The organism is Proteus columbae (assembly GCF_009914335.1).
Lineage (GTDB): Bacteria > Pseudomonadota > Gammaproteobacteria > Enterobacterales > Enterobacteriaceae > Proteus.
Map to the genome: position 1 here is coordinate 3,394,895 of NZ_CP043925.1, position 115,343 is coordinate 3,510,237.

Genomic DNA, 115,343 nt, shown 5'->3' on the forward strand with positions numbered 1-115,343 from the left:
ATGCAAACAAACCGTTAAAAGAAGTATTGGCTCTTATACGACAGTACTCTTTTTGGATGCCTCAATATATTTGGCTTCAAGGCCACCTTATTGATACTTACCATTTGCCTGCTGAAGACGAGAACGGCAATACCGTAGGCGTGAGATTTTAGCTCTACAAGATGAGGCCTGACAGGCCTCATATCTTCTTCTGCAAGTGGCTTAACGCCAACCCCGCCATCAATGCCAAACCGATGATCAGCGACGGTAACACCACCGGTGGAATAGCCAGCGGGGCGAACAATCCCATAAACAGCAAAATGACACCTGAGCCCAGGATAATCATGCTGTAGCGGTGAATGATTGGGCTCGAAAAATCAAAGGTTGTCTTCTTAATCTTCCAGGTCATCAAACCGTCCCACAACGCCGGTAACATGAGAATAAGCGCAAAGGGCAACCAGACTATCAGCAAAGCAAATCGAGTGAACACCTGGTACAACACATCAAAAAATGCCTGAATACGATCTTCCACCCAAACAAACCAAAAGCCTCCCATGTTCTCCATCCCTTTAGAGCGCAGTCGCTGCTCTTCAGTGGGGATTAGAAAATCTCGCACAGATTGCTCCATCTGCGTATCCACAATCCATGACTGATACCAGCGATGGCTAGTTTGACCAATCCAATAGCTTGTTTGTGCGCCCAATTGATTTTGGATCATCTGCTTCTCTTTACTGATGACCCGGCCAGTCCAATCACCGGGCACTAACACGCCAATGGCAATAATCTCCAGCATCAGTGCCAGACACAGCAGCCAAACCGACTTATGCTTGCTCATGCCAAACATCCTCTTCGACTCGCGCCAGCATGGCAGCAACGGTTGGCGTCATAATCCGGGCTTTAATCACTTGTTGAAGCCGCTTTGTCGTCGTATGACCACTGACATAACGCACCTCGATGCGTCCTTCAGCCAAATACGTCATCCGATTTGGACGATTACGAATCCAGGAGTAGAAATACACACCATCCACGGCGGCCCACTCGAAATGATCAGGATCACGCAGGCGAATCCCCGTTAAAGCACTGGCGGCAGTCCAGGTCAGCGCCTCAATGAAATGCCAAAGGCGTACACTGTCATCATCACAACTGACTTCTTCATAACTACCCAAGCCATTGCACAGACACAAATCAAAGATGGAATGGCCATCTAACGTGAACGCATCCGTTAAGTAGTCCGCCAAGCAATACACCGAGGCCAAAGCATGAGGCCAGTCGGTTTCAAGCAGTCTTAAGGTTTCCTTGAACTGGGGGTTATGTTGCTGCCACTGAGCGAGCATTTCTTTACTGATAAGTGTTGTCATTTTCAGACAGACTGAATGATGCATGCAGACTCCTTATGCTGCCTGTGTAGAGCTGGTTAAAATAGGAATGCGGCCTTTGATCACGCGGCCACCTGAAAGCTTGGCGATGTACTCCAGGTTGGGAAGCTGGCCTAATAACTGCGGTGGAAACATATCGCCTTCTTCCTCCATCAAGCGTTCGCCATGATTGCCGGTAAACAACGCGGGGCTGTCCGAGTTGGACGACATACCCTGAGTTTGCATGATGTACTGCAACCGAGTCTTTGGCAGATTGTCAGTAATGTACTGCTGCGTTTCGGCATCCATCACCCGAAGAGCTATCAAGTTATTGATGTTACCTAACACCTGGCGAGCCTTAGCTTCACTGCCTGTTCGAGCTGCAAAGTCAGCAAAGGTCTGAGTAGCAATCACACAACGCATTTTTGCGCCACGGCCTTTGTTGAGCAGTTGAATGAAGGGATCGTTGACGACTTCAGCCGCCTCATCGATGAAGATATTTACGGGACGATTTTCAACACCATAGTTATAGCGGTCACCGGCCACGGCGGTGAGATCGGATAAAAGCAACGAACCAATAGCGCTGCCAACCATGGCGTCGGTCAATGAATCCAACCCGATATAGGCCACTTGGGCATTGTTGATAATACGGCCAGAATCCGTAATTAACCGGCTGTCATCCACGTCGTTTGCAATCGGTGATAGCAATGGGCCTAGTTCACTTGAGGTGAGCATATTGAGCACCGGCATCAGTGAAGCCACCATCTTGGAATAGTGGGTTCTGTCATGTTCAAACATGCTCAAAAGGCCTTCCAAATCGGTATTGGCGGCAACGGGCTGAATGCGTTCGTAGTAAAAAAGCAGCATCGCCATAGCTTGTTTAGCTAATGTGTTGGCTTTTTCGGTAAAGCGCTTGATCTCCACACTAAAGCTTGGATACACCTGCTCACCCCAAGCCGTGACGGCTTTTACTACCAAACCTTCTGGACCGCCTTCCAAGAATCGTCTCAGTGTTTTCAGATCAGGACGTTGTGACGTAAGCAACAAACCTTGCACGATGTTATTCAGTGCCATTTGGCCAAAGGCTTTAAATGGATCAGCACCGGTTTCAGATGGGATTAATGCCGCAATTCGGCTGGCGATTTCAGTACCCCGGTTAAAGTTCCTCAGGGGATTAAGACGTACTGAATGCTCTGGAAAACCCGGATGAAAATACACAAAGCGCTCAGGACTACCGGCGGCAATACAGGCTCGCTGCGCATTATCCTTAAGTTCTTTGTCTCCCTTAGGATCAATAATAATCACGGCTTCATTGCGCAAAATGGCCTGAGTGATCATCGCATCAAAGCATCGGGTTTTTCCGGCACCGGTCGTACCGACAATTAAGGTATGGCCTTCTGTGTGACCAACTGGCTGGTACACATCTTCTTCTTTGGGCTCAACACCATGAATCCAGGTTGAACCCATTTGTTTGCCGTGACCTTGATTAAGCAAGGTTTGCTTATCCCGCTTTAGGATTTCATAAGCGCGTTGGGCATGACGTTGGTCCCACTCAAAGCCATACCCTAACCACAATTCATCAGGATGTTTTGCCATCACTTTTTGCAAATGCGACAGCTCCATAAAAGCCAAAGGTTTGCCTTTTAGTCCCTTCTGTAACTTATGAAGACGGTAAGCCTCAGGCAGGCGGTACAACGCCATGCCCGAGGAAATCCCTGTCATCCACCAAAATGGCTCAGGTGGTAGCTCAGTCAGCATTTCTGCGGCAATCGCCCCAGTGGCCCCAACCAGCCAACCTGCTGCTGCCATGGCTTCATAATTCGTGCGCCAAGGCATCTCATATGCATTTTCTTTCATTCATGCTCCGCAAATAACCGTTTGCAATCCGATTCATTTCAAATGGATTAACGTTTAGCGTGAGCGGTAAACAGAACCGTTTCCCCCTCATCAAACTGGCATTCGTCACTGGCCGAGATCCCCCGAAGCAGTTGTCCGGCTGGAATGCCATGCGCATTGGCGACTTGGCGTAAGGTTTGAATCGTGACGCGAATACCATCGGCACTATGATCCACGTCTGGGTAATCACCATCGGTCAGTAAGATGGGCAAATCTTTCACAAAATTAACCATCTGTTGCCGCTGCGCGTGTTTGGGGTCTGTACTTGAGTTCGCATTGGGCGCAATCGGCTTTTGCTTACGCTCCGCTCTTGTGGCGAGCTCTTTTGCTTGGGCATTGGCTGTCTCAGTTCGACTCGGACGCTGTGAAGCCTCTTCGTTCTGAATTGCTGTCACTGATTCTGCGTCTTGTTTGGAAAAGTCTATCAGTGCAGTTAGCCCTTTAGAAATCGATACTTTCAGCAGTAACCCTTGCTCATGAACTCCATCATTTGTAGTCACAGTTCTGGCTTTACGCGTCGGGTTTGCCGGATCTAGTTCAAGCCAATCTAATCGACTGAGTTCAGCAAGCAGTTTTCGGGGGGCACACCAAGGTCTTACGGCATCGGGATAGCGGATCAGTATCTGTTCACCAACCATAACCAACGCACTGCTGGCCTCTGGGAGCCACACCAAAGATTCAGTGAGATTCAATGCCTCTGCATCGTGCTGGTTTACGTTATTTGAGATAGCGCCATCATATGAATTGTTAGGCTTTTCACATCCATCACCTGGAGCATTTTCAGTTGCCTGAAGGTGATTAACATCACTGGCATGACTAAGTTCATCATCTTGTTCGGACGAGTTTGTCGATGGCGACTCAGACGAATTGCCGTGTTCGATTGATGATGACGCTTCAGGCAAGTCTGAATGCTCACTGGAGCGACTCTGTGACTCTGCTTGTGTTTGCTGTGTAGCTTCCCACTCAGATTTGCTAAACAGTCTCACGCTACTTGGTACATTCGAGCTGAACAATAAATCGGCCTCAGATATATGCAGCATGGGTAGCCAGATTGGCTTGTCGTCTTTGATCAGCACTTCAGGGGCAAGGCTTTCGTATCGCTCATTTGAGGCGGATTTAGTGGCCAATCCTCGCTCAATAAGGATGTCCGCAAGGGTATCAGGATCTCTTGGAATGCCAGGTATCTTGTCTTTGGCCAACAGCTCAATGATGTCCTTAGCCGCGCTTTTCCAAACCAGGTAAAGATGGGTTGATTGATTCGATTTTCGTATCCAAACTCTGGCATCCCGCTGATTAACTAACCACTGGGAACTGGCAAGTAAACGCCTCATGGCATCAAGTAGATAGCGTTCAACTGGGACACCAAGGGCATTGTCGTCAACGGAAATTCGTTGAGCTTTAAGGTCTCGCTGGACACTGGTTTGGTCAGCTTCAATGACCAGTTTAGACAGGACATGCTCGGGATCGGTATTGCCAATTGCTTCCAGCATGGCTTGCAAAATTTCAGGGCCCGGCTGGGTTAACCAGGCGAGCAACTCAGGTGTCATCACCCGGTTTAACACCAGAATTGAGAATTGCTCGTGCCGCTTGCACCGTCCGTCGCGCCAGCGAATAAAATAGCGTTCAATGCTGTTATTAGTGGTCCACTGAGATAAGGTTTCTAAAAAAGGGTTCCACTGATAGCGTCCATCTTCATCAGTGATGGACAAGTCTGAAACGGGCTTACCAATATCATGGAACAAACCGCCTAATGCCGCCGCAACACGCCACCTTGGCTCTAGCTCTTTTTTCTCAACCGGTGTGCCACTGGCAACAAAGATGATCCCTTCCGCTGCTTGTGCCGCCCAGAAAGCAACTTCCAACGAGTGACGTAATAAACCACCAGCGCCACTGTGATGATGATGCTCAGAAGCTGGCAGCAAGTGGACATAAGCAGCCAGATGATCAATGCAGGGCTGAATCAACCGTTGAAAATCACGCTGGTTGAAGCCAAGTACCTGGCGAAGTTTGGCAATTAGCTCGTCTTGTGTGGACTGCAAATCCTTGGGTGACGCAGCAGGCAACCCCTTCAGAAATGGAGGATAGCGTGGAATGTCCGCATCCAGTTGAGATGACAGCTCTGGTATTGCTTTGGCTTGAAAAAATAGGTTTTTGAACATGATGAACCTCCGACACGATAGTGTGAAGGTTCAATCTGCTGTTGCCGGTTGATTAGACTCAAAAATCCGATATGTATTAACACATATGCCATAAAATGCCCGAGAGAGCTTATCAAGCTAAGGCGTATTTCTACTTGGCCTTTTAGTTTTTTTTCCAACTATCCTTTTGGGTTTTTCAATCGGTGTAAAAGCTTCTTGTAGGTGATCGCGAAACCATCGGCGTCGCTCAACTTGGCGAAACTCGTTCAAGACAAACCGATAGTCACACGAGCCAAGACGATCACCACAACCACATGGACACGGTAATTTATTTGCCTCGCGCTTGCGCAAACCTAACGCTTTCAGTGCCCGTAGCACTGATGCTTTACCATTAACATTGAACAACTGAGAATAATCATCAATCAGCCCTTTCTCACCATGGTCCAGTTCGCCATAGGGAAAGTTGCCAAATTCAACCCTATGGGACACCGAATAAAGAAACCTGACAACAATCTTTTCGAAAAAGGTTGTCAATGACGAGTCGGTTTTCAAAATTGACTTAATTTTCAGGTCTGAGCCAAGACAAAATGATCCATCAGAGTAAGTATGGAAGTCCTGATTACGAGGAAAGTAACCAGCGGTATCAAACACCACTGGTAAAGCCCTAGGATAATCACTTGGGCATACAATCCTTAGAGAAAATGTTCGCTCTATAAACCGACTTCCAGCTAGCTGTGCTTTTAACAGATACTCTCCCTGCAACTCAACCTTATCTGCATGGACATCTACTAATCTAATGTTCGGATAGGTCGAGAGAAAAGCCTCTAGGCCTACAGCCTTCCAGTGCTTCATCTATTGCTTAAACCATGGCTTTGGATCAGATGATTGAATTGCAAACGTTGGTTTTGCTGTCACCGCCGGAATCCCCAAGAGACGTGCTACCGAACTTGAATCAAGCTTCAGATCCAAACCATTTTGCGCCGCATTTACTATTCGTTGCGTATCATCACTTGAGCAAAGAGCACTAAAATCAGCTCTAGCTTGATACAGCCATTTATAAAAGTTTTCTTGTAATCGGTATTGAGCAGATTTTTCGTCATACCACTTGTCTGCAAAATCTTCGGCTGGGTTAACTGGGTTCGGAATCATTGGCGCTTGTGCAGAAATATGGTCATCCATCTCGGAGAGCACCGTATTCAACGCTGAAGCCAAATCACTTTCACCTTTATATGATTTAGCTGCCAATGTAGTGATGATTACCGATATTGGCTTACTATCCTCATTGTTTTTGAACATAGTGTCACGATGACGCTTCAATAATTGGATCACCTGTTGTAAGGGTGTCTTCCATTGATAATATGGCAGACTATCTATACTGGCTTTAAATCGCATTTCACGTTCGTTTATTACTAACCGTGCCGTCTTCATGCGCGTTTCAAACCATCGAGCATATCCTTCAGGATTGCTGATACGCCAATTTTCATCCACAACTGCATAAGTGGAATCTGTGTTGTCGGTAATCGAAACTGCAAGCTGAGACACGTTTTGAGCCAAGTTTTCATCAAACTTAGAGTTTTCGACCATCCGCTTTTTCAACAGTCCTCTTCCTGTATCACTCTCTGGCACACACGGAACTATGTCCATGTGGAAGCTAAGCCCATCGGCATACTCTAAGCGCCAACAACGTTTCTTCTCGGCAAGCTCTTCCTTAATGCCTCTGGCGTTTCGATAAAGCTCTAATTCATGACCGATTAGGTGCTTTAGTTGCTTTTGAGTGATAGACGTTTTATCCAGGCCACGCCGAAGATTGCACCCCATGTCTAGGTCATACTGTTCTTCTGAATCGGGCCTAATCGCCGTACCTAGACGAAAGGAACCTTGAGAAAACACGTGGGGATCAAAATTCACACATGTTGACTCTGGGCGATGTAACCAATCACCTAGATCCTTATAGCGTTTTTCAGCCTTTTCATAAGCACTGTCAGGTAGCTCAATTTTTTCGAGAATTGTGTTTAGAACATCGTTACTTTTGCTATTACTCATATAGATCTCCCCGAAGCTCGATTGCCATTACAAATTGTTGTGTTTTTATGTCGTGGTCATAAATAAGCCATGGCATATCAGCCTTAGGCATTCTGGCCCGTCCTAATTCGACGGCACACGATACTGGCATCACAGGAAAAATTTGCAGTGGTGTCGCATCCCCGTGTGTATTTTTGATTTCAACAATCAGCTTTCTTATGCACTTTCTGAACAAGGAGAGCTGCTGCTTTGACTGCATGAAATCATTATGAGGCTGCTTGATAGTCACTTCCCAAATCGATGTATCTGGCCCTATAACCCCAGTAATTCGCTCATGCGACACATGGTCACTCAAAGAAAGTAGCAGGGCTGGCTTTCCCTCCATATTTTGAGGTCTGTTGATGATGTACTCAAAATCATCTGAACAATCTTGCCAAAACCAGCCTTTAGGCTCTCGATGCAGCTGATAAGTCTCGACGTCAATTTTGTCGGTGAGCAAAGCGCCAAGTTTTATTAACAATGGTTGAGGAGCTAACGCGAACAATGAAAAATGCTTACAAGAGTCCTCTTCGATGATTGATGAAATTTTACTTTGAAAACGTTTCGTTAGGTGTTGCGACTCTGCTTGCCAATATTGTTCAGAGTGATCTTTCAGCTCTGATACCATGGATAGTGTCACTGGCTTTTCAGTTGCCGGATACCAATTCGGAAACATTGCCTCAACACAACTGTGATAATTTATCGGTGATCTTTCAGTTCCAATATTGGCACCATATAAAACAACATTTGATTTGCGATCAGGAGCAATGCCCGTGAGGATTTCTATACGTTGCTCATGCTGCATTTTCCAACTAATCAAGAGGTCGGCTGGATACCTATCTCCGCTGCCTTTTTGGTCAATTTTTTTGTGACAGTCGTAGCACAGCAACATAAGGTTGCTGACGTCATTCAAACTGGTTGGCTTGGTTTTAAAGAGTCCCCAACCACGAGGCCCATTCTCAGAAAATGCGTAAATATGTGCATTTTGAGAGACATTGACCGATTCCTGGGTCACCGCTGATTTGTATAACAATTTATTGCACCCGCTAAACTGACAACGAGCAGCTGCGCGAGCCCAAAGCTCCCGCTCAACAGGACGCTTAATGTGCCTCGTGACTTCAACGACCATTCAAATCTCCTATAGTTTGCCAATTAAAGGAAGTGAGCGCGGTGTTGTCGCATCACAAAGCAAATGGCTGACATAAGCACATCCGGCAATTAGTCCCAGCCCGCGAAGACACTTATCAATTGCCTCTTCCGGTTGCCACTCATACAAATGTTTAAGACCAACACCTAGTGCAGTTAACACCAATAGACTGTGGCAAAACTGGCGATGGTGAGGGTTACCCAAAGAGGGTTCCAAAATATCTGGAAGCTTGCCAAATAGAGAACCAACCGTAATGGCAGTTACAGGATGGTGACTGACTGCTTGTTTTTTGTTGTCCGCCAGAGCAACGGTTAAACCAACCGCAGCCCCGACGACCAAATGGGTTTTACCATTAGCCAAACTATTTCTCCTTCCTGACACCTTTAAAAGGTGTTTTGTCGGATGTCTTTACATCCATGAATCGACCAGTATCAGCATCTCGCTTTACCCAATGTCCGCTTGGCGTCTGAGTCTGAGATCTACCTTTAACGGCACCGTTTCTGTGTCCGTCACCTGATGGGGGATTTGTAGCCATAAAGCCTCCTATTCTGCTTAACTTAACCACATTTATCAGATATTAATAAAAAAGATCCGAAGGATCTGATCAAATAATAAACATCAATTCTGATTAACGCAAGCAGATTAACCAGAAAATCAAAAAAAACTACAAAATTGATCGGTAGACAAATTCCAGTCCACCTGACTCTGCCACTTCTTTTTGACCTAACACAAGACCTGTAGCATGAAGCTTCTTCAATCGACCACTGGCATTCTGTGCTGAAATGTCAAAGTGCTTAGATACATGTGACGAAGTCACTGTCTTTTTTGCAATAACAAAATCTAGAAGCTCTTTGACAGTCGCACTAAGTTTCACACCGAGCACTTCGTAACCGCTATCGCTCTTGACTAGAAGAGGTTGATCCTTGGCTGTAGCGCCATAAGACCAATTGTCCAGAAGGTCACGACTCGGTACATTAGAAAGGTAAAAACCTTTTTCCCCTTTCAATGCTTTAGCCAACGAGATTACACTTTCACGAGGAAATGAAGCATCAGTGAATCGAATCCCTTCCAAGCTAATAGCAAAAATATCGCATGATGGGTGACCATCAACGATCTTTTTAATCTTCACATAGGCTTCACTACCTTCATCGTTACCAAAGGCATGGTCAGAACCTACGACTTCTGAAAGAAGTATTTTATGAGTTAACTGTTTCATCTGCTTAAGTTGACACTATTTATCAGAAATTGTCAACATAGAAGTCAAAACAGATATGTGTTCCTGTGATAGGGACCAACCCTCGATCTTCAGAAACATTGATTAGTTGACCCTTCGCATATTCCAAAGCCAATGAGAAAGTTAGCTGCCTAATAACAATGATAACTTTCTCTTTGCTAGCGTGCTCTCGACTACTCTTAAAGCCTAGCCCCCGGCCTTTACCAAAGCGACTAACCTCACCAGATGTAAATGCTTTTTGAACGAGCGCAATGTCATTCTCAACAGTTTCCGCTGAAAACTGTGCGTACAACTTCGGATGTTCACTTTGTAACGTTGTTCTCAAGGTAGCGGCAATACCTAAACCAGAGTCGGATATGACTGTTTGAATATGCTTTGGTTTATTATACGGTCGATACACTTGCAGACCTGCTAGCCCAGGTATTTTGGATTCACTGTGATCAGTAACGTTGCCTACAAGCTCTGAAAAAACAGTCTTAGCCGCTAAGAAATAGCTGGCTGAAGAATGCTCTACAAACCTGTCGCCCAAACGAATTACAAGCTCCTTGTTTTGGGTTGGCTGTGCAATTTCTCCTAGTTCGACCAAGGTATCGCTATTATCCCGATAAGTTTTAGCAGCTGACAAAACGGGCCTTTCAGGAAGACAAGTGACACTTTGATTAAGATAATCAAAGAAGCCATTTCTGCTGAAAAAACCGCGTGTATTAGGACATGCTGTAGTATCCATCACCACATCCTTACCATTCGCGGCAAGCTGATTCGCGAGAGCAAGAAAACGGGCCAATGCTATCAGCAAAAACTTACAATCGATGCCGAATCTAAATGTTATCTTGTTTGCATCTTTTTGATACGCAAGCTTACCGATAGCACTCTCAAAGGCTTTATCATCAATCCAACCTGTAGCGAAATCAATTTCCACATGCTGAGCCCGTATCAAGCACCATTCATGATTTGAGTTTTTCACAAACGTATCTTGGTTTTTGTGAAGAAACGAGTTCACTTGAGACTTATCCAGCCCCAGCTCCTTGGCAATTTGACGTCCTTTCAGTCCTGGTGACTCATCTAATAACTCTGAGATTGCCTTCAGCAAACCATCACTCCTCTCTACCTAAATACCAACCATTCGCTGCATACTTGCTTTAAGTAGAGGTCATCAATTTATCAAATGTAACCACTTATTATCTCCTTTGTCGTTTATATGCTAGAAAAAGAGCACTATCTTTTTTATAGACGCCCAATTACCAAATTTGATCATGGCAAGCTCAACTAAATGAAGTAATAAATTAGTCTTGCTCTTTGAGCATCAGCTCAAAATCATCACAAAGTTTATCAACCAAATCTTCAGTCTCTTTAAAGAAATAGTCACCGACTTTGGAACGATAGAGCGCACGATACTTACGGTAAATTTTTGAAAAATCATCATAGATTTCATTTTCTGAAACATGCGACTTAATCTTAACGATCAATCGCTCACCTTCAGTAGAGCTGTTTACATAGTTGAAGAAGTCAGAAATTTTTGATTCGAATTCCAGAATGAGTGAGCCGATTTTCTCTTCCTGATCGTTGCGTGCAGCAATAATCGCTAAAATGTCATATTGCCCACCAGGCCCTGGAGGTGCTCCGGTTGCGACTTCTGTTGGTTTCTTTTTCTTCTTTTTAGGTTCTTCTGCAATTACTTCAACCATGCCTATTTGGTTGTCAAAATACACTTCAATAGGGTCTTTGACGTCATCGCTTCGATGAAGCATGTTATATAGGGTGTTGAATTTACGCCAAAAAAATAGAAAGCTTGGTTCGCTATACTTGGCATCCAAGGCTATTACAAATTCAATGCGATTTAATATCGTAAAATATTGTGCTGCTTTAGCCTTGGTATCTGCTGTGCGCTGAGGGTTCGCTTCAATGTATTTTTTAAGACTGCTTTCAAAATCAAGATAGGATTCAGGCTGATCTCGTTTGACAGGGTCCCTATAAATTCCCATAAACACATTGAAAAACTTATCGTACGTATCAGACTTGTTGAGCTCAGCAAGGAGAATATCGAGAACCTTTTTATCTCCGAAAGGATCAAAGTCGCTGACAACAACATCAGAGAAATGCTCAAACGCATCTTTGATGTTCTGAACGTTTACATTGTTATAAGAGAAATCAACAATTTTACAGTCGTTTTTATACTTGGCCGTTCTGTTAACACGTGAAATCGTTTGTATGGCGCTAATACCACGAATTTCTTTATCCAAAAACAGCGTATGCAGTTTTTTCTCGTCAAACCCTGTCTGAAGCTTCGCGACAACAATGATTAAGCCATTTTTCTTTAGGGCAAAGTTCTCCAATACTTTTTCTTCAGATAGGCCTTCGTTTAATCCCGTAGCACTTTGCTCGTCCTGATTGCTCGAATAAACAATATGAATTGGAGCCTCTGCATACTTCTCATATTTAGGAAGCTTAACCAACTCGTTAAAGTATTTAGTTACGGCTTCCTTGTAAGCGATGGCCGATTTAATGGAATACACGGCAAGCATGGCTTTACCTGTACCACGTATTTGACGGTAAACATCTTTTACCAGAAGGTCGGCAACATACTTGGATATTGCGTCAATACGTTCTCGGTTCTCATACACCTGCTTTTTCTGAGCATCTTTAAATTCCTTCTCTGTGAAACCTTCGAGTGGATTTGAAGGCAAATCAAATAGCATTTTAGATGCCACAGGGACAATGTTTTTAAGTGGGTTGAGGATGAAGCCATCTTCTATCGCTTCTTTCATGGTGAAACTATCAAACGGCCGCCACAGCTTTTCGCTTTCTGCATAGCCGCTAAATTCACCAAAACGTGCCAGCGTGTGATCATCCGGTGTAGCGGTGAAACCGACAATTAAGTTCTTCTTCGTTGCCTTCCCTGCATAAGCTTCGCCATCAAAAGGACTTTGCAATTCGTCGAAGATACTGACCATTTCTTCATGTTGATCGCCACTATTAGAGCGATGTATCTCATCGATGAGAAAAACAATACGCATTTTTGCAAGCTTAGCTAAAACATTCGCATCCATCATCTCTTTAACTGCACCGAACTTCTGTAAGTTAACGATCACAATTCGGCTATCAGATGCTAAAGCATTTTGAAAGGTTTTCTTGTTCGTAGCTTCAACCACCAAACGCTTATCAATATTCATGTTAAGCATTAGTGAGTCTATCTGGCTACGCAGCTGCAATCGGTCAACGACTATCATGACCTTGTCGTACACGTACTGCATATTGCCATTTTCGTCTGGGCGTCGAAGGTCTTTTAGTTGTAGTGCCGACCAACCGATAATATTTGACTTACCAAAGCCTGCTGCATATTGCATTAATAGCGAATAAACGTTTTTGTTATTCGAATAGGCTTTACGCTTTTGAAGGAGCTCGGCTTTTTTCGCCTCACTAACACCAATTAGCTGCTTCTCAAGGAGATTGTCAAAATAATTAGGGTCTTGCTCATGGTCTAAAAACTCATCAATCTTAGCCATGATTTTATCTGTACCAAACTTCTGTTTTGGCCTCGGCGAAATTAAGAATCCCGGCTCATTCTTAACCTCTTTAATACCTTTTTTGACGTGTACGTCGCGTTCAATAAAGTTGTAGTATAGGATTTCTTTCTCAACCATGAACTTACTATAAAGAGCATTGAATAACTCTTTTAGCTTGGACTTTTTATCAGCATCAGGTTTAAGTAGAGGATATAGCTTAAATACGCTATGCGCCTTTTTTTCTATCTCTTCTCTGTCAAACTTGCCTTCACGACAAGTTGTGAGTATTTCATCGAAATAGTCTGCAATGGTGCGAATAACATAGGTTTCACCAATATCTGTTGTGGTAATATGTATAGCTTTTTCGAAAACCTTTAAGAAATCTTTGCGCAGCGCAAGCTTTTCATTCTCGCTCAACATATCATTACTATCGATATGTTGGTGATAGGCTTTTACTGCTTCAAAGTAGTCTTTTATCACCTTGCCGCGCCCGTTTTTACTAGCGTTTTGGCTGGAATAGTTACTTTTCAGTTCGCTATAACCAAGGTAGATACCATTTACAAAAAGCACGATATCAGGGCGGAATGAGAATATCTGTTCGCCCTGAAACTTAAACTTATAAGGCAGCTCCTGTACAACCGAAAATATATTCTGCTCGAATAACTTGTTGCCGTGAATGACACTATCACTTGGGTAGAACAAGTGAAGCTTGACGCCTTGTAGGGTAATCGACTTATTTGCATTGATAAACAAAGCCATATTACGGCTACTACCGATGCGCTCTTGAATTAACTCAATGAGTTCTTTAAGCAATAGGGCTTTATCACCCTTGTACTTTTTAAGCAGTGTATCGTAAGCCTTCTTGTTGAGATCAGTTTCACTGATGAAAGCTTCTAAGTCCTCCTCGATAACCAAAGAGTTGGTCACCGTGTTAGCCTTGACTTCATTGTAGCTAAGGTCATTGCAGAAGAAAGGAATAAGGAACTTATCTTGTAAGTGAAGTTCATTCATGCGATGTCAGGCTCCATGATTACTTTTACTTTCCCTGTTGTTGCATCAGTAATAAATGCATTCCTAAGATTTGAGTACAAGTCAATTTCTTCTGTAACTTTAGCTATTAGATCATTAATGCTCTTTATCTTTATCTTAAGAAAATTTGCAATTCTATGCTGTTCATCTAGTGAAGGTAATGGCATTTCGAACCTGCTAATTTCTGGCCCAGCTACTCCCCAATATCCATCCCTTAAACCTTTTAGAGAAGCATTAAATAAGTCCTTAAATCGAGTAGTACTTAAATAATAATGTAGATATAGAGGGTCTACTTTATTATTGTTATAAAAACACATCAATTTATTAACATAACAAACCTCTTCGTCAATAAATGAAATTTTCTTCCCAGCACTTGCACCTTCTATACATAGTAGAGAAGAGTTCTTAGGAGCTCGCCTATATTTAGTTTCTGAGTGTGGAATGTAAATGCCATTTTTGGTATCTACTATACCTGTAGACTGGTCAATATCTTTAGTTGACACATAAGGAGTTGAATTGGGCTCCTTTATCGAAAACTTTTCTTTTAACTCTGGACTTAAACTGTCGCCAGTGCTTAGATAAGCTATATCTTTTATTCTCTTCACTTCCCAATCTATTGAAGAAGAAAAGTGGTTATTTTCATTTAGACCATTCAGGATACTTTCATTAATAAACGATAGTTTAAGCTGACTGTATATTTTTATTTTTTCCTTAAGCAGTACTATCTTTCGATCAATTTGGCCAGTTTTTAGATCAATATAATTAGCTATAGAAATTTGCTCTTGTAAAGATGGCAACGGTACAGTGATCGCACCAAGCTTGTCAAAGTAAAGGCGCAAGCGCATGTCCATAATGCCACGAGAATTTTTACGGAATATCTTTTTAGCTATTTCGGTTCTAAAAAGATAAGCGAAATACCTTGGGTCAATGTCTTTGCTTACCTGTCTCAATACGTCATAGGCCGGACTGGTAACACCATCATATTCCGACAAACCCACTGCCCCCATCCAAGCCAAAAGCTTGTTCACGACAATATCGTTCTTTCTGACAATCCAATATCCATCGGTCGAGCTGGCTTTGTTACCTCTGGCTTCCAAATCTTTGCGTGGCTTTACCCCAATGCCTGCATATAAAGAAAGTAACTCGTAATCATTGTCTGCTGGTGCTGCGTCGGTTACTAACCTAAATAGATCTTTTACGCGCTTTTCTTGCCACACACTAGGTATAGTTTCTGACCATTCGCCTTCGGCGTTTTTATACGAATCATAGGTTTCTGAATGCAACTTCATAGTGCGATAGCCTCATCCAGTTGTTTTAACTCTTCCTCTAGTGCTGCGATTTCCTTTAAAACATCTTCAACACTGTGTTGCGCCTCTGGCTTGTAGAAAATTTTGTTAAAGTTAATTTCTACACCCACAACATTTTCAAGATATTCAAACGGTTTACTGATGTATTTCGCCATAAAGGCTTCAATAGCTTGCTGATTAAGCACAGAATCTTTGTTAAATGGAATAACTTCGTAGTCTTTTTGATAATCCGGAGTCAACTCAACAGTAATTTCAATTCGTTCCGGTAGTTTTTTTGTGGCTTTCTTGAGTGCAGCCTTAATGATAATTTTCCCGCATCCTAATGCTTGAGCAGCCCCTGTTTTACGATCTTCTTTGATTAAGGTTTCTTGCTCGTCATCGTAATAGTAGGTGCTTGAATTGGTCGTGACCTTAAGCGGCTGTTCTTTATAGTTAAGACCTGAAACAAATGGTTTGATATCTTGTTCAAAATACTCAAATAAAGAACTGTAAGATTCACTACTAAATTCTGTAATAGAAAACTCATTAAGCATTCTCTCGCCGTCAGTCAAAGACGTAACCGTTAATGGTTTAGAGGCAGCTCTCTTCATTTCGCCAGTTTTTTTATCTTCTTTCATTGGCAGCTGCGATTCAAAACTTAACCCGTTTTGATCTACATTGGTTAGCATGATCGCTTGTTTATTGAAGTAAAAGTGTTCCTTTTCAAAGACCTTGGTAAATTCATTGTCCTGACATTCAACCAGTGCTTTCACTATTTCGGTTCTTTGCTCTTCGGCAACTTCACGCTTTTTGGAGCCTTTGTTTTTTATCAGTAAGGACCACTTTTCGCTCGCATTAATAACTGTTACTTTATCTTTTATATTCATGGGCTTGTTTTTATTTATTACCCATAGATAAGTGTATATAGGCGTGTTGAAGAACTCATCTGTAGGTAATTGAATTATTGCTTCAACTAAATCCTTATCAAGCATCCATTTTCGGATGTTGCTCTCCGCCGAACCAGCATCACCACTAAATAATGTAGAGCCATTATGAACAACAACACCTATACCATTGGCATCCAATTTTGAGATTAAGTGCTGCATAAAGAGCAACTGACCATCAGAGATCGATGGTAAAAATTTGAAGCGTTCGGTTTTGTCGTTTTGAATGTCTTTGGCATAGCCAGACCAACTTACACCATAAGGTGGATTGGCAATAACCACATCAAACTCTTCGTTGTCGAATTTATCATCAACTAAAGTGTTGCCATGTTCGATTTTTGAATCAGGGCGAAAACGACTTTCGATCTTTGCTAGTGCATAAAGCGCGTCGTTCCAATCTTGCCCATATGTTTGAGTTAGACGCTTAAACTTTTTGTTTATGCGGTCTTCAACACCAAATAGCATGTTGCCGCCACCGCAGGTACAGTCATAAATTTTAAGAAGCTTGTCGGATTCTTCTATTTTCGAAGCGACAATGTCACTAATAAGCGCAATTACATCATCAGGGGTGTACTGCTCCCCGGCGGTTTCTGCTGAGATGTCAGCCCATTTACGTTTGATATGCTCTTCTAGTGTGGTGATCTCAGAGTTATTAAAAGGCTTGAGGTCAATTTCAGCCCAAAGTTTGGTATAGCCAAGCAATACCTTTTTTGCTTTGAGTTTGGCTATTACACCTCGTATATCAAGAAACTTTTCGCCTTCAACGGCATCTACGCCAAGCAGGTCTTTCGTTTCACCATCAAAGCCATTAAGGTAGGCATCGAAGTCGATATCAAAAGATTTGTCGTTTTTACAAATATCGGATAACGATTGGTTTTTCTCAAAAATGAAGATGTTGTAGCCTTGGCCTTTATCTTTGATGAGATCATAGAGATCTTCTTGTTGAATCTCTTTAAATGCTTCTTCGCCTATTTCTGCCTTTAGTTCATCAAACATCCGTATAAGCCGGCTTTCAATCATCACAAGAGCAAAGAAAGGCATCATGAACGAAGGCCATTCTGATTCTTTAATACCACTACCACGTAGAAGGTCAGCAGTTGCCCAAATTTTTGATTCGTATTGTAAAATATTCATGTTCTTCCCTATGCTGTGACGCTATCGAAACCAGGAGCAATCGCAAGGTTACCGACACCGTATAAAGTTTGATAATTTTTTAGCCATAAATGGAATTCGGGTGTTTTTAGCTGAGCCTCTTTGGAACAATCGACATTCCAAAGCCGAAGCAAATACCCAGCGGTTGCCGCTCTAATCTCAACCTTTAGAACGCCACCCGTCATGCCATAGTCCAGCTCTATCGCTTCGCTGTGCTCAATACGTGGATGCGGCACTAACTCAAGCTCTACAAATCGGTTCCATTGCCGATCTTGGGTTTCGAGCTCACTTTCTTTGATAACAGAAGGCGACAAAGTGGAATCTTCAAGCACAACCGCTGCTTTAATTCGGGTCAGTACAAAATCACGGAACTCACCATGGTTGCGGTCAAAACCACGAACATGCCAACGCAAGCCATTGTCTACAAGCGTATGCGGCACAATTTCACGCGTGGTTTCACCGCTCGATAACGATACATAGGTGATACGTAAGGCTTTGCCTTTGTGTATGGCCTCGGTGACTTTCGCCACTATCGATAAACTCGGCTTGTTAAGGTGATAAGGCGCTTCACAAGCAAGGGGTGGTTTTACCTTTCCAGTGAAGCCATCACCGTACCCTTGGCTAATGGTTGCCAGTGTTCTCACAACGTCGTAGTCGAACAAGGATTCAAATGCTTCACCACGCTTATGCAACTTGAGCTTTTGGTCATACTCAATGTTGCCTGGTGCAAGCTCTCGGTACATTGTGAAGTCTTTCGTTGCTTGTGCGGCCGCTATGCTGAAGCGATCGACTAAATCTGCCCGTACCGCCTCTCCCTTAAACAATAAGGTGAAATCGATATGGGCAATGCGATCCCTGGTTGCTTGTGGCAACTGCGCTATCTGCGAAAGCCTATCTGACTTCGCCACTACCGTTTGTTTCAGACCATCATTTGTCATGCGTCTTGTTTATCCAATTCAACCTGTTTCTTAAAACTCTGTTTATAAAATACGGACCGACATCGCGTAATCACATTGAAAAGCGTCACTCAATGCTGCTCTTCATTCGCAATGACTTAGCAATCTCTACTGGTTGAAGCTGGACAGATGGCCATAAAACACTGAATAGGCTTCAACCTAATAAATTTTATTAGGTATCATCCTATCACAAATTATTTTGTAGGGAAGACTAAGCGGCAACTTTTTGATCTGGATTGCAATTGCCGCTCAGGTATGGGCGTGAAGACATTGTTTCATACCATTGATGATAGCCGCTATCAATGCGCTACCCGAACCAGTGGCACCACGATGTTACCGCGATGAGATACCCCTTTGTCCGACTCTGTAGACATCAGGGCTCGTTGCTCACTCTCCTGAATGCGCCTGGCGACTTCTGCCTGAGCTGGTAGCAATGGCAGCATCCCTTCAGCAATCGCGTCTGGGGCAGACTCTTGGCCACAGGACATCAAATGCTTCCATGGATCTTTAAGAAAGCGCTCGAATGTGATGCCAAATTCAATGATGCGGGCAGAGACGAAGATTTCGCCCCAGTATTCAATGTAGGTGTCTTGGTACATGGAAAGATTCCTCTTGTTGGTTATATACCCTTCCTACATGCAGCCGCAGCGGTGTTACCTGCATTCGCTCACCCCAATCACATAGAAGATCTATGCTCATGGGGACTCGCTCACTTGCCGCCTAGCTGCAACACCAAGTAGTTTGGGTATAACGTAAGTTCACTTTCCATTTTCCAGAGGTTTTCAAATATGCAAGGGGCTATGACAAAGCTTTAAATCGATTGCGGGCATCTTTGTAGTCATAGTGGGCATGTTCTGAGCCACGATGATACAAATCATCCAGGTAAGTTTGTTCCTGCGGCAACTCGTCTTCGCTGATTTCGCGCCACCAATGTTTGTTGGCACCTTTAACACCGTCATGCCAGCGGTAACCACGCTCTTTTAAATAGTCCTTTACGTCAAACGGTGCACCAAACGCACGAACTAACACAGTTCGTCTGTCTGCTTCAGACAACAAGTTTGCAACGGACTCGGGCAATAAATAGAACAACCAGGCCATCGCCAAACAATCGGTTGCGGCTCTGTGTCCTTCATAGAACCAACCTAAGCGAAGCAGCAGGTACTCAAGCTTTCGACTTTCAAAACCCAATGCTTTCCAATCTATGCCACTGGCTGAACAGGCCCAAGATAGATGGCCTAATGCGGCAAACCGCTTTTCAAAGAAAGGACGATCAAACTGTGCATTGTGTGCAACCACCAGCGGATCATCGGATAACCAACTCGCTACCAGTGAATCATCAATGTGCTGGCCTTGCACCATCTCATCAGTGATGCCGGTTAACTCGGTAATAAGCTCGGGGATTGGCTTGCCGGGATCTTCATACAGGCTGATCACATCAACAATCGACACAATCCGCTTAGCTGATGGGCTGTAAAGCACCTTAACCATACCAAGCTCAATAATGGACTCGTCATCGGCAGACAGTCCGGTTGTCTCTGTATCGAGCAGCACCATTGGCTGTTCATCGCCGACCATAGGAGAAAGTTCAAGTGGCCAAGTCTGCGGCTCACGCGTTAATGGAATCCGTTCCAGCAATCTAAAATCTTCTGGTCTTTCTGGGATATCCGCGAGGCGCTCTAGCGGAAATGGCGCAGGGACTCTTGTCATTGATGGTTCCTCTTCAATTCTATTGTTCGCTTTGGGTTATTTCACTGTGCCACAGGTAGTACAAAATGCACCTTGGATACCTCAGCGTTTTTTTAATCTTTCTACTGTGTGAACCCATGTATGAAGGCTTTGGCTAAGCCTTTCAGAAAGCCTTAGCCAAACCGTTTAGGTAACCCTTACCGATACCCTTTACGTATGGCTTAGCCAACCCCTTTTCAAACGGTTGAAAAAGGCTTGAACTGAGTTCGACTGAGCATTTTAAAGATGCTCCTGACTTCGCTTTAAGCCAGTAAATTCAATACGAAGCAGAATTTTACTAACTGTTTTTAAACCCTTTGCAAAGGGTTCAACAAGCCTTGTCTGACGGTTACTTGACCCATGCGTTAACCAGTAGCAGTAACAGGATCAGTAACAGAAACAAGAGCAGTAGGCAGAAGCAGTATTGTCCAAGCCTTGCAGGCTTTGACGAGGGCGAGTGATCCCCCACATCAAGCTTTTCAACACAAAAAAGAAATCACCCACGACACAACGTCTTACTCGAACAACTACAGTTTTACCTACAATTTTACTTGTAGAAATCAGCATAGCATTAGATACTGTATAAACAAACAGTATCTATTGTAATTTTTCGAGGTTCGTCATGAGTGTCTCGCTGATAGGCCGTAGCGGCGCACTTGCCTTCATCAAAGCCAAGCGCCTTCGTATTCCATTGTTCATGGAACGTGTTTCTGCTGGTTTTCCCTCACCAGCACAGGTTTTATGTTGAGCAAACGCTCGACCTTAACGAGCTTTGCATCAAACGACCGGCTGCAACGTTCTTTGTGCGTGTTGAAGGTGATTCTATGATTGATGCTGGGATTCACCCAGATGATATTCTGGTGGTTGATCGCTCTGTCCAAGCAGAACACGGTGACATTGTCATCGCTGGTATCCATGGTGAACTCACGGTAAAGGAGCTTCAGCTAAGGCCGTGCGTCATGCTGCTCCCAAGAAACCAGGTGTATGAGCCCATTCATATTCCTGAAGGGACAGAGTTAGAGATATTTGGTGTGGTCACCAATGTGGTGCGAAACATGCGCCGCAAGTCGTGAGTATCCCATGCCTGTATTTGCCTTGGTGGACTGCAACAATTTTTACGCCAGTTGTGAGAAGCTGTTTCGTCCTGATTTAAAAGATACGCCGGTTGTGGTGCTGTCTAACAATGACGGCTGCGTGGTTGCACGCTCACGTGAAGCTAAGTTACTCGGTATAAAAATGGGCGTACCCGTCTTTCAGATCAAAGCTGAAATGCAGCGCCATGGCATTTTGGCATTCTCGTCCAATTACGCGCTGTACGCAGATTTGAGCAGTCGAGTGATGCGCACTTTAGAAGAGATGGCACCACGAGTAGAGGTTTACTCCATTGACGAAGCGTTTTTGGATTTAACCGGTATTGAGTCGGCCATATCCCTTGTCGAGTTCGGACAAAAAGTGCGAGAGCGCATAGGCCACTGGATTGGGATCACCGTTTGTGTAGGCATTGCACCGACTAAAACACTCGCCAAACTGGCTAACCATGCCGCCAAAAAATATCCAGCTACTCAGGGGGTTGTAGACCTGACCAATCCAGATCGGCAACGTCGATTGCTCGCATTAGTCCCGGTTGATGATGTTTGGGGCGTTGGTAGACGGCTTTCTAAGCGTTTAAATGCGTTGGGTATCACCACAGCCTTAGATCTCGCCAATGCCTCTCCTAGAGCCATCAGAGACCAGTTTTCCTGAGGTATCCCCAGAAATTCTGTAGTTAAAATAAAATGTTAGTTGATTGGGGAACATTCATGGCGGTTCCTGATCTGATCATTCGCCAAAACTCCCACACCGCGGATGCTCACCATGAATGTAAAAGCTATGCTCGCTGATTTCCTCACCTTTGTCACGCCAAAATCAATGCATAAAGCCCGATTTTCGGTTTTGCTAGATGCGGTAACCGCCCTGGCAAAGGATGCGTGTTGCACCGTTACTGCGATTGGCCGGGCGATGCCTGGCTCTTCAGATAAGGTCAGTATCAAACGGGCAGATCGTCTACTCAATAATCCTAACCTGCAACGAGAGCTGCCATTGATTTATGCTGCGCTGACGGCTTCTATTGTTGGCCATAAAACTAAGCCGATGATTTTGGTTGACTGGAGCAATGCCGATACTGCCAAGCGACACTTTATCCTGCGTGCCAGCATTGCCGCTGACGGTAGAGCGTTGACTCTGCTACAGAAGATTGCCGCCGCAGAAGATTATACCTGCCCACACCTACACGGGGCGTTTTTAAAGCAGCTTAAAGCCATGCTACCCAAGGACTGTAAGCCCGTAATTGTCACTGACGCGGGGTTTAAAGTTCCATGGCTGAAACAAGTGCGTAAGCTGGGATGGCATTATGTAGCTAGAGTTCGAGGCAATGTGAAGCTTAAATTGGCAGAGCAGGACAAGTTTATCAGTGTTAATCAGCTTTATCGGCAAGCGAAGAAGGATCCAAAAAGTGTAGGAAAAATCATGCTTGCCCAAACACAACACTATGAAACGCAGGCCGTCCTGGTTGGCAAAGGTTATAAGCTATTGAAACGCGATAAAAATAAGACGTATAAGGAACCATGGTTGTTGGTGTCATCCTTAGCTGACTGCCATGGGTATGCGGATAAAATTGCTAAGTGCTACAGTAGCCGAATGCAAATTGAAGAAAGCTTCCGTGATCAGAAAAGTCACCGCTATGGCCTGGGTAGCGATTTGCATGGTACCAAGAAGAAATCTCGCTTAGAGATACTGCTACTACTGGCCGCATTGGTTAATTGGTTTCATTACCTGCTAGGTAGCGCAGCGGAGAAAGCGGGTTTGCACCTGCGTTATCAAGCTAACACCGTTAAAAATAGGCGGGTATTGGCCCTGAATTTCCTTGGGATATTACTTTGCAAAGAACCCAAACAGCGAATACGCAGGCAATATTATCAGCAGGGACTTAAACAAATACTACAGTGGGTGGTTCAGTGGGACTGGGCAGTAATCAAACAGGCTGATAGCTGATTGTATGAATGGAAATTTTGTGGGGATCCCTCAGCCAGCTAAGTCGATTTCTTTGCGGTCTTTATTAAAGGCATATTCCCCATTTAGATTAATGTGTTGCCAAGCAACAGGTGAAAGCCGAGAAATAACATCAACCACATCTTGCCTACCGTTCCTCTCTTGGATTTGTAAAAATGCCGATAGTAACGCGGAATTATAATAAATAATGCAATTTGAAATGAGTCGAGCACAATCGTTCCATTGTGGGGTTCTAGGGATTTTCCCCTCTAAAAAGACATAATCCTCTGTAGACCACACCAATAAATGGCTGCGGAGGTGGTTTACTTTCAGCTTGGAGCCTAATCATCCACTATCGGCCTTGTTATTTCGCCAATATTGGGCAATTTCCCAGTATTAGTGAAGTTATACGTTCCGCTTAAGTTGATATTTTGCCACGCAACGGGCGAAACAGCACGAGTGATACCCGCTTTCTCTTCATCTCCTCTCGCTTCAAAGTGTCCCAGAAGATGACTCAGTATCGCGGAGTTGAAGTAGATGATCGCGTTGGCAAGCAATCTTGCGCATTCATTCCAGATAGCGATTTCAGACTCGTTTTTGCCACGGAACTGATCACCATTCACCGACGCAATGGCTCGTCTAAGGAAGTGCCATGCTTCTCCCCGGTTCAGGGCACGTTGCACATACTGCCGCAAACTGGCATCGTCGATGTAGTCAAGTAAATATTGCGCTTTAACCAGTCGATTATACTCCGTCAGAGCCTGTAATATTGGGTGTCCAGAAGGGTAACCAGACAACTTTCTTACCAGCATTGCTTGTGTCGTCCGCTTTGTCTGAAGTGACAGAACAATACGCCTGATATCTTGCCATCCCGTTGTAATAACATTCGTTCTGATAGGCTTCTTTAGCGCCAGTATGGTGCTGCCTTGTTCACTTTCAGTCACATCAAACAGATCATTGATGACACTACTGAACTGCGCGTATCGCGGTGCAAAACTGTAACCGCATAGATCCAGTAAGGCGAAGTTAACATGATTGACACCGTGTGTATCTGTCGAGAGTACGTCAGGTTTGATTTCACTGCTGTTGGATTGTAACAGGTCATAAATATAGTGTGATTCGTGCTCGTTGGAACCGATGATCCGAGCATTGAGGGCGCTGTGGTTGGCCACCAGTGTCATGGCCGTGATCCCTTTGTTGGTGCCGAAATACTTAGAGGAGTACCGGGTTTTAAAGGTTTCCAGATGGGTTTCGAATTTCTGACCATCCGCACTGGCATGCAGCTGGTCCTCCTGAATATGGTAGTGGCGGAAGATGGGTAGCGCTGCAACCGCATTATTGATCACGTCGCTGGCGTCATGCAGCGTTTCAGGCCGGATATAGTTGGCCTGCACCGTACTCAGGTGTTCATAGCTTCGATCGGAGATCTGCGCCATGCCATACACACCACGGTGAGTGGCGTTGGCAATCAGAATGGCCAGTAAATCATCCTGATGAGTGAACCCTTGTTTTTGTATCGGAAGTACATGAGTCAGACATTTCATGAACCCGGTTTCGCGCTCTACATACCGCAGTACATCCGCGATACCGACCGGTTGCATTCGCTTAAAAAAGGGATTGTTGACCAGAGATGTAGCGCTTTTGGTCGGCAGACGCCAGCGGGTACCGGTACGATTTTTCATGATCACATTTCGATTGTCTCCCTCATCAATATGGAGAGCAACGTCTTTGAGTGCACTTTCCAGCCGGTGTTGTTTCTCCTGTAACAATAACTCTGCGGGCTGTTTTAGTCTGTCCAGTGTTGATGAGGCCAGCAAGGTATCCTGCGATGTCTGGGGGATCAGGTCGTCTTCCAGTGCGCGGTATTTGGTAACATTTGGCAAATAAATGCGTCCATTCAGTCGTGAGGTTAACTGCCGGTAGAGCAGCCATTCGTAACGTTGCGGGTTAACGTTATCCTGTTTAACCAACCATGGGAGGTGCTTTTTCGGGATGAGCGACGTATCCATCGTCTTCAGTGGTCCACCGAATGCGATTTCCGTCTGCATCTGTTGAAGTTGGGCGACGACGGCTTCTGAGCCTTTACCGGCCTCACATTCAAGGCACAAGAACACCTGCCTTAACAGTTGCTCCAGGAGATTGCATTGTTCATCGTAATGTTGCCACTGGTACTCTTCCACGGTCCGTTTCTGTTTTTTCAGGTAAAGGCAGAGGGTCTGGATATCCCTGTCATTCATGACCTTCAATGCCTGTTGTCTGACTACTGAGAAGGGTTGATTATCATCAATGTTCTCATCCACAAACAGATGCAGTAACTCTGCCGCTTTCGTGACATTGTCCGCGGCTGACTGCCAGGACAGGAACACTGCTTGTTGTGCAAAGGTGTTGGCAGCTTCTTGTTGCTTGCGGATATGGTAAATGAACCCATCAGTTAACCGTTCCAGTGCCAGTTGTATCCGCTCTGTCAGGTGACATAGCAACCATAGATGCTGCTGTGCGCGTTTGAATCGTTTGAGTTTACTACCGTAATAGTTGATGAGCTCACCGAAGTGTTGTCGATTTTTAAGAGACAGATTAAGCCCATCGATAACGCCATTGATTTGCGTGCGCCATGGCGCTAACTGATGATAAAGGGCAAGCTCTTTTTTAAGTTCAGGTACGGTCAGACTTTTTGCACCGCCTCTGAGCTGGTTCAGGCTTAGTCCGTCATCAATGGCTGTTATGCTGTCCAGAAAGACGTGAAGTTCAGGACTGGTGAGTTGATTAAGTTGGTGCGCCAGGTCTTTTCTGACCTGCTGCATCGCTCTGCTTATCAGTCTCTGGAGTACGGTGTACCTAGGGATAGCAATGCTGTGACTGGTTAGGAATTCAATAGCAGTATCAAAGAGGTAACGCGGCTCCAGCCAGGCATTGCCCACCTGAACAAGGTGGTCGAAAAGAGAATTGAAGTGCTGACTTTCGTCCCATTTGTGATAACCAGCAAGGTCTAATACTTTTGCGTAGAGTCGATCTTTTTGTTTTTGTGAGGGAGTGAATGGTCTGAGCCCCTTGCCGCCAAGCAGCTCTTTACTGATGAACATTAAATCCTTAGAAACCTGCGAGTAAGCGATATCTAGGATGACGGGCTTTGATTTGAAGTATCCCAAAATCGCGACAAAGTAACATCTATGAGCTCTGAGACGAATTGACCGAAAAACTGCCAATTCCGCATCGTTCAGAGAAAAGTACAGACGTTGTTCTTCGATTGAAAAAATGGGTGGGGAATAAAGATCTGCCTGTTCTGCTCTCGTGAGAATAGTAATTTCGTTTTTGATGGCCATATCAGGGCTGTTCCGTATTAAATGTACGATATTTACCTAATTTGCCACACTTATAAGTAGTAACCCACCTCCGCAGCCATTTATTGGTGTGGTCTACAGAGGATTAAGTCTTTTTAGAGGGGAAAATCCCTAGAACCCCATCTCCAAACATATCAAGCGTGTCTGTATCCCACTCTATTGTAAACAAGACATTTTTATCTTTTATATTCAATGGCTTATTTTCCTGCTAATTGGTAATACCATGAAAAATACCATGCTCAGAAAAGGCTTAACAATATTTTGAAAAATTGCCTACTGAGCGCTGCCGCACAGCTCCATAGGCCGCTTTCCTGGCTTTGCTTCCAGATGTATGCTATTCTGCTCCTGCAGCTAATGGATCACCGCAAACAGGTTACTCGCCTGGGGATTCCCTTTCGACCCGAGCATCCGTATGAGACTCATGCTCGATTATTATTATTATAGAAGCCCCCATGAATAAATCGCTCATCATTTTCGGCATCGTCAACATAACCTCGGACAGTTTCTCCGATGGAGGCCGGTATCTGGCGCCAGACGCAGCCATTGCGCAGGCGCGTAAGCTGATGGCCGAGGGGGCAGATGTGATCGACCTCGGTCCGGCATCCAGCAATCCCGACGCCGCGCCTGTTTCGTCCGACACAGAAATCGCGCGTATCGCGCCGGTGCTGGACGCGCTCAAGGCAGATGGCATTCCCGTCTCGCTCGACAGTTATCAACCCGCGACGCAAGCCTATGCCTTGTCGCGTGGTGTGGCCTATCTCAATGATATTCGCGGTTTTCCAGACGCTGCGTTCTATCCGCAATTGGCGAAATCATCTGCCAAACTCGTCGTTATGCATTCGGTGCAAGACGGGCAGGCAGATCGGCGCGAGGCACCCGCTGGCGACATCATGGATCACATTGCGGCGTTCTTTGACGCGCGCATCGCGGCGCTGACGGGTGCCGGTATCAAACGCAACCGCCTTGTCCTTGATCCCGGCATGGGGTTTTTTCTGGGGGCTGCTCCCGAAACCTCGCTCTCGGTGCTGGCGCGGTTCGATGAATTGCGGCTGCGCTTCGATTTGCCGGTGCTTCTGTCTGTTTCGCGCAAATCCTTTCTGCGCGCGCTCACAGGCCGTGGTCCGGGGGATGTCGGGGCCGCGACACTCGCTGCAGAGCTTGCCGCCGCCGCAGGTGGAGCTGACTTCATCCGCACACACGAGCCGCGCCCCTTGCGCGACGGGCTGGCGGTATTGGCGGCGCTGAAAGAAACCGCAAGAATTCGTTAACTGCACATTCGGGATATTTCTCTATATTCGCGGTTCAGCAGGCATGTCCCCTTTGAGGGCGACCCGACGACAGGATAATCGACCTTATGGTGCGCAAATATTTCGGCACAGACGGTATTCGTGGCAAAGCCAACGAAGGCGCGATGACGGCGGAAACCGCCTTGCGCGTCGGCATGGCGGCTGGCCGTGTCTTTCGTCGCGGTGACCACCGCCATCGTGTCGTGATCGGCAAGGATACGCGCCTGTCGGGCTATATGCTTGAACCCGCGCTCACAGCCGGTTTCACCTCGATGGGCATGGACGTATTCCTTTTTGGCCCGCTGCCGACAACGTATAGGAAGAATAAACGCCCTTTTCACCCAAGTCCAACAGCTTTGGACCGCAGTTGACTCTTTCGACACCCCTGCGATGCAACCCAATCCGGCTGACGGGGAGCCAGCAACGCTGAAAATTTACCCTCCTCTTTCCCACTAGCGGCTCCTTTTCCGACAACCAGCACGGCGGATCCCTGCCGCGGCGCTGTGAACGCAGCATTTTGATTGGTATCGTTGGCCTTCAGGCTCGTCAGTCAAACAGACCCAGGAGCAGCTCAGCCGGTGGCGCCCGGCTTTCGGGTAACGCCCTGGTCCCGCTGGTTTCGGCTTTGTGCTTCAGGTGATCAAGGATCTGCTTGATCACTATAGGGTCTTCAATGCAGGCGATGACTTTCATGGCGCCGCCGCAGCCGCTGCAGGTCTCGATGTCGATATTGAAAACACGCTTGAGCCGTTGCGCCCATGTCATCGACGCTCGCCGTTGTGCTGGTGTTGCCGGTTCATCAGCCACCCTGACCTTGTTGCCCCTGCCCCGTTTTGCCGGCGTGACCAACGCCCGGTGCCGACTGTTGGGTGCGAACACCCCGTGGAAGCGGGTTAGGTTGACTCTGGGCTTCGGTACCAGGGCGGCCAGCCTTGCAATGAAATCCAATGGTTCGAAAATGACGTGCGTGGTGCCGTCCCGGTACGGCGTCTTGAGCTGGTAGCGCACGTTGCCGCCTCGTGTTAACGACAGCCGCTTCTCGGATACCGCCGGGCGGCTGATGTACCGGCACAGCCGTTCGAGCTTCTTGCGTTCATCGGCCCTGGCCGCCACGCCGGCGTGCAGGCTGGACCCGGCTACCTTGCCAATCCCGTCACCGAACGGATCACCACTGGTCGGCAGAGTTTGCAAAGTGAACACCTTTCGCCCCGCCTGTGAACCGACAGCGATACGGTAAGTGATCGAGTGCCCCAGCAGGGGTGTCATCGGGTCGTCATCCACCGCATCCGAGGCCAGATAGCTGTTTTCGACATCCCGTTCCAGCAGGCCTTGCCGTTCCAGATAGCGACCCACCCGGTGGGCGATGGTGTGCGTCAGCTGGGTGAGCTCTGGGCTGGTCGGCGCCTTGACCCAGCGGAAACGCGCTGAGCCGTGGGATTGCTCGACATACACACCGTCGAGAAACAGCATGTGGAAGTGAACATTCAGATTGAGCGCCGATCCAAAACGCTGGATCAGGGTGACCGCGCCCGTCTTGGCCACTTGGTGGGTATGGCCCGCTTTCTTGACCAGGTGCGTGGCAATGACGCGGTAAACGATGCCCAGCACCCACCCCATGATCTCGGGCCGGCTGGCAAACAGGAAACGCAGCTGAAACGGGAAGCTCAACACCCACTGACGCATGGGTTGTTCAGGCAGTACTTCATCAACCAGCAAGGCGGCACTTTCGGCCATCCGCCGCGCCCCACAGCTCGGGCAGAAACCGCGACGCTTACAGCTGAAAGCGACCAGGTGCTCGGCGTGGCAAGACTCGCAGCGAACCCGTAGAAAGCCATGCTCCAGCCGCCCGCATTGGAGAAATTCTTCAAATTCCCGTTGCACATAGCCCGGCAATTCCTTTCCCTGCTCTGCCATAAGCGCAGCGAATGCCGGGTAATACTCGTCAACGATCTGATAGAGAAGGGTTTGCTCGGGTCGGTGGCTCTGGTAACGACCAGTATCCCGATCCCGGCTGGCCGTCCTGGCCGCCACATGAGGCATGTTCCGCGTCCTTGCAATACTGTGTTTACATACAGTCTATCGCTTAGCGGAAAGTTCTTTTACCCTCAGCCGAAATGCCTGCCGTTGCTAGACATTGCCAGCCAGTGCCCGTCACTCCCACTCAATAGTTGCCGGCGGCTTTGAGGAAACATCGTAGGTTACCCGCGAAATACCGGGAATCTCATTAATGATGCGGCTAGAAACCGTTTCTAAAAACTCATACGGCAAGTGTACCCAGCGCGCTGTCATAAAATCGATAGTTTCTACTGCGCGCAATGCCACCACATACTCATAGCGGCGGGCATCGCCCACTACGCCAACCGACTTCACTGGCAAGAATACAGCGAAGGCTTGGCTGGTTTTGTGATACAGGTCAGCGGCATACAGCTCTTCGATAAAGATGGCATCAGCCAAGCGCAACCTGTCGGCATATTCTTTTTTTACTTCGCCAAGAATACGCACACCCAAGCCAGGGCCAGGGAAGGGATGACGGTAAACCATGTCGTAGGGCAGACCTAACTCCATACCGATCTTGCGCACCTCATCTTTAAACAGCTCGCGCAGCGGCTCCACCAGCTTGAGCGTCATAACACATTGATATTAGCTTCAATCTCTAAACCGTTGATTTGGAAATACATAATACCCTATTTGTTCATTCTTTTGTTATTTGTTGTATGTTGCGTTATTCCATCAATAATTTTATTCCAATCTTCGAAATGTAGTTCGTGTCCGGTTCCATCAAGCGTTATTAGTTTTGAGCCGTTTATCTTTTCAAGTAAAACTGCTGAATTCTTAAAATGCCATATTTTATCGTCCGTTCCGTGTACAATTAAGGTTGGTTGATTGATTTCGCTCAATCTGTTCCAGTATTCTTCACCACCTTGCAGTGCCGCATGATTGAACATACTTATATAGTTATTAGCTCTTTTAAATTCGGCTCTAATCAGTTTTTCACTTCTTTGTTTGTCAAATTGTTTCCTGCCGCTCATCAATTCAGCACCTTGAATTAAATAATTTGCCACACTGTCTTCATTTGTCCAATCTACGGTTTCAGCTTTTCCGTGAAAATCTAAAATACGCGTATCCATTTCAGGAATTGTGGGGTCTGAGTCGCCCCAAGGACCTGATGAGATTAGTGTTATTGAACTTACCCTGTCGGCATATTTTATTGATGCTATTTGAGAAATCAGTCCGCCCAGTGAAATTCCCACAAAATTGGCTTTGACTATTTTATAGCCGTCCAAAATTGAAATAGCATCATGGGTTAAGTCAACAATATCATAGGGGGTTGAACCCGGTTCGTAATTAGTAGATTTTCCTACGTCCCTATTGTCGTAGCGAATAACAAAAAATCCCTTTTCAGATAGTTTCTGGCAAAATTCAGCATCCCAATACAACATGGATACCGTTGCTCCCGCAATCAAGAGTATTGCCGGATCTTTTTCACATCCAAAACTTTCGGTAAAAAGTCTTATTCCGTTTTTTTTAACTATTTTCTCTTTCATTTCCTCGCCTTTCTGTTTTATAGATTCATTAGTTTTTGGAAAGAAAAGTCGAGGCTGAACATTTCCGTTTCGTTTATTATTGATTCTGCCTGTGCTTCTCTTCCATAAGCAAACATTTGCTGTTCATAATTTTCAATAGCCTCTTCAATGCTGTTAAATTTCCCATTGGTCAGATTATCCGACAATATCAAGGCATCCATCAACCCACTGTTTACGCCTTGTCCTGCAAAAGGAGGCATCAAATGAGCAGCATCTCCAATCATCGTTATGGGTAATGGACGCTTACTTTTCCAAGACTTATCTAAGGGAAATATTCGTGTCGCTAACCCTACAAAAGATGATGTCAAACGAATCAGTTCTTTGTAGCGTTCGTCCCAATCGGAAAATTTTTTCAGGAGAAAATCAACGACACTATTTCTGTCTTGAAAATCTACCCGCGTTTTGCTTTTCCATTCATCAGGTGTTTTAAAACTTATTCCAAAATGCAATGCACCATTATTATTAGGATTCGCAAATAATAAATTACCTTGATGAGCAGCCATTAGCCGGTTTCCATTGCAAAGCTGAAAAAATCCAGGACAGTTCACCTCCGGTTGATGAATATCGGCTTGTATATTGAAAGTACCTGTTTCTTCAACTTCCGTGTCGGTAACAAATTTTCTTACTTTAGACATTCCACCATTGGCAATAATAACCAGATCTGCTGTTTCACTCGATTTATCCTCAAAAGTTAGTATCCACTTCTCCTTATCAGGTTCAAGGGTAACAAGTTTTCTATCCCAAATGACGGTATCATTTTGTAAACTATTTAATAGGATAGTCCTTAAGTCATTTCTGTTTATTTCAGGATTGTCAAAACGATTTTCGGGTCTTACATTTTTTGTGGTTAAAATATTGCCCTTTTCATCAACAATATTTACACCCATTGGTAAAGCTAAGTCATAATAAGTTTGTAACAATCCCGCTCTTTTCATTGCTTCCTGTCCCGAATCCCTGTGCAGATCAAGTGTCCCACCAAAAATCCTTGCATCTTGGTCTTTGTCTCTCTCGTAAACTGTAATGTCCACGCCGTTTTGCTGTAACAATCTCGCCATTGTTAATCCAACAGGCCCGGCACCAATTATTGTAATTTTTTTATGTTTTAGTAAAGTCATATTCTTGTTCGCTGGTTTTAATGTCAACTAATGTCTGTCAATTTAATCACTTTGTTTTTTTTAAATTCAAACACGGATTTTCCTGATAACTTTAGCTTTTGCCCTTTTTTTAAGCCGTTCGGAAAGTCAATTGCTAAAATTGCTGTATAATCAATTTCTATTTCAGTGCTGTTGTCAAAATGCCTAAACGATTTAACTGTCTGTGTTCTCTTTGCAAAGTATGTTTTTGCTGTTTCTGCCTGTTGTTTAAACGCTGTTAACCCTTTCAGCGATAAACTTATATCATTATTTTGAATGTTTTCAAAAACAATATTATCGTCAAGGTCTGCAACCATTTTTTTGATATCAAATTGGTTGTATCCATCGATGTAGTTATTGATGATGTTTACTCTGTCGGTCATATTTTGTAATTATTTATCGGTTACATATTGGTGTTGTCTGTAGGTTGTTCTACGATAATTGCCAACTTTTAACTTCTATACGAAGGAACATGTTGGGATACTTGAACTTTCGATTTAGCGCCAACACGAGCAAACCGAAGTTAGCACCTACTCTCTATTCAGCATATTTTTTAAAAATACTTGTGGCAATGTGTCCGCCAAAACCAAAAGTATTACTCATTGCGTAATTCACTTGCCGTTGTTGTGATTGGTGTAACGTCAAGTTAAATATATCCCTATATTCAGGTTCAATATCTACCGAATTGATTGTTGGCGGAACAATGTTATTCTGAACAACGTATAGGAAGAATGGGGTCGTTTGCGGGAGGGGGCGGAATCCTACGCTAAGGCTTTGGCCAGCGATATTCTCCGGTGAGATTGATGTGTTCCCATCCGAGCGGCGAAACATGGGCCAAGAGATCGGGCGATAGCAGCTTTCCATCGCGTTTCTGGTTTGCAACGACCTCGCCGAGCTTCATGGTGTTCCAGAAGATGATGATGGCGGCGAGCAGATTCATGCCGGCGATGCGGTAATGCTGGCCTTCGGCGGAACGGTCGCGGATTTCACCGCGGCGGTGGAAGCTGATTGCCCGCTTCAGCGCATGATGAGCTTCGCCTTTGTTGAGCCCGATCTGGGCACGCCGTTGGAGTTCGGCATCCAGAATCCAGTCGATCATGAACAGGGTGCGCTCGACGCGACCGACTTCCCGCAGGGCTGTCGCGAGCTCGTTCTGCCGCGGATAGGAGGCGAGTTTCCGCAGAATCTGGCTTGGCGCGACGGTCCCGGCAGCAATGGTGGCGGCGATGCGCAGGATGTCGGGCCAATTGCGCTCGATCATGGCTTGGTTGACCTTTCCGCCGATCAACGCTCGCAGGTGCGCCGGGGCGGCCGACGGATTGAACGCGTAGAGCCGTTTGGATGGCAGGTCGCGGATGCGCGGAGCGAACCGGTAGCCGAGAATGGCACATGCGGCAAAGACGTGATCGGTGAAGCCGCCCGTGTCGGTGAACTGCTCGCGGATATGGCGTCCAGCATCGTTCATCAGCAGGCCATCGAGGATGTAAGGCGCTTCGCTTGCCGTTGCAGGAATCACCTGGGTTGCGAACGGCGCATATTGGTCGGAGACGTGGCTATAGGCTTTCAGGCCCGGGGTATTGCCATATTTCGCGTTGACCAGGTTCATGGCCTCACCTTGCTCTGTAGCGACGAAGAACTGTCCGTCGCTCGAAGCCGACGTGCCCATGCCCCAGAACCGGGCCATGGGTAACGCTGCCTGTGCCTCGACCACCATGGCCAGCGCCCGGTCATAGGCTTCGCCCTCGACATGCCACCGTCCAATGCGGATCAATTCCCAGAAGGTGTGGGTGTTTGTCGCATCCGCCATTTTGCGCAAGCCGAGGTTGATCCCTTCCGCCAAGATAACGTTCATTAGCCCGATCCGGTCAGCGCAGGGTGCTCCTGTGCGCAGATGGGTGAACGCTTCGGTGAAGCCGGTCGCCGCATCCACCTCCAGCAGGAGATCGGTGATGCGCGTGGGCGGGATCTGCTTGTAGAGATCGAGCACCAGATCTTCGGCGCCTGTCGGCGCGGCGGCTTCGAGTTTCTCGATATGCAGAACGCCGTTTTCAATCGACCCGCCCGGGATCGTGCCTGCGCGAGCGGCACGGCCAAGCTCGCGCAACCGCATGTCGAGGCGAGCTTGCCGGTCTGCCAGCCATTCCTCCGGCCGCAATGGCACAGCGAGACGACCGCCTTCCGCGATGGATTGTGCCGGAACGAGTGCGTGTTTCAGATCGCCATAGCGCCGGGACCTAGTAAGCCAGACATCTCCGGAGCGGAACGCATGGCCTTGTCGCAAATTCTTCAGGTTAACTCGATGTTGACCATGGGGAGAGAAGTTGCCGCTCCTGATATTGCGGAGCGAGCCGATGATTTTGAATACCATTGCCGAAAAGCTGAAGCGCCAGTCGAAGGATGATTTCAAGGGCAGGCATTTCGAGGCCTGGCTGATTGTACAGGCGGTTGCCTGGTACTTGCGCTACCCGCTCAGCTATCGTGACTTGGAAGAGATGTTTCGCGAGCGGGGCTTCGAGGTCGATCATAGCACGATCAACCGCTGGGTATTGGCTTATGCACCTGTCATCGAGAAACGGCTGCGGCAGTTTCGTCGACCCCATTGCGGCTCGGTCCGGATTGATGAGACCTATGTCAAGATCCGCGGCAAATGGCGCTATCTGTACCGAGCCATCGATAAGCATGGCAATCCGGTGGATTTCCTGCTGACCGCTAAGCGCGATCTCGACGCTGCCAAGCGGTTCTTCCGAAAGATGCTTAAAGATGAACCCTTGTTGTCGCCGAACAGGATTGGGACGGACGGGGCCAACACCTTCCCGTCAACGATCAAAACGTCGGTTGATGATGGGCTTCTCCATCCCGATCCCGTGCATTATGTGACCAAACATCTCCAGCAGGGGATTGAGAGCGACCATTTCCGGGTGAAGAAGAACATGCCGAAGATCGGCGGTTTCCAATCCTTTAACACGGCGCGGCGAACCATCGCGGGTTTCGAGGCGATGCTGTGGCTGCGGAAGGGCTTTGGCTTTTCAGGCGGCTGGACCGTCAATGACCAGAATGATTTGCTTGCGCGCCTCTTCGGACTGCAAAAGGTTAACAAAGCATGAAAATACCGGCCTTGGCTGGGTGATAGCTGCCTCCAAAAGTGTTTGCGACACGCCCGGAACAATTCAGCCACTGCACCCATGTTCCGAGTTGGTGTGGTTTGCGGATCGTATGCCGGCATCTCGTTGCGCAAGATCTGCACCCAATCGGCAGGCACGGGCGGCGATCTCCAATCTGCGGGATCAGTCAGATCACCCGAGTGCGTGGGCATGACAATCGTGCCCTGGGGACCAACACAATCCAGAAGGGCCTGAATCACTGCGACCGGCCCTCCCGCGACCCAGCCGAGCGAGCTTAGCGAACTGTGGACGAGAACTGTGCCACCAAGCGTAAGGCCGTTCTCTCGCATTTGCCTTGCTAGGCTCGCGCGAGTTGCTGGCTGAGGCGTTCTCGAAATCAGCTCTTGTTCGGTCGGCATCTACTCTATTCCTTTGCCCTCGGACGAGTGCTGGGGCGTCGGTTTCCACTATCGGCGAGTACTTCTACACAGCCATCGGTCCAGACGGCCGCGCTTCTGCGGGCGATTTGTGTACGCCCGACAGTCCCGGCTCCGGATCGGACGATTGCGTCGCATCGACCCTGCGCCCAAGCTGCATCATCGAAATTGCCGTCAACCAAGCTCTGATAGAGTTGGTCAAGACCAATGCGGAGCATATACGCCCGGAGCCGCGGCGATCCTGCAAGCTCCGGATGCCTCCGCTCGAAGTAGCGCGTCTGCTGCTCCATACAAGCCAACCACGGCCTCCAGAAGAAGATGTTGGCGACCTCGTATTGGGAATCCCCGAACATCGCCTCGCTCCAGTCAATGACCGCTGTTATGCGGCCATTGTCCGTCAGGACATTGTTGGAGCCGAAATCCGCGTGCACGAGGTGCCGGACTTCGGGGCAGTCCTCGGCCCAAAGCATCAGCTCATCGAGAGCCTGCGCGACGGACGCACTGACGGTGTCGTCCATCACAGTTTGCCAGTGATACACATGGGGATCAGCAATCGCGCATATGAAATCACGCCATGTAGTGTATTGACCGATTCCTTGCGGTCCGAATGGGCCGAACCCGCTCGTCTGGCTAAGATCGGCCGCAGCGATCGCATCCATGGCCTCCGCGACCGGCTGCAGAACAGCGGGCAGTTCGGTTTCAGGCAGGTCTTGCAACGTGACACCCTGTGCACGGCGGGAGATGCAATAGGTCAGGCTCTCGCTGAATTCCCCAATGTCAAGCACTTCCGGAATCGGGAGCGCGGCCGATGCAAAGTGCCGATAAACATAACGATCTTTGTAGAAACCATCGGCGCAGCTATTTACCCGCAGGACATATCCACGCCCTCCTACATCGAAGCTGAAAGCACGAGATTCTTCGCCCTCCGAGAGCTGCATCAGGTCGGAGACGCTGTCGAACTTTTCGATCAGAAACTTCTCGACAGACGTCGCGGTGAGTTCAGGCTTTTTCATATCTCATTGCCCCCGGACGAGCGTCTGCTCCGCCATTCGCCGTCCGCCGTGCCAATCGGATCAGCCGTCCAAATGCGGGATTTTCGTTAGTCGGAGGCCAAACGGCATTGAGCGTCAGCATATCATCAGCGAGCTGAAGAAAGACAATCCCCGATCCGCTCCACGTGTTGCCCCAGCAATCAGCGCGACCTTGCCCCTCCAACGTCATCTCGTTCTCCGCTCATGAGCTCAGCCAATCGACTGGCGAGCGGCATCGCATTCTTCGCATCCCGCCTCTGGCGGATGCAGGAAGATCAACGGATCTCGGCCCAGTTGACCCAGGGCTGTCGCCACAATGTCGCGGGAGCGGATCAACCGAGCAAAGGCATGACCGACTGGACCTTCCTTCTGAAGGCTCTTCTCCTTGAGCCACCTGTCCGCCAAGGCAAAGCGCTCACAGCAGTGGTCATTCTCGAGATAATCGACGCGTACCAACTTGCCATCCTGAAGAATGGTGCAGTGTCTCGGCACCCCATAGGGAACCTTTGCCATCAACTCGGCAAGATGCAGCGTCGTGTTGGCATCGTGTCCCACGCCGAGGAGAAGTACCTGCCCATCGAGTTCATGGACACGGGCGACCGGGCTTGCAGGCGAGTGAGGTGGCAGGGGCAATGGATCAGAGATGATCTGCTCTGCCTGTGGCCCCGCTGCCGCAAAGGCAAATGGATGGGCGCTGCGCTTTACATTTGGCAGGCGCCAGAATGTGTCAGAGACAACTCCAAGGTCCGGTGTAACGGGCGACGTGGCAGGATCGAACGGCTCGTCGTCCAGACCTGACCACGAGGGCATGACGAGCGTCCCTCCCGGACCCAGCGCAGCACGCAGGGCCTCGATCAGTCCAAGTGGCCCATCTTCGAGGGGCCGGACGCTACGGAAGGAGCTGTGGACCAGCAGCACACCGCCGGGGGTAACCCCAAGGTTGAGAAGCTGACCGATGAGCTCGGCTTTTCGCCATTCGTATTGCACGACATTGCACTCCACCGCTGATGACATCAGTCGATCATAGCACGATCAACGGCACTGTTGCAAATAGTCGGTGGTGATAAACTTATCATCCCCTTTTGCTGATGGAGCTGCACATGAACCCATTCAAAGGCCGGCATTTTCAGCGTGACATCATTCTGTGGGCCGTACGCTGGTACTGCAAATACGGCATCAGTTACCGTGAGCTGCAGGAGATGCTGGCTGAACGCGGAGTGAATGTCGATCACTCCACGATTTACCGCTGGGTTCAGCGTTATGCGCCTGAAATGGAAAAACGGCTGCGCTGGTACTGGCGTAACCCTTCCGATCTTTGCCCGTGGCACATGGATGAAACCTACGTGAAGGTCAATGGCCGCTGGGCGTATCTGTACCGGGCCGTCGACAGCCGGGGCCGCACTGTCGATTTTTATCTCTCCTCCCGTCGTAACAGCAAAGCTGCATACCGGTTTCTGGGTAAAATCCTCAACAACGTGAAGAAGTGGCAGATCCCGCGATTCATCAACACGGATAAAGCGCCCGCCTATGGTCGCGCGCTTGCTCTGCTCAAACGCGAAGGCCGGTGCCCGTCTGACGTTGAACACCGACAGATTAAGTACCGGAACAACGTGATTGAATGCGATCATGGCAAACTGAAACGGATAATCGGCGCCACGCTGGGATTTAAATCCATGAAGACGGCTTACGCCACCATCAAAGGTATTGAGGTGATGCGTGCACTACGCAAAGGCCAGGCCTCAGCATTTTATTATGGTGATCCCCTGGGCGAAATGCGCCTGGTAAGCAGAGTTTTTGAAATGTAAGGCCTTTGAATAAGACAAAAGGCTGCCTCATCGCTAACTTTGCAACAGTGCCATTTTAAGCGTTATGCTAAGCCCAGGAAGCCGCAGGATCTTTTGAACCACAACTGCATTAACGTCCGCTATTCTGATACGAGTGGATTGTACGCCTGGGAATTCGAGAAAGATGCTCAGAAATTCAGTCTGAAAGTCAAAGGGCAATATATTGCGAACAGCACGATTCATCAGCTCGATGCAGCATTAGACGGGCTGGGGATTGCCTATATTCCCGAGTATGTTGCAGATGGATATATCAAAAGCGGCAAGCTGATTGCTGTTCTGACCGAGTGGTGTCCATATTTTGACGGCTACCATATTTATTATCCTCACCGCCGACAGGATTCTCCTGCGTTTATGGCTTTTCTGCAAGTTTTGCGTGACAGGTACAATAATGGAATAAGATAAATTTATGAGTAAAGGATTATGTCCACGATAAGCACCTGGGTCGATTCCTGGGAGGCGGCCATGAGGGTAGGGAAGCGCCGTCCCGTCAAGTCAGCGTAATGCTCTGCCAGTGTTACAACCAATTAACCAATTCTGATTAGAAAAACTCATCGAGCATCAAATGAAACTGCAATTTATTCATATCAGGATTATCAATACCATATTTTTGAAAAAGCCGTTTCTGTAATGAAGGAGAAAACTCACCGAGGCAGTTCCATAGGATGGCAAGATCCTGGTATCGGTCTGCGATTCCGACTCGTCCAACATCAATACAACCTATTAATTTCCCCTCGTCAAAAATAAGGTTATCAAGTGAGAAATCACCATGAGTGACGACTGAATCCGGTGAGAATGGCAAAAGCTTATGCATTTCTTTCCAGACTTGTTCAACAGGCCAGCCATTACGCTCGTCATCAAAATCACTCGCATCAACCAAACCGTTATTCATTCGTGATTGCGCCTGAGCGAGACGAAATGCGCGATCGCTGTTAAAAGGACAATTACAAACAGGAATCGAATGCAACCGGCGCAGGAACGCTGCCAGCGCATCAACAATATTTTCACCTGAATCAGGATATTCTTCTAATACCTGGAATGCTGTTTTCCCGGGGATCGCAGTGGTGAGTAACCATGCATCATCAGGAGTACGGATAAAATGCTTGATGGTCGGAAGAGGCATAAATGCCGTCAGCCAGTTTAGTCTGACCATCTCATCTGTAACATCATTGGCAACGCTACCTTTGCCATGTTTCAGAAACAACTCTGGCGCATTGGGCTTCCCATACAATCGATAGATTGTCGCACCTGATTGCCCGACATTATCGCGAGCCCATCTATACCCATATAAATCAGCATCCAGGTTGGAATTTAATCGCGGCCTCGAGCAAGACGTTTCCCGTTGAATATGGCTCATAACACCCCTTGTATTACTGTTTATGTAAGCAGACAGTTTTATTGTTCATGATGATATATTTTTATCGGCACTGTTGCAAATAGTCGGTGGTGATAAACTTATCATCCCCTTTTGCTGATGGAGCTGCACATGAACCCATTCAAAGGCCGGCATTTTCAGCGTGACATCATTCTGTGGGCCGTACGCTGGTACTGCAAATACGGCATCAGTTACCGTGAGCTGCAGGAGATGCTGGCTGAACGCGGAGTGAATGTCGATCACTCCACGATTTACCGCTGGGTTCAGCGTTATGCGCCTGAAATGGAAAAACGGCTGCGCTGGTACTGGCGTAACCCTTCCGATCTTTGCCCGTGGCACATGGATGAAACCTACGTGAAGGTCAATGGCCGCTGGGCGTATCTGTACCGGGCCGTCGACAGCCGGGGCCGCACTGTCGATTTTTATCTCTCCTCCCGTCGTAACAGCAAAGCTGCATACCGGTTTCTGGGTAAAATCCTCAACAACGTGAAGAAGTGGCAGATCCCGCGATTCATCAACACGGATAAAGCGCCCGCCTATGGTCGCGCGCTTGCTCTGCTCAAACGCGAAGGCCGGTGCCCGTCTGACGTTGAACACCGACAGATTAAGTACCGGAACAACGTGATTGAATGCGATCATGGCAAACTGAAACGGATAATCGGCGCCACGCTGGGATTTAAATCCATGAAGACGGCTTACGCCACCATCAAAGGTATTGAGGTGATGCGTGCACTACGCAAAGGCCAGGCCTCAGCATTTTATTATGGTGATCCCCTGGGCGAAATGCGCCTGGTAAGCAGAGTTTTTGAAACGTAAGGCCTTTGAATAAGACAAAAGGCTGCCTCATCGCTAACTTTGCAACAGTGCCCTCGCGATGACATCGCCCAGCGGCTGGCCATCATCCTGTGCATCGACCAGGGCGCCCCCGATCTCGGCGAAGGATTTCAGGGTGTCACGCACCACCCCCGCTTCGTCTGCGACCTTTGCATGGCAAATACGCTCCGAAGCACGGTAGAGACGGCCGACGATCCGGTCGTGGGTTTCGACCACTGCGTCGGCCAACATCGCCTGCCATTCCGAGACGCAAACAGCCAAGATCGCAAGCCGCCTGTCCTCCGGGAGATCGCGCATGCCGTCGGCATAATACCGTTCACCCTGCCTGCGCAGACGAGTCACCCGATGGGCAGGAACGCCGGCAAGCAGATCCTCGGGGAGATCGACGCGTTGCAGATATTCGAGCCGGTCGAGCAGCCGGTTGGCCGACGAAGAGTTCGAGCCAGGCTCGAACTGGCGCAGCCACACAAAACGGGTCACCCGATCATCAGCCGTCTCCTCGAGCAATGCCAGCAACTGTTCTCGGATCGACATAGGCAGCCGACTGGCGATCCTCGTCTCGATGCGTCGCTCGGCATCGACGAGAGCCGCGGCACAAAGCCGCTCGATCGTGGATGTCGCGGGAAGGACAGTGCGGGTGCGTCGGCACTCGGCTACGAAGCGACGGGCGATATCCTCGTTCGACACCGCCATCTCGGCTTCTCGGAACAACCATTCCTTCAGCTCGCTCGCACCACGTCCGGAGAAGGTGCGGAAGCCGTAGAGCCCCCGTAACTCGGCAAGATGCTCGTGCCGTGTTTCCTCGCGGGCAGCATAGTCTACGAGATCGTCGGCACCCAGGCCAAGCTGCGCTCCGATAAATTCGATGACCTCTGCAGGGATCAGTTCGCCTGGAGCCAGCACCCGGCCGGGATAGCGCAGGACACACAATTGCAGGGCGAAGCCGAACCTGTTGTGAGCGCGCCGACGCAGCCTGATATGCCCAAAGTCTTCATCACTCAGCGTATAGTGCTTGAGCAAATCCGTCTGTGAAGTCGGCAAGCGCAACAGCGCGTCTTTCTGCCGATCGGTTAGAGTGACGCGACGCGGCATACATGTTCCTTTTTCAAAATCTGATAGCGTTCAAGACGCTTTGTTTATGAAGCTGGTTGAGATACATTTCCAGAGGTCAATGCAATCGTGGCCGAAGCGCCGCCTCAAACCAACGTTTGTGATACATGCTGATCGGATATGCCCGCGTCTCCAAAGCCGATGGCTCGCAGTCTCTCGACCTGCAGCACGACGCCTTGCGCGCCGCAGGTGTCGAACGGGACAATATCTATGATGATCTTGCTTCCGGCGGTCGTGATGATCGCCCTGGCTTGACTGCCTGCCTCAAGTCATTGCGTGACGGCGATGTGCTGGTGGTCTGGAAGCTCGATCGCCTCGGACGATCGCTTGCCCATCTGGTCAACACGGTGAAGGAGCTGTCAGACCGCAAGATCGGCCTGCGGGTTCTGACTGGAAAGGGCGCTCAGATCGACACCACGACTGCGTCCGGTCGCATGGTGTTCGGAATCTTCGCCACCTTGGCCGAGTTCGAGCGGGATCTGATCCGAGAGCGCACCATGGCGGGTCTCGCCTCCGCGAGAGCGCGCGGTCGCAAGGGCGGACGAAAATTCGCGCTCACCAAAGCTCAGGTGCGTCTCGCGCAAGCCGCCATGGCCCAGCGCGATACTTCAGTTTCCGATCTCTGCAAGGAACTCGGCATCGAGCGCGTCACTCTCTACCGATATGTCGGTCCCAAAGGCGAGCTCAGAGACCATGGAAAGCATGTTCTCGGACTTACGTAGCAACTCGTTTCTTTTCGCAGGTTGAGCCACAGAGGTGGATCAGGAAATTTGAACAACACTTATAAGTGATATTTTGCTCCCCAAATGATGTTATAAACATCAATATATGGAGTATTTTATGACACGTAGACCAAGAAGAAATCATTCAAATGACTTTAAAGCTAAGGTAGCACTTGCTGCGATTAAAGCAGAAAAAACACTTGCTGAATTGAGTGCTGAATTTGATGTTCATCAAAACCAAATTATTGACTGGAAAAATCAACTGATTTCAGCTTCCTCGCAAGCTTTCGATCAATCAAAAGCTCCAACAGAACCACCCATCGATCTAAAAAAACTACATGCAAAAATCGGTGAGCAGGCATTAGAAATTGATTTTTTAGAAGGTGTGTTGAAGAAACTGGGTCGCTTCAACCACAAAAGTTAATCGATGACTCACTTCAGATTTCAGTATCTAAGCAAGCTAAGCTGCTGAAAGTCTCCCGTGGTTGTTATTACTATCGCCCAAAACCTGTGAGTGAATCAGATCTGAAGCTGATGCGCTGTATGGATGAGTTACATATGCAATACCCTTTTGCAGGTAGCCGTATGATGCGTGATTTATTGAATCGTCAAGGACATCATATAGGACGACGTCATACACGTACTTTAATGAAGAAAATGGGCATTAATGCGTTATATCGTAAACCAAATCTAAGTCAGGCCAATCAAGCTCACCGTAAATATCCATATCTGCTCAAAGGATTGGCTATTCAGCGCAGTAATCAAGTGTGGTCTACGGATATAACGTATATCCCTATGGCAAAAGGCTTTGTTTATTTATGTGCTGTGATTGATTGGCATAGCCGCAAGGTACTTGCGCATAGAGTATCGATTAGTATGGAGGTTACATTTTGCATAGAAACATTAAATGAAGCTATTGAAAAATATGGCCGACCTGAAGTCTTTAATACAGACCAAGGCAGTCAGTTTACCAGTGATGCATTTATTGATGTATTGAAATCAAATGGCATTCAAATCAGTATGGATGGTAAAGGTCGATGGGTTGATAATGTGATGGTTGAACGATTATGGCGGAGCGTTAAATATGAAGAGGTGTATCTCAAAGCCTACAGCAATGTTTTGGATGCGAAGAAGCAATTAAACGCATATTTTGAATTTTATAATTTGAAACGACCTCATTCGAGTCTGGACAAAATGACTCCAGATGAGTTTTACTATGACCAGCTACCACAACAAAATAAGGTAGCTTAACTAGAGCAGAGTATCACTTATAAATAAGCTTTTAGTTGTTCAAACAAGTGGGACCACCTCTCACCTCCGCGCTTCATCAGAAAACTGAAGGAACCTCCATTGAATCGAACTAATATTTTTTTTGGTGAATCGCATTCTGACTGGTTGCCTGTCAGAGGCGGAGAATCTGGTGATTTTGTTTTTCGACGTGGTGACGGGCATGCCTTCGCGAAAATCGCACCTGCTTCCCGCCGCGGTGAGCTCGCTGGAGAGCGTGACCGCCTCATTTGGCTCAAAGGTCGAGGTGTGGCTTGCCCCGAGGTGATCAACTGGCAGGAGGAACAGGAGGGTGCATGCTTGGTGATAACGGCAATTCCGGGAGTACCGGCGGCTGATCTGTCTGGAGCGGATTTGCTCAAAGCGTGGCCGTCAATGGGGCAGCAACTTGGCGCTGTTCACAGCCTATCGGTTGATCAATGTCCGTTTGAGCGCAGGCTGTCGCGAATGTTCGGACGCGCCGTTGATGTGGTGTCCCGCAATGCCGTCAATCCCGACTTCTTACCGGACGAGGACAAGAGTACGCCGCAGCTCGATCTTTTGGCTCGTGTCGAACGAGAGCTACCGGTGCGGCTCGACCAAGAGCGCACCGATATGGTTGTTTGCCATGGTGATCCCTGCATGCCGAACTTCATGGTGGACCCTAAAACTCTTCAATGCACGGGTCTGATCGACCTTGGGCGGCTCGGAACAGCAGATCGCTATGCCGATTTGGCACTCATGATTGCTAACGCCGAAGAGAACTGGGCAGCGCCAGATGAAGCAGAGCGCGCCTTCGCTGTCCTATTCAATGTATTGGGGATCGAAGCCCCCGACCGCGAACGCCTTGCCTTCTATCTGCGATTGGACCCTCTGACTTGGGGTTGATGTTCATGCCGCCTGTTTTTCCTGCTCATTGGCACGTTTCGCAACCTGTTCTCATTGCGGACACCTTTTCCAGCCTCGTTTGGAAAGTTTCATTGCCAGACGGGACTCCTGCAATCGTCAAGGGATTGAAACCTATAGAAGACATTGCTGATGAACTGCGCGGGGCCGACTATCTGGTATGGCGCAATGGGAGGGGAGCAGTCCGGTTGCTCGGTCGTGAGAACAATCTGATGTTGCTCGAATATGCCGGGGAGCGAATGCTCTCTCACATCGTTGCCGAGCACGGCGACTACCAGGCGACCGAAATTGCAGCGGAACTAATGGCGAAGCTGTATGCCGCATCTGAGGAACCCCTGCCTTCTGCCCTTCTCCCGATCCGGGATCGCTTTGCAGCTTTGTTTCAGCGGGCGCGCGATGATCAAAACGCAGGTTGTCAAACTGACTACGTCCACGCGGCGATTATAGCCGATCAAATGATGAGCAATGCCTCGGAACTGCGTGGGCTACATGGCGATCTGCATCATGAAAACATCATGTTCTCCAGTCGCGGCTGGCTGGTGATAGATCCCGTCGGTCTGGTCGGTGAAGTGGGCTTTGGCGCCGCCAATATGTTCTACGATCCGGCTGACAGAGACGACCTTTGTCTCGATCCTAGACGCATTGCACAGATGGCGGACGCATTCTCTCGTGCGCTGGACGTCGATCCGCGTCGCCTGCTCGACCAGGCGTACGCTTATGGGTGCCTTTCCGCAGCTTGGAACGCGGATGGAGAAGAGGAGCAACGCGATCTAGCTATCGCGGCCGCGATCAAGCAGGTGCGACAGACGTCATACTAGATATCAAGCGACTTCTCCTATCCCCTGGGAACACATCAATCTTACCGGAGAATATCGTTGGCCAAAGCCTTAGCGTAGGATTTCGCCCTCTCCCGCAAACGACCCCAGAATAAACGCCCTTTTCACCCAAGTCCAACAGCTTTGGACCGCAGTTGACTCTTTCGACACCCCTGCGATGCAACCCAATCCGGCTGACGGGGAGCCAGCAACGCTGAAAATTTACCCTCCTCTTTCCCACTAGCGGCTCCTTTTCCGACAACCAGCACGGCGGATCCCTGCCGCGGCGCTGTGAACGCAGCATTTTGATTGGTATCGTTGGCCTTCAGGCTCGTCAGTCAAACAGACCCAGGAGCAGCTCAGCCGGTGGCGCCCGGCTTTCGGGTAACGCCCTGGTCCCGCTGGTTTCGGCTTTGTGCTTCAGGTGATCAAGGATCTGCTTGATCACTATAGGGTCTTCAATGCAGGCGATGACTTTCATGGCGCCGCCGCAGCCGCTGCAGGTCTCGATGTCGATATTGAAAACACGCTTGAGCCGTTGCGCCCATGTCATCGACGCTCGCCGTTGTGCTGGTGTTGCCGGTTCATCAGCCACCCTGACCTTGTTGCCCCTGCCCCGTTTTGCCGGCGTGACCAACGCCCGGTGCCGACTGTTGGGTGCGAACACCCCGTGGAAGCGGGTTAGGTTGACTCTGGGCTTCGGTACCAGGGCGGCCAGCCTTGCAATGAAATCCAATGGTTCGAAAATGACGTGCGTGGTGCCGTCCCGGTACGGCGTCTTGAGCTGGTAGCGCACGTTGCCGCCTCGTGTTAACGACAGCCGCTTCTCGGATACCGCCGGGCGGCTGATGTACCGGCACAGCCGTTCGAGCTTCTTGCGTTCATCGGCCCTGGCCGCCACGCCGGCGTGCAGGCTGGACCCGGCTACCTTGCCAATCCCGTCACCGAACGGATCACCACTGGTCGGCAGAGTTTGCAAAGTGAACACCTTTCGCCCCGCCTGTGAACCGACAGCGATACGGTAAGTGATCGAGTGCCCCAGCAGGGGTGTCATCGGGTCGTCATCCACCGCATCCGAGGCCAGATAGCTGTTTTCGACATCCCGTTCCAGCAGGCCTTGCCGTTCCAGATAGCGACCCACCCGGTGGGCGATGGTGTGCGTCAGCTGGGTGAGCTCTGGGCTGGTCGGCGCCTTGACCCAGCGGAAACGCGCTGAGCCGTGGGATTGCTCGACATACACACCGTCGAGAAACAGCATGTGGAAGTGAACATTCAGATTGAGCGCCGATCCAAAACGCTGGATCAGGGTGACCGCGCCCGTCTTGGCCACTTGGTGGGTATGGCCCGCTTTCTTGACCAGGTGCGTGGCAATGACGCGGTAAACGATGCCCAGCACCCACCCCATGATCTCGGGCCGGCTGGCAAACAGGAAACGCAGCTGAAACGGGAAGCTCAACACCCACTGACGCATGGGTTGTTCAGGCAGTACTTCATCAACCAGCAAGGCGGCACTTTCGGCCATCCGCCGCGCCCCACAGCTCGGGCAGAAACCGCGACGCTTACAGCTGAAAGCGACCAGGTGCTCGGCGTGGCAAGACTCGCAGCGAACCCGTAGAAAGCCATGCTCCAGCCGCCCGCATTGGAGAAATTCTTCAAATTCCCGTTGCACATAGCCCGGCAATTCCTTTCCCTGCTCTGCCATAAGCGCAGCGAATGCCGGGTAATACTCGTCAACGATCTGATAGAGAAGGGTTTGCTCGGGTCGGTGGCTCTGGTAACGACCAGTATCCCGATCCCGGCTGGCCGTCCTGGCCGCCACATGAGGCATGTTCCGCGTCCTTGCAATACTGTGTTTACATACAGTCTATCGCTTAGCGGAAAGTTCTTTTACCCTCAGCCGAAATGCCTGCCGTTGCTAGACATTGCCAGCCAGTGCCCGTCACTCCGCGGTCTTCACTGCGTGATCGAGTTGATCGACACCCGCCGTGACACGCTCCATGAAGTGCCTGCCTGCGTCTGTTAGCCGAACGCCCCGCGCATGGCGCTCAAATAGCAGGACACCAAGGTTATCCTCCAGCGCTTTCACACGCGCGCTGACGCTCGACTGGCTGATACCAAGTGCCTTGGCCGCATGCCGAAAATTCAGATGCTCGGCGACGGCGATGAACTGAACAAGGGAAATGAGCGGTATCCTGCCAGACAGGATACCGACATTCACGAGGTTTCGATGGTTAGTGCGCCGCATCGGAGCGGGCCTGCTACCAGTCGTCGGTTAGACGACTGGCGACTTCTCGGTGGCAGCCCCACGGAGCCGAAGGAGCACCAGCCCCAACGAAACCAGTACCGCCATCGCCGTGGCGTAACAGATCACGGGCCACGCTGTGTCACCGTTTAAAAGTGCCACCGCCAATGTCCCGACAATGCTGACTATCAGGCTTTGAACGCAGAAGTAGAACGCGACCGCTGATCCCGCGATGTCGTCGAACTCTGCCAAAGCGCCGTTCGCGGTAACGGACACCGTGAAGACAATACCGACCGCGACAACCCACATCGGTAGGATGAAGGTGAGGAATGACGGCGAGCCGTAAAGTTCGCCGATCCCCAACAGGACCGCTCCGCAAACAAGCAACGCCATCCCACGCGCCACGCATCCTGCGATGCCCCATCTGGCGACAAAGGACTTCGCGAAACGGGTTGTCACGATCATTACAAGCGCGACAGTGGCGAAGGCAAAGCTGAATCCGATCTCGGAATATTCCGCTTGGCCTATGAGCACACGGGGAGCCGTCGAGAAGAAGACGAAGTAGGTGCCCATACCGGCGCTAAAGCCGACAGTGTAAACCCAAAAAGCCGGACTCGCGAAGATCGGCAAGACAGATCGGCGCGTCTTGACTTGATCCAGAGGGCGGGTTTCGTGCCACCTGAAACCCGCATTTAGGAGTGCGAGCATCGCCAGTATAGCCAAAGTAATGAATATCGCCTGCCATCCCAAGAACTCGCCGATCAATACTCCGGCGATAGGGCCGAGCGCAGGCACGAACGCCAGCATCGAACTGAAAAGGCCGTAGATGACGACACCCTCAGGACGGTTGGCATAAACGTCGCGAACCGTCGCGAACGTCGCCACCAGCATGGCCGACGCGCCCACTGCTTGAAGTAGACGGAAAGCGACAAAGGCCGGTGCAGTTGAAGACCAAGCTGCTCCCAGAGACGCAATGACGAAAGCCGTTGCGCCCGCAAGTAGAATTGGCCGTCGCCCGATTCTGTCTGAGAGCGGACCAAAAATCACCTGGCCCACGCCGAGCATCACCATATAGAGGCTCAACGTGAGTTGGATCATAGCGGGCGTCGTGTTCAGGATGCCGGGCATCGCTGGAACGACAGGGAGATAAATATCCATCGCCAGTGAAGCGAGGATGTCGAAAGGAGCCATCAGCAGCAGTGCTGCCGGCAGCGTATAGGCCCACGCGGGGCGTGTGGTGGTCATGACGAATCAACCCTCGATTAAGATTAAGGAATACCGGGCGACGTCTGCTCGTCAGCAATCAGATGAGACTAGCCTTACAGAGCGCCGCAACAACAATACTGGTTGTTGCGGCTTACTTGTCTGCTGACTTGGAATTTCCCATCTGATTACTCCACGCTTACGAATATGAATTGCTACATTTTATCAGATTATCTTTTGCTTCGCAATGCGGCATGGGCGCACTCAGCGTTCCAGCCCCCTCTGCCGCCCTAACTGCCACGACACCGACCCGCCCTGCACGATGCCCATAACCTCGCGGCCGAGTTGGCGGTCGATGATCGGCCGCCACGGGACAAGGGTGAACTCATGGGATTTCTCGACCACGGCGAACTTGCCGCTCGATAGATGCACGGTTCCGGTAAACTTGCCGCTGACGCTCTCGCCGTCCGTGGCGGCGCGGAACGGCAGGCCCTTACTCAAAGCCATATCCGATCCGACGCCGGCTACCTCGCGCTCCCGCAGGATGGCGAGAAGGTTGCGCCGGTAGAAGACGCGGCTGTCCCGGCTGCGGGTGGCGTCGCCCTGTTCGATATGGTGCTCGCGGCGCTGGTCCATGGCTTCGCGGACTTGTTGCCCGAAGCCGGTTGGCGCAAGGTCGGCCGTCTCGCCGTGGATCAGCCGCCGGTCCAGCCAGGTCGCGCCGTCCGATCCGATCTGTTTGTTCAGATCGACCGGGGAAAGGACGCGAACGCTGGCCTGACTGTCTCGGCCGGCGTCATGGGCGGCGGCACGGCTGACCAGATCATCGGGGATGCGCCATTGGTCGGCGTCGATCCGCTCGACGATACCGGCCCGGCGTAGCGCCTCCAGCCGGCGCACATGGGCATCGACATAGCCCTCATAGTCGCCGCCTGGAACGCGGCACGTATAGGAAGAATAAACGCCCTTTTCACCCAAGTCCAACAGCTTTGGACCGCAGTTGACTCTTTCGACACCCCTGCGATGCAACCCAATCCGGCTGACGGGGAGCCAGCAACGCTGAAAATTTACCCTCCTCTTTCCCACTAGCGGCTCCTTTTCCGACAACCAGCACGGCGGATCCCTGCCGCGGCGCTGTGAACGCAGCATTTTGATTGGTATCGTTGGCCTTCAGGCTCGTCAGTCAAACAGACCCAGGAGCAGCTCAGCCGGTGGCGCCCGGCTTTCGGGTAACGCCCTGGTCCCGCTGGTTTCGGCTTTGTGCTTCAGGTGATCAAGGATCTGCTTGATCACTATAGGGTCTTCAATGCAGGCGATGACTTTCATGGCGCCGCCGCAGCCGCTGCAGGTCTCGATGTCGATATTGAAAACACGCTTGAGCCGTTGCGCCCATGTCATCGACGCTCGCCGTTGTGCTGGTGTTGCCGGTTCATCAGCCACCCTGACCTTGTTGCCCCTGCCCCGTTTTGCCGGCGTGACCAACGCCCGGTGCCGACTGTTGGGTGCGAACACCCCGTGGAAGCGGGTTAGGTTGACTCTGGGCTTCGGTACCAGGGCGGCCAGCCTTGCAATGAAATCCAATGGTTCGAAAATGACGTGCGTGGTGCCGTCCCGGTACGGCGTCTTGAGCTGGTAGCGCACGTTGCCGCCTCGTGTTAACGACAGCCGCTTCTCGGATACCGCCGGGCGGCTGATGTACCGGCACAGCCGTTCGAGCTTCTTGCGTTCATCGGCCCTGGCCGCCACGCCGGCGTGCAGGCTGGACCCGGCTACCTTGCCAATCCCGTCACCGAACGGATCACCACTGGTCGGCAGAGTTTGCAAAGTGAACACCTTTCGCCCCGCCTGTGAACCGACAGCGATACGGTAAGTGATCGAGTGCCCCAGCAGGGGTGTCATCGGGTCGTCATCCACCGCATCCGAGGCCAGATAGCTGTTTTCGACATCCCGTTCCAGCAGGCCTTGCCGTTCCAGATAGCGACCCACCCGGTGGGCGATGGTGTGCGTCAGCTGGGTGAGCTCTGGGCTGGTCGGCGCCTTGACCCAGCGGAAACGCGCTGAGCCGTGGGATTGCTCGACATACACACCGTCGAGAAACAGCATGTGGAAGTGAACATTCAGATTGAGCGCCGATCCAAAACGCTGGATCAGGGTGACCGCGCCCGTCTTGGCCACTTGGTGGGTATGGCCCGCTTTCTTGACCAGGTGCGTGGCAATGACGCGGTAAACGATGCCCAGCACCCACCCCATGATCTCGGGCCGGCTGGCAAACAGGAAACGCAGCTGAAACGGGAAGCTCAACACCCACTGACGCATGGGTTGTTCAGGCAGTACTTCATCAACCAGCAAGGCGGCACTTTCGGCCATCCGCCGCGCCCCACAGCTCGGGCAGAAACCGCGACGCTTACAGCTGAAAGCGACCAGGTGCTCGGCGTGGCAAGACTCGCAGCGAACCCGTAGAAAGCCATGCTCCAGCCGCCCGCATTGGAGAAATTCTTCAAATTCCCGTTGCACATAGCCCGGCAATTCCTTTCCCTGCTCTGCCATAAGCGCAGCGAATGCCGGGTAATACTCGTCAACGATCTGATAGAGAAGGGTTTGCTCGGGTCGGTGGCTCTGGTAACGACCAGTATCCCGATCCCGGCTGGCCGTCCTGGCCGCCACATGAGGCATGTTCCGCGTCCTTGCAATACTGTGTTTACATACAGTCTATCGCTTAGCGGAAAGTTCTTTTACCCTCAGCCGAAATGCCTGCCGTTGCTAGACATTGCCAGCCAGTGCCCGTCACTCCGCGGTCTTCACTGCGTGATCGAGTTGATCGACACCCGCCGTGACACGCTCCATGAAGTGCCTGCCTGCGTCTGTTAGCCGAACGCCCCGCGCATGGCGCTCAAATAGCAGGACACCAAGGTTATCCTCCAGCGCTTTCACACGCGCGCTGACGCTCGACTGGCTGATACCAAGTGCCTTGGCCGCATGCCGAAAATTCAGATGCTCGGCGACGGCGATGAACTGAACAAGGGAAATGAGCGGTATCCTGCCAGACAGGATACCGACATTCACGAGGTTTCGATGGTTAGTGCGCCGCATCGGAGCGGGCCTGCTACCAGTCGTCGGTTAGACGACTGGCGACTTCTCGGTGGCAGCCCCACGGAGCCGAAGGAGCACCAGCCCCAACGAAACCAGTACCGCCATCGCCGTGGCGTAACAGATCACGGGCCACGCTGTGTCACCGTTTAAAAGTGCCACCGCCAATGTCCCGACAATGCTGACTATCAGGCTTTGAACGCAGAAGTAGAACGCGACCGCTGATCCCGCGATGTCGTCGAACTCTGCCAAAGCGCCGTTCGCGGTAACGGACACCGTGAAGACAATACCGACCGCGACAACCCACATCGGTAGGATGAAGGTGAGGAATGACGGCGAGCCGTAAAGTTCGCCGATCCCCAACAGGACCGCTCCGCAAACAAGCAACGCCATCCCACGCGCCACGCATCCTGCGATGCCCCATCTGGCGACAAAGGACTTCGCGAAACGGGTTGTCACGATCATTACAAGCGCGACAGTGGCGAAGGCAAAGCTGAATCCGATCTCGGAATATTCCGCTTGGCCTATGAGCACACGGGGAGCCGTCGAGAAGAAGACGAAGTAGGTGCCCATACCGGCGCTAAAGCCGACAGTGTAAACCCAAAAAGCCGGACTCGCGAAGATCGGCAAGACAGATCGGCGCGTCTTGACTTGATCCAGAGGGCGGGTTTCGTGCCACCTGAAACCCGCATTTAGGAGTGCGAGCATCGCCAGTATAGCCAAAGTAATGAATATCGCCTGCCATCCCAAGAACTCGCCGATCAATACTCCGGCGATAGGGCCGAGCGCAGGCACGAACGCCAGCATCGAACTGAAAAGGCCGTAGATGACGACACCCTCAGGACGGTTGGCATAAACGTCGCGAACCGTCGCGAACGTCGCCACCAGCATGGCCGACGCGCCCACTGCTTGAAGTAGACGGAAAGCGACAAAGGCCGGTGCAGTTGAAGACCAAGCTGCTCCCAGAGACGCAATGACGAAAGCCGTTGCGCCCGCAAGTAGAATTGGCCGTCGCCCGATTCTGTCTGAGAGCGGACCAAAAATCACCTGGCCCACGCCGAGCATCACCATATAGAGGCTCAACGTGAGTTGGATCATAGCGGGCGTCGTGTTCAGGATGCCGGGCATCGCTGGAACGACAGGGAGATAAATATCCATCGCCAGTGAAGCGAGGATGTCGAAAGGAGCCATCAGCAGCAGTGCTGCCGGCAGCGTATAGGCCCACGCGGGGCGTGTGGTGGTCATGACGAATCAACCCTCGATTAAGATTAAGGAATACCGGGCGACGTCTGCTCGTCAGCAATCAGATGAGACTAGCCTTACAGAGCGCCGCAACAACAATACTGGTTGTTGCGGCTTACTTGTCTGCTGACTTGGAATTTCCCATCTGATTACTCCACGCTTACGAATATGAATTGCTACATTTTATCAGATTATCTTTTGCTTCGCAATGCGGCATGGGCGCACTCAGCGTTCCAGCCCCCTCTGCCGCCCTAACTGCCACGACACCGACCCGCCCTGCACGATGCCCATAACCTCGCGGCCGAGTTGGCGGTCGATGATCGGCCGCCACGGGACAAGGGTGAACTCATGGGATTTCTCGACCACGGCGAACTTGCCGCTCGATAGATGCACGGTTCCGGTAAACTTGCCGCTGACGCTCTCGCCGTCCGTGGCGGCGCGGAACGGCAGGCCCTTACTCAAAGCCATATCCGATCCGACGCCGGCTACCTCGCGCTCCCGCAGGATGGCGAGAAGGTTGCGCCGGTAGAAGACGCGGCTGTCCCGGCTGCGGGTGGCGTCGCCCTGTTCGATATGGTGCTCGCGGCGCTGGTCCATGGCTTCGCGGACTTGTTGCCCGAAGCCGGTTGGCGCAAGGTCGGCCGTCTCGCCGTGGATCAGCCGCCGGTCCAGCCAGGTCGCGCCGTCCGATCCGATCTGTTTGTTCAGATCGACCGGGGAAAGGACGCGAACGCTGGCCTGACTGTCTCGGCCGGCGTCATGGGCGGCGGCACGGCTGACCAGATCATCGGGGATGCGCCATTGGTCGGCGTCGATCCGCTCGACGATACCGGCCCGGCGTAGCGCCTCCAGCCGGCGCACATGGGCATCGACATAGCCCTCATAGTCGCCGCCTGGAACGCGGCACGTATAGGAAGAATAAACGCCCTTTTCACCCAAGTCCAACAGCTTTGGACCGCAGTTGACTCTTTCGACACCCCTGCGATGCAACCCAATCCGGCTGACGGGGAGCCAGCAACGCTGAAAATTTACCCTCCTCTTTCCCACTAGCGGCTCCTTTTCCGACAACCAGCACGGCGGATCCCTGCCGCGGCGCTGTGAACGCAGCATTTTGATTGGTATCGTTGGCCTTCAGGCTCGTCAGTCAAACAGACCCAGGAGCAGCTCAGCCGGTGGCGCCCGGCTTTCGGGTAACGCCCTGGTCCCGCTGGTTTCGGCTTTGTGCTTCAGGTGATCAAGGATCTGCTTGATCACTATAGGGTCTTCAATGCAGGCGATGACTTTCATGGCGCCGCCGCAGCCGCTGCAGGTCTCGATGTCGATATTGAAAACACGCTTGAGCCGTTGCGCCCATGTCATCGACGCTCGCCGTTGTGCTGGTGTTGCCGGTTCATCAGCCACCCTGACCTTGTTGCCCCTGCCCCGTTTTGCCGGCGTGACCAACGCCCGGTGCCGACTGTTGGGTGCGAACACCCCGTGGAAGCGGGTTAGGTTGACTCTGGGCTTCGGTACCAGGGCGGCCAGCCTTGCAATGAAATCCAATGGTTCGAAAATGACGTGCGTGGTGCCGTCCCGGTACGGCGTCTTGAGCTGGTAGCGCACGTTGCCGCCTCGTGTTAACGACAGCCGCTTCTCGGATACCGCCGGGCGGCTGATGTACCGGCACAGCCGTTCGAGCTTCTTGCGTTCATCGGCCCTGGCCGCCACGCCGGCGTGCAGGCTGGACCCGGCTACCTTGCCAATCCCGTCACCGAACGGATCACCACTGGTCGGCAGAGTTTGCAAAGTGAACACCTTTCGCCCCGCCTGTGAACCGACAGCGATACGGTAAGTGATCGAGTGCCCCAGCAGGGGTGTCATCGGGTCGTCATCCACCGCATCCGAGGCCAGATAGCTGTTTTCGACATCCCGTTCCAGCAGGCCTTGCCGTTCCAGATAGCGACCCACCCGGTGGGCGATGGTGTGCGTCAGCTGGGTGAGCTCTGGGCTGGTCGGCGCCTTGACCCAGCGGAAACGCGCTGAGCCGTGGGATTGCTCGACATACACACCGTCGAGAAACAGCATGTGGAAGTGAACATTCAGATTGAGCGCCGATCCAAAACGCTGGATCAGGGTGACCGCGCCCGTCTTGGCCACTTGGTGGGTATGGCCCGCTTTCTTGACCAGGTGCGTGGCAATGACGCGGTAAACGATGCCCAGCACCCACCCCATGATCTCGGGCCGGCTGGCAAACAGGAAACGCAGCTGAAACGGGAAGCTCAACACCCACTGACGCATGGGTTGTTCAGGCAGTACTTCATCAACCAGCAAGGCGGCACTTTCGGCCATCCGCCGCGCCCCACAGCTCGGGCAGAAACCGCGACGCTTACAGCTGAAAGCGACCAGGTGCTCGGCGTGGCAAGACTCGCAGCGAACCCGTAGAAAGCCATGCTCCAGCCGCCCGCATTGGAGAAATTCTTCAAATTCCCGTTGCACATAGCCCGGCAATTCCTTTCCCTGCTCTGCCATAAGCGCAGCGAATGCCGGGTAATACTCGTCAACGATCTGATAGAGAAGGGTTTGCTCGGGTCGGTGGCTCTGGTAACGACCAGTATCCCGATCCCGGCTGGCCGTCCTGGCCGCCACATGAGGCATGTTCCGCGTCCTTGCAATACTGTGTTTACATACAGTCTATCGCTTAGCGGAAAGTTCTTTTACCCTCAGCCGAAATGCCTGCCGTTGCTAGACATTGCCAGCCAGTGCCCGTCACTCCCTGTCGTCTGGGCGTTCCTCTGGGCTAAACATCGACATGATCCGGCGCTTAATATCGCCGTCCTTGTTGACCAGCGTCTTGGTCACGAAGGCCGCGTATTCTTTGGCGTTGTCGTACCCTTTCCAGACCTCGTGGGGGTCAAGAGCGTAGGCGCAAACCCGCCCAGCGACTGGGATTCTGACCAAGGCGCGTTCTGTCTCAAGGTGGGGTTCTAGGGATTTTCCCCTCTAAAAAGACATAATCCTCTGTAGACCACACCAATAAATGGCTGCGGAGGTGGTTTACTTTCAGCTTGGAGCCTAATCATCCACTATCGGCCTTGTTATTTCGCCAATATTGGGCAATTTCCCAGTATTAGTGAAGTTATACGTTCCGCTTAAGTTGATATTTTGCCACGCAACGGGCGAAACAGCACGAGTGATACCCGCTTTCTCTTCATCTCCTCTCGCTTCAAAGTGTCCCAGAAGATGACTCAGTATCGCGGAGTTGAAGTAGATGATCGCGTTGGCAAGCAATCTTGCGCATTCATTCCAGATAGCGATTTCAGACTCGTTTTTGCCACGGAACTGATCACCATTCACCGACGCAATGGCTCGTCTAAGGAAGTGCCATGCTTCTCCCCGGTTCAGGGCACGTTGCACATACTGCCGCAAACTGGCATCGTCGATGTAGTCAAGTAAATATTGCGCTTTAACCAGTCGATTATACTCCGTCAGAGCCTGTAATATTGGGTGTCCAGAAGGGTAACCAGACAACTTTCTTACCAGCATTGCTTGTGTCGTCCGCTTTGTCTGAAGTGACAGAACAATACGCCTGATATCTTGCCATCCCGTTGTAATAACATTCGTTCTGATAGGCTTCTTTAGCGCCAGTATGGTGCTGCCTTGTTCACTTTCAGTCACATCAAACAGATCATTGATGACACTACTGAACTGCGCGTATCGCGGTGCAAAACTGTAACCGCATAGATCCAGTAAGGCGAAGTTAACATGATTGACACCGTGTGTATCTGTCGAGAGTACGTCAGGTTTGATTTCACTGCTGTTGGATTGTAACAGGTCATAAATATAGTGTGATTCGTGCTCGTTGGAACCGATGATCCGAGCATTGAGGGCGCTGTGGTTGGCCACCAGTGTCATGGCCGTGATCCCTTTGTTGGTGCCGAAATACTTAGAGGAGTACCGGGTTTTAAAGGTTTCCAGATGGGTTTCGAATTTCTGACCATCCGCACTGGCATGCAGCTGGTCCTCCTGAATATGGTAGTGGCGGAAGATGGGTAGCGCTGCAACCGCATTATTGATCACGTCGCTGGCGTCATGCAGCGTTTCAGGCCGGATATAGTTGGCCTGCACCGTACTCAGGTGTTCATAGCTTCGATCGGAGATCTGCGCCATGCCATACACACCACGGTGAGTGGCGTTGGCAATCAGAATGGCCAGTAAATCATCCTGATGAGTGAACCCTTGTTTTTGTATCGGAAGTACATGAGTCAGACATTTCATGAACCCGGTTTCGCGCTCTACATACCGCAGTACATCCGCGATACCGACCGGTTGCATTCGCTTAAAAAAGGGATTGTTGACCAGAGATGTAGCGCTTTTGGTCGGCAGACGCCAGCGGGTACCGGTACGATTTTTCATGATCACATTTCGATTGTCTCCCTCATCAATATGGAGAGCAACGTCTTTGAGTGCACTTTCCAGCCGGTGTTGTTTCTCCTGTAACAATAACTCTGCGGGCTGTTTTAGTCTGTCCAGTGTTGATGAGGCCAGCAAGGTATCCTGCGATGTCTGGGGGATCAGGTCGTCTTCCAGTGCGCGGTATTTGGTAACATTTGGCAAATAAATGCGTCCATTCAGTCGTGAGGTTAACTGCCGGTAGAGCAGCCATTCGTAACGTTGCGGGTTAACGTTATCCTGTTTAACCAACCATGGGAGGTGCTTTTTCGGGATGAGCGACGTATCCATCGTCTTCAGTGGTCCACCGAATGCGATTTCCGTCTGCATCTGTTGAAGTTGGGCGACGACGGCTTCTGAGCCTTTACCGGCCTCACATTCAAGGCACAAGAACACCTGCCTTAACAGTTGCTCCAGGAGATTGCATTGTTCATCGTAATGTTGCCACTGGTACTCTTCCACGGTCCGTTTCTGTTTTTTCAGGTAAAGGCAGAGGGTCTGGATATCCCTGTCATTCATGACCTTCAATGCCTGTTGTCTGACTACTGAGAAGGGTTGATTATCATCAATGTTCTCATCCACAAACAGATGCAGTAACTCTGCCGCTTTCGTGACATTGTCCGCGGCTGACTGCCAGGACAGGAACACTGCTTGTTGTGCAAAGGTGTTGGCAGCTTCTTGTTGCTTGCGGATATGGTAAATGAACCCATCAGTTAACCGTTCCAGTGCCAGTTGTATCCGCTCTGTCAGGTGACATAGCAACCATAGATGCTGCTGTGCGCGTTTGAATCGTTTGAGTTTACTACCGTAATAGTTGATGAGCTCACCGAAGTGTTGTCGATTTTTAAGAGACAGATTAAGCCCATCGATAACGCCATTGATTTGCGTGCGCCATGGCGCTAACTGATGATAAAGGGCAAGCTCTTTTTTAAGTTCAGGTACGGTCAGACTTTTTGCACCGCCTCTGAGCTGGTTCAGGCTTAGTCCGTCATCAATGGCTGTTATGCTGTCCAGAAAGACGTGAAGTTCAGGACTGGTGAGTTGATTAAGTTGGTGCGCCAGGTCTTTTCTGACCTGCTGCATCGCTCTGCTTATCAGTCTCTGGAGTACGGTGTACCTAGGGATAGCAATGCTGTGACTGGTTAGGAATTCAATAGCAGTATCAAAGAGGTAACGCGGCTCCAGCCAGGCATTGCCCACCTGAACAAGGTGGTCGAAAAGAGAATTGAAGTGCTGACTTTCGTCCCATTTGTGATAACCAGCAAGGTCTAATACTTTTGCGTAGAGTCGATCTTTTTGTTTTTGTGAGGGAGTGAATGGTCTGAGCCCCTTGCCGCCAAGCAGCTCTTTACTGATGAACATTAAATCCTTAGAAACCTGCGAGTAAGCGATATCTAGGATGACGGGCTTTGATTTGAAGTATCCCAAAATCGCGACAAAGTAACATCTATGAGCTCTGAGACGAATTGACCGAAAAACTGCCAATTCCGCATCGTTCAGAGAAAAGTACAGACGTTGTTCTTCGATTGAAAAAATGGGTGGGGAATAAAGATCTGCCTGTTCTGCTCTCGTGAGAATAGTAATTTCGTTTTTGATGGCCATATCAGGGCTGTTCCGTATTAAATGTACGATATTTACCTAATTTGCCACACTTATAAGTAGTAACCCACCTCCGCAGCCATTTATTGGTGTGGTCTACAGAGGATTAAGTCTTTTTAGAGGGGAAAATCCCTAGAACCCCATTGTGATACTTGGTAATCATTCCCCCCACGAAATTTATTGCCATTAACTGAAGTAATAGCACGTTTTAACTGATGGTATGCTTCACCTCTGTTCAAGGCTTGCTGGACGTAATGACGCAACGTTGAATTATCAACATACTCCAAAACATAAATAGATTTAATTAAACGGTCGTACTCATGCAATGCTGACAATCTTCGGCTCTTGCCGTTACTCAACTTTCTAATGATTGTGCTTTGAGTGGTGGTTTTACGACTCAATGAACAAACAATATGCTGAATATTGTCCCATTCTTCAGCAATTAGCTTATGATTAATATCTTTCTTTAATTGAATACGGCCTCCGTTCTCTTCAGTCACTTCAAATAGCTCAAAAAACACCTTTTTCATTTTCGCGTATCGAGGGGCGAATGTGTAACCAAAGAAATCTAATATAGCGAAGTTAACATTATTGGTACCATGCGTATCGGTCGATAAGGTATTAGGCTGTATATCTGAAGAGTTGTTATAGAGTAAGTCAAAAGCAAAGTGACCTTCATATTCGTTAGCGCCAATGACTTGCGTACTCACCGGAACATGACGTGGTCAACCAAAATTGACCAACCCAGTTAAGCTACTTTTTTCAATTTCTTCATGTCCGCCTCATATTGATTTGAAATTTCCATACTTTATCTAATTCATGTTTTTCTAAATTAGCTAAAATGCAACTCAGAAATGTCCAGAAGTGAGTTGTGTGGTGTCGAGTGGAGATTGTACGATTAAGCCCCTAAGTAATTAGTCCGTCAGTCTCCCTCGGTAATCAAATTAGTACATCTTAGCGATCAAATTGGTAAAAAATTAGACATGTAGATGAATGCCCACCTTAAAAAATAGACAGCGGGTTGGGCTGGGTGATTTTTCTGGTGTTAGACGCCAGCAACCCATGCGGCAGAATGGTTGCTCACTTACTCGTCTATTTTTAGCGGGAATTCTTAGCCAACTGTACGCGCTGTATGCAGATTTAAGCAGTCGAGTGATGCGCACTTTGGAGGAGATGGCACCACGAGTAGAGGTTTACTCTATTGACGAAGCGTTTTTGGATTTAACCGGTATTGAGTCTGCCATATCTCTTGTCGAGTTCGGACAACAAGTGCGAGAGCGCATAGGCCACTGGATTGGGATCACCGTCTGTGTAGGCATTGCACCGACTAAAACACTCGCCAAACTGGCTAACCATGCCGCCAAAAAATATCCAGCTACTCAGGGGGTTGTAGACCTGACCAATCCAGATCGGCAACGTCGATTGCTCGCATTAGTCCCGGTTGATGATGTTTGGGGCGTTGGTAGACGGCTTTCTAAGCGTTTAAATGCGTTGGGTATCACCACAGCCTTAGATCTCGCCAATGCCTCTCCTAGAGCCATCAGAGACCAGTTTTCAGAGGTTTTAGAAAGAACCGTCAGAGAGCTCAATGGTGAGTCGTGCATTGAACTTGAAGAGATCCCGCCAACTAAGAAGCAAATCGTCTGTAGCCGTTCATTTGGCGTAAAAGTGACGCACTTTGAATTTTTAAGTGAAGCCGTATGCGAATACGCAACCCGCGCCACTGAGAAACTTCGCAAAGAACAGCAGCAAGCCAAAGTGCTGACCGTGTTCATACGTACCAGCCCCTTTAAGGACAACGAGCCGCAGTACAGCAACTCTGCATCGGGTGAATTGCTAATCCCCAGTTGCGACACGCGGGATTTTATCGAGCTGGCCAATCACTTACTCAAGCGGATATGGAAGGATGGTTTTCGTTATGCCAAAGCGGGCGTCATGCTGTCTGACTTTTACGATCCTGGCATGTTTCAACCAGGACTATTCGATGACGTATCGACCCGCTCTAATAGCCAGCAGCTAATGTCTGTATTGGACACCATTAACCAAAGCGGTGCCGGAAAGGTTTTCTTTGCTGGACAAGGACTCAAGAAAGATTGGTCGATGAAGCGAGAGCATTTGTCTCCCGCTTATACAACACGCTGGGACCAGTTACCGCGAGTGAAGTAGCGCAGTTGACTCAATACGCATTCACTCTGCGACGCAGCATGTTGAGCTTATCAACCTGGCGTCGAATATCACTGAAGAATTCCTCTTTCTCCATGGCCAGCGCTAGCTCCCATTCTTTGGCCAAACCTTGGCAGTCTAAAAATGCGTATCTCAGCTTCGTCTTTGAGATACGCAGCCCCTTGCTAAAGACCACGCGTTTGCCTCGTTGACCGTGAAAACTGTTGATATACCACTCTATGCCAAAGCCATACTTAAAGTCTCTGATACGGACACCAAGCAGACCCCAGTCTTTAAAGGGCTCATTCTCTCGAACCTTGTAATGGGTAACCCAAAAGTCATCAACTTCAGCTCGTGCCAGCGCTTTTAGCCTGTCCGTTTCTTGCTGAAGTAAATCTGATACATCTGCTTTCCATTGTTCATTGACGATTTCTACCAAACCAATTTCCCCATCCAATTAACCCCTAAAGCCAAAACCACTATCCGTTTGGCTTTTGGATCGAAACGCCAAACGTAAAACTGCCGTCACAATCACTGTTTGGCGTCTCGATATAAATCGACTCGCTCAATCCCATACCCGACAAGGGATACAGGCTGATTTCACTTAAAAACACCTAAAAAGACGTATCGCCATGAAGATACAAACCGTTTGGCAAGTTCAGGCCAGAATGCAAACGACGTTTGGCGTCTCAATTTTTTTGGCTAGGTCACCAGCCGCCAAACAGAGCCTATTCTCATACTTTTGCAAAAATGCAATAGGCAGATAGATGAAAGGATTTGTCACCTTTCTGCCCACCGCCAGTGCACCGAATCCTGATAATGACATTTGAGTAAACCGCCAGAGCACTTGGAAATGCCCAAGCGTGAACAGCGCGGTTGATTGAAAACCGTTAGAGCACTTTGAGTGCACAGGAGATAAGTATGTTTGTACTAGGCGTAGATATCGGTTACTCAAACCTGAAGCTGGCAATTGGCCAATCAGGTAGTGAACCGAAAACCATTATTCTACCTGCGGGTGCCGGTCCAGCGGATCGTATGCCGGAGCGTATCGGTGGAGGCGATGATGAAACTTGTTTGTATGTCTCTGTCGATAATGAGCGCTGGGCCGCTGGTGTTCCTGCTGGACGCCTTCAAGGCTGGGAACGAGAGCTTCACCCGGAATATCCCACCACAAAAACCTATAAGGCACTTTTTCATGCCGCCTTGTTAATGGCTGAAACAGAATCCATCGATTTGGTTGTCACTGGATTACCGGTTTCCCAGTTTCATGAACCACAACGTAAGTCTGACCTTGTGCAGCGTTTAAAAGGTGTCCATCAAGTGACGCCTAAGCGCAGCATCACCGTTCATGACGTCAAAGTACTACCACAGCCTGCCGGTGCCTATATGGATCTGGTTCAAACGGGTGGTGATCTGGGCTTGATTGAAGAAGGTCGTGTCGTCGTCATTGATCCCGGCTTCTTTTCTGTTGATTGGGTTGCCCTTGAGGCCGGAGAAATTCGCTACAGCTCATCAGGAACCAGTCTTCAGGCAATGTCCGTGCTACTGGAAACCATCGATAAGCTGATTTCGGAAGATCATGGTGCCAAAGTCGGAATGGATCGACTTGAAAAAGCCATGAGAACCGGCGACTTACAGGTCCTGCTATTTGGAGAAAAAGTCGATATTTCACCTTATCTGAATGCTGCCATGAAAAAGGTAGCGCCTGTTGCTCTTACAGCCATGCGTCAATCCATGCGTGACGAAAGCATTAATGCGGACTTGGTATTGATCGCCGGAGGTGGAGCCTTGGCTTATAAGGAAGCGGCCAAGGAGATTTTTTCACGAAGCAAGATCATCGTGCCTGAGCAGTCTGTTTTGGCGAACGTCCGAGGCTTCTGGTTTTATGGGGCATGATCATGAGAGTTGTCGTCAACATTCCCCCAGGGAGCCACCCAGAACTACTCAAAGAATTGGAAAAGACGCCACCACGGGAACGCGCTGAGCGTCTGCGGATGCTGGCAACCTTTGGGTTAATTCAAATGAGCCAACCCAATCTATCCACGACATCTGTACCGGTGGATGGCCTTGCACCAGATGGTGAAGTTACTTCTATGAGTACAGCGCCAGAACCCAAAGCAGAAACACGTAAACAATCATTAAAATCAAAACTAGGGCTGGGCTTATAACATGGCGTTATCAGTTAGCTGGCTCGATGCCAGGTTAAATAAAGAAGCAAAAGAAACCGTAGTAAAAGCCGACCGAGATGGGCTAAGTGCTCGGGTATCGCCCAAGGGCAAAATTGTTTTTCAGTTTCGTTATCGGTTCGATGGCAAGCAACAGCGGGTAGACATAGGTACTTACCCCCTTATGAAGCTGGCTGAAGCCAGGAATGAGCTGGATAGGTTAAGGGCAGTACTTGATCAAGGCCGAAACCCCAAGCTTTACCTACAGCAGGAACGGGCTAAGTATTCTGCTAATCAAAGCTTCGAATCGATTTTTCGAGACTGGATAGACTCTGCCGGTAAGCAAGGGCTAAAGGAGAAAACGTGGCACTACCAAAAACGCAGCAGTGAAATATATTTGCTGCCCCGACTTGGCAAGTATCCATTAACTGACATCACTGAATTGTCCTTGCGAAACTGTCTTCGTGAGGTTTCGGAATCGTCTCCGTCAAACACAGAGCGCCTAGTGTCTGTACTGCATAAGTTCTATGACTGGCTGATTGATGAACAAATTTTGGAAATTAACGCTGCCGCTGGGATCACAGCAAAAAAGGTTGGCGGTAAAAAAGGAAAACGAACTCGGGTGCTAAATGACAACGAGATCAGGATACTTTGGCGCTATTTGCATGAGTCAAAAATCACTGAGAAGAATCGCATCTACATAAAACTGCTTCTCTTATTGGGAGGGCGCAAGGGCGAACTCATTCAAGCTGAAAAGCATCACTTTGACTTGCAATCTGCAATGTGGACAGTGCCCATAGAGATCCGCAAACAAGGTGAGAAAATTGGAGCGCCGATCATGCGGCCATTGATTAAGCCAGCTATTGAGCTGATTGAACTGGCGATGCAGATGAGCAAATCAACTTACTTGTTTCCCGCGAACGGACAAGAAGAGCTTGCCACAAATGGCTTTGATACCACTATTCCTAACAATGTGAAAATCTGGGCTCGCAGATCGCTTGGTATTGAGATGGAACACTGGTCTATGCATGATCTTCGCAGAACGATGCGAACGCGAATGTCTGCCATCACGACGCAAGAAGTTGCCGAGTTGATGATTGGCCACAGCAAAAAAGGGCTGGATGCTATCTACAACCAATATCAGTACCTGGACGAAATGCGTCATGCTTACGACGTTTGGTATCAACAACTAGAAACCATCATCGAGCCGACAGGCTTTCCATTCAACTGGCGTTTCGGACAATAAGGGGTAGCTGAATTAAGGAAGAGACTGAGCTAGTACAAATGACCGAGTCAAGTAGTGCATTTGGCTCGGTTTAGATTAGTTGTTTTTCCAGTTACAAAAAAACAACTTATCGAATAATTATTATAAGTCTCACGACGCCTCAGAGAGAGGTATTTGCAATTCATCCACAAGGGTTTGCTTAGATTTATACTCTAGCTCGCTTCTCTTTATTTTTAGCTTTTGTAATAAAGCACTATGAGTCACCTCGAAATCATTAAAAATTGTAGACCAACTTTTAACGTATACTCGAATTCTTTCATCCGCCCCGGAAACAAGGCCCGCGCCGCCCTTACCAGCAAGGTCTTTCAACCGCCTTGTAATTTGAGTATCATTCTGGGAGATTTTAGTTCCAACAAGAACAACATCAAATCTCATTCTCTCATCATTAAAGGCAGGATGCTTATCAAGTACCTCAGCATAACGTTCAGCTTGAGCTAAATGTTTCTTATTCAATGCTACACTTGGTCTTTTTATTTCAATGATCGTACATTTAATAAATTCTTCTTGTGTAGAATGATCAATTGTGACCATTTTGCGTGCAAGAAACAAATCTACTTGGCCTTTTGCCCCCTCTATGGTAGCGCCTTCAATAAGATCACTGGTACTGATATCGTCCCCATCCAATATTTCAATATCTGAATTCCGAAGATTTCTAGCTGTATTAGAAAAGTCATCCTCTTCGGCACCTATAGTTGTGTACTGAGGGCCAAACAACCATGTATTAGCCTCAATAATACCTTGTAAGTCTGGTGTTTCTAGAACTTCTTTAGCGTGCTCTTTAAAAAGGTACTTCATTTTCTGTACGACTAGATCTCGCTTATGAATGTGTCCAATCGTGCTAATTATATAATCAAGTTTAGATTTACTTATTTGAGATGCAAATTCATCCATTTGCTCCTTATTTAAGTCTAAAACGCCTTCCAATATATCTATCAAACTATCATTTTCACTTGATGTAGATAGCCTATCAAGCAAACCGATTATAATTTTTGTTTGCTTAGCCTTTAGCCCATTAAAAGCTGCTGGATCAGCAACGCAGATACTAGTTACTAATTTCTTCGTATGTGCAATTCTAAAGGAACGATCTTCGTCAGACTCCCAATTGTAAACAGGAAAATATCCTTTTTCTTCGAAAGAATCGACAAGCTGAACAGCTCTTTCTCTAAGGAACCCCTGATAAATCTCGGCTGTTTTGTTGCGCAGTTCTTTTAGCAGCATAGCTAAAACTTTATTCCCATCACTCTTTTCACTAATGAAGAGATCAGCATTTGGAGATGAGGTATCTTGAAAATTATCGAACCACTCAGATTGTATATATCCACTTATGAAAAAATTGTTTTTGTAGTTAAAACCAGTCAGATTTCTATACTTCTGATGTTCTTTTGAATCTCTAAAATAATTGTATGACTTTTCACCAGATGGTTTTTTTATCCACTGAATGATACTTGAACTAAATATATTTCCATCAACATCTATAAGCTCTTGAAACAACCTATGTTGGGGAGGCGTCACTCGGACTCTATTAACTGATATTTTAAGGTTAGAAAAAACTATTAGCTTCCAACCAAATTCATTTGAAAGCTCCTCCATGATATTTTCAATATTAGGGATTTTTTGAGATTTTTCACTCGTAATGCCCGTAAGAAATACTGATGTCCCACTTCCATTTGAAAGAATACTACTATGCTGTTCTTTATCGTCGATCAACTCAACTTTGTACGTTTTAATACGAGACGAGTCTATGGTAATACGTGCATTCTCAGATTGTCTTCTCGTAAGCCAGGTTGCTGTTGCAGCATATTTATGAAATGAATACCGCCCTCTGCCTTGACTGCCTTTTTGGGTAACCTGTTTTTTGGATGAGTCATCCCAATTATCAAAATTTCGGTCTAGGTTATGAAAGTCAATTCCTTCACCATTATCATGGATCTCTATTGACTCCACCCCGCCGAGATCACAGGTGTTAATAATGACATCAATATCTGATGCACCAGCATCCAAACCGTTCCAGATATATTCACTCAACATCTTCCAAGCGGGAATTGAGCCGAAACGTTTTTTTATCGACGCATTTGTAATACCTGTTGTCCGTTCTTGAGGAGTCGTCACTTACCTATCCATCCAATCAATAAAAAATCCATGCTGCTATCTTAGCCTAAGTTGGTGTACATATTAACTATATTGTTGGCACAAGCCGGCGTTTCAAAGCGTTAGTCCAAGCTCCAACAGAAAAACTAAGCTACGCTATCTATTCCTAATTCTTCTCATACTCCTCCAAGTCTTCAATGTGCCACAGCTTGTTTCGTGTATTTCGGTTGATACGAGGTTGCGGCAAGCTGCCATCTTTTATTCTTCGCCAGAGCGTCGTATAGCTAATGTGGTAACGAGCCATAACTTCGTAAGACGTTAGAAAAGGGGTTACTTGGTGCGCTACTGCTGTCATCTGCATTCTCCTGAAAATCAATGTAAAGCTATCATCGCCTGATTCATCACTTGTTGATGGTCAGAAAGATGCATGATTTGTTCAGAAGATCAGGCCCATACAAATGAACTTTTAGGACAGCAAGAAAGCAACCGGTAACCAACTCAACCGGCAAACAATTAGAGATAATCGCGAACGTCTTACCATCATTTCTCGATTTTTGGCATAAAAAATATAGGCAAGTTTTGGCTAAAACCCAGTAGGAACAAGGCCTACAGCTAGGTTTGTGTCATGGAATTTGGCTAAAAACGGTAAATATGGCGATTTGTACTCAAGTTTGTACACATTTTCCGAGGTTACGCTTGAACATCATTGAAAAGCAAAGAAACGAGAAAAAGACAAAAAGCCTTTAAATTCAGTACGTAGAGATGTGATTGTGGTGTGCAATGAAAGGTGGTTTTAAGCGTTGAAAGGCTGGGCGGCATCAGGGTGGGAAATAATGGCAAAAGTTCTACGACGAGCAACTTCTTGCTGAAAAATAGGATTAGACATCAATGGTGATCTTCTAGTTGATAGACGAGAGAATGTAAGACACTGATATATTGCTATAAGTAATAATTAAAGTGACTATAAAAACATTCAACCCGTAAGTTAATCTTAATTGGCGCTTATTTTCGCCTATCTTGTCTGTATAAACAATCAATGGTTGCGTAATTGGTTACCATTTCTACAATTTAAACTGCAATACTCGATCTTGTAACAGTTAATATTGTAACAGGAGCACGGCATGGAAGTGTTCAACACGACATAAATGTCTATTTTTTAGAAATCATATACCGAGAACATCTTTCAGCTTTTCTAGGGCTTGTGCATGTTTTTCATTCGGCATTCTTGCCAAATTGATTTGTTTCCATTTGATGGCAGGAAGCTCACTGGCTCCATCCAAACTGAGTAAAGACCAATTGGGCTTTCGATTTTTAAAGGATAGCAAAAAAGCCTTTTCAATATTGGTCAGTCCCTGGTGAATAAGGTCTACTAGGCGCACCCTTACGGCTTCTAGTTCCACTAAACTGATCCTTTACTTGCCAATGCCATATGCTGAGGTACTGTTATTAGATACTCTGTATCCAACTTCCCACCTTTAGCAACAACACGTTTACCTGAGCCTAAATCGTAATTTTCTACATTTAACTTATCAAACCAAGGATAAGCTTGGCGTTTTGCAAGCCAAAAGAATAAGCGTTTGGCCTTTACGCTTTTACATGCTTTTAAGAGCGTATCAAGCTTTCTTGGAGATAAGTTCACCAACCCCTGCATTAACTCATCGGCATATTCAAATGACACACTTTCAGGCAAATCTACCAACACCTCCAATATGGCTTTTTCCGGACATGAAAAATACACAGGTGGCAATTGCTCTTCCCATTTATACTCTTTAACGAATGCTCTATCTTTGAATAAGCTATCAGGCCAAAGTTTACTTGTACTATGCCCTTCGAACTTAATTGGTAATGACAGTCTCGCAAGCCAGGAGGGAAGCTTTCTCGCTGCATATAAATGAATATGAGGTGTACTCCCTAATGACAAATATTGTGACAAACCAGATATGGAAAGCGCTGACAATCCACCTACCACAACAGGCGGAAGTTGTTCATCTACACTTTTATCCATCATACGCTGCATAGAAACTACTACGCCTTCCCAAGTGACAGATCGGGAATACTGGCTAGCTAGTAGCAATAACGTATCGGTTTTGACAGCGTTATCTAATGAATGCGCACTCAAGCCCTGCTCTGCAAGCCATTTCTTTGTAGCTAACATGCCATAAGGTAAAAGAGTTTTAAGAGACTGTTTATAAGACTCTTTCGCCGTTTCTCGCTGGGAATGACTAATCATTTCTAAACACCAAATCCTTTCTCTAGTTTATCCTTTTATCATTTTACGGCGGAAATCGCCGTATAATAGCCAATTTTTAAACCCACACTACTAAAACCTAGAAGGCTTACTTAGTTCAGTCTGCGAGTAACATCTGCAATGCTTTGTTTTGTTTGCTTTGTAAGAACCAATCTAGCTATCGCCTCATAGAGTAACCTTGTTTTCATTGAAACTCTTAACGTACCTATATTGACTAAAATTTTTACAAGTTACCTTTATGAGCTACTAATAAAGCAAAGAATTAGCCTATTTATTTTCGGTTAAAATCGGGATTGAATATAAAAACCAAAATAAATACACCTTTATTTAGATTTAATTTTTTCTATATTTAGAGGTCAATCACTTTATTTAAAACAAAAATAAATATTCAATTTACTTATTTTAAATACTATTCACCTTTTTAACACCGTTATAATCACCTAGTGTTTTAAAATTAAACGATGACAAAAGTGAAATTAACTTTATAAATTTACATTAAGTGAAAATAAAGATAAATTTTAAATACAATTAATAAAAAATAAAATTCTAATACTTTAAATAAAATAAAAAAACGCCTAATAGAAGGCGTTTAAAATTTAACTTAAATAAAAATTTAATTAGAAAGAAATAGGATAAGCCATAATAATCGCATCTTCATTCCCCGTCTTTGTTGGGTAATAGTTTTTCCGTTTCGAAACGAAATTAAATCCTATAGATTCATAGAGATTGAACGCTTTTTCATTAGATTCTCGCACCTCTAACCACAAGGTAGTGATGTTTTTTTTCTCAAGTTTTTCAATTAGTTCTAGTAAAAGCGCTTTACCATAACCTTTTCCCTGATAATCAGGATGGATTGCAATATTAAAAAGTGTTGCCTCATCTAATATTAATTGCGTAATTGCGAAACCTACAATAATATTATCAATGCAAATTTTCAGATTAAAATAATGACTTCCTTGGTTACTATAAAATGTTTCTTCACTCCAAGGGAATGAGTGACTTAATTTTTCAATTTGCCATGCTAAAGGTAAATCAGCAGGGTTTAAGAGTGAAATGGTCTTCATATTGATAGATTTGTTTCCAAAGATCGCGTTTTGCATCAGCATCAAAATATAACTGATGTAATGAAGGGCTTCTCAGAGAAGTATATTCAGAGGGAAGTATGAGATCAGTGCCTAATAACCAGCAGGGAAGATCAAATGATTCTGTGAGCATGCTCACATCATCTGTTGTAATACAATAGATTTCGTTTTTATCTATCCCCATGGCGCTAAAAATATCAGAGAAAAGCCCGTTATTTAGATCAACGGTATCATCAGTAATGATAAGTAAACGTGTTGTATCCGGAAATTGAACAGAATGCTCGCCTTTTAACACAGCAGGCTTACGAAGTACCCACTGACGAATTCCAAGTTGGGATAACATTCTGTCTTTACGGCTCATTATGCTTACCTATCAAGTGTAGAACAACGGTACATAGTATCAGAGGGCATAAACTACGCCAATAAATAGCGTTGGTTTCTTTATATCTGATATCATGCGTCTCATGTTTTTTAAGGAGTAACAATCATAATGTCCTCACTGTCCCCTGCTAGCGAAGTTATTCTTCGTCACCTAGATCATTTCGCAGACAGGCATGTACTTATTGCAGGTGATCTTCAAGATACTTTCGCGGCGCAAATTCAGGCGAAAAGTGTCAGAGCATATACCAACCAATATCACCAGTGGCTACCATTACTAAAATCAATGGGTGATAACGTACTCTTTGGTTTAGTTGCTGATCAATCCTTTGTGAAATATTGCAATACCTTGATCTATTTTTGGCCTAAAAATAAAAACGAAGCCACTTTCCAACTGCGTAGCCTTTGCTCTAACTTACAAGTGGGTACTGAAATCTTTATCGTCGGTGAAAACCGTAGCGGTGTTAAAAGTGCCACAGAATTAATGAACGGCATCGCTAAACTAAAAAAAATAGATTCAGCACGCCGTTGTAGCTTATTTTTTGGTACTCAAACATATCAAACACTGTTTGACCGTAATAACTGGTGGCAAACTTATCGCCATGACGATCTTACTGTAATGGCATTACCGGGTGTATTTAGCCAAAATGCATTAGATGAGGGTAGCCGTTTATTACTATCAACTTTTGATGATGCGATGGTTGGAGATTTACTGGATATGGCATGTGGTTGTGGTGTTCTTGCTACTGTACTTGGCAAGAAAAACCCAATGTTGAAACTGACACTGTGTGATGTGAATGCTGCGGCAATTTCTTCTAGTATCGCTACCTTAAACGTGAATGAATTAGAAGGTCGAGTGATTGCGAGTAATGTCTATTCAGCAGTTGAAGAGACTTATGATTGGATAATCTCAAACCCACCTTTCCATGATGGTTTAGGTACAAGCTATGAAGCAGCTGAAGATATTATTCGCCTTGCACCAAATTATCTAAAAAGAGGCGGTAAATTACGCATTGTGGCAAATTCATTTATCCCTTATCCAGATATACTGGATCATGTATTTGGCTCTCATGAAGTGCTTGCATCAACAGGTAAATTCAAAGTTTACCAAGCAACCAAGAAAGACTAATCACAATCCCTGTTATAAAGCCCCCCAGTAATTGATTTTCCAACTACTGGGGGTCTTCAGTTTACGTCTGAAAACAATCATCTAATAACAAATCCTTTCATTTTCAAGCGCAAGTTATCATTTTTTTGAGCCAATAACCTGACCACTTTTATTTAGGTAAATGGTCTCACCGTTACTGCCTGTACGGGCTGAGCCAACAACTTGACCCGTTTTATCTTGGAAGATTTCTGCATATACATTACTTGATATCATCACAGATAAAATAACAATCAACATATTGATTTTTTCATAAAAAACCTCATAAACGTATTGCGAAATTGGTTTTTGTAATGATTATTAATCTTAGCTCTAAAAAAAATATAGTCGATCCATTTTATGTATTTCTCTCGCTGTTTTATTTTTCATCACCAAGATAATTTATTGATAAAAAATAATTGACGCCAAAAATAAAAAGCATAAAATTCGCCACCTATCTGCACAGATGATGTTGATATTGCGAGAGTGGCGGAATTGGTAGACGCGCTAGCTTCAGGTGTTAGTGTCCTTACGGACGTGGGGGTTCAAGTCCCCCCTTTCGCACCAAACAATTTGTAGAGCAAAAATGATTGAGTAAAACTGCGAGGATGGCGGAATTGGTAGACGCGCTAGCTTCAGGTGTTAGTGTTCTTACGGACGTGGGGGTTCAAGTCCCCCTCTTCGCACCACTCAATTAGCCTTTATTTTTTCCTTGTAATAACACCCATTCGATTACACACCGAGTATTCTTTTCTCTATCCATGATACGCGACTAAAAGTGTCATCAAACTGTAGGTTAATACAACGCCTGCGGGGATCATTACCCACATTTGTAATTTTTTATGGAACAACATCAAGGTTGATAACAGCATTGAAACCACTAAAACCAGCGTAAAAGCGGATGTTCCTACAATAGAATGCGTGATCACTGTTAATAAAGAAGAAACCGCCAACATTTCCCATAAACTAATACGAGATGTCCAAGACGTAACTGGAGATAAGCGCGTTGATTTAGCCATAATAACCCACCATTAATGATAATGATTTTCATTATTATATATAACACCTATGCTAAATCAACTTATATAAAGAAAAAAACTTACCTTATATCCTTATTTTTTAAATGGTTATGTGTATTCTTTAGTCTCAGGCATAAAAAATGCCTTATCATTTTCACGATAAAGCATTTCATTTTATTATGTTGTTACCATAGTCAATAAACAAAATTAAGCGTTATTTGGCTCGATGAAATGAAAGACTAAATGAATATCCTCAGGCTCTCTTTCATAAAGCTCAGGATCAGGAATATCAATTAAACGACACCCTAAATGCTGATAAAAATTCACGCTATTTTCAGAAGGTGTTGATGAGATATATAATCCACCAGCCCCTTTTTTCTTCGCATATTCCACACAATAATCAAATAATATTCGTGCTAAACCTTGCCCACGTTGCTGGTGGCTAACATGTAAAAAAGAGAGTTGAAGTAAAGTGCCATTTTGACCCCGTTTTTGTGGATCAACACTTGCCGCCGCGACCAACTGATCTAGTTTAAAAACACCCCAAAAAGGCGCTCCTCGATCAAAACTTTCAAGTAAAACAGGTGTGTAATGTTCTGCTTCACCTTCTGGCCAACCTTTCATATCAAAGCGTTGCTCTGATAAAAGCAATATTCCTTCTTTTAAGACATATAGCTTTTCAATAAGCTCGGTTCTATCAATTGCCCATACTTGTGGAATTTCATTTCGTGTTAATTGACGAATAATGTATTTCATTATTAAACCTGTTCTGATGATGATTCACTTCGTTCTAGTACGTGATAAGCCACAGCACAGAACAAGGAATTCAACCGTTTCATATCACCGAGCAAACTGGTGTGCAGTGAACTGGTTTCAATGCTTTGCATATTATGCAAATGAAGACGTTCTACATGAGCAAACGAGTAACGCTGGTTGAGTAAACGGAAACGATGTTTTGCTCGACGTAATTTACGAGCATGTTCCATGTTGCCGGAAACAAATACCGACATCGCCAGATTCAGATTACTTTGCAGACGCTCAAGGAGTGTCTGTAATTCACGACGTCCTTCCTCCGATAAAAACAAGTGGTGATTTAAACCTTTGCTAACCACTTCAGCCGACATACGCGCAATAATAGCGGATGATTGTTGTAAATTCATCGCTGTATCAATAATTTCAGCCCAACGTCGAGAATCTTCAGTTCCTAGATCATGCTGTTGAATTTGTGCCATATACAATTTAATGCTGCTGTGGAGTAATTCTACCTCTTCTTCTAACTGGCTAATTTCCCTTTTTTGCTGACGATTGCCTTCCATTAACGCAGTAAAACGTTGCAACATTTGTTCTATAACATCACCTAATCGTAGTGATTCTCTAACCGCATTAGCAATTGCCAATGAAGGCGTATCAATAGCGGATTGATCTAAATAACGCGGTGCCATTTCAGATCCCGTGGTCGGTAATTCAGGAATGAGTCGCTGACATAATTTCGCCATTATGCCGACAAAAGGGATCATCAAAATACAGCGAGCAAGATTATAAATAACATGAAAATAGATAACGACTTCAGCCGGTGAAAAGCCATATTTTTGTATTTCAGAAGCAAGATACGTTATCCATGGTAAAACAATCAATGCGCCAATCAGTTTAAAAAATAAGCTTCCCAACACAACTTGTCGAGAAGCAACGCTTTGTCCCCGACTACTTATTAATGCAAGCAACCCACTACCAATATTTGAGCCAATTACAATGGAAAGGCTGATATACAATGGCATTAATCCTGTTGCACTTAATGTCGCAGTTAACAACACTGCCGCAAGGCTCGAGTAACTCACCATTGCAAAGAGTGCCCCCACCAATAACGCTAAAATAGTATCGCCACTGAGAGAGGTAAAAATAGCTTGGACTGCACTTGCGTGCATAATAGGTTCTGCCGATGCCACAATGAGTTGTAAAGCCAACAAAATCAAACCAAGACCAATACCCACACGTCCTAGTTGTCCTACTCGCTCCTTTTTACGACTTAAAAAAGTAATAACACCGATAAGGATAAGGAGTGGCGATAACCAAGAGAGATCAAACGTCAGCACACGCGCCATTAACGCAGTACCCACATCCGCGCCTAGCATAATAACAAGTGCTGGTGTAATCGAAATCAGTCCTTGCGTCACAAAAGAGATAACCAAAAGTGCCGTCGCATTACTGCTTTGGACTAATGCCGTTACGCCCACACCCGCAAGAAAGGCGTTGGATTTTTTATTAATACTTTTACCTAAAATTCGGCGTAAATCAGAGCCAAAAACACGCATAATGCCTGTACGAACAATATGTGTTCCCCAGACAAGAAGCGCGACAGATGAGAGTAAATGAAGCAGTGTCAGCATAGAAAAAATAACCTTATTCTTATCGTTGTTTGTTTGACTCTGTTCTCCTTCAATCTCATAAAAAAGAGAAAGACCATGAGCAGATAACGCTCTGAGAAAAGATATTTGCTGGTAATGTCTAAATAACACATTGGGTTATTTAGACAAAAAGATATTGCAACTTAAGTGCAATAATCAATGGAGAAGTTGAGAATATTATATGGATTAATGTGTGAATACTGCTAATTATAGCAGAGAAAGTGTCACTTTCAAAATCAGACTGTAAATAACCTATTGATTTATTATCACTTTATTTTTAGCAGACTCAAATCCTAATAAAAAAACGCGACCAGAGGGTATCTCTCTAAGCCGCGCGAAAATACAACAATTTAGTAAGGCAATTCGACTACAAGTTCAGACAGACTATAAATTCAACTTGAACTTACTTCAGACCCATCGCATCACGCATTGTGAAAAACAAATCTGTTTGGTCAGTTAACCCAACCACATTAGCCGCATGTGGACCATAAGCGGCAACCCGTAATTGTGCTCCTGTATGCTCTTGAGACTCTTCTTCTGAGTTACCGTAATTCACCACCATAACCGCACCATCTTTAGTGATAAGTGCCTGTGTTAACCCACTGGATTTCACATCAGCTTCAATAATTTGGCTTGAATGCGCATGATCAGCAGTCACGATAATCAGAGTGTCGCCGTTTTGTTTAGCAAAATCTAAACCGATTTGTACGGCTTCATCTAGTGCAACAGTTTCACCAATTTGTCCGCAAGGATTCGCATTATGATCTTGCTTATCGATAGAAGCACTTTCGACTTGTAAGAAGAAGCCATTTTCATTGGTTTTCAGCAAATCGATCGCTTTTTTGGTCATTTGTGCCAGTGTTGGCGCATTCGGATCAAGTTTAGCGTTAGGTTTGCACTCTAAAGGTGGGTTATTTAAATTACCGTGGTAAGTCGCTTTAGGGCCTTCCCATGCCACTGCCATATTGCCTTCATGGAATAAACCTAGTACAGGCTTATCTTGGTTCGCAAGCGTAATCGCATCGAGTGATTTGGCATCTTTCACGATTTGATAACCACGCTCAATGGCTTGTTGCTCTAACGTTTTGCCTTTGTATTCACCCGCCACTGCGGTTTGAGCAAAACTTTTTGCTCCACCACCTAATGTGACATCAGCGCGAGTCACTAATAATTGCTCAGAGATAGAACCTCTACCGCCATTTTCCAATGCGTTTGTTGAGCATTTCTCTAAGGTTTCAACAGGGCCATAGCATTTGCGTCCTGTTACATGCGAGAACAGAGCCGCAGGTGTTGCATCTTGAATTTCAGAGGTTGTCACGTTCCCTGTCGCCTTTCCATTGGCTTTTGCTAATTCCAAAATAGTTTGGTGATCCTTACCAAACACATCAATCCCTAATGCACCATTATAGGTTTTCACACCCGAAGCCCATGCTGTCGCAGAAGCGGCAGAGTCTGTTACATAATTAGGTTTTTGGGTTTTTCTGTCTAAAGCGTAGTGTGTGTATTGACCCGTAATAGGTAAGGCATCGATACCTTTAAAGAAACCACCCGCACCTTCGGCATAGTTACGTGCAACGGTGATTTCAGAATCCCCCATACCATCACCAATAAAGAGGATTACATTTTTCGCTTGGTTATTATTTAAAGCTGCTTTTAATGTCTCAGTTTGATCTTGAGTCATACGGCGAGCACCGCCAAATTCCGTGATATTACCTTTTGCTGCACGATCTTGAGCTAAAATGGCATCAGCAGCAACGGGAGCAGCAAAAGAAGAGAAACTCGCGCCAGCTAATAGCGTTGTTACAATAACGGATAAAATAGAACGTTGGTAACGATGAGACATAGCTTTTTCCTTGCACTCTAAAGTAAAAAAACAGGGTTAATGTTTTAAGTCAGGAAAAGCTTACGGCAGTTAAATGACAGAGAAATGAAGAGTAAACGCGATTTTGATGACAGCTTTATGACAGGTTGGTGACAAATCAGAAGCTTATGCCGTTTATCATCACTCATAAGCTTCTGTCATTATCAATATTAATGTTCTTTAGTTAATGCTTTCGCACCGAGATATAGCGTTTCACACCAAGAGATATAATCATGCCCACTTGCCATTTCTAGCGATTGAACTGGGTAACCTTTTTGTTCTAAAACCAGTTTAAGATGGCGATTATTATTTAAAATCCCCCCTTTATCACCACGGTTTTCAAATAACCCAGCCTCTAAGAAAAACTGTAATGGTTTTTTATCTGCTTGCTCAAATTGTCGAATAAGCCATTCAGGCTCTTCATTTTCAGGCGCCCACCAATAAGAGCCTGACATACTCAGCACTTTACCAAAGCGATCAGGACGATTAAATGCCACCCATGAAGACGCTAATCCTCCATAACTCGAACCCGCCACAATGGTTTCTTCTCCTGATACGTGAATACCTTTCTCTTTTTCTAACCAAACAAAGAGTTCATCTGCCAAGAAACGGTAAAAATCAGGATTTGGTGGTAACTCAACACTACGACGATCACTATCAATACTATCAACAAATAAGATCATCATCGGTGCCAATTTCCCTTCTTCGATCTGTTTATCAAAAAACCGATCAATACCATATTGGCGACGATAAGTTTGACCATCAAATAACACTAAGAGTCGAGGTACTTCCATTTTTTTAGCAGGCTGGTAAAGCGCTATTTCACGATCGTTATTTAAGATCTGACTGTGAAAACGCACAATTTCTGTGTTGCCTTTCATTTTTCTATCAAGAATATCAGGCAATTGGCATTCACGTTGACTATCTAACGATAATAAAGAAAAGTGATTATAAATATCCTCAGATTTGCTTGGTGAATCTTGAGAATTCAGCGGATCTGCCTGTGCTGTGGTTAAAATAGCGCGACGCTGTTCGAATGGCTCTGCATTTTCAATGATAGGCACATCAGGTGCTAATTTATATTGCATTAATGTATCGTTAGGTACGATATAGCTACGATACCAAATATCACTATTGGCTAAATGGGTTAATGGATCATGATTACCATCGGGTGATCCCAATAATAAGACATTCTTTTTTGCACCTTGCCATAAAAAAGTCACTAACTTTTTATCCTTATCATAAGGCTCAATAAGGGGTGCACCTTCGTGACGTACTTGTTGCCAAAATGCCTGAATATTTTGTTGATTCAATTGATGAGCAAGTATTTGTAAACGAGGGCTAATAGGTGCAATTCCCGCATCTTTATCTAAAGGCTGATAAGGCTGTGTTATCAGTGTGAATTGCCACGGTTTTCCCACCTCACCTTGTGCAATTAATTGATAACTCGTAGTTTCAGGTAATAAAAAGCGTACTTTTTGTTGCCCATCCGCAGGAACATCTTTTAATAAGCTACGGATATGTGTGCCATTTTGGGTTTCTAATCGTAGATTTTGTACCCCTTTCACATTCAGTTCGGCATAACGTTGACTCTCTAAATACGTGGTAAAACACAGCGCATTGTTGTTATCAAACTGACCTGTTATTTCTTTGCCTTCAGTTACGGTTAAGCAATTGGAAAAACTAGGGAAAGATGCCATTAATGCACATATCATCAGAGGAATTCTCACTTTATTATTCTCGTTATAAACTATTGTGAGAAACAATAGTAATGATAATTGTTATCAATTCAATAAAAATTAAGTGTGTACAAATTTATAATAAATTTGATACCCCAGCGAAAAATAATAAAATAATCATTATCACTCCCTATGTGATAGCAAGATAAAGTCAATAATTATAGGAGTTCGCTATTTATGTCTATCTTGCATATGAATAGCAATTAAATGAAGGTAATTATTATGTCTATAACGATGTCGCAAAAACTAGCTCGAGAAGGACTTGGTAATCCAGAATTATTTCAAGGTGGTGTTTATATTACAAAAAATGGTCAAGCGGAGCTTTTTGTACAAACAGCCGAAGAAAGACAACTGGAGTTACAAGAAAGAGAAAAAGAGCGTCAATCAAATGCTCTATTGAAATTGGTAATGATAGCGAAAGAAGATATAGCAAATGAGCAAGTTATGTCTCCTGAAGATGTCAAAAGAAAACTACGTGGATCTCGAACTTAATATTAGAAGTGCTTTTGAAAAAAACTGTAAACATTAGAGTATCAGAGACGGCTCTATGGTCATTAAAAGATGCGGAATCATTTAAACTCAGTTGCACCAATAACAGTGAAACCGCTGCTGTATTTATAGATCAACTTTTTGACTCAGCTATTGATGCTATTTCTCAAGATCCTACCCGTTATCGTTATAATGCAATGTTGGCAGATAAAGGGATCGCTATTCGTGAACGTATTGATGTAAACAGTCAGTTTCGTTGTTTATATGAATTCAATGAAGAAAATAATACGGTCAATATATTACTTTTTATAAGTAAAAAACAAGATATTGAAGGAATGCTTTATCGTTGTTTAATAGTGAAAAAATGATGAAAAATGATAAAAATCTCCTCAATCATTTTTGTTATTGAGGAGACTTTCTTTCTAAGTTAATTAACGTTAAAACGCTCCCATCAACGCTCTTCTAGCGGATAGCTGCGGAAACTCCATAATCCTAGCGCTTTTAAACCGTCACGATAAATGCCCTGTATATCTGATTTGCTGGCTTTTTGTAATTCAGCTAATGGCTTATCAGGAGCTACAACCGTTAAGTAAGAAATGTCACTTGGGCCACTTTGCCAACTTGCGATAGTGAAAATAGCATCAGCACGACGAACATGGCTACCAGAGCTAATAATTACGGCCGTTTTAATACGATGTTTGGTTAAAGCATAACGGCTAAATAATGCATTTTCGACAGTTGTACGCGCATAGTTCTCTTGGAAAATACGTTCTGGTGCAATCCCATTTTTCACCAGCCAATCTGCCATTAACTTACCTTCAGTTTGGTGCGCTTTAGGTACACCTCCTGTCACAACAATCATTGCTTCTGGCAATTGCTTAGCTACTTCTAAAGTTTTATTTAAGCGCTCAATTAAAATCTTATTCATAGTGCCATCAGGATTTAACGCATAACCCAATGTCACAATCGCATTATTATCTTTGGTTTTTTTCAGTTTCGCTAAATCAGCAGGCGTTAATTTATCGCTTAACGGCATTTTGCTAACGCGATCAATTTGTGCAAAGAAACGACTAATTTCTTCTGCTTTTGCTGGATTTAATGATTTCAATTTATTGAAATACGCTTCACTCTCTTTATCTTTACCTTCAAAACGAGTCCATGAAGTAACATAAATTAGCGCATCAATATCATCAGGAGCCGCTTCTAAAATCTGTTTATAAATCGTAATTGCGCGAGAAACATCATTGTTATAGATATAAGCACTAGCGGTACTAAATAATAAATCGAGGCGATAAGGCTCTAACTTATAAGCTTGTTGCAGTTTTTGCGCCACAATTTCCATATTTGATGGCAGTTTTCCCGTAAAGCCAGCATCAGAGACACGCGCTGGTGACTTAAAAGCATCTAATGCATCTTGGATCAAACTATCAACCGTTTGGCGCTGAGAGACATACTGTTGATAGCTATTATCTGGTTGATGAACTTTTTGGTAAGCCAATGCATTTGATGAGACGGTAAAACCTAAAGCAGCGATCGCCAACGAAATGACTGTTTTCTTGATATGAAGTGAAACACGGGAAGGTTGCGCCATTATCTTGTCCTTTTACGAAAAATAGTCTGCTTCTTCACCTGAGCGAATGAAGATAGAGAGTGTGACTCCCCACACCTAATGGCAAAAGAAATACACACTGATAAATCTATACCTGCTATCTATAATAGAGATCCCTGCATTAATTTTCAGTAATCTTTTTCACCTTATTGAAAAAAATAGCATTATTACGTAGATAGCTTATTTGACAGATTTTTTTATGTATTTTTATCTTTTGGTAAGTGATTTTGTTCTGATAGGTCATCAGTGATAAAGAATACAAACGATCTATTCTTTAGAGGGAAGAGAGAAGTTTAAAATTGAGTAATTATTTTTTATTCTTCAATTTAAAAACGCCACTAATGGCGTTTTTAATCTTTATACTATTCAATATGCTTTGATTGCATCATCAATAATTCTCTCACTAATTCAACGCAACTTAAGAAGCGTTCGTCATAATCAGGGGAATTAACTTTAATATATTCAATATTATTTTTATCGAGCATTTCCATCAGTAAGGTTTGGAAATAACGTCTCTCTTTATCACTGCCTAAACTACGCAAGCCATCTGCTACCCACGGCGTATTGTTTTCTAGCAAGATAACCAAATCAAAACGGTATTCATCAATCAGCGCTTGAACAAAGGGATGCTCTTTACCTTCATAACGTAAACAAAATGCTTGTGTGGTGACAAAATCCGTATCAACAAACGCCACTTTATTTGCATATTTAACAGCAAAATCAATATATTGAGCATGTCCTAATGCAATTTTATCGTAGTCGGAATATTGTAAGGCCATTTCATCCCCACCAAGGTGAGAAAACACATAATCACGACCATATTCCCATGCGCTGGTTGTATTGAAAATATTGGCAAGCTTATTCACTAACGTGGATTTTCCGCTGGATTCACCTCCTAAAATCGCTACTGTGCGCACAAAGAAGGGTTTTACTTCCGTTGGAATATATTCCCAATATTTAAATGGTGCTTGGCGAATTTGACTGCCACTGATATTCATAAATGAACGTTCAGGATCAATCAAAACCGTTTCAATCCCCAAGAAAGCATTATATTGATCCGCATCTTCTCGTTCGCTGGTATAGATAAAATCAGGGGTTATCTGCTTTTCTCGCAAAAACATTTTGATCCCTTCACTCCACATTTCCCAGCCATGGGGTTGTGGCTCTATACCGTGCTCGTCAAACTCATGAATACGAATATTTTTTTGATATTTAAAGGTTTGTAATAACCAACGCAATCTATCACTCACCGTTGGCTGTTGTGACATTGCACTGTTGATAAATAGATTTTTATCACGAGGCTCGTCATAACATAAAATGACATGTAATTCATCCACTTGGCTACAAGCACGTTGAATTAAATAAATATGCCCCGTATGAAGCGGATAAAACTTACCAAAAATAACACCAATTGTTTTCTTTTTTACGGGATATTCTAACCCTAAAAATTGGTGTAAAGCCGACATCTTTTGAGCGCTGGGACTTTTGATTTTATTATTAATCAATTGGCTAAGATAGCCTTTTGTCATATCACTTTCATCAGCAACTTGTTGTAAAGTATAACCATTTTTTCTGATAGCCTGTTTGATATAATCAAAAGGTCCCATATTTCACTCCTTTAGAAGTCTTCTAAATCATCGAGGACAGATAACGCATCTGACAGCTTTTTCACACCATACACTTTCATATCAGGGGGATTTTTTTTCGGCATATTCGCACTAGGTACAATCGCTCGTTTAAATCCATGTTTTGCTGCTTCTGCAATACGCTCTTGCCCGCTAGGGACTGGTCGAATTTCACCTGCAAGTCCGACTTCGCCAAATATCACTAAATCACGAGGTAAAGGACGATTACGAAAACTGGATACTAATGATAATAACAAGGCTAAATCTGCACTGGTTTCTGTGACTTTTACCCCACCAACCACATTGACAAAGACATCTTGATCAGACATCTGCAATCCACCATGACGATGTAATACAGCAAGCAAAATAGCTAATCTATTTTGCTCTAATCCCACTGCAACACGGCGAGGATTGGACAACATAGAGTGGTCAACTAAGGCTTGTATCTCCACCAGCAAAGGTCTTGTACCTTCCCACACGACCATGACAGAGCTACCTGATGTGATTTCATCACCTCGACTTAAAAAGATAGCAGATGGATTGCTCACTTCTCGTAATCCTTGCTCTGTCATCGCAAAAACGCCTAACTCATTAACGGCGCCGAAACGGTTTTTATGACTGCGTAAGGTACGAAAACGAGAATCCGTTTCACCATCTAGCATCACAGAACAGTCAATACAGTGTTCTAATACTTTAGGCCCTGCCAATGTGCCATCTTTTGTCACATGACCCACCATGATAATGGCAACATCATTGGTTTTAGCAAAACGAGTTAGATAAGCAGCGGTTTCTCGCACTTGAGCAACACTACCCGGTGAAGATTGAATATCTGCCATATGCATCACTTGAATAGAGTCAATCACCATTAATTTAGGTTGTTCTTGTGAGGCAATTAAACAAATTTGCTCAATGCTAGTTTCTGACAACATATTTAGCTCTGCTGTCGGTAAACCTAATCGATGTGCACGCATAGCTACCTGTTGGAGTGACTCTTCACCTGTAACATATAGCGTTTTCATTTCCGTTGCTAAACGACACATGGTTTGTAGCAATAAGGTACTCTTACCCGCGCCCGGGCTTCCCCCGATTAAAATGGCACTTCCAGGGACTACACCACCACCTAATACGCGATCAAACTCTTTAAAGCCCGTTGAGAAACGCGGTAAGGCTTCAAGGCTAATTTCAGAGAGCTTTTGAACTCGGCTAACGCCTTTTGCATCACCCGCAAATCCACTAAAGCGCTCATTACGGGAAGAAGGGGCGGCAGCAAGGCGCACTTCTGTAATTGTATTCCACGCATGACAAGCAGAGCATTGCCCTTGCCAACGAGGATAATCTGCACCACATTCATTACATACAAAGGCTCTTTTTGCTGCTTTTGCCACACTTCTCTCCCAACAATAACAATTTTAGAAAAACGCGCTTAACGCTCTTCGTGTTTTAGACCACCACTTAAAACGCACAATACACCCATTAGGTCGGCGTGACGAATAGCGACTTTTGCTTGAGCATACACTTTAGGTTTTGCATGATAAGCAATACCAAGCCCTGCTTTTCTCAACATTTTAAGATCGTTTGCCCCATCACCAATGGCAATGGTTTGCTCCATTGGGATCTCTAAATCTTTCGCTAAACGCGCTAACACTTGTGCTTTGTACTTCGCATCAACAATCGTGCCTTTGACTTTACCTGTCAACTTGCCATCTTTAATTTCAAGATGATTAGCAACAGCAGACACTAAGCGTAATTTTTGTTTTAAATTATCCGCAAAATAAGTAAAGCCACCTGACGCAATAGCAATATGCCAATCCATCGCCTGAAGTTTACGCACTAAGCTGGTTAATCCTGGCATAAGAGGCAAATCATCCATCACTTTTTGCAAAATAGATGCATCCGCGCCTTTCAGTTCAGCAACACGCAACTTTAAGCTTTCACTAAAATCCATTTCCCCTTGCATGGCACGTTCTGTTATCTCTGCAACTTTATCGCCCACGCCAGCAAGTTTGGCTATTTCGTCAATACATTCAATTTGAATCGCCGTTGAATCCATATCCATCACTAAAAGTCCCGGAGAACGTAAGCGAGGAATTTCACCTAGAGGAACGACATCTAGGCCACATTCATCAGATAAACGGCGAATTCGACGAGTTAGACTACCTGCGATACGTACCACTTGGTAATCGTCAATGCGCCATGAAGAAACCACCACGATTGCCACGCCTAATTTATGTTGGAACTCACTTATTCTTTTCTTATCAAGTTCACGTCCATAAAGTAACCATCCGCTATCACCCGCACGATAATCCAGTGGCATCACTTCTTCACCACTAAGTGATAACGGCAGACCTGGCCATTTACGGATCTCATCCGGTAAATAGCAATAGGTCAGACTATTTGACATACTTATTCTCCTGTTTTTCCCCTGCCTGAACAAAATAATCGTTATTCAGCCTATTCTATCTCTGGCTCATCTGGCAACATGCACATACTTGCTTACGCAAAAGGATGAACATGCTTAAAGACAAACTAAAATTCAAACTCCAAAAAACGGCGATTATACTGATTTGTATCGCACTATTGGCATTTCTTATGCAAGGCGCGTCTTATTTTAGCCGTGCTAATCAGCATGCCCGTATTACTCAGTTTGAAGAGCTTGCAAAAACGCTGGCAGAACAAGTTGCGTTCTCTTTATCCACTTATATAGATGACAGTAGCAAAGATAACGTAAATCCCCTCATTATGGCTAATTTAAATCATCTAACTCATGATAGTCGGGTACTTGATGCCAGCCTTTATTTAGAAGATGGCACACAAATAGCGCATAGTGGTGAAAATGTCACGGTTAAAGAGCGATTAGCACTAGAAGGGCAAAAAAGTGGGGGCTCGTTTAATCACCAGCTTGTTGTGCCTGTGCCGGGTAAAGATAAACCCAAAGGATTTTTAAGGCTCACACTGGATACTCATCAGCTTGTCACTGAATCTAGCCAAGTGGATAACACCACGAATTTATTACGTGTGATGTTATTGGTCGCACTTGCCATTGGCTTTTTGCTTTCTCATAACCTTCTCCAATTGACACCTGTTCATTGGCAACAATCGCCGTATTTATTAACGGCCAATTTACCGCCTCGCACTGAAAAAGATGATATTGAAGAAAAAGAAAGTGAAGAAGAAGGAGAAGAAAATAATGTCAAAGAGAGAGATAACGACACCGAAAATAGCTCAAATAAAGCATAAACTCTTATCCGATTAAAAAATAAAAAGTGAGTTGAGTGATGAGCTGAACTCACTTTTTAGCCAATACAAACTAAATTTAGATATATCTAATTTATGCGTATTTTCGTGCTATTCCCTTAATCTTTAAAAGGGATTTGTTTAAAATCACAGTAAACCTTAGCCAATTCATTAATCTAAAAAGATAAGTTTTAAATCTTTTTCTGGCTCTTTGAGTGCTGAGGTGGTTATGACTGAACAATCTGTTATCCAACATTGTCAACAAATCGTAGAAAATCCAACCCTTTCTCCTGAACAAAAACGTCATTTTCTCGCGTTAGAAGCTGAAAATATGTTGCCTTATCCTTCATTGCCTAATGATGCGGCTAAAGCACTTGATGAACGGGTTATCTGCGATATGTATGAAGGTCATGCTCCTTATAAACCTCGTTATGTCTTACCAGATTATGCGAAGTTTTTAGCACAAGGCTCTCGCTATTTAGAACTTGAACCTGCGCAAGATTTTGATGATGCACTAAACATGCTGACAATCCTTTATCATCATGTTCCTTCTGTCACGTCTATGCCTGTTTATTTAGGACGCATTGATAAAATCTTATTACCTTATGTGGGTGAACTGACCGAAGAACAGCTTTACCCTAAATTAAAACGTTTCTGGCGTTATCTTGATAGAACACTGCCTGATGCATTTATGCATGCGAATATCGGCCCTGAAGACTCCATCATCACACGCTTAATTCTTAAAGTAGATGTCGAGCTTCAACAAGTCGCGCCTAATCTCACCTTTATTTATGATGCGAATTCGACGCCTTCTGACCTATTGCATCAAGCTATCACCAATATTTGCCATAGCAGTAAACCCCATATTGCCAACGGTATTTTACAAGATGCCGTATTTGGTAAAGATGAATACGGTATTGTGAGTTGTTATAACTCTTTACCTCAAAGTGGTGGTGGTAGCACTTTAGTACGGATTAACCTTAAAGAAGTTGCAAAACGTAGCCAAAGTAGCCACGATTTTCTTGAAAATGTCTTGCCATTTTATATGCAAAAACAAATCGAGATCATTGATGCCCGTTGCGAATTTCTCTATGAAAAATCCAATTTCTTTGAACAGAGTTTCTTAGTAGAAGAAGGTTTGATCTCACCTGATCGTTTTGCGCCAATGTTTGGTATTTACGGCATGGCAGAAGCTGTTGCGCTTTTACTTGAAAAAGAAGGCAAACAAGTCGCTTATGGCGATAACGAATCAGCAAATAAACTCAGCTATATTATCAGTGAAAAATTAGCACAATTTGTCGCGGATACCCCTGTGAAATATGGCTGGAAACAGCGTGCCATGCTACATGCACAATCTGGTATTAGCTCCGATATTGGCACCACTCCTGCAACGCGTATTCCTTATGGTACAGAGCCTGATCCTGTTACCCATTTAATGACCGTTGCGCCTCACCATCAGTTTTACACCTCCGGGATCAGCGATATTTTAACTGTTGATGAAACTATCAAACAAAACCCTGATGCATTAATGCAACTGTGTTTAGGTGCGTTTTCTTCAGGATTACGTGAATTTACAGCTAACGTCGGCGGTAATGATTTAGTGCGTGTTACAGGTTATATGGTGCGTTTATCTGATTTGAAAAAGTACAAAGAAGAAGGCTCTCGCCTAAATACCACTTGGTTAGGTGATGAAGCTACTGCAAATTGTCATATTACTGAACGTAAACCGCGTGTGATCAGCCATGAACAGCAGATGCGTTTCAATAAATAAGATACTGCCCTTCTCTTGTGTCGATGGCCCTGGCAATCGCCTAGCCATCTTCCTACAAGGGTGTAATCTGCGCTGTAAAAATTGCCACAATCCCTACACAATGGGGATCTGTGACAATTGTGGCGACTGTATTCCGACTTGCCCACAACAAGCACTTTCATTACAAAATGGTGTTATAAGTTGGAACAGTGCCAGTTGTGAACAATGCGACACCTGTATTCAGCAATGTCCCCGTCAATCAAGCCCGATGACATTAACTTATACAGTCGATGAATTAATAGCGATCACACGTAAATATGCTGCTTTTATTAATGGCATTACTGTCAGTGGCGGTGAATCGACATTACAACTTCCTTTTTTAATTAATTATTTTAAAACAGTCAAAGAAGCCCCCGATCTTAAACATCTCACCTGTTTAATCGACAGTAATGGCACACTTTCTATTAATGGTTGGCAAAAAATAGCCCCTTATATGGAGGGCGCAATGATCGATTTAAAAAGCTGGAATGAAAAGGTACATATTAATTTAACCGGTCGTAGTAATCAGCGTATTAAAGAATCAATCAAATGGTTAGCTAATAATAATTTACTTACAGAATTACGCCTTTTATATATCCCAGAAAAAACAGACTATTTAGAAAATATAGAATTGCTTTCCCAGTTTATTAATTCGCTTGGTGAATCAGTATTAGTCAGAATTAATGCTTTTCATCAACATGGTGTATATGGTGAAGCAAGTAAATGGATACCAGCACAAAAACAACATATTGATTTATTAAGTAAAGAACTAAATAAAAGACATATATTCAATATTAAAATCCCAGAAATATATTAATAATAAGAATCAATTAAAATCAAAAATAATTATTTAAAATTATAATAAATATAATTAGCAATGCATTTTAAAATAAAATCCATTTATATTGACAGAAAAAGAAGATCAAACTAGTCTTCAAAAAAATCCTGCCAATATAAAATGGAACAATAATTTATGCTTATAAGAAAAAAGATATTCAAGTTATCAATAATTACTTCAATAATTATTTTCTCTTCGTCTAGTCATGCAAATATACCTAATGAACTCAGTGCAACAGATCCTATTTCTTTTTTCTTTGATCAATATCCTATTCAAAATTTAAAGGACTATAAACACAGTCAACATCATCATGGTGTTCTTGGTTATCGAGAAAAAAACAATATTTACACATCAAAACATTCAACTGTAATTATTAACTCAATTGATAAAAAGAATACTATTAGTTTTGATTATGGCGCTCATTTTGAACCTTTAGAGATAGAAAATATTGATAAAATCAAAATTATATCTTTATCTCATGACGGTCTTTATGCAATAGGGAATGGTCATGATAAAAATAAAGCATTATCACAACTTTTTATTTATAACACAGTGACAAAAGAGGTTAAATTTTTAAGTAATAAAGATAATAATTATTATACTGATGATCATTTTTTAACAACAGAAGATGGTCGATTTAGCCTTTATGCTGATCATGATGAGAGCTACATTCCATTAATGGAAACACATGATGGTTATCTTCCTTATAATAAAATGGTTTACACCATCTATGATAATAAAAAAAACGGAGTATTCCCGCTTAAACGTTTAGATAAAACAGACCTAAAAAATCATCCAGAACAAGCAAGGTTTAATGCATTTAATAACTTAAATTTTATTGAAAAATTTATTGATAGAAAACCTAAGATTGAAACCAGCACACTTGATGGTAATTATCTTTATGGTTCATTATTAAGAGATAGCAAAAATGAATCCAATACAAATATTGCTTTTGTTTATCACACTGATAACGATAAATTAATGACACTAACCAGTTCAAATTTTGGATCATCAAAAATCAATGCTGTCTCTAAAAATAATATTTTTATAGGATGGTATGAATCATGGGATAATAATAAAAAAATACTTTATCGCCAATCTTTTTTCTATGCACCTTCAGATAGAAACTTTACTAATATCAATCCATTATATGATACACATAGTAAATTCAACTTTAAGGCGAATTCAGAAGCCACAGATATTTCTGACGATGGAAATATTATTGTAGGTTGGTCTGAATATAACGAAAAAAGAAATGGAGAAAGCGAACTTTCAAATTCTCATTATTTAAGAAATGCATTTGTTTATAAAAAAGATAAAAATAAAATTGTTGCATTAAAAAATACAAATATGGGAAATGAATCAGAAGCATATTCAATTTCAGGCGATGGAAATGTTGTGTTTGGTGTAGCAAATGACAGAGAAAATAATTGGAAATTAGTGACATGGAAATTACAAAATTCAAATAATTCAGAGCAAAATAAAAGTAATGAAAAAACAAATATAGAGAATGCGAAAACCCTTGCTAAGAAGGATATCAATTTAACAAAAAAATTATCTGAAAAATTAAAACTAGACCTTGAAAAAGAAAAAAATTCATTATTTTCTTTAAAAGAAATTTTAGAAAAAAAACAAGCTGAACTTAAAAATCAACAAAACGAAATGGAACAAAAGAGGGAAGCAATGAATCCTCTTTTGGATAAAAATGAAAATGATTATTTCTTAAAAAATATACATATCTATGAAGGGTATGGTGATGTTATAGAGAATAATAAAAACGAAATTAATAAAATAGAACAACAACTCAATTCTTTAGATAATTCTCAAGAAGCTCAAAATGTAAAATTTATTGAGTCTCAATATAACCAAGCTAAAACTGCATTAACCGAATTGCAAACAATACCCAAAAAAGAAACAGAACAAGACCGTTTAGCCAAAGAGCAAGCCGATAAAGCTAAAGCTGAACAAGACCGCTTAGCCAAAGAGCAAGCCGATAAAGCCAAAGCTGAACAAGACCGCTTAGCCAAAGAGCAAGCCGATAAAGCCAAAGCTGAACAAGACCGCTTAGCCAAAGAGCAAGCCGATAAAGCCAAAGCTGAACAAGACCGTTTAGCCAAAGAGCAAGTCGATAAAGCCAAAGCTGAACAAGACCGCTTAGCCAAAGAGCAAGCCGATAAAGCCAAAGCTGAACAAGACCGTTTAGCCAAAGAGCAAGCCGATAAAGCCAAAGCTGAACAAGACCGCTTAGCCAAAGAGCAAGCCGATAAAGCCAAAGCTGAACAAGACCGTTTAGCCAAAGAGCAAGCCGATAAAGCCAAAGCTGAACAAGACCGTTTAGCCAAAGAGCAAGCCGATAAAGCCAAAGCTGAACAAGATCGTTTAGCCAAAGAGCAAGCCGATAAAGCCAAAGCTGAACAAGACCGCTTAGCCAAAGAGCAAGCCGATAAAGCCAAAGCTGAACAAGACCGTTTAGCCAAAGAGCAAGAAAAAATTAAGCCATCAATTATTGCCAGCAAACCTATCGATATTGAAAACACTTATAAATCAATGCTATTAATGGCTGAAAACGACTATAAATTTATAGATATGCAACAAGGACAACTGCGCCATTTAGCTTCAGCAACTTGTTCTGTGGGTACTGAAAAAGCCTGTATTAGTGGCTTTGCACACTACCAAAACGTAGATAAAGCCAATGCAACACAAACGGGATTAAGTGGTGCTTATCGTTTTAATATCAACGCGATTCCATTCGTTGTCGGACTTGCCATTGATACTGATGTTTATTCCTCATTGCCAAAAGGATATCAATATCAAGGTTATGCATTACCTTTAATTGGTTTTAGCCTAGATTTAATGCCATCACTCAATGCAGAATTAAATAGCAATGCATTACATCTGTCATTAAAAGGGGCTTATTTAAATCGAAAAGTTTCTATCGAAAGACAAATATTAGAAGATACTGAAGCGGGTAAAGGTAATGCTAAAATTTCTGGTTATCATATTGATTTACAAGGTTCTTACCCATACACCATATCAAATGAATTTATACTTACACCCTTTGCTGGGCTTACTTTTAATCAAGTCTCGCGTTCAGCTTACAGTGAAACTCAAAATGCCCAATTTGCAGCGCACTATGATGCCCTTAAAACGCATTCATTGTTAGCCAAAATGGGATTAGGTATGGATCATTTATTAGGTTCCTCTTTCATACTAAACACCAAAGCGGGTTTATTATGGAACCTATCACATCATCAAAGTGATTTTCGTAGCCATATTGATTATTTAGGTCAACAGAATATTGATTATTCAGAAAATAAAAAGCAGTTAAAACAACGTCCATTTGCGCATATTGGATTAACGTATCAAGTGGATAAACACTCATCTATTGGTACTAAAGCAAATTGGGAAATGACCACGTATCGCAATCACGATATGCAATTTGGTATTAACTACACCTATCGTTTCTAATTCCATATTGTTACGTTTAGCAGTAATATTCGGCTTCCTATAAAAATATAGGAAGCCATTTTTTTCACTAACGGATTAAGATAGCCCGTTATTTTTAATAGTAGAAACACTTTTTTCCGTATCAACCCACCACACCTTCGTCGAAACCTTCTCAAGAAGCGCTTTATTGTGGCTAAAAATAATCAAGCTTAAGGGGCGTTTTTGGCTTTCATCAATTAACACTTTCCAAATTTCAGCTTGAATTTGAGCATCTAATTGTGCCGTTACCTCATCTGCAATCAATATTTGAGTACGAGGATCAAGCGCCCTTAATAGGGCAATACGCGCCAGCTCTCCACCCGATAATTCATTAGGTCTACGTGTTAACCACTCTGGCTTTATTCGTAATTTTTCCAGCCAATATTTATCTGGCGACCAAGCATCGCGAACACTTTCGCCTGTTGTTCGAAAAGGGTTAAAACACTTATCAGGATGTTGAGGAACTAATTGAATTGGGCAATAACCTTTTTCAGATAATGGTTTTCCATTAATGAGAATTGAACCTTGGGTTGGTGCTTGCCATTGTGCTAAAACGCGACCTAAGGTTGTTTTCCCTGTACCACTTGGTGCTGAAATACCGAGTCGCTCTCCCGCATTTAACGAAAAGGAGAGATCTTGCCATAACACCTTACCTGCTTGTTCCACAGATAATTGTTTTAACTCTAAAAGTGGCATAAAGATAACTCCAGAAATAACAGATGAAATGTATAAAAATAAGACTTAAGAACACAATATTATAATGGATTAAGTGATGTTTCTTTTGTATTTATAAATTGTTGTTCAGGTAATGCACTCCAGAGTGTTTTTAACCACTCACTACCTTCATGGCGATTTAGCACATTAGCGGGAATTATTTCGTTAACCTCACCTTGATTAAGCACCGCTATCGTATCCGCAAACCGTGCCGCTAAAGCTAAATCATGTGTAACCCAAAGCACTGATTTGCCTTGATTGCATAACGCTCTTAAATGCCCTAATAATAAACACGCATGTTCATCATCTAGCCACGAGGTAATTTCATCAGCCAGAATATATTGTGCATTAGAAAGCGTTGCATTACAGGCTAATACGCGTTTCGCCATTCCACCAGACAGTTTTGCTGGATATGTTTTTACCAATGAACCTGAAAGATGATAAAGACCGAGTTGTTGCACGATATCATCAGACGTAACATCCGCACCACTTAAACGAGCAGAGCGACTTAATTGATCACCGATACAGATCAACGGATTGAGCGCGCTGACACCTTGAGGAATATAACAAAAAGTATTCCCACGATAAGCAATAAGCTCTCGTTCACTTAATGTATGCCCATTCAGTTTAATCGCACCACGAACTCGCATATTGGCAGGCAAAAGCCCTAGCGCACTTTGTAATAACAGACTCTTACCTTCACCACTGCCTCCCACTAATGCCAGCATCTTTCCGGGTTTAATATCCAATGAGATTGATTTTAGCAACGGCTGCCAATTTCGTTTTCCTAACCAACGAAACTGTGCAATATCAATGGAAAGCTGTTCAAAACTTAACATCCTGCCCCTCTTAGCCATAATTGTTGCATTGCTTTAGCAAATTGATCGAAAATCAATACTAAGCACATCAAAATTAACCCCGGAAACACCACCATCCACCAAGAGCCCGTACTTAAATAGCGTAGTGCATCTGCCAGTAATAAGCCGAGTGAAGGTTCATGCGCAGCTTGACCAAAACCGAGGAAACTTAACGCTGCGCTATGCAATACTGCATGAGGGAACATTAACAAGGTTCCCACGATCCACTGAGGTAATAGCATTGGAATATAGTGTTTTTTTACGCACTCAAAAGGTGAATTGCCAATACGACGCGATAACATCACATAATCCGCTTCACGGATACGCTGAATTTCACCTCGTAAAATTAACGCAAGCTTAGGCCAGTGAGTTAATGCCACCGCCCAAATCACCCCTTGTTGCCCACCACCTAAGGTAAAACAAATAAGAATAAGCAGTAATAAGTGAGGTAATGCCAAAAGTGCATCAACAACACCTCTTACAAAAAAATCGCAATAGCGATTAATGGAAGAAATTCCCGCAAAAATCAACGCAATAGTGCCACTCACAACTGCACTTGTTACACCAATATTTAAGCTACTTAACATGCCTTGAAAACAACGTAGCCATAATGAACGACCTAAGTTATCCGTCCCAAACCAATATTGATCTGATGGGGCTTGATTCCTAGCCAGAAAATCCATTGCGATATCAGTATGAGAAACAGAAAAGCCATACGCCACTAACCCAATTAACGCGAAGGTGACTAACAAAAGTCGCAACAATGGCTTGTTCGGATCGTAAATCATGAGTCTCGCAAAATTCCTTTATTAATACGTCGTAATAGGCTGTTAGAAATGCTATTACCGAAGAAAATCAAAATAGTGCTGAAAACCACAATGCCCATTAACAGAGGAATATCACCTCGTAACCCCGCATCAACGGTTGCCTGTCCTAATCCAGGATAAGCAAATACTTTCTCTGCTAAGAGAGAGCCACCGAGCAGTTCACCAATTGATGCAAACTGTAAGCAAAGTGCAGGTGTAATGGCATGACGTAGAACATGAAATAGCATCATAGCCCAACCTTTATCACCTTGAGCCTTAGCAAAATGGATAAATTCACTGCCCATCACTTCGGCAACTTTCGCGCGAGTATGCAGTGCGATATTCCCTGTTCCTAATAAACCAAGCGCGATCATAGGTAAGATAAGATGAGAAAAACGCTGACTTAACGTTGCGGTCTCGGCACTACTTCCCATTGGCCACGCACAACAAATTGGCGCCCAATGTAAAGTGACAGAAAATAGAGATAACAGCAGTAACCCTACCCAGAACGTCGGTAGCGCGGCTAATAAATAAGATAAAGTAGAGATAATTCTATCTGGCCAGCGATTAAGGTATCGACCCGCGACTAATCCCATCACAACACCGATAACACCAGAAAATACCCACGCTGAAAAAAGCAAGATAAACGAAGGTCCTGCACGTTCACGAATAACATCAATAACAGGCATGTTATACAACATAGAATAGCCAAAATCCCCTTGAATGATTTGGCTAAACCAAAGCCAAAATCGCATCCATAAAGGTTGGTCAATTCCCCAACGTGCTGCAATTAAAGGATATTGTTCAGGAGGAACATTCAGTAGATCACTACCAATATAAGCCTTAATGGGATCGATTGGTGAAAAACTTAATAAAATAAAAACACCTGCTGTTGTCACCAACAGCAGGCAGAGTAATCGCAGGAAAAAACCTGCACTTTGACGTATTACTGACAAGTCCACTTCCAAGTATCTACGCTATTTAATAATGACCATGAACCATGGATTTCAGGTGTTCCTGTACCCAGATCAACACAAGGATTAGTTAAGTAAGTGTGTTGCACATTCATCAGCCAAGCCCAAGCAGCATCACCTTTTACACCAGCACCATTTTTACCATCCCACTCTACCGCTTTCCAATGAGGAACGGCTTCTTGCCATGTATGAGCATCAAGCGCGGCTTGTAGATGTTTTTCGACTTCAGGGTTTTTGTAATAACCTGGGTTATAATAACCAACACCCGCGGCATTAGCACTGTAGTGATGATATAACTCCATCGGATCAAGGCTACCCCAACCAAATAAAGTTGGATTTGAGTGCATATAGCGCTCTACTGTATCCCAACTTCCTGATTTAAGATCCATTTGAATACCAAGAGGTTGCACTAACGCACGAATTGACTCAGCTAAATCACGACGTGTTGCATCACCGCTGGTATACCATAAAGTGAGTTTTGCTTCTAAACCGTCTTTTTCACGAATACCGTTTTTATTCAGCTTCCAGCCTGCATCTTCAAGAATTTGTTTTGCTTTTACAACATCACCATCTTTGAAAGCAGCATCAGTTTGATCCCAAGGTAAACCTTTTACGCCGGTATATGCAGGAACGGCATAACCATCAAGGACTTGCTCTGAAAGCAACTTACGATCTAACGCGTAGTTAATGGCTTTACGAATAGCGATATCAGCGGTGATATCATTACCAATGTCATAGCCTTGGGCGTTTTTCTCACCTGATTTTACCATTGGGAAAACAATACCGCGATTTTCAACACTCGGTCTTTCCCACAATTTAGTATTTGGTAAATTCTTAGCAATTGCAGCCGTTGCGGGTGGAATACGCACAATACCTAATTGTCCACTTTGCGCAGCAGCAAAAGCAGCATCTTCATCAAGGAAAACGAAAATCAATTTTTCAAAATCATTTTTCTGTCCCGCATAGTAAGGGTTTGCTTCAACAATTAATTGCTGCCCCGGTTGGAAACTGACCATGCGATAAGGACCTGCACCAATTGGCTTTTGTGCGTAGGTTTTTTCATCATACTTATCGGCAGAAACAATACCTAAAGAGCCGAGCACGTTTACGAAAGTACTTTGTGGTGCTTTTAGCGTGATAGTGACATGCAAATCATCATCTGCTTTTGCAGAGAGGAAGTTACCCATATCAACTTTACCGCCACTGGCAGCCGCATTGTTATAAGTAAATACGATATCTTTTGCTGTAAGCGGTAAGCCATCAGAGAATTTTAAATCTGGCTTTAACGTTAATTTCCATGTTTTACCATCTTCACTTGGTTGATAGTCACTTAACATATTGCTATACCAAGAGAGATCCGCATTTTGCTTTAACAATGGACTATGGAGAAGTAAATAACTGCCATGACTCCAGCCCAGCATTGGGTCGAAGCCTTCTGTTGGCTCTTCACCAATAGCTAATTTCAGCGTTTGAGCAGATGTTGCAAAAGGGACGCTTAACGCGGCTAAGCAAGTTAAGGTTACTAATGATTGACGCCAACCAAACCGAATAGACATAAAACATTCTCCGATTTTTTAGATACGACTTATCATCAGTCTCTATCTAAATAAGATGAAGAGGCTGAAGCAAGATAAATAACAATGGTAATTGTGATGCTCTGCAACTTGATGCAGATAAAGGCTAAACCCGTGGCATCATAATAAGTTTTTTTATTCAACTACTCGAATAATATTCGCCAGTTTATTGATTTTACATAAACTTTTATTAAGGAGTAATACTCATTATGGCAAAATTCTAGCAAGTGCACAGTATTTTTCTAATAAATAAGTTATATATTTATCATTGAATTTATTAGTGAGCGCAAAACGAAATAAAATGAATTTTTAACGAAATTAGATTATTTCCTTTTATTTAATATACATTGAAAATAAAAAGGCACATTATTGTGCCCTCTTGTGATCATGAATTTAATATTCTTTTTAATTTAAAATAGCGTCGACCTAAACGCCAACGTAATCTTAGATCTTTTGCATTTTTCCAGATCAATGTCCATATCCCTCTATCAAAAAATTCTTTAACGATTTGTTTTTTAATTTCAATAGATTGAATAGCAACAATTGAGTGAATAATTCCCAAACCCTCTTTTGCAATTTGCCAATAACACGCATTGATATTTTGAGTCACTTCCTTATGTTTTTGATTAATAGCATCAAGCATTTCTAATATTTTCATGTAATTATGAATTGTTCTAACATGAATACTGTCATTAGGTGTTGCATGAGAAACCGATCCGGAATGAATCAAATAATCGTAATAGCGTTCATCGATATATTTAACCCGCCGCGCTGTTAATAACACTTCAGTTGTCCACGGAATATCTTGATGATGTAAACCCGGTTCAAAATAATAACCATGATCAAGTAAAAATTCACGACGATAAATATTTAACCAAGTCACATGTAAGAATTTTTTAGAGTTTAATGCAATTTCTAGCCATTGTGGCCCCGTTAAAACTCCCGTTGTCTGCAAGCGGTTAGATGGAAATATAGGTCGTGAAGGACGCCCATCTGTATAAACATAATTACCATTACAGGTTAAAATATCCAAATTATCATCTTTAGCTACATTAAGCATTCTGTCATACATATTAGGATGAATTACATCATCAATATCAGGAAAAACAATATATTGACCTTTTGAAATATTAAATCCTATATTACGAGCAACAGATACACCTTGGTTTTCCTGATCAATAATAGTGACTCGAGGAAATCTTTCTTCCCATTCTTGTAATATTTTAAGTGAATTATCTCTAGAGCCATCATTAACTAAAATAAGTTCCCAATTTTTTAATTTAATAGATTGTAATCCATTGAAAAATGGAGATAAAAATTTCTCACCATTATAAATGGCGACGACGATACTCAGTTGAGGTATAGAAGAAGACATAACCCACCTTTTATATTCTTAGCTAAGAAAAGAATTTCCCCTTAAATAGTTAGTATTGAAAACAAGCAAACAGAGTCATTCACAGAGTTAATTACTCTTAATTCATTCTTAATGAAAACTTAATTTTTAACTAACTAAAGGTAAAAATGATATTTAATGAAGATAAGTATAATTAACTTCTTTTTATCTCTTATGAAGAAAGGGTTAAGGTAGTTTGTTTTTTAAAAGAGATAACTAAAGGGAAAATTAAGGTTAGCGTGGAGAATAAATGTTATTAGCAGGCATTCAATTAACAATGCGTAATATAAGTTACAATAAATTCATTTTTATGTTTTAATGAGTGAAATATCACTCATTGTATTTATAAGGCAATCAATATGGAAAAAGTAACATTACAAGCATTTCTTGATCAAGAATGGAGAGATATTGCTATTATTAACTTTCCTGATCATGATCGCACATTATATGCAAACAAGTATGATATTACCTATCCAATCACTGAATTAGAGTATGAAACAAATTATTCAGTGGATTACCTGTATCAAGACGACAACCACTCTGTTTCTATTAATCATCCTGTTGCCCTTTATTTTGATGATAATGGCTCTCCAAGTTGGCTTAAATTTTTAGATGATATTGTACCTAGTGGAGCCAGTCGGAGATATTGGGTTCAATATCTTGATATTTCGAATTTGACTGTAGAACAACAAAACTATGAATTACTTTATCATGGTACTATTTCACCTATTGGTAACTTACGTGTAAAAGAATCACTGCCAGCCCCTTCTAACTTAAATGAACACCTTGTTTTTACTATTGATGATGTCAAAAATAGAGCCAGCGATTTTCTAGATTACGCACAACGTAAAGGCGCAGCCGCTGGTGGTGCAACAGGTGCCGGAGGCGAAGCTCCGAAATTGTTATTAAGATGCAGTGATAATGAAGAAGTTTGGATTGATACTTATCAAGATGATATATCTAACCATGATAAATATTACTTAGTTAAATTTCCGAGAGGAAAACGTTCAAGTATAGATTGTGATATTTTAAGAACAGAATATCATTTTTATCATGAACTTACTGCAATGGGTTTCAATACTATTTCTATTGAGGGTATGCGTCTAGAAGAAGGAAATAATTACCCTTCTTTATGGCTTCCTCGTTTTGATATCAAAAGAGAAAATCATAAAGTTATTCGTTTAGCTATAGAATCTGTCTATTCCATATTGAATAAAGCACCTGGCACAACTCTATATCATGAAACAGTGATCAGAGAATTAATTGATAAAATTAATCAAAGTAATATGGTCACCCAATTTGATTTTCAATTTGATACAAACGATTTTATTATTGAATGGGTAAGGCGAGATTTATTGAATATCATTTTTGGTAATAGTGATAATCATGGTCGAAATACTTCTTTTATAAGAAACAATAACTCAATTTATCTTGCCCCTATCTATGACTTTGCACCTATGAAGGCTGATCCTGAAGGTATTGCTAGAACAACAAAATGGCATTCACAAAGTGAAATGGGAGGAGAGTATAATTTTATTAATATCGCAAATTCTTTATCTGATTTAATACCACAAGAACAGTTACTTAACGCGCTAAAAGAAACCGCCTTACAACTCATTACGTTAAAAGAAAGATTAGAGGTAAGAGGTGTGCCAATACAAATCCTCACAATGCCTTCATTTGGTTTTGATTTTATACCTAATAAGCTAGAACGCTGGGGATTACTATCATGAGTAATGTCAAAAATAAAATCCAAATAAGCAAACCTCCAGCTAGAGTATCTAAAACACGTCAATCTGTTGCAACCGTGGACAGAAAAGAAGTGATTAATCAGATCATGTCTCAGTTGTTATTTGGAGAAATAAGCCAAGGAGAGGCATTAAAAATATTAAGAATAAAAATATTAAGTTTAAACCAAGAACGCTATGCAAAGCTTATTAATATTTCACGCAAGACACTATCAGAAATAGAAAATGACAAAGGTAATTATTCTGCTGACATTATTAATAAAGCATTTAAACCATTTGGATTAAAGATTGGACTGATCCCTTTTTCTCCTCATGTCTTATTTTCATTACTAAAAGAGCACAGTAATAACAATGCGTAATATAAGTTACAAAAAACACTTTTTTTATAAATAATGATACTTATATCACTCATTAAAGAAAAACATCCGCAAAGCGGATGTTTTTCTTTTTTATTTATATCAAAAATCGGTGGATACTTGTTGTACTTTTATTCTTCAATATCTTCTTCTTCATCGCAGACTTCAAGCGCTGGAAAGTAATCAACTCTCCAAGACTTGATCCCTTGATACACTTCATCAACGGCATTTTTTACCGCTTCGGTCATTGGATAATAAAAACCAACGAGATCGGGTTGGATCCCTAAGAAAGTAATATCTGGAATATCATCTTTTAATTGATCGATAAGAAAATTCAGCGGCATATTATGAGTGCTCATAATAAACATTTCCGCTATGTAGTTAGGATCTATCACCCTAATTTCACCAGGGTTTAAACCAATATCTGCAGCATCAACAATAACAACACATTGAGGTTGTAACTCTCTTACTTGATAAGAGACATTTTCAGGCGCACTTCCTCCGTTGATAACAATCCATCCATCAATAGGGTTTGCTTCCATTAACTCAGCAAGCAGAGGGCCTGCACCATCGTCGCCCATCATACTGTTGCCGACCGTTAATACCACTTTAGGTGCTGTCATTGCTTTACTCATGGTTTTCTCTTCACAATCAAATAAATAGCAGGTTCTGCGTGGATCTCACCCAGTAATTTAATCAGCGTTTGACTCCACTCACTAAAAATGGGATCTTCATTTTTGATAATAGGATCAAATGCTAACGCTAATAAGTGAGTATGCTCAGAGTTAATATTGATTTCGCCAAATGTTAGCAATCCTTGCATTTTGCGTTTGGCTTCACCTTCAGGTAATAAGTCAATCCATGCTTTATATTTTTCTAAAGGGCAGACTAGCTCTGTTTTTAAGCAATCAATCATACCCACATGGTGACCAATCGCGAGTGAGTAATACATGACCTGTTGCGCTTCCGCAGGAATATCGTCATCGCTATCAACAAACTTTTGTCTTAATGACCAAAAATAAACTTTAGCGTCATCAGGCATATACGCCTCCTTGATTCAAGGAATGCACTAAGCGTTTTACAATCTCCGATAAACGAGGATCGTTCGCTTGTCGTAGCCATTCATCAACGCGTCCAGTTACTTCTTGAATAGTGGCGCCTTCTAATAAGGTGAGGAAATGATCACTGATTTGTCTTCCCTGATAATAGCCAGCAAGACGACGCGCTTCACGCTCAATCATCACGCGAGCATCTAAAGGAATAGAAGGCAGAATGAGAGATGCTTTTTCATTCTCTACTTCAATGTGCGATTCGCCTTTTAATTTTTGGTCTAACAAACCCAGTGCAACAGCAAATCCATAAATCGTCGCCGCAGGTGTTGGAGGACAACCAGGGATCCACACATCAATAGGCACGATAGATTCACTACCACCCCATACACAATAGAGATCGTGGAAAATCCCACCACCACAGCCACAAGCACCATAAGAGATACAGATTTTTGGATCAGGCGCTGATTCATAAGCACGTAATGCAGGAACACGCATCTGGCGCGTTACTGCGCCAGTGAATAATAAAATATCAGCGTGACGAGGCGAGGCTACCACTTTGATACCAAAACGTTCAGCATCAAAAACCGGTGTAATTGCGGAGAAAATTTCAATCTCACAACCATTACAACCACCACAGTCAACACGATAAACATAAGCTGAACGCTGAATATCTTTCAACAATGTCTGCTTTAGCTTTTTAACCTGATCATCAAGGGTGATAGGCTGGCTAACATGATGATTAATGGGAATTTCTGGTAGACTCATTTTATTGTACTCCCAATTTCGCCCACACTAATATTTTCACGACCATCAGATAACAAGTTATGTTTACGCTTACATTCAGGGCAAGTTTCAAATTGTGGGCGCATCGCTTCTACAGTTTGCTCATCCCAGCCTGATTGCACTAATAGTTCCATCGCATATTCAACTGATTTTCTAGGCGTAAATGGTTGATGGCATTCACGGCAATTCAATAATTTAAAAGTGCCTTTAATATAAAGATCTGACTTTTTAGTCACTGCCGTTTCAAACATATCGGATAAAACAATCGCTCTTGTTGGGCAAACTTCTTCACAACGACCGCAATAAATACAGCGGCCAATGAATAATTGCCAATGACGCTCGCCTGTTTCCAAATTCGTTTCCATCGTTAACGCATTAGCAGGACATGCTGCGGTGCAAGCACCGCAGACAATGCATTGCTGTGCATCATATTCCGGTTTTCCTCTAAAACCATCAGGTAAATCCAGAGGTTTAAACGGATATTTGGTCGTTGCTTCGCCTGTTTTGATTATGGTTTTAAACAATTTTAACATCGTTCATTCCCTCACTTGAGCGGCGAATTTTTACGTTCGATGCTGTAACGTTCAATTTCTTTGTAAGAAACTGTTTTAGATTTACGTTTTTTCACATCGACAAGCGTTACCCTGTCAGTACAGGAATAACAAGGGTCAAGACTACCGATAATTAACGGCGCATCAGAGACTGTATTTCCTTGCAACATATAGCGTAATACAGGCCAGTTAGCATAAGTTGCAGCACGGCAACGCCAGCGGAATAATTTTTGGTTATCACCCAACATACTCCAGTGAACATCTTCACCGCGTGGGGCTTCAGTAAAGCCCAGTGCAAATTTATATGGCTGATAAGTAAAGCCTTCGGTTAATAATGGCCCTTCTGGCAAATTATCTAAGGCGTATTCAATCATTGCCATTGAATCCAAGACTTCTTTAATACGTACCATCACACGGGAGAATACGTCGCCACCTTCATAACTAAAGAGAGTCAGTGGAAGATTGCCATAATCTGCAAATGGGTGGTCAAAACGCACGTCACGTTTAAATCCACTTGCTCTTATCATTGGACCTACTGGGCTAAAATCACGAGCCACTTTCTTATCTAAGATGCCAACACCGACAGTACGTTGTTCCATATTCGGCGCTGATAGCAGAATATCCACTAATTCAGTGACTTCTTTACGCATTTCTCTAACAAGTTGGATAGTCTTCAGACGCTGATCTTTTAAAATATCGCGACGAATACCCCCAATTAAGTTCAAGCCATACGTTTTACGCGCACCAGTGAGCATTTCTGCAATCTGCATTGATTTTTCACGAATACGGAAAAATTGCATAAAGCCAGTATCAAAGCCTGTAAAGTGACTGGCTAAACCAATGTTTAATAAATGGCTATGAAGACGCTCAACTTCTAATAGAATAGAACGAATAGTGTGCGCACGACGTGGTACTTCAATGCCTAACGCATTTTCAACAGAAGTCACATACGCCACACTGTGAGTAAAACCACAGATACCACATACGCGGTCTGATAAGAATGTCACTTCGTTATAACCCATACGGGTTTCTGCCAGTTTTTCCATACCACGGTGAACATAGAACATGCGGTAATCGGCATCGACAATGTTTTCACCGTCTACAAATAAGCGGAAGTGTCCCGGTTCATCCGAAGTAATGTGCATAGGGCCAATTGGCACAACGCGTGCATCTTGCTTACCTTCGTTCAAGAAGGGATAAGTTTCAACTTCAGTTGAAGGTGCTGGACGTTGACGATAATCCATCGCATCTTTACGCAGTGGATACATCTCTTCAGGCCAGTCATCTGGAAGCACTAAACGACGTTCATCAGGTAAACCAACAGGGATAAGACCATACATATCACGGATTTCACGTTCACCCCACACTGCGGCGGGTACTCGCGGTGTCACTGACGGGAACTCTAAAGTAATTGGGCTAACATGGGCTTTTACAACAACCCAGCATTTTTCACCCTCTTCCATTGATAATGCGTAATAAACAGCATAGTCCCCGTTTAAACTACGTTCGTCATTACCGAATAAAACAGGTAACCAACCGCCTAAGCCGTAATACAGATATTCCACCACTTCAGGGAGTGATTCCGTTTTTACTGTTATCGTCAATTGATCAGCGGTTTGTCGCTCTTCATCAAGAACGGCTGATGGGAATTTCTCACGAACCTTGGCAACGTAATCTCCGCCTAATTCTTTTCCCTCTTTTCTACTGACATAATTTTGGTAGCTCACGTTACATCTCCTGAACCGATGTGGATGGATTGCTGATTAAAGCCGTTGGCCATGCATAAGTAGGTGACTCACTTTTATCAATATTCATCACGATATTAGCGGCATTTTCTAACAGCTCGCTAACAGGTTTAGGAATGTGAGTTCCCATTAACAGCATAAGTGCAATCAGAATGACCATTGGTAGTGTGGTTAAAATTCCCAGTTCACCTTTAGCAACAACATCAGGTTTTGGACCAAAGACAGTTTTAGCCACCATACGAACTAGACCACCTAATACTACGGTCAATAACAATAATAATAGGATAGTTAAGCCAATATGCTGAGAAGCTAAACCTGCCACAACAATCATAAATTCACTAATAAAGACGTTGAAAGGCGGCATACCCCCTAGCGCTAAAGCACCACCAGCAAAAAGGGCTGCACTTAATGGCATCACTTTAAACATGCCTTTCACGACATTTAAATCACGAGTACCGTATTTCAATAACACGTTACCTGAACCACAGAACAACAGTGCTTTCGCTAAGCTGTGGTTTAAGGTGTGGAATAAAGCAGCCAAAATACCAATTGGTCCGCCAATCCCTAATGCGACGGCAATTAATCCCATGTTTTCCACACTGGAATACGCTAAAAGACGTTTCATATCACGCTGAATAAGAATAAAGAACGCCGCGATAGCAACAGAGAGGAAACCAAATATCAACAATAGGTTACGTGTAAATTCAGTACCAATTGCCGCATCAATAATGATGTAGTAACGAATGATGATTAACAGCGCACAATTCAGTAAAACCGCTGATAACAACGCACTGACAGGACTTGGTGCTTCACTGTGTGCATCTGGTAACCATGCGTGCATTGGAAATAAACCCGTTTTGGTACCGAAACCGATTAAAATAAAGACAAAAGCTAAATGCATCAGTGTTGGATCTAACTGGTCTGTATATTTCAACACTTCAGTCCAGAAGATAGCCTGATCTGGATCAGGCATAAAGCTTGCGGCATTGGCATAAACCAAAATAGTCCCGAAAAGACCAAATGCCACACCCACACTACAAATAATGATGTACTTCCACGCAGCTTCCAAAGAAGAACGTTGACCATAAATTCCGACTAAGAATGCAGAGCTTAAGGTTGTTGCTTCAATTGCCGCCCACATTAAAATCAAGTTATTACTGGTGATTGCCAATAACATGGTGAACAAAAAGAGGTGGAAGAAACCATAGTAATTACACAAAGTGCGTACTGAGATTTCACCCTCATCCACTTCATGATTCATATAGCCAATAGAATAAAGCCCCGTTAAAAAGCCGATAATACCTAAGATGGCGAGGAATAATGCGCCGAGGCTATCCACATGAACCCAATTAGCAGCAGCCAATATTTCGCCATGGGACATGACATCTGCCACAGTCCCTAATGCAGCGATTAACAATACGGTGATACCAATAGCATGTAGCCCTGTTACAACAGGACGCGCACCCGCTTTTAATAACGGACTTAGAAACGCCAGTATTGAAAATACCAACGGTGAAAACATTAAAATCGTTAACATGGTTGTTTGGTTCATCTCCTCACCCCTTCAGCGCGGTCAGTTGATCCACGTTCAGTGTGTTGAGCGTGCGGTAAATCTTACGAGCCAACACTGCCATCACAATCACAGCGAAGATGGCGTCAGTGGCGATCCCGATTTCGACCAGTTCTGGCGCTCTCCACGCTAATAATGCCAGTGTTAAGTGAGAGCCGTTTTCCATTAAACAATAACCAAATGCTTGTTTTAGGATATTTCGCTGAGTCACGATACACAGCAGACCCAACATAAAATGTCCCAGAGAAACTGCAAGTGCAGGTTTCAAATCAACGACCATTGGTATTTGAATTGGCTCAACGACGAACCAGCTTAAGACCACAATCACTGCGGCTAGCAGCATTAATATTGCAGGGCTGATAACGCCAGCATTCGCACTAGGATCGGATAACTTACGGAATGCAAATCCTAGAATAAGTGGCACAAGCAGAACTTTAGTGAAGAAAGCGGTAATGGCCCAAAGTGTGAGTTGGTGTGCATCTAATGTATTGGCTAAAGTGACGAAAATCATCACTAAAACGAAAGATTGCAATGCATAGAACCAACAGGATGCAATTGGCTTTTTCGCGCCAATTACCAGTAGCGAGGTGATCATCATTAACCCCGCCAGATTGTTTACGATAAGTGCTCCAGTCATGATTTATCTCCCTTATCCTAGCCAAGTGACTGCGATAACACTGGATGCAAAGGACATAATAATCAGTATTCCAATTACAATTTGCATTGCCATAGGAACGGGCTGTCCTTCCTCAACTTCTGTACTTGGTTTGCCAGGAACGACACGACCAAACCAGTAGATAAACCAAGTGAAGCTAGCAACAGACTCAATCAGTACTAGCACCATAATTGGTGTCATCACCCAGAAAACACTCGACAGTTCAAAACCTGCGGCAAAAATTGGGAATTTACTAAAGAAGCCATTCATTGGTGGAACACCTGCGATTGCCAGCGCGGCAACACAGAAACCCACACCCAATAATGGATATTTATTAATTAACCCTTTTAAGCGCGGCAACATACGAGTACCACAGCTATAACTCAATGCACCAGCAACTAAGAAGAACAAACTTTTAGCGAAGGCATGGTTAAAGATATAAGCAATACCACCTTCAAACGCTTCGCGCGGTCCAAAGATTGAAATAGATAATGCAAGGAAGATATAAGAGAGCTGAGTGATAGTTGACCATGCTAACAGGCGTTTCATATCTTTTTGTGGCAGATACATCATAAAGCCATAAATCAACGTGATAACCGCCATGGTAATACCCACCCAACCAATAAGGTGAGGAACATCACCATCTGCTGACATGATTGCACGAGCAAAGATGTAAACACCGACTTTTACCATTGACGCAGCGTGTAAGTAAGCACTCACAGGAGTTGGTGCTTCCATCGCATCAGGTAACCAAGCTTGCAGTGGTAATTGCGCTGATTTACCCCAAGCAGCAAAGAGAATTCCACCAAACACAATCAGTTTGGTTGGCTCATCTAAGGTTGCAATTGCGGTTAATTCAAATGTACCTGTACTCACAAACAGAGTTGCAGCTGCGAGATAAAGACCGATTGAAGCAACGTGAGTGATCAACAACGCTTTCATTGCTGAACGGAGCGATTTTTCAGATTGGTAGTAACCGATTAATCCCCAAGAACATCCCCCTGTGATTTCGAAAAACAGGAGTTGACCTAAAATAGTCGATGAAAGCACTAACCCCGCCATTGCACCAATAAAAATCAACAAGAAGGCATAATAGCGACGAGTACCATCATGTGGATGCTCGCGGTTGCCATTGGTTAGATAGCCAGTAGAGTAAAAACTCACCAACAATCCTAAGAACACAACAGCGAAAGCAATCAATGTACTGACACGATCAATGGTAAAACCAAAGAGCGCAACATCGCCATATTGTACTAGCGTAATTGTGGTATCGACTTTACCTTCAGCGAGGAACTGCCAACCTAAGACAACCGTTCCTAATGTGGCTAATAAAGCGAACAGTGTACATAACCACTTCGCCATCCGATTTGGCATTAAGGACGTAATCAACGCCCCCGCAAATGGGATGAGTAAGGTCGCAAGAGCTATATTTTCCATTGTAATCATCGCTCCTTATAGACCGGTTAAATAGAAAACAAGAGCCAGTGCCGCAACACCGAATCCTAACCATGTCACATGGTGAGTCAGTAAGAAGCGACCACGCGCTAAACTGTTTTCAACCAATGACGCTAATACAAACACCACTAACAATTTTACTGCCATTAAAACTAACGCAATGATCAGTGCAATAAAGGTGAATTCTGTTGCTTTACCGAAAGGAATAAATATGGCTAAAAACAGTTCAGCCACTACCACTTGTTTTAACCCAAGACCCAGTTTCACCATGGCAAAACCAGAGCCTGAATATTCAGTTAATGGTCCTTCTTGTAACTCTTGCTCAGCTTCTGCAACGTCGAATGGCATTTTTCCCATTTCGATAAATGCGGCAAAAGCACAAGCTAATAAGGCTAACAGTGTGGCAGTTGGTGATACCCAACCTTGAGCAAGTGTTGCACTGATGGTGCCGACGTTGGTTGAACCCACAATTAACGCCACCACCATCAGTGATAACACTAAGATAGGCTCTACTAACACACCCAGCGTTAATTCACGGCTAGCACCAATACCTGCAAACGGGCTTCCTGAATCCAGACCAGATAAAGAGAAGAAGAAACGATAAAGTGCAAACAGATAAATCAGTGCGATAAGGTCGGCTGCACCCGCAAACAGTGACGTTGCGGTAAAGACAGGCAGTGCCATTGCAACCACCAGCATGCTGCCAAGTAGTACATAAGGCATCACTTGGAAGATCACGCCAGATTGCTCAGGTGCTACTGATTGACGTTTAAATAACTTAAAGATATCTCGATAATCTTGCAAAATCCCGGGGCCTTGACGCGAATGCATCTTGGCACGAATTGTGCGCGAAATACCTGTACATAATGGGGTTATCGCCAACAAAAAGAGTGCTTGTATTAGTGCGAATATACCCATCATTAACGTAGGTGCTTCTTGGAAAGTCATAAGTCCCTCTCCTTACGCTGCGATGACTAAAAGCAAGATGACCAGCGCTGCGACAACGTATAGACAATAGAGTCTGAAATCCCCGCCTTGTAGGCATTGGATACGTTTTGCAAAACGTTGGATACCACGAACCAGAGGATAAATAATTCGTTCATCCCAGAATGGTTCGACCTTTTCAGCACCGAGCTGTGTTTTATTAAAACCACGAGACAGCAATGGAGATGGATCAAGTTGTTTACGCATACGATAAAGTGGTGCAAACATGCTACGTAATGCTTGAGTAAAACCACCTGCTGACACTGCCATATCTTTTTCCCACACATAACCACACGCCCAAGGATCACCTTTACGACGAAACGCAGGTTGATTGCCTTTTAGGCCGAGGTAAATCAGGAATGGGATAAGCGGTAGAGCAATTAATAAAACAAATGTTAATGCTGGAGAGAACATGGCTTGTGATGCAGTATCAGGAACAAGCATGGAGCCTTGAGCTACCGTTAATGCGCTGGTTTCGCTAAGCGACATTGCAATATTGGCAATGATTGGTGCAACAAAAGCCGCTCCCACACCTAACACAACACAGAAAAGCGCTAATAAACCCATCGCAATCGTCATTGGTAGTGGTACTTCTTTTGCTTTTGTTGCTTGCTCACTACGAGGACCGCCACAGAAGCTAACACCATAGACTTTAACGAAACACATTGCCGCTAATGCCCCTGTAATTGCCAGCATAATAATGGCAATAGGACCACTTAAGCGCATCACAAAGTTACCTTCGTAACTCATCGTAAATAAAGATTGATAGGTATACCATTCACTAACAAAACCGTTTAATGGTGGTAACGCTGAAATCGCCATACAACCAATTAAGAATGCTGTTGCAGTGTAAGGCATCAGTTTGGCTAACCCACCCATTTTGTCCATATCACGCGTGTGAATTTGATTAATAATGGCGCCAGCTCCGAGGAACAATAATCCTTTAAACACCGCATGGTTTAATAAGTGATATAAAGCACCTAACAGGCCAAGTGCGGCAATAACAGGATGATCTGTTGCCATTCCTACCATACCGACACCCACACCCATTAAAATGATGCCGATATTTTCAACGGTATGCCATGCAAGTAAACGTTTTAAATCGTGCTCTGCTAATGCGTACATAACACCCAATACAGAAGAAACTGCACCGAATGCGAGGACAACAATTCCCCACCACATTTCAGTAGCACCCAACAAATCGATACCGACTTTAATTATCCCGAAGATACCAATTTTAACCATTACACCTGACATTAATGCCGATGCATGTGAAGGTGCTGCGGGGTGAGCTTTTGGTAACCAACTGTGTAATGGCAACATACCGGCTTTGGCACCAAAACCAAAGAAGCCCAGTAAGAACACCACAGAGGCCATCGCAGGAGAAAGAGAGAGTTGACGGAATGAATCAAAATCAAGGCTACCACTTTCACGCCACATCAAGAAGAAGGCAATCATGATTAACACGGAGCCTGCGTGAGCAATAAAGAAGTAGAGTAAACCTGCGTGAATAGATTCGTCATCTTGGTCAGCAATAACTAAGAACCAAGAAGCCAGAGACATCATTTCGAACAGGATAATAAAGTAGAACGCATTATCCATCACCACTAAGCCAACCATAGAAGCAATAAACAGATTCATAAAGAATCCCATGCTCCAAGCGCCACGACCTTTATATTCTTGCACATAAGCAAGAGAATAAAGCGCACACACGCTGACCAGTAATGAAATGACGAACACCATAAAGGCACCTAACATATCCATGCGCACCACAAAGGCGGCAAAATCGAAAGGTCCTGCGGCGGTAAAAGTAGCGATTTCACCACCAAAAATAACGGGTAATGCACTTAAAATACCTAAGACACCACCAATGATTGCGCTGATCCCTGAAATAAGGATTGCCAACCCTTCCTGTTTTTTTAAAAACAGTGCAATAACGCCACCAACAACATACAGGATGACTGACCACAGCAGTAACTGAAGAGGTTCCATATTACTTCCGCTCCTGTGTCAAAGTAGATAAATCGTCAAGATTCGTAATGGATTCCATCACAGAGCCTAAGCGACGCGTTTTCATCTGCTCTTCAAGTTTGTCTTCTTCAACTAAATGCAATGCATCGGTTGGACATACGTTGACACAAGCAGGGCCTTCATCAGAGAAAGCACATAAATCACATTTCACTGCGATTGCGCGGATACCTGCATTCCATGCAAGGAATGGGTTGGTTGTTGGAAGACTTGCTGGCACATCTGCCAACATTTCTTCAGGCACAAAGTGTTCAAAAACAGCCGGTAAGTTAACGGGTTTACTACCTGATGGTGTAATTGCACCAAAAGGACAAACTAGACCACACAACTTACAGCCAATACACAGGCTCTCATTAAGAAAGATCATATTATCTTCATGAGTGATGGCATTGACTGGGCACACGCGAGCACAAGGAGCATCCTCACAGTGCCGACAAAGCATCGGTGCTGTCTGATCCTCCACTTTTACCACTGTAAGACGCGGATGCGCCTGTAAACCCACAGCTTGGTGAACTTCTGAGCAAGCTGCCATACAGGTATTACACCCTATGCATCGTTGTGGCTCTGCAATTACAAAGCGATTCATTCGCCACATCCTCCGAGAAAAACGTTTAACAGCATTACTGTCGTCAATTTTTCTTTAGATAAAGCATATTTCATGCCAAAAGAGGATTTAATTTATTTATGATAAAAATCATTAAGATAGAAAAACAAGAAGGAGCTAAGAATGACGTATCGACAATAATGACGTTGACACTTAACTAGAGTGTAAGAAATGAAATGAGATAGATAAAAATCGATTTTTTCTGTTTAATTGGCGTTATTACTCAAATACCATAATATTTGATAGAGTTTTATTTAGTGTTAGCAATTATTTTATTTCAGAGTTAAAAGCATTAACTGAAGGTGATTATTTTAAACTAAATAATAATCTAGTTAATGATTCAATTATCGTTATTTAGGGATAGAAAATTAATAATAAAAGAGAGATAAAAATAAATGAGATTTTATTTAAAATAACCCTAATTTAGTTAATATTAATTACAGGATAAAATAAAAGAAGAAAAAAATAAAAGAGATATCTCAAAGTAAATGTCTATATTGAAAGGGTTTCCCTAGTACAACTAAAATATAAAATAAAGATCAATAATATTACAGGATTAATGTTTTTATCTATACTCTTCAATATCTCTTAAAGGAAAGTCAAAATAACTTAAATAAATATTGCTGTGGATTGTCTTTACCAAAACAACCTACACACTTATTTTAAAAAAATGGTTATTTTTTACCAATTCCAATATTGAATCTCACATTCTATTTTGGCATCAGGAATAATGAAGGGGTAAATAAGTTAGAAACAAAATAATAACACATAAAATTAAATAATGCAGTAATACAAATCACTCAAATTTTTAGAAAGAAAATACTACCTATTAATCAATATTTATAAATTAAAATAAAAAAATACCGCAGATATTTAACATTATCTGCGGTAATTATTTATTGTGCTTAGCGTTTCGCTCAGTAAAATAATCTATGCGATTATTTTACGCGCGATACGTATTCACCTGAACGAGTATCAACTTTGATAACTTCACCGATTTGTACAAACAGTGGAACTTTAACAACCGCACCAGTGCTTAATGTTGCTGGTTTACCACCTGTACCTGCGGTGTCACCTTTCAGGCCTGGATCAGTATCAACGATTTCTAATTCAACAAAGTTTGGTGGAACAACAGCGATAGGACGACCATCCCACAGTGTTACGATACACTCAGCTTGGTCGATCAGCCATTTAGCATTTTCGCCAACAGCTTTCTCGTCTGCTGCTAATTGTTCGAAGGTTTCGTTGTTCATGAAATGCCAGAACTCACCGTCGTTGTACAGGTAAGTTAAGTTGATATCCATGACATCAGCACCATCTGCTGAATCAGTAGATTTAAATGTTTTTTCCAGTAATTTGTTAGAAATCAGTTTACGCAGACGCACACGAGCAAATGCCTGACCTTTACCTGGTTTAACAAATTCACATTCAGTAATGACGGCTGGCTCGCCATCTAACATGATTTTAAGACCTGAACGAAAATCGTTGGTATTATAAGAAGCCATGAATATCCTCTAACTTTTTTAATTTAAAATGGCATAGCCAAAAAATGGCACACATTGTAACTCATAATCACCCCACCAGAGAAGTCTGGTTAACACAACTCGCGCAGGCAATCAGTGATCCTGTTGAATTACTCCAACTTTTAGCGTTGGAACATCACGCTGATCTCCAAAAAGGGGCTCAGGCGCGACGGCTTTTTCCGCTACGGGTTCCCCGTGAATTCGTTGCACGCATGAAAAAAGGCGATCCTAACGATCCATTACTTTTACAAGTATTAACTGCAAATGCTGAATTTACCATAACACCGGGATTTTCTACGGATCCGTTAGATGAGCAACAAAATGCGGTGCCAGGTTTATTACATAAATATCAGAATCGTGCATTGCTTCTGGTCAAAGGTGGTTGCGCTGTCAATTGCCGCTACTGTTTTCGTCGTCATTTTCCTTACGAAGATAACAAAGGAAACAAAGCGAATTGGCAAAAAGCAATTGAGTATATCAAAAATAACTCAAAACTCGATGAAATCATCTTCTCAGGGGGAGATCCCCTTATGGCGAAAGATGATGAGCTTGATTGGTTGATAACACAATTAGAGGCTATTCCTCATCTTAAGCGCTTACGTATCCACTCTCGCTTACCTGTGGTTATCCCTGCACGTATTACTGACACGCTATGCAAACGCCTACAACAATCACGTTTGCAAAATATCATGGTATTGCACATCAATCACGCCAATGAGATTGATGACGCATTGAGAGAAGCTTGTTCAAAGCTAAAAAATGCCAATGTCACTTTATTGAATCAAGGTGTGTTATTACGAGGTGTCAATGACAGTGCTGAAGTCCTTGCGGATTTAAGTCGCGCACTATTTGATGCCGGCGTTATGCCGTATTACTTACATGTTCTAGATAAAGTGCAAGGTGCTGCTCACTTTATGGTGCCAGACAGTGAAGCAAGAGAGATCATGAAAGCACTAATGAGCTTAGTTTCAGGTTATATGGTACCTAAACTCACGCGTGAAATTGGTGGTGAACCTAGTAAGACGTTGTTAGATCTTGGGTTACGCCAGCAATAATCCATATCACAAAAACAAAAAAGCTGTAGCTCAATTCAAATAGATGAAGTGACTACAGCTTTTTATCTATTAGCAGACTAATAAATAGTGAATAAATAAAATGCCCTTATTGGCATTTATAAACTTGTCCACTCATTTTGCTATCTAATGGTGCAAAGCTATCAACAAAGCTACCTGCGCCAGTACCAACGTTAAAAATAACGTTACCACCCATTGCGGCTGCTTTATTACGTAGATCGTTAGCAGCGCCTCGCAGTGAT

The 115,343-nt window shown here is 44.7% G+C and carries 99 protein-coding genes, 2 tRNA genes and 6 pseudogenes (2 of these 107 running past the window's edge); 30 read left to right on the forward strand and 77 right to left on the reverse strand.

Annotated features, from left to right (window positions below; translation table 11 throughout):
- Positions 1-152, forward strand: partial view of a plasmid-related protein gene (locus F1325_RS15885; protein ID WP_156734094.1) — the final stretch only. 436 nt of this gene lie to the left of the window's left edge; only the last 152 of its 588 coding nucleotides appear in the window; its start codon lies off the left edge, out of view; it ends in the stop codon at positions 150-152.
- Between the two features lie 26 nt (positions 153-178).
- On the opposite strand, the gene F1325_RS15890 is transcribed toward F1325_RS15885, so the two are convergent.
- The 17 genes from F1325_RS15890 to F1325_RS19215 all read right to left on the reverse strand — a co-directional run bounded on the left by F1325_RS15890 (position 179) and on the right by F1325_RS19215 (position 20,972).
- Positions 179-814 carry a DUF4400 domain-containing protein gene (locus tag F1325_RS15890; RefSeq protein WP_156734096.1) on the reverse strand — a complete coding sequence of 212 codons (636 nt, stop codon included), beginning with the start codon at positions 812-814 and terminating at the stop codon, positions 179-181.
- Positions 801-1,361, reverse strand: coding sequence for a conjugative transfer protein (locus F1325_RS15895; protein WP_160230700.1), 561 nt, complete (start codon positions 1,359-1,361; stop codon positions 801-803). The genes F1325_RS15890 and F1325_RS15895 overlap by 14 nt, the downstream gene beginning before the upstream one ends.
- 9 nt (positions 1,362-1,370) lie before the next feature.
- Positions 1,371-3,191 (reverse strand): conjugative transfer system coupling protein TraD, encoded by a 1,821-nt coding sequence (traD, locus tag F1325_RS15900; protein WP_160230701.1) that lies wholly within the window; start codon positions 3,189-3,191, stop codon positions 1,371-1,373.
- Positions 3,192-3,238: 47 nt separating this feature from the next.
- Entirely contained in the window at positions 3,239-5,389 is a 2,151-nt protein-coding gene (gene mobH / locus F1325_RS15905; protein WP_160230702.1) for a MobH family relaxase, read from the reverse strand.
- A gap of 117 nt (positions 5,390-5,506) precedes the next feature.
- A complete protein-coding gene (locus tag F1325_RS15910; RefSeq protein WP_160230703.1) occupies positions 5,507-6,220 on the reverse strand; it encodes a hypothetical protein in 714 nt (237 codons plus the stop codon).
- The gene (locus F1325_RS15915) at positions 6,221-7,411 is read right to left on the reverse strand and encodes a nucleotidyltransferase domain-containing protein (RefSeq protein WP_046127255.1); all 1,191 of its coding nucleotides are present in this window, start codon (positions 7,409-7,411) and stop codon (positions 6,221-6,223) included.
- Complete coding sequence (locus F1325_RS15920) at positions 7,404-8,558, reverse strand: SAVED domain-containing protein (protein WP_160230704.1); 1,155 nt, start codon at positions 8,556-8,558, stop codon at positions 7,404-7,406. The genes F1325_RS15915 and F1325_RS15920 overlap by 8 nt, the downstream gene beginning before the upstream one ends.
- 9 nt (positions 8,559-8,567) lie before the next feature.
- Positions 8,568-8,936, reverse strand: coding sequence for a metal-dependent hydrolase (locus F1325_RS15925; protein WP_011788464.1), 369 nt, complete (start codon positions 8,934-8,936; stop codon positions 8,568-8,570).
- A gap of 304 nt (positions 8,937-9,240) precedes the next feature.
- Positions 9,241-9,792, reverse strand: coding sequence for a MarR family transcriptional regulator (locus F1325_RS15930; protein WP_046127252.1), 552 nt, complete (start codon positions 9,790-9,792; stop codon positions 9,241-9,243).
- Positions 9,793-9,814: 22 nt separating this feature from the next.
- On the reverse strand, positions 9,815-10,900 hold the full coding sequence (locus F1325_RS15935; RefSeq protein ID WP_160230705.1) for an ATP-binding protein: 1,086 nt from the start codon (positions 10,898-10,900) through the stop codon (positions 9,815-9,817).
- Between the two features lie 193 nt (positions 10,901-11,093).
- On the reverse strand, positions 11,094-14,324 hold the full coding sequence (locus tag F1325_RS15940) for a DEAD/DEAH box helicase family protein (protein ID WP_160230706.1): 3,231 nt from the start codon (positions 14,322-14,324) through the stop codon (positions 11,094-11,096).
- On the reverse strand, positions 14,321-15,631 hold the full coding sequence (locus tag F1325_RS15945) for a restriction endonuclease subunit S (RefSeq protein ID WP_160230707.1): 1,311 nt from the start codon (positions 15,629-15,631) through the stop codon (positions 14,321-14,323). The genes F1325_RS15940 and F1325_RS15945 overlap by 4 nt, the downstream gene beginning before the upstream one ends.
- Positions 15,628-17,706 (reverse strand): HsdM family class I SAM-dependent methyltransferase, encoded by a 2,079-nt coding sequence (locus F1325_RS15950; protein WP_160230708.1) that lies wholly within the window; start codon positions 17,704-17,706, stop codon positions 15,628-15,630. Before F1325_RS15950 ends, F1325_RS15945 begins: the two co-directional genes overlap by 4 nt.
- 8 nt (positions 17,707-17,714) lie before the next feature.
- A complete protein-coding gene (locus F1325_RS15955; protein ID WP_432277991.1) occupies positions 17,715-18,386 on the reverse strand; it encodes a WYL domain-containing protein in 672 nt (223 codons plus the stop codon).
- Positions 18,387-18,979: 593 nt separating this feature from the next.
- Positions 18,980-19,279, reverse strand: a complete 300-nt coding sequence (locus tag F1325_RS15960) for a hypothetical protein (protein ID WP_047109307.1) — start codon at positions 19,277-19,279, stop codon at positions 18,980-18,982.
- A 199-nt stretch (positions 19,280-19,478) separates the two neighbouring features.
- Positions 19,479-20,387 carry a 3'-5' exonuclease gene (locus F1325_RS15965; RefSeq protein WP_160230710.1) on the reverse strand — a complete coding sequence of 303 codons (909 nt, stop codon included), beginning with the start codon at positions 20,385-20,387 and terminating at the stop codon, positions 19,479-19,481.
- A 405-nt stretch (positions 20,388-20,792) separates the two neighbouring features.
- The gene (locus F1325_RS19215; RefSeq protein ID WP_167514936.1) at positions 20,793-20,972 is read right to left on the reverse strand and encodes a hypothetical protein; all 180 of its coding nucleotides are present in this window, start codon (positions 20,970-20,972) and stop codon (positions 20,793-20,795) included.
- Positions 20,973-21,027: 55 nt separating this feature from the next.
- Here F1325_RS19215 and umuD point away from each other — a divergent pair.
- The 3 genes and pseudogenes from umuD to F1325_RS15980 all read left to right on the forward strand — a co-directional run bounded on the left by umuD (position 21,028) and on the right by F1325_RS15980 (position 23,435).
- Positions 21,028-21,478: pseudogene (umuD, locus tag F1325_RS15970) on the forward strand (translesion error-prone DNA polymerase V autoproteolytic subunit).
- Positions 21,479-21,485: 7 nt separating this feature from the next.
- A pseudogene (locus F1325_RS15975) lies at positions 21,486-22,145 on the forward strand (Y-family DNA polymerase); the annotation flags it as partial.
- Positions 22,146-22,250: 105 nt separating this feature from the next.
- Positions 22,251-23,435, forward strand: coding sequence for an IS4-like element ISEc29 family transposase (locus tag F1325_RS15980; protein ID WP_002001451.1), 1,185 nt, complete (start codon positions 22,251-22,253; stop codon positions 23,433-23,435).
- A gap of 30 nt (positions 23,436-23,465) precedes the next feature.
- Here F1325_RS15980 and F1325_RS15985 read toward each other — a convergent pair whose 3' ends face one another.
- Together F1325_RS15985 and F1325_RS15990 are read right to left on the reverse strand one after the other, a co-directional pair.
- Positions 23,466-23,732: a Tn3 family transposase gene (locus F1325_RS15985; protein WP_160230711.1), complete on the reverse strand. Its 267-nt coding sequence runs from the start codon at positions 23,730-23,732 to the stop codon at positions 23,466-23,468.
- A 41-nt stretch (positions 23,733-23,773) separates the two neighbouring features.
- Positions 23,774-26,752 (reverse strand): Tn3 family transposase, encoded by a 2,979-nt coding sequence (locus tag F1325_RS15990; RefSeq protein ID WP_000985631.1) that lies wholly within the window; start codon positions 26,750-26,752, stop codon positions 23,774-23,776.
- Between the two features lie 470 nt (positions 26,753-27,222).
- Between F1325_RS15990 and sul2 the strand changes: the two genes are divergently transcribed.
- Positions 27,223-28,038, forward strand: a complete 816-nt coding sequence (sul2, locus tag F1325_RS16000) for a sulfonamide-resistant dihydropteroate synthase Sul2 (RefSeq protein ID WP_001043260.1) — start codon at positions 27,223-27,225, stop codon at positions 28,036-28,038.
- 86 nt (positions 28,039-28,124) lie between these two features.
- Positions 28,125-28,427: a phosphoglucosamine mutase gene (locus F1325_RS16005; protein WP_000251875.1), complete on the forward strand. Its 303-nt coding sequence runs from the start codon at positions 28,125-28,127 to the stop codon at positions 28,425-28,427.
- A gap of 175 nt (positions 28,428-28,602) precedes the next feature.
- On the opposite strand, the gene F1325_RS16015 is transcribed toward F1325_RS16005, so the two are convergent.
- From F1325_RS16015 to F1325_RS16040, 6 genes and pseudogenes are all read right to left on the reverse strand, one after another.
- Positions 28,603-30,096 (reverse strand): IS91-like element ISCR2 family transposase, encoded by a 1,494-nt coding sequence (locus F1325_RS16015; protein ID WP_001120888.1) that lies wholly within the window; start codon positions 30,094-30,096, stop codon positions 28,603-28,605.
- A gap of 111 nt (positions 30,097-30,207) precedes the next feature.
- Positions 30,208-30,684 (reverse strand): annotated as a pseudogene (locus tag F1325_RS16020) (glutamine-hydrolyzing GMP synthase); the annotation flags it as partial.
- Positions 30,685-30,740: 56 nt separating this feature from the next.
- Positions 30,741-31,601 carry a macrolide hydrolase EstT gene (gene estT, locus F1325_RS16025; RefSeq protein ID WP_077782102.1) on the reverse strand — a complete coding sequence of 287 codons (861 nt, stop codon included), beginning with the start codon at positions 31,599-31,601 and terminating at the stop codon, positions 30,741-30,743.
- Between the two features lie 17 nt (positions 31,602-31,618).
- Positions 31,619-32,755, reverse strand: a complete 1,137-nt coding sequence (gene tet(X) / locus F1325_RS16030) for a tetracycline-inactivating monooxygenase Tet(X) (RefSeq protein WP_044502094.1) — start codon at positions 32,753-32,755, stop codon at positions 31,619-31,621.
- Between the two features lie 23 nt (positions 32,756-32,778).
- Positions 32,779-33,156, reverse strand: a complete 378-nt coding sequence (locus tag F1325_RS16035; RefSeq protein WP_044502095.1) for a hypothetical protein — start codon at positions 33,154-33,156, stop codon at positions 32,779-32,781.
- Between the two features lie 383 nt (positions 33,157-33,539).
- Positions 33,540-35,039, reverse strand: a pseudogene (locus tag F1325_RS16040) (Tn3 family transposase); the annotation flags it as partial.
- An 85-nt stretch (positions 35,040-35,124) separates the two neighbouring features.
- Here F1325_RS16040 and F1325_RS16045 point away from each other — a divergent pair.
- Positions 35,125-35,877: an IS6 family transposase gene (locus F1325_RS16045; RefSeq protein WP_000602738.1), complete on the forward strand. Its 753-nt coding sequence runs from the start codon at positions 35,125-35,127 to the stop codon at positions 35,875-35,877.
- A gap of 110 nt (positions 35,878-35,987) precedes the next feature.
- On the opposite strand, the pseudogene F1325_RS19585 reads toward F1325_RS16045, so the two are convergent.
- The 3 genes and pseudogenes from F1325_RS19585 to aac(3)-IVa form a co-directional block, all read right to left on the reverse strand.
- Positions 35,988-36,293, reverse strand: a pseudogene (locus F1325_RS19585) (AAC(3) family N-acetyltransferase); the annotation flags it as partial.
- Positions 36,294-36,298: 5 nt separating this feature from the next.
- The gene (aph(4)-Ia, locus tag F1325_RS16055; RefSeq protein WP_000742814.1) at positions 36,299-37,324 is read right to left on the reverse strand and encodes an aminoglycoside O-phosphotransferase APH(4)-Ia; all 1,026 of its coding nucleotides are present in this window, start codon (positions 37,322-37,324) and stop codon (positions 36,299-36,301) included.
- 228 nt (positions 37,325-37,552) lie between these two features.
- The gene (aac(3)-IVa, locus tag F1325_RS16060) at positions 37,553-38,329 is read right to left on the reverse strand and encodes an aminoglycoside N-acetyltransferase AAC(3)-IVa (RefSeq protein ID WP_001199192.1); all 777 of its coding nucleotides are present in this window, start codon (positions 38,327-38,329) and stop codon (positions 37,553-37,555) included.
- A gap of 113 nt (positions 38,330-38,442) precedes the next feature.
- Here aac(3)-IVa and F1325_RS16065 point away from each other — a divergent pair, with 113 nt between their 5' ends.
- Entirely contained in the window at positions 38,443-39,147 is a 705-nt protein-coding gene (locus F1325_RS16065) for an IS6-like element IS26 family transposase (RefSeq protein WP_001067855.1), read from the forward strand.
- A gap of 93 nt (positions 39,148-39,240) precedes the next feature.
- Entirely contained in the window at positions 39,241-39,588 is a 348-nt protein-coding gene (locus F1325_RS16070; protein ID WP_001016278.1) for a LysR substrate-binding domain-containing protein, read from the forward strand.
- A 136-nt stretch (positions 39,589-39,724) separates the two neighbouring features.
- On the opposite strand, the gene F1325_RS16075 is transcribed toward F1325_RS16070, so the two are convergent.
- A complete protein-coding gene (locus F1325_RS16075) occupies positions 39,725-40,540 on the reverse strand; it encodes an APH(3')-I family aminoglycoside O-phosphotransferase (protein WP_160230712.1) in 816 nt (271 codons plus the stop codon).
- A gap of 129 nt (positions 40,541-40,669) precedes the next feature.
- Between F1325_RS16075 and F1325_RS16080 the strand changes: the two genes are divergently transcribed.
- Positions 40,670-41,374, forward strand: a complete 705-nt coding sequence (locus F1325_RS16080; RefSeq protein ID WP_001067856.1) for an IS6-like element IS26 family transposase — start codon at positions 40,670-40,672, stop codon at positions 41,372-41,374.
- A gap of 33 nt (positions 41,375-41,407) precedes the next feature.
- Here F1325_RS16080 and F1325_RS16085 read toward each other — a convergent pair whose 3' ends face one another.
- A complete protein-coding gene (locus F1325_RS16085) occupies positions 41,408-42,484 on the reverse strand; it encodes a DUF4158 domain-containing protein (RefSeq protein WP_001138080.1) in 1,077 nt (358 codons plus the stop codon).
- Positions 42,485-42,609: 125 nt separating this feature from the next.
- Between F1325_RS16085 and F1325_RS16090 the strand changes: the two genes are divergently transcribed.
- The 4 genes from F1325_RS16090 (at position 42,610) to F1325_RS16105 (ending at position 46,214) form a co-directional block, all read left to right on the forward strand.
- Positions 42,610-43,224 (forward strand): recombinase family protein, encoded by a 615-nt coding sequence (locus tag F1325_RS16090; protein WP_000904906.1) that lies wholly within the window; start codon positions 42,610-42,612, stop codon positions 43,222-43,224.
- A gap of 118 nt (positions 43,225-43,342) precedes the next feature.
- Positions 43,343-44,475, forward strand: a protein-coding gene (locus F1325_RS16095; RefSeq protein WP_223672967.1) for an IS3 family transposase whose coding sequence is annotated in 2 segments (ribosomal slippage) — positions 43,343-43,595 and positions 43,595-44,475 — 1,134 coding nt in all. Because the reading frame shifts where the segments join, the coding sequence is not laid out codon by codon here.
- Positions 44,476-44,574: 99 nt separating this feature from the next.
- Positions 44,575-45,378: an aminoglycoside O-phosphotransferase APH(3'')-Ib gene (gene aph(3'')-Ib, locus F1325_RS16100; RefSeq protein WP_001082319.1), complete on the forward strand. Its 804-nt coding sequence runs from the start codon at positions 44,575-44,577 to the stop codon at positions 45,376-45,378.
- Entirely contained in the window at positions 45,378-46,214 is an 837-nt protein-coding gene (locus F1325_RS16105; protein ID WP_000480968.1) for an aminoglycoside O-phosphotransferase APH(6)-Id, read from the forward strand. Before aph(3'')-Ib ends, F1325_RS16105 begins: the two co-directional genes overlap by 1 nt.
- A gap of 331 nt (positions 46,215-46,545) precedes the next feature.
- Here F1325_RS16105 and F1325_RS16120 read toward each other — a convergent pair whose 3' ends face one another.
- The 12 genes and pseudogenes from F1325_RS16120 to F1325_RS16170 form a co-directional block, all read right to left on the reverse strand.
- Positions 46,546-48,039 carry an IS91-like element ISCR2 family transposase gene (locus F1325_RS16120; protein WP_001120888.1) on the reverse strand — a complete coding sequence of 498 codons (1,494 nt, stop codon included), beginning with the start codon at positions 48,037-48,039 and terminating at the stop codon, positions 46,546-46,548.
- Positions 48,040-48,150: 111 nt separating this feature from the next.
- Positions 48,151-48,456, reverse strand: a complete 306-nt coding sequence (locus F1325_RS16125) for a LysR family transcriptional regulator (RefSeq protein ID WP_001255015.1) — start codon at positions 48,454-48,456, stop codon at positions 48,151-48,153.
- A gap of 27 nt (positions 48,457-48,483) precedes the next feature.
- A complete protein-coding gene (gene floR / locus F1325_RS16130) occupies positions 48,484-49,698 on the reverse strand; it encodes a chloramphenicol/florfenicol efflux MFS transporter FloR (RefSeq protein ID WP_000214122.1) in 1,215 nt (404 codons plus the stop codon).
- A 222-nt stretch (positions 49,699-49,920) separates the two neighbouring features.
- Positions 49,921-50,805 carry a DUF3363 domain-containing protein gene (locus F1325_RS19430; RefSeq protein ID WP_001447541.1) on the reverse strand — a complete coding sequence of 295 codons (885 nt, stop codon included), beginning with the start codon at positions 50,803-50,805 and terminating at the stop codon, positions 49,921-49,923.
- Between the two features lie 30 nt (positions 50,806-50,835).
- A complete protein-coding gene (locus F1325_RS16140; RefSeq protein ID WP_001120888.1) occupies positions 50,836-52,329 on the reverse strand; it encodes an IS91-like element ISCR2 family transposase in 1,494 nt (497 codons plus the stop codon).
- A 111-nt stretch (positions 52,330-52,440) separates the two neighbouring features.
- On the reverse strand, positions 52,441-52,746 hold the full coding sequence (locus F1325_RS16145) for a LysR family transcriptional regulator (protein WP_001255015.1): 306 nt from the start codon (positions 52,744-52,746) through the stop codon (positions 52,441-52,443).
- Positions 52,747-52,773: 27 nt separating this feature from the next.
- A complete protein-coding gene (gene floR, locus F1325_RS16150; protein ID WP_000214122.1) occupies positions 52,774-53,988 on the reverse strand; it encodes a chloramphenicol/florfenicol efflux MFS transporter FloR in 1,215 nt (404 codons plus the stop codon).
- Between the two features lie 222 nt (positions 53,989-54,210).
- The gene (locus F1325_RS19435) at positions 54,211-55,095 is read right to left on the reverse strand and encodes a DUF3363 domain-containing protein (RefSeq protein ID WP_001447541.1); all 885 of its coding nucleotides are present in this window, start codon (positions 55,093-55,095) and stop codon (positions 54,211-54,213) included.
- 30 nt (positions 55,096-55,125) lie between these two features.
- Positions 55,126-56,619 (reverse strand): IS91-like element ISCR2 family transposase, encoded by a 1,494-nt coding sequence (locus tag F1325_RS16160; protein WP_001120888.1) that lies wholly within the window; start codon positions 56,617-56,619, stop codon positions 55,126-55,128.
- A gap of 111 nt (positions 56,620-56,730) precedes the next feature.
- A pseudogene (locus F1325_RS19510) lies at positions 56,731-56,943 on the reverse strand (repA); the annotation flags it as partial.
- Between the two features lie 93 nt (positions 56,944-57,036).
- Positions 57,037-60,015, reverse strand: a complete 2,979-nt coding sequence (locus F1325_RS16165; RefSeq protein ID WP_000985631.1) for a Tn3 family transposase — start codon at positions 60,013-60,015, stop codon at positions 57,037-57,039.
- Positions 60,016-60,128: 113 nt separating this feature from the next.
- Entirely contained in the window at positions 60,129-60,722 is a 594-nt protein-coding gene (locus F1325_RS16170) for a Tn3 family transposase (protein WP_000107352.1), read from the reverse strand.
- Between the two features lie 283 nt (positions 60,723-61,005).
- On the opposite strand from F1325_RS16170, the gene umuC reads away from it, so the two are divergent.
- Positions 61,006-62,178, forward strand: coding sequence for a translesion error-prone DNA polymerase V subunit UmuC (umuC, locus tag F1325_RS16175; protein WP_001142610.1), 1,173 nt, complete (start codon positions 61,006-61,008; stop codon positions 62,176-62,178).
- Between the two features lie 10 nt (positions 62,179-62,188).
- Here umuC and mobI read toward each other — a convergent pair whose 3' ends face one another.
- Positions 62,189-62,632, reverse strand: coding sequence for a conjugative transfer protein MobI(A/C) (gene mobI / locus F1325_RS16180; RefSeq protein ID WP_000348524.1), 444 nt, complete (start codon positions 62,630-62,632; stop codon positions 62,189-62,191).
- Between the two features lie 464 nt (positions 62,633-63,096).
- Between mobI and F1325_RS16185 the strand changes: the two genes are divergently transcribed.
- Genes F1325_RS16185 through F1325_RS16195 form a run of 3 tightly spaced genes read left to right on the forward strand, consistent with a single transcriptional unit; the run spans position 63,097 to position 65,586 of the window.
- A complete protein-coding gene (locus F1325_RS16185) occupies positions 63,097-64,071 on the forward strand; it encodes a ParM/StbA family protein (protein WP_000497807.1) in 975 nt (324 codons plus the stop codon).
- A 2-nt stretch (positions 64,072-64,073) separates the two neighbouring features.
- Positions 64,074-64,343, forward strand: a complete 270-nt coding sequence (locus F1325_RS16190; RefSeq protein WP_001995600.1) for a hypothetical protein — start codon at positions 64,074-64,076, stop codon at positions 64,341-64,343.
- Between the two features lies 1 nt (position 64,344).
- On the forward strand, positions 64,345-65,586 hold the full coding sequence (locus F1325_RS16195; RefSeq protein WP_001218618.1) for a tyrosine-type recombinase/integrase: 1,242 nt from the start codon (positions 64,345-64,347) through the stop codon (positions 65,584-65,586).
- Between the two features lie 129 nt (positions 65,587-65,715).
- Here the strand turns inward: F1325_RS16195 and F1325_RS16200 are convergent, their stop codons facing one another.
- The 5 genes from F1325_RS16200 to F1325_RS16230 form a co-directional block, all read right to left on the reverse strand.
- A complete protein-coding gene (locus tag F1325_RS16200; protein WP_000211147.1) occupies positions 65,716-67,734 on the reverse strand; it encodes an ATP-binding protein in 2,019 nt (672 codons plus the stop codon).
- Between the two features lie 1,142 nt (positions 67,735-68,876).
- The gene (locus F1325_RS16215; RefSeq protein ID WP_196564177.1) at positions 68,877-69,113 is read right to left on the reverse strand and encodes a hypothetical protein; all 237 of its coding nucleotides are present in this window, start codon (positions 69,111-69,113) and stop codon (positions 68,877-68,879) included.
- On the reverse strand, positions 69,113-69,943 hold the full coding sequence (locus F1325_RS16220; RefSeq protein ID WP_160230713.1) for a type IV toxin-antitoxin system AbiEi family antitoxin: 831 nt from the start codon (positions 69,941-69,943) through the stop codon (positions 69,113-69,115). The genes F1325_RS16215 and F1325_RS16220 overlap by 1 nt, the downstream gene beginning before the upstream one ends.
- 635 nt (positions 69,944-70,578) lie before the next feature.
- Entirely contained in the window at positions 70,579-71,025 is a 447-nt protein-coding gene (rimI, locus tag F1325_RS16225; protein ID WP_109374374.1) for a ribosomal protein S18-alanine N-acetyltransferase, read from the reverse strand.
- On the reverse strand, positions 70,994-71,404 hold the full coding sequence (locus F1325_RS16230; RefSeq protein WP_072069009.1) for a DNA polymerase III subunit psi: 411 nt from the start codon (positions 71,402-71,404) through the stop codon (positions 70,994-70,996). The genes rimI and F1325_RS16230 overlap by 32 nt, the downstream gene beginning before the upstream one ends.
- Positions 71,405-71,533: 129 nt before the next feature.
- Here F1325_RS16230 and rsmC point away from each other — a divergent pair, with 129 nt between their 5' ends.
- The gene (gene rsmC, locus F1325_RS16235) at positions 71,534-72,550 is read left to right on the forward strand and encodes a 16S rRNA (guanine(1207)-N(2))-methyltransferase RsmC (RefSeq protein ID WP_109374375.1); all 1,017 of its coding nucleotides are present in this window, start codon (positions 71,534-71,536) and stop codon (positions 72,548-72,550) included.
- A gap of 117 nt (positions 72,551-72,667) precedes the next feature.
- On the opposite strand, the gene F1325_RS16240 is transcribed toward rsmC, so the two are convergent.
- The gene (locus F1325_RS16240) at positions 72,668-72,826 is read right to left on the reverse strand and encodes a hypothetical protein (protein WP_160230714.1); all 159 of its coding nucleotides are present in this window, start codon (positions 72,824-72,826) and stop codon (positions 72,668-72,670) included.
- A gap of 219 nt (positions 72,827-73,045) precedes the next feature.
- Between F1325_RS16240 and F1325_RS16245 the strand changes: the two genes are divergently transcribed.
- Positions 73,046-73,132 (forward strand) — tRNA-Leu (locus F1325_RS16245).
- 35 nt (positions 73,133-73,167) lie between these two features.
- Positions 73,168-73,254: transfer RNA gene (locus F1325_RS16250), tRNA-Leu, on the forward strand.
- Positions 73,255-73,320: 66 nt separating this feature from the next.
- On the opposite strand, the gene F1325_RS16255 is transcribed toward F1325_RS16250, so the two are convergent.
- From F1325_RS16255 to F1325_RS16275, 5 genes are all read right to left on the reverse strand, one after another.
- Complete coding sequence (locus F1325_RS16255; RefSeq protein ID WP_109374376.1) at positions 73,321-73,584, reverse strand: DUF1435 family protein; 264 nt, start codon at positions 73,582-73,584, stop codon at positions 73,321-73,323.
- Positions 73,585-73,791: 207 nt separating this feature from the next.
- Positions 73,792-74,340: a GNAT family N-acetyltransferase gene (locus F1325_RS16260; protein WP_109374377.1), complete on the reverse strand. Its 549-nt coding sequence runs from the start codon at positions 74,338-74,340 to the stop codon at positions 73,792-73,794.
- A 2-nt stretch (positions 74,341-74,342) separates the two neighbouring features.
- On the reverse strand, positions 74,343-75,968 hold the full coding sequence (locus F1325_RS16265; protein ID WP_160230715.1) for a Na/Pi cotransporter family protein: 1,626 nt from the start codon (positions 75,966-75,968) through the stop codon (positions 74,343-74,345).
- A gap of 421 nt (positions 75,969-76,389) precedes the next feature.
- The gene (gene phoA, locus F1325_RS16270; RefSeq protein ID WP_109374379.1) at positions 76,390-77,829 is read right to left on the reverse strand and encodes an alkaline phosphatase; all 1,440 of its coding nucleotides are present in this window, start codon (positions 77,827-77,829) and stop codon (positions 76,390-76,392) included.
- A 188-nt stretch (positions 77,830-78,017) separates the two neighbouring features.
- Positions 78,018-79,577, reverse strand: a complete 1,560-nt coding sequence (locus F1325_RS16275; RefSeq protein ID WP_244313528.1) for an alpha/beta hydrolase-fold protein — start codon at positions 79,575-79,577, stop codon at positions 78,018-78,020.
- Positions 79,578-79,808: 231 nt separating this feature from the next.
- Here F1325_RS16275 and F1325_RS16280 point away from each other — a divergent pair, with 231 nt between their 5' ends.
- Positions 79,809-80,078 (forward strand): hypothetical protein, encoded by a 270-nt coding sequence (locus F1325_RS16280; RefSeq protein WP_072069015.1) that lies wholly within the window; start codon positions 79,809-79,811, stop codon positions 80,076-80,078.
- Between the two features lie 14 nt (positions 80,079-80,092).
- The gene (locus tag F1325_RS16285; protein ID WP_160230716.1) at positions 80,093-80,443 is read left to right on the forward strand and encodes a type II toxin-antitoxin system RelE/ParE family toxin; all 351 of its coding nucleotides are present in this window, start codon (positions 80,093-80,095) and stop codon (positions 80,441-80,443) included.
- An 83-nt stretch (positions 80,444-80,526) separates the two neighbouring features.
- Here the strand turns inward: F1325_RS16285 and F1325_RS16290 are convergent, their stop codons facing one another.
- The 4 genes from F1325_RS16290 to serB all read right to left on the reverse strand — a co-directional run bounded on the left by F1325_RS16290 (position 80,527) and on the right by serB (position 85,710).
- Positions 80,527-81,666 carry an ElyC/SanA/YdcF family protein gene (locus F1325_RS16290; RefSeq protein WP_109374383.1) on the reverse strand — a complete coding sequence of 380 codons (1,140 nt, stop codon included), beginning with the start codon at positions 81,664-81,666 and terminating at the stop codon, positions 80,527-80,529.
- Positions 81,667-82,046: 380 nt separating this feature from the next.
- Positions 82,047-83,291 (reverse strand): multifunctional transcriptional regulator/nicotinamide-nucleotide adenylyltransferase/ribosylnicotinamide kinase NadR, encoded by a 1,245-nt coding sequence (gene nadR / locus F1325_RS16295; RefSeq protein ID WP_160230717.1) that lies wholly within the window; start codon positions 83,289-83,291, stop codon positions 82,047-82,049.
- A gap of 11 nt (positions 83,292-83,302) precedes the next feature.
- A complete protein-coding gene (gene radA / locus F1325_RS16300; RefSeq protein WP_075672711.1) occupies positions 83,303-84,694 on the reverse strand; it encodes a DNA repair protein RadA in 1,392 nt (463 codons plus the stop codon).
- Positions 84,695-84,732: 38 nt separating this feature from the next.
- Positions 84,733-85,710, reverse strand: coding sequence for a phosphoserine phosphatase (gene serB, locus F1325_RS16305; protein ID WP_109374385.1), 978 nt, complete (start codon positions 85,708-85,710; stop codon positions 84,733-84,735).
- A 110-nt stretch (positions 85,711-85,820) separates the two neighbouring features.
- Here serB and F1325_RS16310 point away from each other — a divergent pair, with 110 nt between their 5' ends.
- The 4 genes from F1325_RS16310 (at position 85,821) to F1325_RS19440 (ending at position 92,638) form a co-directional block, all read left to right on the forward strand.
- Positions 85,821-86,546, forward strand: coding sequence for a YtjB family periplasmic protein (locus F1325_RS16310; protein WP_109374386.1), 726 nt, complete (start codon positions 85,821-85,823; stop codon positions 86,544-86,546).
- Between the two features lie 226 nt (positions 86,547-86,772).
- A complete protein-coding gene (locus F1325_RS16315) occupies positions 86,773-88,314 on the forward strand; it encodes a YjjI family glycine radical enzyme (protein ID WP_109374387.1) in 1,542 nt (513 codons plus the stop codon).
- Complete coding sequence (locus F1325_RS16320; protein ID WP_109374388.1) at positions 88,286-89,149, forward strand: YjjW family glycine radical enzyme activase; 864 nt, start codon at positions 88,286-88,288, stop codon at positions 89,147-89,149. The genes F1325_RS16315 and F1325_RS16320 overlap by 29 nt, the downstream gene beginning before the upstream one ends.
- A gap of 156 nt (positions 89,150-89,305) precedes the next feature.
- Positions 89,306-92,638 (forward strand): autotransporter domain-containing protein, encoded by a 3,333-nt coding sequence (locus tag F1325_RS19440; protein WP_244313529.1) that lies wholly within the window; start codon positions 89,306-89,308, stop codon positions 92,636-92,638.
- 75 nt (positions 92,639-92,713) lie between these two features.
- Here the strand turns inward: F1325_RS19440 and F1325_RS16330 are convergent, their stop codons facing one another.
- From F1325_RS16330 to F1325_RS16355, 6 genes are all read right to left on the reverse strand, one after another.
- Positions 92,714-93,352: an ATP-binding cassette domain-containing protein gene (locus F1325_RS16330; RefSeq protein ID WP_160230718.1), complete on the reverse strand. Its 639-nt coding sequence runs from the start codon at positions 93,350-93,352 to the stop codon at positions 92,714-92,716.
- A 59-nt stretch (positions 93,353-93,411) separates the two neighbouring features.
- Complete coding sequence (locus tag F1325_RS16335; RefSeq protein ID WP_109374280.1) at positions 93,412-94,209, reverse strand: ATP-binding cassette domain-containing protein; 798 nt, start codon at positions 94,207-94,209, stop codon at positions 93,412-93,414.
- The gene (locus tag F1325_RS16340) at positions 94,203-95,015 is read right to left on the reverse strand and encodes an ABC transporter permease (protein WP_109374279.1); all 813 of its coding nucleotides are present in this window, start codon (positions 95,013-95,015) and stop codon (positions 94,203-94,205) included. The genes F1325_RS16335 and F1325_RS16340 overlap by 7 nt, the downstream gene beginning before the upstream one ends.
- A complete protein-coding gene (locus F1325_RS16345) occupies positions 95,012-95,995 on the reverse strand; it encodes an ABC transporter permease (RefSeq protein WP_162558391.1) in 984 nt (327 codons plus the stop codon). The genes F1325_RS16340 and F1325_RS16345 overlap by 4 nt, the downstream gene beginning before the upstream one ends.
- Positions 95,980-97,563 carry an ABC transporter substrate-binding protein gene (locus F1325_RS16350; protein WP_109374278.1) on the reverse strand — a complete coding sequence of 528 codons (1,584 nt, stop codon included), beginning with the start codon at positions 97,561-97,563 and terminating at the stop codon, positions 95,980-95,982. Before F1325_RS16350 ends, F1325_RS16345 begins: the two co-directional genes overlap by 16 nt.
- Positions 97,564-97,966: 403 nt before the next feature.
- Positions 97,967-98,956: a glycosyltransferase gene (locus F1325_RS16355; protein WP_109374277.1), complete on the reverse strand. Its 990-nt coding sequence runs from the start codon at positions 98,954-98,956 to the stop codon at positions 97,967-97,969.
- A gap of 377 nt (positions 98,957-99,333) precedes the next feature.
- Here F1325_RS16355 and F1325_RS16360 point away from each other — a divergent pair, with 377 nt between their 5' ends.
- The gene (locus F1325_RS16360; RefSeq protein ID WP_160230719.1) at positions 99,334-100,707 is read left to right on the forward strand and encodes a type II toxin-antitoxin system HipA family toxin; all 1,374 of its coding nucleotides are present in this window, start codon (positions 99,334-99,336) and stop codon (positions 100,705-100,707) included.
- A complete protein-coding gene (locus tag F1325_RS16365) occupies positions 100,704-101,081 on the forward strand; it encodes a helix-turn-helix transcriptional regulator (RefSeq protein WP_109374275.1) in 378 nt (125 codons plus the stop codon). The genes F1325_RS16360 and F1325_RS16365 overlap by 4 nt, the downstream gene beginning before the upstream one ends.
- A 128-nt stretch (positions 101,082-101,209) precedes the next feature.
- Here the strand turns inward: F1325_RS16365 and hycI are convergent, their stop codons facing one another.
- The 12 genes from hycI to efp form a co-directional block, all read right to left on the reverse strand.
- Positions 101,210-101,713 carry a hydrogenase maturation peptidase HycI gene (hycI, locus tag F1325_RS16370; protein ID WP_109374274.1) on the reverse strand — a complete coding sequence of 168 codons (504 nt, stop codon included), beginning with the start codon at positions 101,711-101,713 and terminating at the stop codon, positions 101,210-101,212.
- Complete coding sequence (locus F1325_RS16375; protein ID WP_109374273.1) at positions 101,710-102,120, reverse strand: formate hydrogenlyase maturation HycH family protein; 411 nt, start codon at positions 102,118-102,120, stop codon at positions 101,710-101,712. The genes hycI and F1325_RS16375 overlap by 4 nt, the downstream gene beginning before the upstream one ends.
- Positions 102,113-102,895: an NADH-quinone oxidoreductase subunit B family protein gene (locus F1325_RS16380; protein WP_109374272.1), complete on the reverse strand. Its 783-nt coding sequence runs from the start codon at positions 102,893-102,895 to the stop codon at positions 102,113-102,115. Before F1325_RS16380 ends, F1325_RS16375 begins: the two co-directional genes overlap by 8 nt.
- Positions 102,892-103,446, reverse strand: coding sequence for a hydrogenase 4 subunit H (hyfH, locus tag F1325_RS16385; RefSeq protein WP_075673442.1), 555 nt, complete (start codon positions 103,444-103,446; stop codon positions 102,892-102,894). Before hyfH ends, F1325_RS16380 begins: the two co-directional genes overlap by 4 nt.
- Before the next feature lie 11 nt (positions 103,447-103,457).
- Positions 103,458-105,191 (reverse strand): NADH-quinone oxidoreductase subunit C, encoded by a 1,734-nt coding sequence (locus F1325_RS16390; RefSeq protein ID WP_109374271.1) that lies wholly within the window; start codon positions 105,189-105,191, stop codon positions 103,458-103,460.
- Between the two features lies 1 nt (position 105,192).
- Positions 105,193-106,761: a hydrogenase 4 subunit F gene (locus F1325_RS16395; protein ID WP_160230720.1), complete on the reverse strand. Its 1,569-nt coding sequence runs from the start codon at positions 106,759-106,761 to the stop codon at positions 105,193-105,195.
- A 4-nt stretch (positions 106,762-106,765) separates the two neighbouring features.
- Positions 106,766-107,416 carry a hydrogenase 4 membrane subunit gene (hyfE, locus tag F1325_RS16400; RefSeq protein WP_109374269.1) on the reverse strand — a complete coding sequence of 217 codons (651 nt, stop codon included), beginning with the start codon at positions 107,414-107,416 and terminating at the stop codon, positions 106,766-106,768.
- 12 nt (positions 107,417-107,428) lie between these two features.
- Positions 107,429-108,880: a hydrogenase 4 subunit D gene (locus tag F1325_RS16405; protein WP_109374268.1), complete on the reverse strand. Its 1,452-nt coding sequence runs from the start codon at positions 108,878-108,880 to the stop codon at positions 107,429-107,431.
- Positions 108,881-108,886: 6 nt separating this feature from the next.
- The gene (locus F1325_RS16410) at positions 108,887-109,837 is read right to left on the reverse strand and encodes a respiratory chain complex I subunit 1 family protein (RefSeq protein WP_160230721.1); all 951 of its coding nucleotides are present in this window, start codon (positions 109,835-109,837) and stop codon (positions 108,887-108,889) included.
- Positions 109,838-109,849: 12 nt separating this feature from the next.
- A complete protein-coding gene (hyfB, locus tag F1325_RS16415; RefSeq protein ID WP_109374267.1) occupies positions 109,850-111,865 on the reverse strand; it encodes a hydrogenase 4 subunit B in 2,016 nt (671 codons plus the stop codon).
- 1 nt (position 111,866) lies between these two features.
- Positions 111,867-112,487: a 4Fe-4S dicluster domain-containing protein gene (locus tag F1325_RS16420; RefSeq protein ID WP_160230722.1), complete on the reverse strand. Its 621-nt coding sequence runs from the start codon at positions 112,485-112,487 to the stop codon at positions 111,867-111,869.
- 956 nt (positions 112,488-113,443) lie between these two features.
- Positions 113,444-114,010, reverse strand: coding sequence for an elongation factor P (gene efp, locus F1325_RS16425; protein WP_088494539.1), 567 nt, complete (start codon positions 114,008-114,010; stop codon positions 113,444-113,446).
- A 44-nt stretch (positions 114,011-114,054) separates the two neighbouring features.
- On the opposite strand from efp, the gene epmB reads away from it, so the two are divergent.
- Positions 114,055-115,083 (forward strand): EF-P beta-lysylation protein EpmB, encoded by a 1,029-nt coding sequence (epmB, locus tag F1325_RS16430; RefSeq protein WP_109374265.1) that lies wholly within the window; start codon positions 114,055-114,057, stop codon positions 115,081-115,083.
- A 106-nt stretch (positions 115,084-115,189) separates the two neighbouring features.
- On the opposite strand, the gene F1325_RS16435 is transcribed toward epmB, so the two are convergent.
- Positions 115,190-115,343, reverse strand: partial view of a DUF4156 domain-containing protein gene (locus F1325_RS16435; protein WP_023582946.1) — the final stretch only. Its footprint extends 191 nt past the window's final position; only the last 154 of its 345 coding nucleotides appear in the window; its start codon lies off the right edge, out of view; its stop codon occupies positions 115,190-115,192.

Coding starts and splice junctions, on each gene's coding strand:
- F1325_RS15890 (WP_156734096.1), bottom strand. CDS start 814: ATGAGCAAGCATAAGTCGGTTTGGCTGCTGTGTCTGGCACTGATGCTG.
- F1325_RS15895 (WP_160230700.1), bottom strand. CDS start 1,361: ATGCATCATTCAGTCTGTCTGAAAATGACAACACTTATCAGTAAAGAA.
- traD (WP_160230701.1), bottom strand. CDS start 3,191: ATGAAAGAAAATGCATATGAGATGCCTTGGCGCACGAATTATGAAGCC.
- mobH (WP_160230702.1), bottom strand. CDS start 5,389: ATGTTCAAAAACCTATTTTTTCAAGCCAAAGCAATACCAGAGCTGTCA.
- F1325_RS15910 (WP_160230703.1), bottom strand. CDS start 6,220: ATGAAGCACTGGAAGGCTGTAGGCCTAGAGGCTTTTCTCTCGACCTAT.
- F1325_RS15915 (WP_046127255.1), bottom strand. CDS start 7,411: ATGAGTAATAGCAAAAGTAACGATGTTCTAAACACAATTCTCGAAAAA.
- F1325_RS15920 (WP_160230704.1), bottom strand. CDS start 8,558: ATGGTCGTTGAAGTCACGAGGCACATTAAGCGTCCTGTTGAGCGGGAG.
- F1325_RS15930 (WP_046127252.1), bottom strand. CDS start 9,792: ATGAAACAGTTAACTCATAAAATACTTCTTTCAGAAGTCGTAGGTTCT.
- F1325_RS15940 (WP_160230706.1), bottom strand. CDS start 14,324: ATGAATGAACTTCACTTACAAGATAAGTTCCTTATTCCTTTCTTCTGC.
- F1325_RS15945 (WP_160230707.1), bottom strand. CDS start 15,631: ATGAAGTTGCATTCAGAAACCTATGATTCGTATAAAAACGCCGAAGGC.
- F1325_RS15950 (WP_160230708.1), bottom strand. CDS start 17,706: ATGAATATTTTACAATACGAATCAAAAATTTGGGCAACTGCTGACCTT.
- F1325_RS15960 (WP_047109307.1), bottom strand. CDS start 19,279: ATGTACCAAGACACCTACATTGAATACTGGGGCGAAATCTTCGTCTCT.
- F1325_RS15965 (WP_160230710.1), bottom strand. CDS start 20,387: ATGACAAGAGTCCCTGCGCCATTTCCGCTAGAGCGCCTCGCGGATATC.
- F1325_RS19215 (WP_167514936.1), bottom strand. CDS start 20,972: ATGCTGATTTCTACAAGTAAAATTGTAGGTAAAACTGTAGTTGTTCGA.
- F1325_RS15980 (WP_002001451.1), top strand. CDS start 22,251: ATGCTCACCATGAATGTAAAAGCTATGCTCGCTGATTTCCTCACCTTT.
- F1325_RS15990 (WP_000985631.1), bottom strand. CDS start 26,752: ATGGCCATCAAAAACGAAATTACTATTCTCACGAGAGCAGAACAGGCA.
- sul2 (WP_001043260.1), top strand. CDS start 27,223: ATGAATAAATCGCTCATCATTTTCGGCATCGTCAACATAACCTCGGAC.
- F1325_RS16005 (WP_000251875.1), top strand. CDS start 28,125: ATGGTGCGCAAATATTTCGGCACAGACGGTATTCGTGGCAAAGCCAAC.
- F1325_RS16015 (WP_001120888.1), bottom strand. CDS start 30,096: ATGCCTCATGTGGCGGCCAGGACGGCCAGCCGGGATCGGGATACTGGT.
- estT (WP_077782102.1), bottom strand. CDS start 31,601: ATGAAAGAGAAAATAGTTAAAAAAAACGGAATAAGACTTTTTACCGAA.
- F1325_RS16035 (WP_044502095.1), bottom strand. CDS start 33,156: ATGACCGACAGAGTAAACATCATCAATAACTACATCGATGGATACAAC.
- F1325_RS16045 (WP_000602738.1), top strand. CDS start 35,125: ATGATTTTGAATACCATTGCCGAAAAGCTGAAGCGCCAGTCGAAGGAT.
- F1325_RS16065 (WP_001067855.1), top strand. CDS start 38,443: ATGAACCCATTCAAAGGCCGGCATTTTCAGCGTGACATCATTCTGTGG.
- F1325_RS16075 (WP_160230712.1), bottom strand. CDS start 40,540: ATGAGCCATATTCAACGGGAAACGTCTTGCTCGAGGCCGCGATTAAAT.
- F1325_RS16080 (WP_001067856.1), top strand. CDS start 40,670: ATGAACCCATTCAAAGGCCGGCATTTTCAGCGTGACATCATTCTGTGG.
- F1325_RS16085 (WP_001138080.1), bottom strand. CDS start 42,484: ATGCCGCGTCGCGTCACTCTAACCGATCGGCAGAAAGACGCGCTGTTG.
- F1325_RS16090 (WP_000904906.1), top strand. CDS start 42,610: ATGCTGATCGGATATGCCCGCGTCTCCAAAGCCGATGGCTCGCAGTCT.
- F1325_RS16105 (WP_000480968.1), top strand. CDS start 45,378: ATGTTCATGCCGCCTGTTTTTCCTGCTCATTGGCACGTTTCGCAACCT.
- F1325_RS16120 (WP_001120888.1), bottom strand. CDS start 48,039: ATGCCTCATGTGGCGGCCAGGACGGCCAGCCGGGATCGGGATACTGGT.
- F1325_RS16125 (WP_001255015.1), bottom strand. CDS start 48,456: ATGCGGCGCACTAACCATCGAAACCTCGTGAATGTCGGTATCCTGTCT.
- floR (WP_000214122.1), bottom strand. CDS start 49,698: ATGACCACCACACGCCCCGCGTGGGCCTATACGCTGCCGGCAGCACTG.
- F1325_RS19430 (WP_001447541.1), bottom strand. CDS start 50,805: ATGCTGCGTTCACAGCGCCGCGGCAGGGATCCGCCGTGCTGGTTGTCG.
- F1325_RS16140 (WP_001120888.1), bottom strand. CDS start 52,329: ATGCCTCATGTGGCGGCCAGGACGGCCAGCCGGGATCGGGATACTGGT.
- F1325_RS16145 (WP_001255015.1), bottom strand. CDS start 52,746: ATGCGGCGCACTAACCATCGAAACCTCGTGAATGTCGGTATCCTGTCT.
- floR (WP_000214122.1), bottom strand. CDS start 53,988: ATGACCACCACACGCCCCGCGTGGGCCTATACGCTGCCGGCAGCACTG.
- F1325_RS19435 (WP_001447541.1), bottom strand. CDS start 55,095: ATGCTGCGTTCACAGCGCCGCGGCAGGGATCCGCCGTGCTGGTTGTCG.
- F1325_RS16160 (WP_001120888.1), bottom strand. CDS start 56,619: ATGCCTCATGTGGCGGCCAGGACGGCCAGCCGGGATCGGGATACTGGT.
- F1325_RS16165 (WP_000985631.1), bottom strand. CDS start 60,015: ATGGCCATCAAAAACGAAATTACTATTCTCACGAGAGCAGAACAGGCA.
- umuC (WP_001142610.1), top strand. CDS start 61,006: ATGCCCACCTTAAAAAATAGACAGCGGGTTGGGCTGGGTGATTTTTCT.
- F1325_RS16185 (WP_000497807.1), top strand. CDS start 63,097: ATGTTTGTACTAGGCGTAGATATCGGTTACTCAAACCTGAAGCTGGCA.
- F1325_RS16190 (WP_001995600.1), top strand. CDS start 64,074: ATGAGAGTTGTCGTCAACATTCCCCCAGGGAGCCACCCAGAACTACTC.
- F1325_RS16195 (WP_001218618.1), top strand. CDS start 64,345: ATGGCGTTATCAGTTAGCTGGCTCGATGCCAGGTTAAATAAAGAAGCA.
- F1325_RS16220 (WP_160230713.1), bottom strand. CDS start 69,943: ATGATTAGTCATTCCCAGCGAGAAACGGCGAAAGAGTCTTATAAACAG.
- rimI (WP_109374374.1), bottom strand. CDS start 71,025: ATGAAGACCATTTCACTCTTAAACCCTGCTGATTTACCTTTAGCATGG.
- F1325_RS16230 (WP_072069009.1), bottom strand. CDS start 71,404: ATGAGCCGTAAAGACAGAATGTTATCCCAACTTGGAATTCGTCAGTGG.
- rsmC (WP_109374375.1), top strand. CDS start 71,534: ATGTCCTCACTGTCCCCTGCTAGCGAAGTTATTCTTCGTCACCTAGAT.
- F1325_RS16240 (WP_160230714.1), bottom strand. CDS start 72,826: ATGTTGATTGTTATTTTATCTGTGATGATATCAAGTAATGTATATGCA.
- F1325_RS16255 (WP_109374376.1), bottom strand. CDS start 73,584: ATGGCTAAATCAACGCGCTTATCTCCAGTTACGTCTTGGACATCTCGT.
- F1325_RS16260 (WP_109374377.1), bottom strand. CDS start 74,340: ATGAAATACATTATTCGTCAATTAACACGAAATGAAATTCCACAAGTA.
- F1325_RS16265 (WP_160230715.1), bottom strand. CDS start 75,968: ATGCTGACACTGCTTCATTTACTCTCATCTGTCGCGCTTCTTGTCTGG.
- phoA (WP_109374379.1), bottom strand. CDS start 77,829: ATGTCTCATCGTTACCAACGTTCTATTTTATCCGTTATTGTAACAACG.
- F1325_RS16280 (WP_072069015.1), top strand. CDS start 79,809: ATGTCTATAACGATGTCGCAAAAACTAGCTCGAGAAGGACTTGGTAAT.
- F1325_RS16290 (WP_109374383.1), bottom strand. CDS start 81,666: ATGGCGCAACCTTCCCGTGTTTCACTTCATATCAAGAAAACAGTCATT.
- nadR (WP_160230717.1), bottom strand. CDS start 83,291: ATGGGACCTTTTGATTATATCAAACAGGCTATCAGAAAAAATGGTTAT.
- serB (WP_109374385.1), bottom strand. CDS start 85,710: ATGTCAAATAGTCTGACCTATTGCTATTTACCGGATGAGATCCGTAAA.
- F1325_RS16310 (WP_109374386.1), top strand. CDS start 85,821: ATGCTTAAAGACAAACTAAAATTCAAACTCCAAAAAACGGCGATTATA.
- F1325_RS16315 (WP_109374387.1), top strand. CDS start 86,773: ATGACTGAACAATCTGTTATCCAACATTGTCAACAAATCGTAGAAAAT.
- F1325_RS16320 (WP_109374388.1), top strand. CDS start 88,286: ATGAACAGCAGATGCGTTTCAATAAATAAGATACTGCCCTTCTCTTGT.
- F1325_RS19440 (WP_244313529.1), top strand. CDS start 89,306: ATGCTTATAAGAAAAAAGATATTCAAGTTATCAATAATTACTTCAATA.
- F1325_RS16330 (WP_160230718.1), bottom strand. CDS start 93,352: ATGCCACTTTTAGAGTTAAAACAATTATCTGTGGAACAAGCAGGTAAG.
- F1325_RS16335 (WP_109374280.1), bottom strand. CDS start 94,209: ATGTTAAGTTTTGAACAGCTTTCCATTGATATTGCACAGTTTCGTTGG.
- F1325_RS16340 (WP_109374279.1), bottom strand. CDS start 95,015: ATGATTTACGATCCGAACAAGCCATTGTTGCGACTTTTGTTAGTCACC.
- F1325_RS16350 (WP_109374278.1), bottom strand. CDS start 97,563: ATGTCTATTCGGTTTGGTTGGCGTCAATCATTAGTAACCTTAACTTGC.
- F1325_RS16355 (WP_109374277.1), bottom strand. CDS start 98,956: ATGTCTTCTTCTATACCTCAACTGAGTATCGTCGTCGCCATTTATAAT.
- F1325_RS16360 (WP_160230719.1), top strand. CDS start 99,334: ATGGAAAAAGTAACATTACAAGCATTTCTTGATCAAGAATGGAGAGAT.
- F1325_RS16365 (WP_109374275.1), top strand. CDS start 100,704: ATGAGTAATGTCAAAAATAAAATCCAAATAAGCAAACCTCCAGCTAGA.
- hycI (WP_109374274.1), bottom strand. CDS start 101,713: ATGAGTAAAGCAATGACAGCACCTAAAGTGGTATTAACGGTCGGCAAC.
- F1325_RS16375 (WP_109374273.1), bottom strand. CDS start 102,120: ATGCCTGATGACGCTAAAGTTTATTTTTGGTCATTAAGACAAAAGTTT.
- F1325_RS16380 (WP_109374272.1), bottom strand. CDS start 102,895: ATGAGTCTACCAGAAATTCCCATTAATCATCATGTTAGCCAGCCTATC.
- hyfH (WP_075673442.1), bottom strand. CDS start 103,446: ATGTTAAAATTGTTTAAAACCATAATCAAAACAGGCGAAGCAACGACC.
- F1325_RS16395 (WP_160230720.1), bottom strand. CDS start 106,761: ATGAACCAAACAACCATGTTAACGATTTTAATGTTTTCACCGTTGGTA.
- hyfE (WP_109374269.1), bottom strand. CDS start 107,416: ATGACTGGAGCACTTATCGTAAACAATCTGGCGGGGTTAATGATGATC.
- F1325_RS16405 (WP_109374268.1), bottom strand. CDS start 108,880: ATGATTACAATGGAAAATATAGCTCTTGCGACCTTACTCATCCCATTT.
- F1325_RS16410 (WP_160230721.1), bottom strand. CDS start 109,837: ATGACTTTCCAAGAAGCACCTACGTTAATGATGGGTATATTCGCACTA.
- hyfB (WP_109374267.1), bottom strand. CDS start 111,865: ATGGAACCTCTTCAGTTACTGCTGTGGTCAGTCATCCTGTATGTTGTT.
- F1325_RS16420 (WP_160230722.1), bottom strand. CDS start 112,487: ATGAATCGCTTTGTAATTGCAGAGCCACAACGATGCATAGGGTGTAAT.
- efp (WP_088494539.1), bottom strand. CDS start 114,010: ATGGCTTCTTATAATACCAACGATTTTCGTTCAGGTCTTAAAATCATG.
- epmB (WP_109374265.1), top strand. CDS start 114,055: ATGGCACACATTGTAACTCATAATCACCCCACCAGAGAAGTCTGGTTA.